Consider the following 115,343-nt stretch of genomic DNA (forward strand, 5'->3'; position numbering starts at 1 on the left):
ACTTATGAATAGTGAGCTTATGGAGATAATGGTTAAGGCAAGGGAAGGAAATTTGAAAGGTATTGAGGCAAAGTTTAACCAGGATTATTCTCTATGTGTGGTGCTTGCTTCAAAAGGTTATCCTGACAAATATGAAACTGGGTTTGAAATAAGTGGATTAGAAAACCTTGATGAAAAGACAATAATATTTCATGCAAATACAAAGAAAGAAAATGGCAAGGTAAAAACAGCTGGTGGAAGGGTGTTGAATGTAGTAAGAATAGAAAAAACTTTAAAAGAGGCAAAAGAAAAAGTATATGAAGAGATAAAAAAGATTTATTTTGAGAATATATTTTACAGAAATGATATTGGAGATAAAGAGATTGAGTGAAATTTTTGTTTTAAAAGAAGAAAAATGAGGTATAAATTATTTGACAGTTTAAAATTCTTAAAAGAGGAGTGAACATTTTAAATGGAGATTTGGGTATGCAGTATATGCGGATACGAATACAATCCTGAAAATGGAGACCCGGAAAACGGTATTGAGCCGGGAACAAAGTTTGAAGATTTACCTAACGATTGGGTTTGTCCTATTTGCGGTGTAGGCAAGGATATGTTTGAAAAAAAATAAGTTTGATAAGTTGTTTGGAGTACCCTAAGTCATCTCTGGGAGTTTATGAAGATGACTTAGGGTATTTTTATGGTATATAATAATTCTATAGGAATATAAAAGAGGTATAAAAACAATGCTTGTAAATACTCCTTCATATATTTTTTTGAACGATGTTTTTACACAGGCTGGCAGAGATTTAAAAAAGATCTCTTATCAAATTATAAATGACGTGGATGGTTTTTCTGTAAATTTCTTTTTTACCGATGATTGTGAAGTCAACAATATAGGAATAGCTTTAGAACTTCAAAATGCTGAACTTGTTTTTATGCCAAAACTCCAGAAAGGTAAAAAAGGTCTTGTTTGCAACAACTCGAATATACAGATGATACTTTTGAGATCTAACAATTCGTTTTTTCTATTAAAAATTTATGGTATTTTGCAGCTAAAAGAAAGATATTTAAGATTTGCGACAAAGTTAAAAGAAAAACTTTTATGTATCGGATTTTTCAATTCTTTTTGGATAGATGAAGGTACAGAGAGTTTTTGTTATCAAAACTTGCTCTCGGTTTCTGAAATAAAAAAAGGTTCAAATATAAAAATAGAAATCAAATTTCAGAGAGGAAATTCCATTTATGATTGTGTTGAAAACTTTAATGAGAAGCTAAAATTTTTTGAAGTTGGACTTGATTTAGAATCAGCAAAAAGTCCAATGTATATTGGTACTGTAGATATTATGAGATATTCAAAAATAGATATTGCAACAAGATATCAATTTTCGTTTGTTGTTCCAGCAAAAGTATCGAAATTTTGCTTTTTTTATCTGCCCAGAAAAGTTATAAACTATAATCTTTCTTATACGTCCTCGTTACAATCCTCCAGTTTTTATTATTTAAATGTTTTAAGTGAGCTTAAGAAGAGTGAAATTTTAAATCTTAAAGAAAACATAGAAATATTAGCCTCAAATGAAAATATTTATTTTAATTTTTACAATAAAAATCTTATGTTAACCTCAATGAAAACTTATTATCATCTACCCTATGTTTTGCTTCTTTATATTAAACTTTGTTCTTTGACAGGAGAAGAAATAAAAGCTTCTGTTGAGAAATTTGTTGATGATATAGAGTGGTATGTTATAAAAAGCAAAAAATTCTTTTCAGATGAAACTTTGAAAAACATAAAAGAGTTTGATAAAAATTTTGAAAATGAAATATATCCAAATGAAGTCCTCACAATATATATTTGTTATGAACTGTACAGACTTCTCTTCCACTACTATGAAGATTTAAGTTATCATAAAATGAGTAATGATTTAAAAGCTTTATTGTTTCTATACTATGATTTTGAACGCAAGTATTTTTATAAAAACAACTATTCATTTAGAAAAGAAGAATTTTTAAGAATTATTAGAAGGGAAGACTTGAAATGAAATTAGTTATATTTGATGGTAACAGTATTTTATACAGAGCTTTTTTTGCTCTTCCTGAACTGACAACTTCGAGTAATATTCCTACAAATGCTATTTATGGGTTTATAAATGTAATATTGAAATATTTAGAGCAAGAGAATCCTGATTATGTTGCAGTTGCATTTGATAAGAAAGGAAGACAGGCACGAAAAAGCGAATATGAAGAATACAAAGCTAACAGAAAACCTATGCCAGATAATCTTCAAGTACAAATCCCTTATGTTAGGGAGATTCTTTATGCTCTTAATATTCCAATTATTGAGTTTGAAGGTTATGAAGCGGATGATGTAATTGGCTCGCTTGTAAACATGTTCAAAAATACTGATTTAGATATTGTTATTATTACTGGTGATAAGGATACTCTTCAGTTGTTAGATAAAAACGTAGTTGTGAAGATTGTTTCAACAAAATTTGATAAAACAACAGAAGATTTATATACTGCAGAGAATGTAAAAGAAAAATATGGAGTTTGGGCAAATCAAGTACCGGATTATAAAGCGCTTGTTGGAGATCAATCAGATAACATTCCAGGGGTAAAAGGAATTGGGGCAAAGAGTGCTCAAAAACTTTTGGAGGAGTATTCCTCTTTGGAAGAGATATATCAAAATCTAAATAACATCAAAGGTTCTATACGTGAAAAATTAGAGGCTAGCAAAGACATTGCGTTTTTATCCAAGCGTTTAGCGACAATTGTATGTGATTTACCATTAAATATTAAACTTGAGGATTTAAGAACAAGAGAGTGGAACAAGAAAAGATTATATGAAATTTTACTCCAATTAGAATTCAAGAGTATAATAAAACGGTTAGGGCTGTCAGAAGAGGTTCAAGTTGAGTTTGTTCAACAGCTAACTAATATTCACGATGTAGAGCAAAAAAAGCTTGAAGGAATATCACAGATAAGATCAAAAGATATCTCATTAATGTTTGTGCCAGAAGAAAAATGTTTTTATTTATACGACCAAGAAAGTAATACTGTGTTTGTAACAGAAGAAAGACATTTAGTAGAGGAGATTTTAAAAAGTGAATCTGTAAAAATTGTATATGATTTGAAAAATATATTTCATGAACTCTACTTAGAGAACACAGATAATATCAGAAATTGTGAGGATGTAATGATTGCTTCTTATGTTCTTGACAGCACAAGAAGTTCATATGAATTGGAAACATTGTTTATATCCTACTTAAATACCGACTTAGCAGCTGTGAAAAAGGATAAAAAAGTAACATCGGTAATACTTTTGAAACGATTATGGGACGAACTTTCAAGCTTAATTGATTTAAATTCATGCCAGTTTGTGTATACAAATATAGAACGTCCTCTTATTCCTATTCTATACGAGATGGAAAAAGCAGGATTTAAGGTAGACAGAGATGCACTACTTCAGTATACTAAGGAGATTGAAAGCAAAATATTAAATCTTGAGAAGCAGATATATCAAATTGCAGGTGAGTGGTTTAATATAAATTCACCCAAACAACTTTCTTACATTTTGTTTGAGAAATTAAAACTTCCTGTAATAAAAAAGACAAAAACAGGATATTCCACTGATGCTGAGGTTTTAGAAGAGCTTTTTGACAAACATGAAATAGTTCCTCTTATTTTGGATTACAGGATGTATACCAAGATACTAACAACCTATTGTCAAGGATTACTCCAGGCAATAAATCCTTCTTCAGGCAGAGTCCATACAACATTTATCCAAACAGGCACAGCGACAGGAAGACTTGCAAGTAGTGATCCTAATTTACAAAATATACCTGTGAAATACGATGAAGGAAGATTAATAAGAAAGGTTTTTATACCTGAAGAAGGGCATGTCCTGATTGATGCGGATTATTCACAAATTGAACTGAGAATACTTGCTCATATTTCTGAAGATGAGAGACTTATAAATGCCTTCAAAAATAACGTTGACATCCATTCGCAGACAGCAGCTGAGGTTTTTGGTGTAGATATAGACGATGTTACCCCAGAGATGAGAAGTCAAGCTAAAGCAGTAAATTTTGGTATCGTTTATGGGATTTCTGATTATGGACTTGCAAGGGATATTAAGATTTCCAGGAAAGAAGCTGCAGAGTTTATAAACAGGTATTTTGAACGTTATCCTAAAGTTAAAGAGTATTTAGATAATATTGTCAAATTTGCTCGTGATAACGGATATGTTTTAACCCTATTCAACAGAAGGAGATATGTAAAGGACATAAAATCTGCAAACAGGAATGCAAGAAACTATGCCGAAAGGATTGCAATGAATTCGCCAATTCAGGGCAGCGCTGCTGATATCATGAAATTGGCAATGATTAAAGTGTATCAAAAGCTCAAGGAGAATAATCTTAAATCAAAAATAATTTTGCAGGTACACGATGAGCTTTTAATTGAAGCTCCATACGAAGAAAAGGATATAGTAAAAGAAATAGTAAAAAGAGAAATGGAAAATGCAGTAGCTTTAAAAGTGCCTCTGGTAGTTGAGGTGAAAGAAGGACTGAACTGGTATGAGACAAAATAAAGTTTTGGGAATTACAGGGAAGATGGGTTCAGGTAAGAGTACTATCAGTAGTATATTAGCACAAAATTACGGCTTTAAGGTAATTGATGTTGACAAAGAATATCATGTACTTTTGGAAGAGAACGAAGAACTCAAGAAGAAATTGACTGATGTTTTTGGGAAAGAAATATTGGTATCAGGGAAAATAGACCGAAACAAGTTGAGAACTTTAGTTACTGCCGACAGATCACGTTTTGAGATTTTAAATAAAATAACCCATGCATTTATTTTTGAAAGGGTAAGCTACTTAGTTTTAGAGGTCTTGAAAGGATGCCATACGGTTATAGATGCTGCACTTTTATTTGAGATAGGCCTCCACAAACTCTGTTCGGTTGTATGGTTTGTGGAGGCAGAAGAAGATGTATTGGTTGAGAGAATAATAAAAAGAAATGGATGGAGTGAAAAAGAGATAAAATCTTTTTTAGAAAGGCAGAAAATATTAGAGAGCTATAAGAATCTTGCTAACAGGGTTATAGTGAATAATTTTGACATTGAAGAGTTAAAAAGTGTAATAAGAAAATATCTAAAAGAGGATGGGTTGATTTGAAGAAGAAGGTTGTTATAATAGTCTTGCTACTTGTTTTTCTTTTATTCTTTGAAAGATTTTATTTTTTTGTTCTGAAGCAAATATATCCTTTGAAGTTTTCTGAAAGTATAAGTAGATATAGCACGGAAATAGGAGTAGATCCATATTTGATATGTGCAATAATAAAATCTGAAAGTAACTTTAACCAATATGCAGTTTCAAGAAAAGGTGCTGTTGGACTTATGCAGCTTTCACCTCCAACTGCAAAGTGGGTTGCTCAAAAGCTTAAAACAGAATATTTAGAAGATAGCCTCTACGACCCTGATTACAATATAAGGCTTGGTTCGTGGTATATAAAATATCTAATAGACTACTACTCTGGTGATACAAAGCTTGCAGTTGCAGCTTACAATGCAGGTATGACAAATGTAAATAAATGGCTTTCAATTAGAAAAAGAAACACCATTGAAATAACAGAAATTCCTTTTAAAGAGACAAACTATTTTGTAAAAAAGGTTTTTAAGAGTTACGAGATGTACAAAAAACTTTATCCAAAGGCATTCAAATATAAAGATTATTGAAGAAACTGTAGCATAGATTTCCAAACATACGTTTGAAATTTGAGGATGAATGAGATAAAATAAAACTTGGTGATTGAAGATGAAAAAATTTAGGCTTGTTTCAGACTTTAGACCAACAGGTGATCAGCCAAAAGCAATAGAGATGTTAACAGAAGGAATTTTAAAAGGCGAAAAATTTCAGACCCTTTTAGGTGTTACTGGGTCGGGCAAGACATTTACAATGGCAAAGGTCATAGAGAATGTTCAAAGACCTACACTTGTCTTGGCACATAACAAAACCTTAGCTGCACAGCTTTGTAGTGAGTTTAGAGAATTTTTCCCAGAAAATGCAGTGGAATTCTTTGTGAGTTATTATGACTATTATCAGCCTGAAGCTTATATCCCGGAGACTGACACATATATTGAAAAAGATTCGTCTATAAATGAAGAGATTGACAAGCTGAGACATTCAGCTACATCTGCCTTATTTGAAAGAAGAGATGTTATAATTGTTGCAAGTGTATCCTGTATTTACAGTTTGGGTAGTCCTGAAGATTATTTAAATCTTACTATTTCTTTGCGCCCTGGCATGACAAAAGACAGAGATGAGGTCATAAGAGAACTTATAAGAATGCAGTATGAAAGAAATGATGTTGACTTTCGAAGAGGCAGATTTAGAGTAAGAGGGGATGTACTTGAAGTTTTCCCTGCTTCTAATACGGACAGGGCAATAAGAATAGAATTTTTCGGAGATGAAATAGAAAGGATTACAGAATTTGATGTCGTGACAGGTGAGATAATTGGGCGAAGGAATCATGTTGCAATATTTCCAGCATCTCACTATGTAACAACAGCTGAGAAGTTAAAAAGAGCGATAAAAAGTATAGAAGAAGAACTTGAACAAAGGCTAAATGAACTAAGAAGTATGGGGAAGCTTGTTGAAGCTCAGAGGTTAGAGCAGAGAACGCGCTATGACATAGAGATGCTTCAGGAAATGGGTTTTTGCAAGGGGATAGAGAACTATTCAAGGCACTTAACTGGCAGGCCGCCAGGAAGTCCGCCGTATACCCTACTTGATTATTTTCCAAAGGATTTCATAATGTTCGTTGACGAGTCACATGTTACTATACCTCAAGTAAGAGCTATGTACAATGGTGACAAAGCAAGAAAAGATGCTCTTGTTGAATATGGTTTTAGACTTCCATCTGCGTATGATAACAGACCGTTGACATTCGAAGAATTTGAAGAAAAGCTCAACCAAGTAATTTTTGTAAGTGCAACACCCGGGCCTTATGAACTCAAAAAGTCTTCACGCATTGTTGAGCAGATTATAAGACCGACAGGGCTTGTTGACCCTGAAATTGAGGTTCATCCTGTCCAAGGTCAGATTGACCATCTAATTGGTGAGATACGAAAAAGAGTGGAAAAGAACCAGAGAGTACTTGTCACTACCCTTACCAAAAAGATGGCTGAAAGCCTTACTGACTATTTAAAAGATGTGGGAATCAGGGTCCGATATATGCATTCAGACATAGACACAATTGAGCGTATGCAGATTATCAGAGATTTACGGCTTGGCAAGTTTGATGTGCTGGTGGGGATAAATCTGCTTAGAGAAGGTCTTGACCTTCCTGAGGTGTCACTTGTTGCAATTTTGGATGCTGACAAGGAAGGTTTTTTGAGGTCAGAGACTTCGCTTATCCAGACAATTGGCCGGGCTGCAAGAAATGTTGATGGAAAGGTTATAATGTATGCAGATAGAATCACAAATGCTATGCAAAGAGCTATTGATGAAACAAATCGACGAAGAAAAATTCAAATAGAATACAATCAGAAATATGGAATTGTACCTCAGACTGTTAGAAAAGGGATAAGACAGATAATTGAAGCGACAGTTTCTGTAGCTGAAGAAGAAGAAGAGAAATATGAAGTTGTGGAAAAAGACATTATAAAGAATATGACAAAAGAAGAGATAGAAGAATATATCAAGGAGCTTGAACAGGAAATGAAAAAGTTTGCTATAGAACTTGAATTTGAAAAAGCTGCTAAAGTAAGAGACAAAATATTTGAGCTGAAGAAACTTCTTTAATGGTTTTATTGCTTGGAGGAGAAAAGAAGATGTCAAAAGAGTATATAGTTATAAAAGGTGCAAAGGAACACAACCTCAAAAATATTGACTTGGTACTTCCTCGAGACAAACTCATAGTCTTTACTGGGATCTCTGGTTCTGGCAAATCGTCTTTGGCTTTTGATACTATCTATGCAGAAGGACAGAGAAGATATATTGAATCTCTCTCTTCTTATGCAAGACAATTTTTAGGAATGATGGAAAAACCAGATGTAGACTATATTGAAGGATTGTCCCCGGCTATTTCAATTGACCAAAAGACTACTTCCAAAAATCCACGTTCAACAGTGGGAACAATTACTGAGATTTACGACTATTTGAGACTTTTATTTGCAAGAGTTGGTAAGCCTCACTGCTATATTTGTGGGAAACCTATTTCCCAACAAACAGTTGACCAGATGGTGGATGAGGTATTGAAACTTAAAGAGGGTACAAAGATTCAAGTACTTGCACCGGTTGTAAGAGGAAGAAAAGGTGAGTACCAGAAGCTATTTGAGGACTTAAGAAGGAGTGGGTTTGCAAGAGTTAGAGTAGATGGTATTGTGTATGAACTTGAAGAAGAGATAAGACTTGATAAGAACAAAAAGCACAATATTGATGTCGTTGTAGATAGGCTCATAGTAAAAGAGGGGATAGAATCAAGACTTGCGGGTTCAATAGAAACAGCGCTTCAGCTCGCAGGTGGGATTGTAAATGTATCTATTGTTGATGGAGATGAGATTGTGTTTTCACAAAACTTTGCATGTGTAGACTGTGGAGTTTCGTATGAAGAAATAACTCCACGTCTTTTTTCATTCAACACACCATATGGTGCATGTCCAACGTGCACGGGACTTGGTTATTTGCAAAAGGTTGACCCTGAGCTGTTGATTCCTGACAAATCTATTCCCATAGGTCAGGTTACAATAAATGGATGGAACTTTACTGAGACAAATTCATATGCGAGAATGATTTTGGAATCACTTGCAAAAGAGTATAATTTCAGTCTAAATACTCCTGTTGAAAAACTGGACAAAAAAATTTTGGATATCTTTTTATATGGAACAGGTGAGGAGAAGATAAAAATTTATACTCCACGTGGTATATACTTTGCGAAATATGAAGGGCTTGTAAATAACCTTGAAAGAAGATACAAGGAAACCCAGTCAGAGTATGTCAAGCAAGAGATTGAAGAGTATATGAGCACATTTACATGCTCCGATTGTCAAGGTAAAAGACTCAAAAAAGAGGCTTTGGCTGTTTTGATAGAGGGAAAATCTATAGCAGATATTGCTGACATGACAGTATTGCAAGCAAAAGAATTTCTTCAGAGCCTCAACCTTAAGGGTAAGGATAGAGTAATTGCCCAGCCAGTAATAAAAGAAATTTTGGCAAGATTAGACTTTTTAATAGATGTAGGTCTTGATTATTTAACTCTTTCACGTTCGGCAAGCACACTTTCTGGCGGAGAGGCACAGAGAATAAGACTTGCTACCCAGATTGGGTCTGGACTTGTTGGAGTTTTGTATATTCTTGATGAGCCAAGTATAGGATTGCATCAGCGTGACAATCACAGACTAATAAAAACTCTCAAAAAACTAAGAGACCTTGGCAACACGCTAATTGTTGTGGAACATGATGAGGACACAATAAGGTCAGCTGACTTTATTGTAGACATTGGACCTGGAGCAGGTGAGCATGGTGGAAGAGTGGTTGCTGCAGGGACATTGGGTGATATAATTTCGTGTGAAGAGTCTATCACAGGACAGTATCTTTCAGGCAAGAAAAGAATAGAGATACCTGAGAGAAGAAGAAAGCCTGATGGTAGATGGCTTACTATAAAAGGTGCAAGCGAAAACAATCTCAAAAATATTGATGTAAGCTTTCCTGTTGGGCTTTTTACTTGTGTTACCGGTGTTTCGGGCTCTGGCAAAAGCACTCTTGTGAACGAGATACTTTATAAGGCAGCAAGTGCAATTTTGAACAAGTCAAAAGAAAAACCAGGTAAGTTTCAAGAGATAATTGGCCTCGAACATTTTGATAAGGTTATAAATATAGACCAGTCCCCTATAGGAAGAACTCCACGGTCAAACCCTGCGACTTACACAGGTGTTTTTGATCATATAAGGGAAGTTTTTGCCCAAACGCCCGAGGCAAAGCTCAGAGGTTATAAGGCAGGAAGATTTAGCTTTAACTTGAAAGGTGGGAGATGTGAAGCTTGCTCAGGTGATGGTATTATAAAAATAGAAATGCATTTTTTACCTGATGTATATGTACCGTGCGATGTGTGCAAAGGGAAAAGGTATAACAGAGAGACGTTAGAGGTAAAGTACAAGGATAAGACTATTGCCGATGTGCTTGAGATGACAGTGGAAGAGGCGCTGGAATTTTTCAAAAACATACCGAGGATAAAATCCAAGCTTCAGACACTTTATGATGTAGGACTTGGTTATATAAAGCTGGGTCAGCCTTCCACCACTCTGTCTGGTGGAGAAGCTCAGAGAGTAAAGCTTGCAACAGAACTTTCTAAAAAAGCAACTGGAAGGACTTTGTATATTTTAGATGAGCCTACAACAGGTCTTCACATGGATGATGTCAATAAGTTAATTGCTGTTCTTCAGCGACTTGTGGATATGGGCAACACGGTAATTGTAATTGAACATAATCTTGATGTTATTAAAGTAGCAGATTATATAATTGATTTGGGACCGGAGGGCGGTGATAAAGGCGGCGAGGTAGTTGTGTGTGGCAGTCCCGAGGAAGTGGCTATGTGCGAAAGGTCATATACAGGTATGTTTTTAAAAGAAATCCTGAAAGATAGGATTTATGCTAAAAAATAAGCGGAGCGTTTGCCAGCTCCGCTTTTTATTTCAAAAGGTTTTCTAGCAATTTTATGTCAACATGACTATTTAAAAACTTAGAAAGCTGCAAATGTGTTTTGGTGTTATTTAAGAGAAGGTAGGCGGTTAACTTGTCGTTTTTTACCACAAACTTTTTGTAAATCATTTTACTCTTGTCTAAAAATTCAAGTATATTTGCATCTTGCAGATTTTGCATATCACCTACAGAAACAATCTCAAGCCCAAACGCTTTTAAGAAATATGGCAGTGGCATATTTTGATAGAAGGTTTCAAATCCCAAAATATTTTTTGCAACTATTTTTGCACTTTCTAAAGCAAACGTCCAGGTTCCTGGATTCTGACCATCAATGTGGGCAACATCACCACAAGCATACACGTTTGAAATCTTGGTCTGCATTTTGTAATTAACTTCAATTCTCTTTATGCTATTCAAAATATTCTCAGGTGACTTTATAAACTCAGTGTTTGGCACAACTCCTGCCGAAAAAATGAGTATGTCACAATAAATTGGTTGACCATTTGAAAGTACTATTTCTAATCCATTGTGATAAGTTTCAATATTTTTAATTTTGGTACCTAAAATAATTTCAATTCCTTTTTTTTCTACATAGTCTTTTAACAGAAATGAAGCAACTTCGTCCAACTGCTTTGGCAATATCCTTTCGCTCAGCTCAATTATTGTTATTTTCTTACCCTCAAGTGCAGATGCAAGTTCTAATCCTAAAAGCCCAGCACCAACAATTACAACTTTGTTGACCTGTGATAACCTTTTTTGGAGCAAAAGCAAATCATTATAGTTTCTGAAAGTGAACACAAAGTTTTGTGTCTTTTCAGTTAACAGATGCTCAGGAAGGTAAGGTTTTGACCCTGAGGCAATAACAAGAAAATCCCAATGTATCTTTTTGGTCTCTGAGAACACAACTTTTTCTTCGAAATTGCACTCTTTGACTCTACTATTCAGCATCAATCTTATATTGTTTGCTTTGTACCAATCTGAAGATTTTAAAAAGAACTTTTCGTCTATGGGATTTTGAAGATAATATCCAAGTTTTAATCTGTAATAGGGCAAAACCTTCTCCTGACTTAGTATGCAAACTGATACATTTTTGTTTTCTTTTCTTATTTGTTCAGCAACGGTTACACCCGCAGGTCCCCCACCAATTATAACAATGTCATACTTTTCCATTGTATATGCACCAGCTTTTTATTCTTTTATCTTTTCAGCAAATAGTATACCAAATTCAAATGATTTTTTTAACTCCTCTTCGTTTGGTTTAAAATTGACCTTTAACCCGGGCAGGACAACTTTTAATCTTATCTGTTTTAGACGGCTTTCAATGTTTGGCACAGCTTCACCGCTCCATCCATATGAACCAAATGCAGCTGCCACTTTTCCACCATGCACAATAGGGTTTAGTCTTATTAGTATCTCATAAATAGGAGGCAAGGCATCCGAATTTATGGTTGGCGAACCAAAAAGCACGCCACTTGCAAAGTATATTTTTTCTACAATCTCTTCTGGCTTGTGTTCAATTGCGTTGTATACAAGAACATCTACACCACTTTGTTGGATACCTTCTGCAATCTTTTTTGCAAGCATTTCTGTATACCCATATGCCGATACATATACTATTACGACATAGGGCTTTGATGGTTTTTCTGAAAGCTTTTCAGACCATGACTTATATAAGGAGATAAGGTCATCTTTATAATTTGTTAATATAGGACCATGTCCCGGAGCAATTATATCAATTTCTAAATCTTTTATTTTATCTATTGCTTGCAGAACATAACTTTTAAACGGTGACATAATGACGTTGTAATAGTACTTGTAAGCATCCATAAAGCCTTCTTTGTCGTTTTGCATAACCCAGTTTATATCAAGGTTTTCAGTACTAAAATGGCAACCGAACGAGTCACAGGTGAATAGAATTTTGTCTTCTACCAAATACGTATAAATAGAATCAGGCCAGTGTAAAAAAGGTGCAGAAATAAATCTTAGAGTTTTATTTCCAAGCGAAATCTGGTCGTTGTGATTTACAACTTGAAATTCAAAGTCCTTATTTGTGATCTTTTTCAGAAATTTTATTGCTGTACTACTGCCAAAGACCTTTATATTGGGATTTAGCTCTAAAAGTTTCTCAATTGACCCTGAATGATCTGGTTCTGTGTGGTTTATTATCAAGTAGTCTATTTTTTCTGGTGAGATAATCTCTTTTATGTTGTCTAAAAATTGTTCAAAAAACTTATATTTAACATTTTCAATTAAAGCTATTTTTTCACTTCCAATAACCAAATAAGAATTATAGGTAGTTCCGTATTTAGTGTACATAACGATATCAAATATCCTCAAGTCTGGATCTTGTACACCGACAGAGAAAACTCCATCTCTTAGTTTAGTATGCATTTTTCTTTCCCTCCGCTTTCTAAGGATGATTCTTGGTATTCGAAATTATTTATACCCTAATTTTTTTTGGTAAACAAATTAGTGATAGAAAATGCACTTAAATAATATATTTTAGTAGAAACATTATTTGGTAAGGGAGATAATAAAGATATGCTCAGCAAAGTTTCAAACAGATTTTTAGCTGTTACAATTTTAGCTATCTTTGTTATAGCTTTGGTAGGAATAATTTCCAACAAAAGTCTTGAAAGTTCAAAATTAACTTCTACAGAACTCCAAAAAAATTCATCTGTACCAGTATCTGAGCAGGTTTCTAAAGTTGAGGGTCTGAAAGGTTATTTGCAGGTTATGGTTGTTGACAGCAAAACTGGTCTACCCATTGAAGGTGCAAACGTAGTGTTTTCAAACTTAGATCAGCTATATACCACAGGCAAAGATGGAAAAACTCAGATTATTCCTATGCAGATTAAAGTTTCAGAATCTTCAAAGATTTTATCGCAGCCATATGAAGAAGTAGTAATTGGAGTGTTCAAACAGGGATATGCAGATTATATTTTAATGGGGTCTAAAGTTCGCCCTACTACACAGGATAAACCTCAACTTAAAATTATAAGAATAGTAAAAGCATCAACTCCAACAACAGCACCTGTTTTTGCGATGGAAAAATACTCTGCTGATGTTGCAAAAGAAGTGATGAATAAAATGAAAGAAAAACTCAACTCACTTGCAAATAACTTACAAGAAGTTGAAGAAATAGAGATTACAGAATAAAGTGCCTTGTAAAAAGGCACTTTTTTTTATATAATAGAGCTTGAATATTTAAGAGTGTATTTTTTATTTTTAGAAAGGTTTTGGCGGCAATGAATAAGGAAGTTTTGATTCTTTTGAAAAATTTACTGTTTCTTTTCTCTGTTATATTCATAGGATTTGTGGGAACAAAGCTCAAGCTATTTTCAAATGTAGTAAAAGACTCTGTAAGCGAACTTATTGTAAAAGTGACAGCACCTATTTTGCTTTTTACTACGATAAGTAGTCAACCTTTCTCTGGACAGGTATTAAGGAATGTTTTCACTTTGATACTTTCAGCTTTTGCTGGAATTATGATTTTGCTCTTACTTGGTTACATAACGGGATATTTATTTAGGTTAAAAGGAAAGACTTTTTATACTCATATTTTTTGTTCTGCCTTCGGTAATACAGGATTTTTGTCGTATCCTTTGTTATACTCAATATTTGGCGAAAAAGGTGTTTTCTTTGCTGCAAGTTATAATATCATGCATGATTTTTTAGCTTGGTCCTTAGGACTTTTAATAATAACTCGACATAATCGTGAAAAAACTAAATTTGGCTTTGTAAATGCAAATTCAATTGCTGTGTTTTCGGCATTTATTATTTATCTGATAAAGGGAGTATTACCGGCTGGTGTGAAAAGTTTATATGACAAGATATTTTTGACCATTTATGATGCTTTAAATCCATTTGGGAAGACCACAATTTACCTTTCAATGTTTTTTATTGGATGTTTGCTGGCAGAAATATCATTTAAAGAGACATTAAAAACCTCATCAGCCTATGCAATCACATTATTCAAAATGGTCTTGTTACCACTTGGTATTATGTATCTTACAAAATATTTGCCGATAAACAATTTTACAAGACTCATAATTATACTTCAAACTGGGATGCCAACAGCTATAATAAGCTCTGTGCTTTCTTATAGGTATGATGGTGATAGCCACTATGCAACACGGACAATATTTATAACAACCATTTTTTCGCTTATAACAATTCCTTTATTAGTGTTTTTATATTATCGTATATAATAATCTATTTAAGAAAGGATGAGATGGTTTGCAACATGAGATTGTAATAGTTCTGGACTTTGGTGGTCAGTATAACCAGCTTATTGCAAGAAGAGTAAGAGAATGCGGAGTGTACTGTGAAATTTGGCCATACGATACACCTCTTGAAAAGATAGTTAGTAAAAATCCAAAAGGAATTATATTTACAGGTGGACCGTCAAGTGTATACGAGCCAAACGCTCCTATGATTGACAAAGAACTATTTGAAAAAGGTATTCCGATACTTGGAATATGTTATGGGAATCAGCTAATTGCTTATGTTTTGGGAGGAAAAGTATCAAGAGCATTATTTAGAGAGTATGGAAAAACACAAATAAAGTATGATATTTCTTCTCCTCTTTTCAGCGGAATACCTGAACATTCTGTGTGTTGGATGAGTCATACAGATTTTGTAGAAAAGCTTCCAGAGGGGTTTAAGGTTTTAGCTTCTACTGAAAATTGTGCAATTGCAGCGTTTGGAGATGATACTAAGAAGATTTATGGAGTTCAATTTCATCCTGAGGTTGTCCATACCGAATATGGACGGGAAATAATAAAAAACTTTTTATTTAACATTTGTCAATGCAGCGGTGATTGGAAAACTTCATCATTTATTGAGGAAAAGGTTAATGAGATAAAAAGTATTGTAGGCAACCAAAAAGTAGTATGTGCTCTTTCAGGTGGTGTGGACTCTTCTGTTGCAGCAGTACTTGTTCACAAAGCTATAGGGAAAAATCTTTATTGCATATTTGTTGACCATGGTCTTTTAAGAAAAGGCGAAGCTGAAGAGGTTATGAGTGTTTTTAGGGATAAGTTTGATATGAATGTAATTAAAGTTGATGCAAAGGACAGATTTTTAAGTGCTTTGAGAGGTGTTATTGATCCTGAGGAAAAGCGAAAAATTATTGGAAGGGAATTTATAAGGGTTTTTGAAGAAGAAGCAGAAAAACTTGGTGATATAAAGTTTTTGGTTCAAGGGACTATTTATCCTGATGTTGTTGAGAGCGGGGTTGGCAAGGCTGCAACTATAAAAAGTCATCACAATGTCGGTGGCCTTCCAGAGAAAATAAAGTTCGAGAAAATAATTGAGCCGCTCAGGGAATTGTTTAAAGATGAGGTAAGAAGGGTAGGAATAGAATTAGGAATACCTGAAAAGATTGTCAAAAGACAACCTTTCCCCGGCCCTGGTCTTGCAATAAGGATAATTGGAGAAGTTACAGAGGAAAAATTGGAGATACTGCGCGAGGTTGACTGGATTTTTAGAAGGGAGATTGAGCAAAGTGGTCTTGACAATGAAATATGGCAGTACTTTGCGATATTAACCAATATGAGAAGTGTTGGTGTAATGGGTGATGAGAGAACTTATGATTACACAGTTGCTCTAAGAGCTGTCACAAGTATTGATGGGATGACAGCCGACTGGGCTAAAATTCCTTATGAAGTTTTAGAAAGGGTTTCAAATGAGATTGTAAACAGTGTGAAAAAGGTCAACAGGGTTGTGTATGATATCACTTCAAAACCTCCTGCTACAATTGAATGGGAATAGAAAAAATTTTTTTGATGGGCTTGAAATTTCTCACAGAAGGGTGTAACATATTTATAAGTTTTCTCTTTGGAGAGTATAGAAGAGAAATGAAGCCTTATGTGGTAAACTTGAGTTTAAAGTTAGTTTCGTTTATTTACCTGTGCCTGTGCATATGCTTATTTATATATTCTAAAAAAGCAGAGGTTTTGTTAATTTCAGCGGTATTGAGTATACTGATTGTTTCTACAGTTTATACCTTAAGTAAAGTAGTGGAAAAAGCTCTTACAAAACAATTTAGCATTTTCTACTTTATAATTCACTATTTGATTGTCGTTCTCTTGATCATTTTGTCTTCTTTTATATCCGCCTGCATCAGACAAAGAGCTTTATATATTGTGATTCTTCTAATAAGCTATCCTATAGCCTTGATAATCTCGTTTGGTATTGCCTATGTTTACTCTAAAAAGCTTTCAAGGGAAGTGAAGTGAAAGATGGGCGAAAGCGTATTGAAGGTTTTATTTACCATTCCTATTGGAAAAGGCATACCTGTGAGAGTTGCAGTTGTTGAAATGTGGGCTGTTATGGCATTCTTGATTGGTCTTGCTTTTTATTTAACATCTAATATGAAACTTGTGCCCACGAAAAAACAGATGATTGCTGAATTTATTGTTGATTCTATGAATAAAATAACCAAAAACTTTTTGGGCCATTATTGGCGAATTTTTTCACCATATCTTGGGACTCTGTTTTTGTTCTTGCTAAGCCTGAATCTGTTGGGACTTTTTGGTTTTCAGCCACCAACAAGTAACTTGAATGTTACTGCAAGTTTTGGTGTAATGTCTATTCTGATATTAATTGTTTCAACAATAATACTTAAAAATCCGGTGAGATGGTTTTTAAGTCATTTTAAACCCATCATTATTATTTTCCCGTTTAAGTTTCTGGATTATTTTACAAGGACGCTTTCATTATCTGCCCGATTATTCGGTAATATTCTTGCTGGGACTACCATTATGGAGCTCATTTATCATGGCCTCATAAAATCTCACATACCTCCTATTGGTATTCCAGCAGCAGCAAGTTTATATTTTGATATATTTGATGGAGTTCTTCAGGCAGTAATCTTTACATTTCTCTCTCTAATTTATCTTTATGAAGCCTTGGAAGAATAAATTTTTAATTTTGGAGGTGCTTTAAGATGACAGCATTAGCAGCTGGTATAGCAATGCTGGCAGGTTTGGGTGTAGGTATAGGTATTGGTATTGCTACAGGAAAAGCTTCTGAATCTATTGGAAGACAACCAGAAGCATTTGGACGTATTTTCCCATTATTTCTAATTGGTGCTGCTTTGGCAGAAGCAGTTGCTATCTATAGTTTGGTTATTGCATTCATGTTAATTTCTAAAATTTAAGCGCTCTCCATATTTTTTGGGGAGCGTCATCTCTTTTCATTCACTGAATTTTACTTTCATTCACTGAATTTTACTTAAATATTATGTTGATTACTCTCTATAAATAGGGTCTAAAAAGGAGATGATAGAATAAGATGTTTAGCCTTGAGATCTTTGAGAATATATTCTTTTGGGCAATTATAAACTTTTTGATACTTTATCTAATATACAAAAAGTTTTTCTTCCAAAGAGTTACGCAGTTTATGGAAAAGAGATCTCAGATGATTCAAGAACAGCTTGATTTTGCAGCAAAGTCAAAAGAAGAGGCAATAAAACTAAAGGAAGAATATGAGAATATACTTGCCCAGGCACATGCCAAAGCAAACGAGATTGTTGAGAAGGCAACTTTGGAAGCACAAAGACAAGCAACAGAAATTATTGAAAATGCAAAACTTGAAGCTAACAGAATTATTGAAGATGCGCTCAGACAATTTGAGATTGAAAAGAAGAAACAAATAAACGAACTTAAAAATCAGTTTGTATCAATTGCTCTTCTTGCTGCGTCCAGGGTAATTGAGAAAAACCTGAATACAGAAGAAAATAGAAAGATGGTTGAGAACATATTTGATGAGGCAGGGGTTGCTTGAAGATGTTGCCAGCAAAAAGATATGCAGAGGCTCTTATAAAGCTTGGTCAAGAGGAAGGTAATCTGGAAAAATTTTATAATCATTTGTTCAAATTATTTGAGATTATCAAAAGTAATAATGAATTTAATAATATTTGGTTTGATTTAGAAATGAAGCGTTCAGAAAAGAAACAAAAAATCAAAGCATTTTTTGATGATGACATTGACAGTTACATTTTGAACCTCCTTTATCTCCTTATTGATAAACGCAGAGAAATAATTCTTCCCTATATACCTCTTTATTACAAGCAGATGTACGATAAAATTGTGGGGAATGTTGATGTTGAGGTTATTGTTGCGCATGAAATTGGGAGCGATGTGTTGAACAAGATTTCTAAATGGCTTGGGAAAAGATATGGAGTCAAAAATCCGAGGTTTATTGTAAAGATTGACAGGAACATAATTGGCGGGATAAAACTTTTATTTAATAACATTGAAGTTGATGCTTCAATAAAAGGTGCTCTTGATTCAATAAGAAAAGAGCTTGTAAAGATAGCTATTTTGTAGGGGTGAGAATGGAAGATGGTTGATGTAACAATTAGACCAGATGAAATTGCTTCAATAATAAAGGATCAAATAAAAAACTATGAAAAAAAGATTGAAACAAGCGATGTTGGTATTGTCATAATGGCAGGTGACGGTATTGCGAGAATACATGGTCTTGACAACTGCATGGCTGGAGAGCTTTTAGAATTTCCTAATGGAGTTTTTGGAATGGCTCTCAACTTAGAGGAAGACAATGTTGGATGTGTTATACTGGGGAATGACAAGGATATAAAAGAAGGAACCATCGTAAAGAGGACAGGTAGAGTTGTCGAAGTGCCTGTAGGAGAAGAACTTTTGGGAAGAGTTGTAAACGCTTTAGGCCAACCCATAGATGGTCTTGGTCCCATAAATGCGAAGAAGTTCAGACCAGTGGAAAGGATAGCTCCTGGTGTAATTGAAAGAGAACCTGTTAAAACTCCTCTTCAGACAGGTATAATGGCAATTGACGCTATGATTCCTATAGGAAGAGGACAGAGAGAGCTTATAATTGGTGATAGGCAAACTGGTAAAACTGCAATTGCAATAGATACGATTATAAACCAGAAAGATCAAGGTGTTTATTGCATCTATGTGGCAATTGGGCAAAAGGCCTCTACAGTTGCTCAGATAGTCCATACTTTAAAAGAATACGGTGCGATGGATTATACCATTGTTGTGAGTGCAACAGCAAGTGACTCAGCTCCTCTTCAATTCTTAGCTCCATACGCAGGTTGCGCAATGGGTGAAGAGTTTATGGAATCAGGCAAAGATGCACTCATTATATACGATGACCTTTCTAAACACGCTGTTGCATACAGGGCAATGTCTCTTTTACTCAGACGTCCACCTGGAAGAGAAGCTTACCCTGGCGATGTATTTTACCTGCATTCAAGACTTTTGGAAAGAGCAGCAAAACTGAATGCTCAGCGTGGTGGAGGTTCACTTACTGCGCTGCCAATAATAGAAACTCAAGCAGGTGACGTTTCAGCATATATTCCGACAAATGTTATTTCTATTACAGATGGACAGATATACCTTGAAAGTGAGTTGTTTTATGCTGGCATAAGACCTGCGATAAATGCCGGTATTTCTGTCTCAAGAGTCGGTGGTAATGCTCAAATAAAGGCAATGAAAAAGGTTGCGGGAAGGCTCAGACTTGATCTTGCTCAGTACCGTGAGCTTGAAGCTTTTGCTCAGTTTGGTTCAGAACTCGATAAATCAACGCGAGAAAGACTTGCTCAGGGACAAAGAATTGTGGAGACGTTAAAACAGCCACAGTACAGACCACTGCCAGTATGGCATCAGGTTGTGATTTTGTACAGTGCTGTAAATGGTTATTTGATGGATATAGAAGTTTCGAAGGTAAGGGAATTTAATGAGAAGCTTGTACAGTATATATCTGCAAACTATCCGCAAATATTTGATTCTATAAAAGAGACAAAAGATTTGACACCTGAAACAGAAGAGCTTTTGAAGAAGGTCATAGTAGAGTTCAAAGAGAGATTTAAGAGTAACAAGTAGGTGAGATTACAAAATGGCGAACAAAACAAGATGGATAAAATCAAGGATCAGAAGTGTCAATGAAACAAAAAAGATCACAAGAGCAATGTATCTTATCTCTGCATCAAAGGTGAAAAGGCTTCGAGATAGGCTTGATAGTACAAGACCTTATTTTGAAAAGGTAAATGAGTTTATGAAAGATTTGATTTTGCATGGAGTGAAAACACCACATATTCTTTTTGATGGGTCATATAAGGAAGGTAAAAAGAAGATAGGTGTTATATTGATAAGTGGTGACAAGGGTTTATGTGGAGGATACAATGCTAATGTTCTGAGAAGTACAACCAGCTTATATGGAAATTTCGCAAAAGAAGCGGATGTGACGTTTTTCCCTATTGGTACGGTGGGACGAAACTTTTTGGTTCGCCATGGGTATCAGGTTGATGAAGGTTTTAATTACCAGACACAGTCTGTTTCTATAAAACTTGCAAGACTCATTTCGCAAAAGATTGTGAGAAAATATTATACCGGTGAAGTTCATGAAGTTTACATCATTTACACAAAACTTGTTTCAACCATAAAACAAGAAGTTACTATCAAAAAACTTTTGCCTCTTGACAAGACTGAATTTGGTATAGAAGAGAGTAAAAGCGATGAGATGATAATCTACGAGCCAGACCCAGTTTCTGTACTTGACATCGTTATTTATGAATACATCAAAGGAATTATCTTTGGTGCTATGATGGATTCATATGTGAGTGAACTTGCTGCAAGAATGACAGCAATGGACAATGCCACAAAAAGTGCTGATGAGATGATACAAAAACTTATTTTAAAACTTAACAGAGAACGCCAGGCTGTGATAACCCAGGAAATTTCAGAGATTATAAGTGGTGCCGCAGCTTTGAAATAATATTTTTAACAATCTTGATTTTAGTTTGAGGGAGTGTAGGCAAGAATGGAACAGAGTGTAGGGTATGTCGTCCAGATTATAGGACCTGTTATTGATATACGATTTGAGAGTGAAAATTTACCAGCCATAAACAATGCTATTGAAATTCACTTTGATGGTAAAAAACTTGTTGCTGAAGTTGCTCAGCATCTTGGGAATGACACTGTTCGATGTGTGGCTTTGGGATCTACCGACGGACTTAGAAGGGGTGTAAAGGCAATAGACACTGGTGGGCCTATAAAAGTCCCTGTGGGAAGGGGAACGTTAGGTAGGATATTTAATGTATTGGGAGAGCCTATTGACAATAAAGGTGAGGTAGTAGCTTCAGATTACTGGCCCATTCACAGAAGTGCACCCTCGTTTGAAGAACAGGTACCTGCAGTGGAAATTTTTGAGACAGGTATAAAAGTCATTGATCTTTTAGCTCCGTACGCAAAAGGTGGTAAGATAGGACTTTTTGGCGGTGCGGGCGTTGGTAAGACTGTCCTTATAATGGAGCTTATAAGAAATATAGCAACAGAGCACGGTGGTTTTTCAATTTTCACAGGTGTGGGTGAAAGGACAAGAGAAGGTAACGACCTTTGGCTTGAGATGAATGAGTCTGGTGTTATAGAAAAGACTGTATTGGTGTTTGGTCAGATGAACGAGCCGCCTGGGGCAAGAATGAGAGTAGCTCTGACCGGGCTTACCATGGCTGAATATTTCAGAGATGTAGAAGGACAAGACGTTCTTTTGTTCATTGACAATATTTTCAGGTTCATCCAAGCAGGATCTGAAGTGTCAGCGCTTTTAGGAAGAATTCCCTCAGCAGTTGGATATCAACCAACACTTGCAAACGAGGTAGGTGCATTGCAGGAAAGAATTACATCCACAAAAAAGGGGTCAATCACCTCTGTTCAGGCTATATATGTTCCTGCCGATGACCTTACAGACCCAGCACCGGCTACAACCTTTGCACATTTGGATGCGACAACAGTTTTGTCAAGACAGATTGCTGAGCTTGGAATATATCCTGCTGTTGATCCTCTTGACTCAACGTCGCGTATACTTGATCCACGAATTGTGGGAGAGGAACACTACTATGTTGCAAGAACTGTACAACAGATACTTCAAAGATATAAAGAACTTCAAGACATTATCGCTATTTTGGGTATGGATGAACTTTCGGAGGAAGATAAACTGATCGTCTACAGAGCAAGAAAGATTCAGAGATTTTTGTCCCAGCCATTCTTTGTTGCTGAAGCTTTCACAGGAAGACCTGGAAGGTATGTGAAGTTAAAAGATACTATAAGAGGTTTCAAGGAAATAATTGAGGGGAAGATGGACCATATTCCTGAACAGTATTTTTACATGGTAGGAACAATAGATGAGGTATATGAAAACTACGAAAAAGATATGAAAGGTAAATAAATCTTGAGGTGAATTTAAAGATGGCTGAATTTGAATTGGAGGTTCTCCAGCCTGAAAGGGTGTTTTTTAAAGACAAGGTCGAAATGATAGTTGTGCGAACAATAGATGGTGAGATAGGTATTATGGCAAACCATCAGCCTATTATTGTACCCATTGGTATTGGGAAGTTGAGGATAAAGAAGGATGGAAAGTGGAAAGAAGCAGCCATTGCAGGTGGTTTGCTTGAAGTGAAAAATAATAAGGTGACAATATTGAGTGATGCTGTAGAATGGCCAGAGGAGATAGATAGACAAAGAGCACTTTTGGCAAAAGAAAGGGCAGAAAAGAGACTCGAGCAAAAGCTTCCTCCTGATGAGTTTGAAAGATACAAAGCGGCGCTGTACAGAGCGCTAAACAGGCTAAAACTTGCCGAGGAAAATAGAAAAGATGTATAAAAAGGCAGTGCAACCGAGGCTGCACTGCCTCATTTATTTTTTTTCTTTCCTTTTTTCTTTTCAGATTTTGCTTCTTTTTTGGTCCTGCTACTGGACTCTTCTTCTAATGGGATATTTTCATCCTCAATCTCAGTTTTTTCTTTATAGTCTTCTGATTCTTCTTTTATTTCTTCATCATCCAATAGTATTTCTTCGTCCACTTCTAATTCTTCTAAATCTAATGGTGTGTCAACAAGGTCAAGTTCTTCGTCAGGCAACTGAGTTATAATATCTGGTTCTATATCTACAAAATCATTTTCAAATATCTCTGAGTCGGTTTCTTCCTTGACTACTTCTTCTTCAATTTCAGAGTCGTCAACAACTCCTGTCAGCAGTCTTTCTTCAAAGCAAGACTCACACATATCTTGATCTTCCGGAATATACTCTTCATGGCAGTATGGGCACAGTTTCATGTTTGCTTCTGTAACCTTTTTTAGCTGTTCTAAGTCCTTTTTGCACACAGGGCACAAATCTTGATCTTCCGGGATTCTATTCAATTCGCATCTTGGACAGTATTTATAACCCATTTTTCTTTCCCCCTAAAATGTGATATGCTATCACAATAATATTAATTACTCTTCGAGAAAAAATCAACTAAAATTTGCTTAACATTATCAATCATTTTTGCTACTATAAAAACATAAGAAGTAAAAGAGAAAAAGGAGAAAGAGACTTTAGTGTTCGGATATGTGGTTCCTTATAAGCCAGAGCTAAAAGTGCGAGACTATGAATATTACAAGGCAGTTTACTGTGGTATATGTCTTCAGACAAAAAAGATAGGAAACCTTCCACGGGTATTTCTTAACTATGATTTTGTTTTTTTGTATCTGGTGCTAAAAGAGCATTTTAAAGTCAAAGATGAGTTAGGAAAAACAAGGTGTATTGTTCACCCAATTAAGGAAAGGTTCTTTTTGAAAACTAATGAAATCTTGGAATATGTGAGCAACCAAATGGTTCTTTTGAGTTTTTTTAAGCTTTATGATAACATTCTTGATGAAAAGAATATATTTAGTTATGCACCTTATAGTATTTTGAAATTATATATAAGGAAAATAACAAAATCACATCGAGAACCGTTTGAGAAGATAAAAGAACTATTTAACAAGCAGATATCGCTTGAGAAAAGTGGTTGTGAAAATATAGATGAACTTGCGCACAATTTTGGCAATATTTTGGCCGAAATATTTGCTTACAATGATGAAGAACTTTTGAGACAAATTGGCTATTATACAGGTGTGTGGGTATACATTATCGATGCTATTGACGACTATATTGATGATGTGAAGAAAAAGAGATATAATTGTCTGAAACACCACTTTGAAAAGTGTAGGCATGATAAAAGACAGTTTGAATATGAACTCAGTATTTTGAAGGTTAGTTTGGAAAATTATCTTGCTATATTAAGTGACTATATTAGAGGGTATAATAATTCAATACTGAACAACATTGTTCAGATTGGTATGTATTCAAAAACACAGCAGGTCTTAAAGCATTTTACAACAAACTTCTTTAAGGAGTTGAAAAAGTAATGAGAGACCCATATGAGGTTTTAGGTGTGAGAAAAGGTGCTTCAAAGGAAGAAATAAAAAAAGCTTATCTTGAACTTGTAAAAAAGTACCATCCAGATAAGTTTAAGGATAATCCTTTAAGAGAACTTGCAGAAGAAAAGTTAAAAGAGATAAATGAAGCATATAATATCCTTATGAACGATCAATATTCAAACTATGAATACTCTACATATGATCAAACCTCTCTCTACCAAAAGGTGAGAGACTTGATTATGCAGGGTAATATAGCTCAAGCAGAGAGTCTCTTGAATCAAAACCCTCGAAATGACGCAGAATGGTTCTATTTGATGGGAATAATATATCAAAAAAGAGGATGGATAAATCAAGCATACAGATACTTTATTGAAGCCTATAATCGTGATCCTGGAAACTATGAGTACAGGCGTGCAAAAGAACAGTTTGAAATGGCTTCAAGAAATTATGAATGGTCAGCATACAATAGGGGATATAGAAGACATGATGACTGCGATATTTGCACCATATGTCAAATAATTGCGTGTTGGGAATGTTGTTGTGATAACGATATAGGCTGTTAAGGAGGTTTCCTTTTTGTGATAAAACTTTATTCACTTTCAAATGGTATAAGGCTTGTATATGAGAAAATTGATACAGTGAAAACTGTAAGTATAGGTATTTGGGTCTTGGCTGGTTCAAGGTATGAGACAAAAATGATAAATGGAATTTCCCATTTTATCGAGCATATATTGTTCAAAGGAACTAAAAACAGAAGTTCTAAAGAGATTGTATATGAAATTGAATCAATTGGTGGACAAATAAACGCCTTTACAGCAAAGGAGTACACCTGTTTTTATGTAAGAGTTTTAGATGAGTTTTTACAAAAAGGTTTTGATATATTGTCGGACTTAATTTTAAATCCTGTCATTGCAGCAGAAGAGATAGAAAAAGAGAAGACAGTCATCATTGAAGAGATAAATATGACAAAAGATGATCCGGAAGAGATGTTGTATCAATCACTGAATGATTTGATATGGAAAAGCCAAGCTCTTTCGTATCCTATAATCGGAAAAGAATCTACTGTTAAGAAAATAGATAAGACCAAAATTGAAAGTTATATAAAAGAAAGATATATACCTCAAAATATTGTAATATCCGTTGCTGGAAACTTTGCAGAAGAAAAGCTTATAGAATTTGTGGAGATTTACTTTGGGGATTGGAAGTGTTCAAACAAAACAGATATGAGTTATTGCATATCAAAGCCAGTTTTTAATAGAGGTGCTGTCATCAAAAACAAAAAGAGTGATCAGGCTCATTTAGCAGTAACTTTTGAAGGTTTTGGACAGGAAGATGAAAAAGTTTATGAGCTTTTAGTTTTATCTAGTATTCTTGGCGGGGGAATGAGTTCACGACTTTTCCAGCGAATAAGGGAAGAGTTAGGACTTGTATATAGCATAAGCTCGTTTGTGAGCACATTTAAAGATGCGGGAGTTCTTATCATATACGCAGGAACAAATCCCAAAAATATTGCAGCGGTGTACAAAGAAATCATGAACCAGTTAAATCTCTTTTTAAAAGGTGAAATCTTACCTGATGAAGTAGAGGTTGCAAAACAACAGATAAAGGGAAGTATCATATTTGGGCTTGAAAACACAAGTAGTCGAATGTCCAACATAGGAAAAAATATGCTGCTTTTAAACAAAATTATGGAGATAGAGCACATTACAAAGATAATAGATTCAATTAAATATGCAAACGTGATTGACACAGCAAGAGAGGTTTTGTCAAAAGAATTTTCGGTTGCTGTTGTTGGGAATAAAAAAGAGATGGATTTGAAAATCTTTGATCAAAGAGTACTGGCATAATAGAAAGGAGAAAGCATTTATGGTCTTGAGAGTAAAAAGAGCTGTCGATGCAAAGGATCTGCCGCTTCCAACATATATTTCAAGCGGGGCGGCAGGAATGGACCTGTTTGCGTGTGTTGAAAAAGAAGAGATTATAAACCCTGGTGAGATAAAGCTCATCCGAACAGGTCTTTACATTGAACTTCCGGAGGGATATGAAGCACAGGTACGACCTCGCAGTGGCCTTGCTTTGAAACATGGCATTACTGTTTTAAATTCTCCTGGAACAATAGATAGTGATTATAGGGGGGAGATAGGAGTAATATTGATTAACCTTGGCAAGGAGCCTTTTGTAGTAAAGAGAGGAGATAGGATAGCCCAGATGGTAATATCAAAGTTTGAAAGGATAGAAAAGATTGAAGAAACAGAAGAGCTATCAACAACGTCCAGGGCAGACAGAGGATTTGGCTCAAGTGGTGTGTAGAAAAGTAGGAGGGTAAAAGTATGCTTTTGAGCGAAATAAAAAATTCAAAACCTGTTGTATCTCAGCATTCAGGCAGAATTGTAGGAAGTTCTGAGTCGTTGGAGTTGGTAATTGACGATGAGGGGAATATACTGAGCATTGAACTTAAAAAGAAACGGGGGTTTAGGAGGGAGACGGAAGTGATTTCATGGGATGATATTGTTGTTATAGGTGAAGATGTAATAATTGCAAATATAAAAGAGGGGGAACATGAATGATTCTTCCAACCTCTTTTTTTGGTTTTTCTAAGTCTCAAGTGAGAAGTTATATTGAAAATCTTACACAGAGTTTTGAAAATTTAATCTCTAAGCTTGATAGAGAGAGAGACCTTTTGACTTTAGAAAACGAGAAACTTGCAAAAGAGATAGAAAAGCTCAAAAGAAATTTGTCTAAGTTACATATCAAGGATATTGAATGCTACAAATTTTTTATTGATGAGTTTTTCAGCAGTGAATGGGAAGAATATTACTCAAAAAAAGCACAGGAGGTTCGAGTAGAGTATTCAAAAACTTTAGAAGAGCTTGAAAAAATCAAGGAAAATATCATCCAGCATATTCGGTACCTTGAGAAGTACAAAGAGGAAATCTTGAAAAAGTTGAGTGTTTTGGTTGAGGAGATAGAAAAGTTTTTGAACGATCAAGAAAGCTTACCTGCTCAAAAACTTCAGAGAGACTTTTATGTAGATGATGTTCTGGTGCTACCTGCAGGAATTGTTATAAATCATGAGGTCATTGAAAGCATGAGAGAAAAAGGCTTTTTGATTGAATTTTTAAAACATCTTGCAAAGGAGGAAGAAGAATGAACATCGAAGTGAAGGTTTTAGAGATTTTAGAACAAAATCCCAAACTCTCTGCCGAAGAGATTGCAATAATGCTGGGTGAAAACAAAGAAAATATCGAAAAAACCATTAAAAAGCTTGAACAAGATAAGGTTATTGTAAAATATCACACAATTGTGAACTGGGAACGAACAGAAAAGGAAGTGGTTGAAGCAATTGTTGAGGTAAAAGTAACTCCCCAGAGAGGGTTTGGCTATGATGCAATTGCAAAAAGAATTTACAAGTTTCCTGAAGTAAAAGCTGTGTATTTGCTTTCAGGAGATTATGACCTGCATGTTGTTGTAGAAGGCAAGAGTATGAAAGATATTGCTCAGTTTGTTGGTTCTAAACTTGCACCACTTGAATACGTCCTTTCGACAGCAACCCATTTTATAATGAAAAAATATAAAGATGCAGGAGTAATACTTGAAGATGGTGAAAAGGACGACAGGGAGGTTATAACACCGTGAGTAATTTAGAAAAGTTTATTTCAAAAAGTGTTCAAAGTGTTCCACCATCGGGCATTAGGAAATTTTTTGATATTGTATCTGAGATGAAAGATGCTCTTTCGCTTGGAGTTGGTGAACCTGACTTTGTCACTCCATGGAACATTCGCGAAATGGGAATATATTCTATTGAAGAAGGGCACACCCACTATACATCAAACTTCGGACTTTTGGAGCTGAGAAAAGAGATTAGCAGGTATTTGAAAGATAGATTCGACCTTGACTATCCAAATTATAGGGATCAGATTTTAGTCACTGTTGGTGCAAGCGAAGCAATTGATATTGCACTAAGAAGTATCATAGACCCTGGTGATGAGGTCTTGATTCCTGAACCTTGTTTTGTTTCATACAAACCATGTGTTATTTTTGCAGGTGGTGTACCGGTTGAGATTGAAACAAAACCAGAAAACGACTTTAAACTTAGAGCAGAGGATATTTTACCCAAAATATCTTCCAGAACTAAGGCTATTATTTTATCTTATCCCAACAATCCGACAGGTGCTATTATGACAAAAGATGATTTAAAAGAGATTGTTGATATATTGAAAGACAAAGAAATCATAGTAATTTCCGACGAAATATATGCTGAGCTTACATATGAAGGAAGTCATATTTCAATTGCCAACTTCTCTGAGATGAAAGAAAGGACAATTGTTATAAATGGTTTTTCAAAAGCGTTTGCTATGACGGGTTGGAGACTCGGATTTGTTGCTGCAAATGAGGTTTTTATCAAAGCAATGGCAAAGGTGCATCAGTACATCATAATGAGTGCTCCTACTTTTTCACAGTATGCGGCTATTGAAGCGCTAAGAAATGGGCTTTTAGAAGTTGAAAAGATGAGAGATGAATACAATAGAAGAAGACGCTATATGGTAAGCAGATTTAATAAGATGGGGCTTGAATGTTTTGAGCCAAAAGGAGCATTTTATGTTTTTCCATCCATAAAGTCCACCGGCCTTTCCTCAGAGGAGTTTGCAGAGAGGCTTTTGCACGAACAGAAAGTGGCGGTTGTGCCAGGTACTGCATTTGGGAGCTCGGGAGAAGGATTTATAAGATGTTCGTATGCCTATTCAATTGAAACAATAAAACATGCTTTGGACAGGATAGAAAAGTTTGTTTTAAACCTCAAAACTCAAGGTGTCTTCCAGCAAACTCATAAAAATAATGTGGTAGTGGAGAAGTAATATTATATATTTTATTATCAATTAGCTTGAAATTAAATCTTATCGAATAAGCGTGAAGAAGCAAGGGAGTATTTTGTGTTTTTTGTTCGCCGTAAATATAGTCCCCTACAATCGGATGACCAATTGATGATAAGTGAACTCTTAGCTGATGTGTTCTGCCTGTTATCGGTTTTAACTTTAACAGTGTGAAGTTTTCAAAACAGTCAATAACTTCATAGTAGGTGGAAGCAAAACTGCCATCTTGATGAATTTCTCTTTTAATTCCATCCTGCGAACGTTTGATGGGTTTTTCAATAAGCCCGCTTTTTTTTGTAAGTCTTCCGTGAACAATTGCAATGTATGTCTTTTCGACTTGCCTTTTTTCAAACTCACGTGAGACGATGCTGTGAAAGTAAGAGTTTTTAGCAAATACAACTATCCCTGAAGTCTCTTTATCTAACCTGTTTATTATGTGTGAAGTGAGGTTCTTAGAATTTAAATAATATTCAACATAGTTTGCGATGGTATCAGAATAATGTCCTTTAGATGGATGTGAAGGAAGACCGGAAGGTTTGTTTACAAATAAAAAGAAGTTGTCCTCATACAATATGTCTATGCTACCTTCAACAGGAACTATGTTTGATTTGGAAGATATCAAATTAACTTCAATTATGGCGTTTTCTTCTGGATATTGGTTGGTAGAATAGATTGGAGGAATAAATCTTATTTGACCATGTGCCTTTAACCTGCTCGTCAGTGTTGAAGAAAAAAAGAGCTTTTTTTGCAATATCTGTTTATATGTCATGTTCAAATCTTCTTTTTTGACCACATATATTAGCTTCATAGTGTTTTTTCATCCTTCCTGTTAAAATTTTTTAACATATGATATGATAATTTATTGAGGGTATCGCTCGCTATCATTTTTAAAACAATTATATCACAAAACAATAGAGGTGATATGCTCTATGGCATTTAAATCTGGATTTGTTGCGTTAATTGGTCGTCCTAACGTTGGTAAATCTACTCTTCTGAACTACCTCGTTGGTAAAAAAATCTCTATTATTTCTCCTAAACCGCAAACAACCAGAAATAGTATAAAAGGTATTCTAACGTTAGAAGATGCTCAGATTATATTCATCGACACACCAGGTGTTCATCCTCCAAAGAATAAGCTTGGCGAGTATATGGTAAAGGTATCTGAGAAGACTTTAAAAGAAGTAGATTTAATTTTGTATATTGTAGAAGCAATCGACAATGGAATTGGACCATGGGATGAAGCAATAATAGAAAAATTAAAGGATGTGGAGACTCCAAAGATTCTGGTTTTGAACAAATCTGACCTTGCTTCAAAAGAGAACGTAGAGATGTTGAAAAGTATTTTCTCCACAAAGCTGAATTTTGAATTTATAGTTGATATAGCGGCAATTAACGGTTACAATTGCGATCTACTTCTTAGCAGAATAAAGGAGTTGCTTCCAGAAGGGCCGAAGTATTATCTTGACGATATGACAACTGATGTGAGGGAAAGTTTTATTGTAGCAGAGATAATAAGAGAAAAGATTTTGCTTAATCTTTCTGAAGAAGTACCGCACGGCGTTGGAATTGCAATTGAGAGGTTTGCAGAGAGAGAAAACAAAGATATACTGGATATAGAGGCAATCATCTACTGTGAAAAAGATTCGCACAAAGCAATAATTATTGGTAAAGGGGGACAAATGCTTAAGAAAATTGGAATGCAAGCACGGGAAGAGCTTGAGATGATATTTGGAATGAAAGTAAATCTTCAGCTTTGGGTAAAAGTTAAGAAAAACTGGAGAGATGACATCTCTGCCATGAAAATGCTCGGTTATAACCTTAAAGAGGTCTGAGGAATAGATGAAATTAATTAAAACTAAAGGAATTGTGTTAAAAGAGATAAATTTTGAAGAGTCGAGCAAGATTTTGACTGTGTTCACGAGCGATTTTGGCAAAATTCAAGTTTTGTCAAAAAATTGTAAAAGATTATTGAGTGTACTTTCTGCTGTGTCCCAGCCGCTTATGTACTGTGAATTTGTTATAAGAAAGACAAAAGATATATTCTCAATTTCATCAGCATCTGTAATTGAATCATTTTTTGAACTGTCTCAAGATGTAAATCTTGCAATTTATTCTGGATATCTTATTGAACTTGTTGACAGTTTCTTGGAATTTGAACAGAAAAACGAAGATGTTTTAAGACTTCTTTTAAACTCCCTTTATCTTCTGAAAAAAGGCAAAGATCCTGAGGTAGTCAGTAGGATATTTGAAATAAAAATTTTAGTATATACAGGCTTTTTCCCTCAGTTTACCCAGTGTGTAAAGTGTCAGAGAAAAGACATTACAAGAGCGTTCTTTTCTTTCAAAAACAGTGGTCTTACTTGCGAAAAGTGCAAAGAAGAGAACGATATAGAAATTGAAATTGAAGTTGTAAAGAGTATTTTGGTTATTGCAGCAACCAATTTGAAAAAGCTCAACAAGATTTCATTTGACAGGTCTTTGAATGACAAAATAAAGACCATAACGCTACCATATATTAAAGTGCTGCTGCAAACAGACATCAAAATTCTTGATTTTTTTAAGTTTATACAATAAAATAAATTCGACTTGTGATAAAAATAATAAGTTTGAAGGTGGTAAGAGCAATATGGTAACAATGGATGAAATAGTTGCCCTTTGCAAACGTCGTGGATTTATATTCCAATCAAGCGAGATATATGGTGGACTCAATAGCTGCTGGGACTATGGTCCTCTTGGTGTAGAGATGAAAAATAACATAAAAAGACTGTGGTGGAAAGCAAACGTCCAGCTCAGAGACGATGTTGTGGGGCTTGACTCGAGCATCTTGATGAACCCAAAGGTATGGGAAGCAAGTGGGCACTTGAGTAATTTTGCCGACCCTATGGCTGACTGCAAGGTGTGCAAAAAAAGATGGAGAACAGATCAGTTACAAGAGTACAAATGCCCTGAGTGCGGCGGTGAACTTACTGAGGCAAGGATGTTCAACCTTATGTTCAAAACATTTATGGGCCCTGTGGAGGACGAGTCGGCAGTAGTATACTTGAGACCTGAAACAGCACAAGGTATTTTTGTAAACTTTGTAAACGTACAGCAGACCATGAGAAAAAAACTTCCTTTTGGGATTGCTCAGATTGGTAAGTCGTTCAGAAATGAAATCACGCCTGGTAACTTTATCTTCAGGACAAGAGAGTTTGAACAAATGGAAATCGAGTATTTTGTAAAACCAGGAACAGATGATTACTGGCACAGACATTGGATTGACCAGAGAATAAACTGGTATTACAAACTGGGAATAAGAAAAGAAAACTTGAGAATTCGAGAACATGGTAAGAATGAACTTGCACACTATGCAAAGGCGTGTGTGGATATTGAATATTTATTCCCAATGGGATGGTCTGAACTTGAAGGTATTGCTAACAGGACCGATTTTGACTTAACGCAACATCAAAAATACAGTGGTGAAAACTTATCATATTTTGACGATGAGACAAAACAAAGGTATATTCCATATGTAATTGAGCCATCTGCGGGCGTAGACAGGTCTTTACTTGCATTTTTGATTGATGCATATGAATACCAGCAGATTGATAAAGATGACTTCAGAGTGGTACTTCACCTTCATCCTGCGATTGCGCCTGTAAAAGCTGCTGTCTTCCCACTTTTAAAAAAAGAAGAGCTTGTAAAAAAAGCAAGGGAAATTTACAATGAGCTTAAATACAAGTGGATTGTTCAATATGATGAGAGTGGTAGTATAGGTAAAAGATATAGACGCCAAGATGAGATTGGAACACCGTTCGGGATCACGGTAGATTATCAGACTTTAGAAGATGAAACTGTTACGATAAGAGATAGAGACACCATGGAGCAAGTAAGGGTGCATATAAAAGAGATAATTCCATACCTTGAAGAAAGAATCGAGGTAAAGTTTTAAACAAAATATATTCTCAAACTGCAAAAATATGCTATAATATTTTATGTTGTAACATGCCAAGTTTCCTCTTTATATATTTTCCCTAATAAATTTCACATAGGAGGGATTTTAATTGAGCAAAAAGAAATACGTCTACATGTTCTATGAAGGCAACAAAGACATGAGAGAGCTTCTTGGCGGAAAAGGCGCGAATCTTGCTGAGATGACAAATCTTGGACTTCCTGTTCCTCCTGGATTTACTGTCACAACAGAGGCTTGTACAAGATACTATGAAGAAGGCGAAAAGATAGCAGATGAGATTGTAGAAGAGATCTTTGAAAAACTTGCCGAACTTGAGAAGATCACAGGAAAGAAATTTGGTGATCCAACTAATCCACTTCTTGTTTCTGTTCGAAGCGGTGCAAGAGTTTCAATGCCAGGTATGATGGATACAATCCTCAACCTTGGTATCAATGATGAAGTTGTTAAAGGCTTAGCAGAACTTACAAATAATGAGAGGTTTGCATACGACTCATATAGAAGATTCATTCAGATGTTCTCTGACGTTGTTATGGGCATTGAAAAGAATAAGTTTGAAAAGATACTTGATGAAGTCAAAGAAAAGTATGGTGCAAAATATGATACAGATTTGACAGCTGAGCATTTAAAAGAGGTTGTTGTAAAGTACAAAGAGCTTTACAAAGCCGAAAAAGGTGAAGATTTTCCACAAGACCCCAAAGTTCAACTCTTAGAAGCAGTAAAAGCTGTTTTCAGGTCTTGGAACAACCCAAGAGCTATTGTATACAGAAGACTTAACGAGATTCCGCATGATTGGGGAACAGCTGTAAACGTTCAGATGATGGCATATGGTAACATGGGCAACGACTCTGGTACAGGTGTTGCGTTTACAAGAAATCCTGCAACAGGTGAAAAAGAGCTGTATGGCGAGTTCTTGATGAACGCACAGGGTGAAGATGTTGTTGCAGGTATCAGAACACCACAGCCAATTTCTGCTTTAAAAGAGACAATGCCAGAAGTTTACCAGCAGCTTGCTGACATTGCAAAGAAGCTTGAAACATATTATAAAGATATGCAAGATATGGAGTTCACAATTGAAAGAGGCAAACTCTATATGCTTCAGACAAGAAATGGTAAGAGAACTGCACAAGCAGCGCTCAAGATTGCAGTTGATATGGTAGAGGAAGGTCTTATTACGAAAGAAGAGGCAATGTTAAAAGTTGACCCCAAACAGCTTGATACACTACTTCACCCGACATTTGAACCGGATGCGCTCAAAGCTGCAAAACCAATTGCAAAAGGTCTTCCTGCATCACCTGGTGCTGCAACAGGTAAGATTTATTTCACAGCTGAAGAAGCAAAAGCTGCTGTTGAAAGAGGAGAAAAGAAGGTTATTCTTGTTAGAACAGAGACATCTCCAGAGGACATTGAAGGTATGGTAGCAGCTCAGGGTATTTTGACATCAAGAGGCGGTATGACCTCACATGCTGCAGTTGTTGCAAGAGGTATGGGTAAATGCTGTGTTGCAGGATGTGGCGACATTAACATAAACGAAGAAGAGAAATATTTCACAACACCCGATGGAAAAGTTTATCGTGAAGGGGATTGGATTTCACTTGACGGTTCAACAGGATACGTATACGCTGGTGAGCTTCCAACAAAAGAGCCAGAGCTCACAGGTTATTTTGCAACATTTATGCAATGGGCTGACGAGATAAGAAGATTAAAGGTGAGAGCAAACGCAGATACTCCAAGAGACGCTGCACAGGCAAGGAAGTTTGGTGCAGAGGGTATTGGTCTTTGCAGAACAGAGCATATGTTCTTTGAAGAAGATAGAATTCCTGCAATGAGAGAGATGATTGTTGCAAGAACAGAAGAGCAGAGAAGAAAAGCTCTTGAGAAGCTCCTACCAATGCAAAGAGGAGACTTTGAGGCACTGTTCAGAGAAATGAAAGGTTACCCTGTTACAATAAGACTTTTAGACCCACCACTCCATGAATTCTTGCCAAAAGAAGATGATGCTATAAGAGAACTTGCAGCACAAATGGGTATAACTTTTGAAGAACTTAAGGCAATTGTTCAGAGCTTGCACGAACTTAACCCCATGCTTGGACACAGAGGTTGCCGTTTGGCTGTAACATATCCTGAGATTGCTGAGATGCAGACAAGGGCTATTATCGAGGCAGCAATCAATGTAAAGAATGAAGGTATTGATGTTGTTCCTGAGATAATGGTTCCTCTTGTTGGTGAGTTAAAAGAGCTCAAATATATTAAAGACATCATTGTAAAGACAGCTGAAAAAGTTATGGAAGAAAAAGGTGTTAAGATTGAATATAAAGTTGGTACAATGATAGAAGTACCTCGTGCTGCACTTACAGCTGACGAGATTGCAAAAGAAGCTGAGTTCTTCTCATTTGGTACAAATGACTTGACTCAGATGACATTTGGTTTTTCAAGAGACGATATTGGTAAGTTCTTAAATGACTACTTTGAAAAGAAAATATTCGAAACAGATCCATTTGCAAGACTTGACGAAAAAGGTGTTGGCAAACTCATTAAGATGGCTGCAGAACTTGGAAGAGCAACAAGACCTGATATTAAACTTGGTATTTGTGGTGAGCATGGCGGTGATCCATCCAGCATAGAGTTCTGCCACAACGCAGGACTTGACTATGTATCATGTTCACCGTTCAGAGTACCAATCGCAAGACTTGCTGCAGCTCAGGCTCAAGTAAAATCGAAAATGAAGGCATTTATTGATAAATAAGATTATTAAAAGATTTATTAAAAGATGAGCAGAAGGAGGCAAAAAAATGTCTCCTTCTGCTTTTTTTGTATGTATACACTTGAATGGAAATAGAAAAATGGTATAATATTATTTGGGACTAAAAATCATGATATATGGATAAATTTGTCCCGCTGGAGAATGAGAGAGTTATGGAAAGTTATTTTGAATCTATAAAGAAAATTGCTCCTGAAATTGCTGAAATTATTGAAAGAAGATATGAGATTCTCAAAAATATTAGTTATTATCAACCAATTGGTCGAAGAGTTCTTGCAGAAAAGCTCGGTCTCACTGAAAGAATTGTTAGAAATGAAATAGACATATTGAGAAATTTAGGACTCATAAATGTAACTGAAAACGGAACGTTTTTAACAAATGAAGGCAAAGAGATTCTTGAAAAACTTTCTAACATAGTATATGATATAAAGGGATTAGAAGATGTAAAGGCAAGGGTAAAAGAGATTTTAAAAGCAAAGGATGTATATGTTGTCCCGGGAGACGCTGATTTAAACCCTTATGTACTAAAAGAAATTGGAATTTTGGCAAGTAAAGTTATCTTTTCATTGATAGAAGATGTAAAGATAATTGCTGTAACAGGTGGGCAAACTGTAAAAGAGGTTGTGGATAGCTTTCCAACATGTTCTTTTAAAGACATATTGGTTGTTCCAGCAAGAGGCGGGATAGGTCAGGAAGTTGAAAAACAGGCAAATACACTTGCGGCAAGTCTGGCAAAAAAGATAAATGGTAGTTATAAGCTTCTTCATCTACCTGATACAATGGATGAAGAGATTTACAATCTTCTGATTAAAAAAGAAGAGGTTCAAGAGGTTCTAAACGATATTAACAACGCAGATATGCTTGTATTTGGAATAGGAAATGCAATTGAAATGGCAAAGAGAAGAAAATTGAGCCAGGATATGATAGAAAAACTCAAAAAGGTTGGAGCAATTGGTGAAATATTTGGGTATTATTTTGACAAAGCTGGTAGGATTGTGTATTCAACCACTACAATAGGTATAAAACTCGAAAAAATAAAAAACATTAAATATATGATAGGAGTTGCAGGAGGTTCACACAAAGCAGAGGCAATTTTATCGCTTGGAGAGATAAAAAACAATACCATATTTGTTATTGACGAAGGGATAGCTAAAAAGATTATGAGTTTAGAAAAGTAAAGATAAAGGCAAAAACACTGCAAGAGCAAATAGCTTTTGCAGTGTAAAAATAAAAAAATAACGAAGGGATGGTAGGTAGAGATGGCTGTTAAGATTGGTATTAATGGTTTTGGAAGAATTGGTAGAAATGCTTTCAAAGCAATTTTGGCAAAATATCCAAATGAGTTTGAGGTTGTTGCAGTAAACGACTTGACAGATCCAAAGACATTGGCACATCTTTTAAAGTATGACTCCTGTTATGGTGTTTTCAATGGCACAGTGGACTATACAGACACATCAATAATTGTCAATGGTAAAGAGATAAAGGTATTAGCTGAAAAAGACCCTGCAAACCTGCCATGGAAGGATTTGGGTGTTGAGGTTGTAATTGAGTCTACAGGTAGATTTACGAAGAAGCAGGATGCTGAAAAGCACATTCAAGCAGGTGCAAAGAAGGTAATCATCACAGCTCCGGCAACAGATGAAGACATTACAATTGTTATGGGTGTAAACGAGGAGATGTATGACCCTGCTAAGCATCATGTAATTTCAAATGCATCCTGTACAACAAACTGTTTAGCACCAGTTACAAAGGTTATTGACAAGCATTTCAAGGTAAAAAGAGGTCTTATGACAACAGTTCATTCATATACAAATGACCAGCAGATTTTGGATCTCCCACACAAGGATTTAAGAAGAGCAAGAGCAGCAGCGCTTTCTATTATTCCAACAACAACCGGTGCGGCAAAAGCAGTAGCCCTTGTTCTTCCACATCTTAAGGGTAAATTAAATGGTTTTGCGCTCAGAGTTCCAACACCAACTGTTTCTGTTACAGACGTTGTATTTGAGGTTGAAAAAACAACAACAAAAGAAGAAGTAAACAGCGTTTTGAAAGCTGCTGCAGAAGGCGAATTAAAGGGAATCTTGGGATACAGCGAAGAACCACTTGTTTCTGTTGACTACAAGGGCGACCCAAGGTCTTCAATAGTTGATGCTCTCTCAACAATGGTTATCGAAGATACACTTGTAAAGGTTGTTGCATGGTACGACAACGAGTGGGGTTATTCAAATAGAGTAGCAGATCTTTTGAACTATATTGTAAATAAGGGACTGTAATTTTAAATTAAAATAAGCTGAAAAGACTGGTCCGGGAAAGAGAGTACAAAAGCGAATATCTTCCGGACCAGTCTTGATTTGAAAAATATATTTTGGGGTGATTGGAACAATGCCTAAGCTAAATAAGAAGACCATAAGAGATATAGATGTTGCCGGTAAAAGGGTTCTTGTGAGGGTTGACTTTAATGTTCCTCAAGATGAAAATGGCAATATCACTGACGATAGAAGAATAAGAGAGGCTCTTCCTACAATAAAGTATCTCATTGACCACAACGCAAAGGTAATTTTAGTATCCCATTTGGGAAGACCGAAGGGCAAATTTGACCCGAAATACTCGATGGCTCCTGTTGCAAAAAGACTTTCTGAGCTTCTCGGCAAGGAAGTTGTTCTTGCAAAAGACGTTATAGGCGATGATGCAAAAAAGTGTGTTGAACAGATGAAAGAAGGAGATGTAGTTCTTCTTGAAAATGTCAGATTTCACAAAGAGGAAGAGGAAAATGATAGAGAATTTGCAAAGGCGTTAGCATCTCTTGCAGACATTTATGTAAACGATGCATTTGGTACAGCTCACAGAGCACATGCATCAACAGCAGGTGTTGCAGAGTTCTTACCAGCAGTTGCTGGGTTCTTAATGGAAAAAGAGATAGAAATGCTTGGCAATGCTCTTGCAAATCCGCAAAGACCTTTTGTTGCAATCTTGGGTGGCGCAAAAGTTTCTGACAAGATTGGGGTTATTACAAATCTTCTTGAAAAGGTTGATAGCCTCTTAATTGGCGGTGCAATGGCTTATACCTTCTTGAAAGCGAAAGGATATAAAATCGGGAAGTCAAAATGTGAAGATGACAAGCTTGATGTTGCAAGAGAGATAATGAAAAAGGCAGAGGAAAAAGGAGTAAACCTTCTTTTGCCTGTTGGAAGCATAGTAGCAAAAGAATTTAAAAATGATACAGAGTTTATGTATGTACCATCAGATGCAATGCCAGACGATATGATGGGTATGGACATAGGAAATACTACAATTGAGCTATTCTCCAAGGAGATAAAGAAGGCAAAGACAATTGTTTGGAACGGACCAATGGGTGTATTTGAATTTCCAAACTTTGCAAAGGGAACAGAAGCTATCGCAAGAGCTGTTGCTGAGGCTGTTGAAGAAAATGGTGCAATTGCAATTATCGGTGGTGGCGACTCTGCAGCTGCTGTCGAAAAACTTGGGTTTGCTGATAAGATGACACATATCTCAACAGGTGGCGGTGCTTCATTAGAGTTCTTGGAAGGTAAAGTTTTACCAGGTATTGCATGTCTTCTTGATAAAAATCCAAGGAAGAAGATAATCGCAGCAAACTGGAAGATGAACAAAACTCCACAAGAAGCAAAAGAGTTTGTTGAAGAGCTGAAGAAGTATATTGATGATGTGCAGGCAGAAGTAGTTATCTGTGCTCCATCAATTCTTGTTCCTTATGTCAAAGAAGCAATAGAAGGAACAAATATAAAACTCGGAACACAAAACATGTTCTATGAAGAAAAAGGTGCATATACAGGTGAGATCTCCGGTCCAATGTTAAAGGAAGTTGGAGTTGAGTATGTGGTAATTGGTCACTCTGAAAGAAGGCAGTACTTTGGTGAAACAGACGAAATTGTGAACAAAAAAGTTCTGGCAGCGCTGAAATTTGGTATAAAACCTATTGTATGTGTCGGTGAGACTTTAAAGCAAAGAGAATATGGTATTACTGACGAACTTGTAAGACTTCAAGTAAAGATTGCACTGAATGGTGTTTCTAAAGAAGACGTTGAAAAGGTTGTCATTGCATATGAGCCTATCTGGGCAATAGGTACAGGCAAGAATGCAACACCTGAAGAGGCAAATAGAGTAATTGGGGTTATCAGAAATGTAATTGCAGAGATGTACGATGAAGATACTGCGCAAAAGGTTAGAATCCAGTATGGTGGTAGTGTAAACTCTGCAAATTCAGCAGAGATTTTCAATATGCCAGAGATTGATGGAGGATTAGTTGGCGGTGCAAGCCTTAATGCTCAGGAATTTGCAAAGATATTACACTACTAATTATGGCAAGTAAAGGGGAATAAGATGATGAAAAAGCCTGTTGTTCTTATCATTATGGATGGTTGGGGTTACAACCCAAAGCAAGAAGGGAATGCAGTTGCTTTGGGTAAGACCCCCAACCTTGATTATTACGAAAAGAATTACCCATATACCTTGATTGGTAGCAGTGGCATGGACGTTGGTCTTCCTGAGGGTCAGATGGGAAATTCTGAGGTAGGTCATCTTAATTTGGGTGCTGGGAGAATTGTGTATCAGGAGTTTACAAGGATAACAAAGTCAATTAAAGACGGTGACTTTTTCAAAAAAGAAGAGTTTTTAATGGCAATAGAGAATTGCAAAAAATATAACTCTTCTCTTCATCTGATGGGGCTTTTATCAGATGGTGGTGTGCACAGTCATAACACTCACCTTTATGCGCTTTTGGAGCTTGCAAAGAGACACAATTTTGATAAAGTATATATTCATTGCTTTTTAGATGGACGAGATGTTCCACCTTCGAGCGCAAAAATTTACATTGAAGAACTTGAACAGAAGATAAAAGAAGTTGGTTGTGGTAAGATTGCAACAGTGATGGGCAGATACTATGCAATGGACAGAGACAAAAGGTGGGAAAGAGTAGAAAAGGCTTACAATGCGATGGTTTTTGGTGAAGGAGAGTATGCAAACTCTGCATTGGAAGCTGTTGAGAAGTCATATGAAAAAGGTAATACCGATGAGTTTGTAATTCCAACTGTCGTGCTTGAGAATGGCAAACCAACTGCAACCATAAATGAACACGACAGCATAATATTCTTCAACTTTAGACCTGATAGAGCACGACAAATCACAAGAGCATTTTGTGATGTTGAGTTTGACGGGTTTGAAAGGAAAAAGGGATATTTTGAAGTGTTCTTTGTATGCATGACCCAGTATGATGTGACAATAAAGAACTGTTATGTTGCATTCAAACCAGAGAACTTAACAAACACGTTGGGAGAATACCTCAGCAAGTTAGGGTTAAAACAACTTCGAATTGCTGAGACAGAAAAGTACGCTCATGTCACCTTCTTCTTCAACGGCGGTGTAGAAGTACCAAATGTCGGAGAAGACAGGGTTTTGGTACCATCACCGAAGGTTGCAACATATGACCTAAAACCTGAGATGAGCGCATATGAGGTAACAGAAGCTTTGCTTGAGAGGATAGAAAAAGATGAATATGATGTAATAATTTGCAACTATGCAAATGGTGACATGGTAGGGCACACAGGCATTTTAGAGGCTGCTATAAAGGCTGTTGAAGCTGTTGACAAGTGCATAGGAAAAGTTGTGGAGAAAGTGTTGCAAAAGGGCGGCGTTGCAATAATAACCGCTGACCACGGCAACTGTGAACAGATGATTGATTATGAGACAGGTGAGCCTCATACAGCTCATACAACAAATAAGGTGCCTTTGTATCTTGTTGGGTGTGGCAATGTTAAATTAAGAGATGACGGAATTTTAGCAGACATTGCTCCGACAATCTTAGACATCTTAGGGTTAGAAAAGCCTTCAGAGATGAAAGGAAGTTCGCTTATTATTAAATAAAATTATTATAGATACTGTTAAAAATCGTTTAAAGGGAGGAATAAATAATGAAGGTTGATCTTTCGATTACAGCTGTAAAGGCAAGAGAAATTCTTGATTCAAGAGGGAATCCAACTGTTGAGGTAGAGGTTGTTGTAAATGACGAGTTTATTGGTAGAGCTGCTGTTCCATCAGGAGCGTCAACAGGTATATTTGAGGCTGTTGAGCTAAGAGATGGTGATAAGAAAAGATATATGGGCAAAGGTGTTCTCAAGGCAGTTGAAAATGTGAATGAGGTTATTGCACCAGAGATTATTGGAATGAACGCTCTTAACCAGGTTGAGATTGATAAACTTATGATTGAGCTTGACGGAACAGAGAACAAGAGCAAGCTTGGTGCAAACGCAATTTTGGGTGTATCTTTGGCAGTTGCAAAGGCAGCAGCAAACGCACTTGGACTTCCACTGTATCAGTATATTGGTGGTGTCAATGCAAAATGCTTGCCTGTTCCAATGATGAATATCTTAAACGGTGGTAAACATGCTGACAACTCGGTTGATTTGCAGGAGTTTATGATCATGCCTGTTGGTGCAAAATCTTTTAGCGAAGCTCTCAGGATGTGTTCTGAGACATTTCATCATTTGAGAAATGTCCTCAAAGCAAGAGGATATAACACAACAGTTGGTGATGAGGGTGGATTTGCACCAAACTTGAAGTCTAACGAAGAACCATTGGAAGTGATTGTTGAAGCAATCGAAAAAGCTGGTTATGTTCCTGGTAAGGACATTGCAATTGCGCTTGACCCTGCAACATCAGAACTCTACAACGAAGAGGATGGAAAGTATCATTTCGAAAGAGAGGGTAAAGTTAGAACAAAAGAAGAAATGGTAGAGTTTTGGGTTAAGCTTGTTGAAAAATATCCTATTGTTTCTATTGAAGATGGTGTTGCAGAAGAAGACTGGGAAGGCTGGAAGATGTTAACTGATGCGCTGGGCAAGAAGATTCAGCTTGTTGGTGATGATTTATTTGTTACAAATACAAAGAGGCTTGCAAAGGGAATTGAACTTGGTGTTGCAAATTCTATTTTGATTAAGCTAAATCAAATTGGAACACTCACTGAAACATTAGAAGCTATTGAAATGGCAAACAGGGCAGGTTACACTGCGGTTGTATCCCACAGATCAGGTGAGACAGAAGATACAACAATTGCTGACCTTGTTGTTGCAGTAAATGCTGGTCAGATAAAGACAGGTGCACCGTCAAGAACAGACAGAGTAGCAAAATACAATCAGCTCTTGAGAATTGAAGAAGAGCTTGGCAGCATTGCCATTTATCCTGGAATGAACGCATTCTTTAACTTGAAGAAAAAATAACTCCACAAAAGTCCAAAGATAAGTTTTTGGATTCACAATGGAATAAAGAGAGAGGGAAAGTGTTGAACTTTCCCTCTTTTCATTTTATAATATATTCAAATAGATTTTACTGTGAATTTTGTTTGAATCTTTTAGAAATCTTGTTGAAGTAAATTTTAAGGAGGTTTGGAAAGATGAAAAGATTTATGGATGAGGATTTTCTTTTGAATAATCCGATTGCTAAAGTACTGTACGATAAATATGCAAAGGATATGCCAATTATTGACTTTCACTGTCATTTAAATCCAAAGGAAATTTATGAGAACAAGAGATTTAAGAACATAACAGAGGTTTGGCTTGGAGGAGACCATTATAAATGGAGGCTTATGAGAGCAAACGGGATAGACGAAAGGTATATAACAGGAGATGCAGATGACTATGAAAAGTTCTTGACATGGGCAAAGACTATCCCAATGGCTATAGGGAACCCAATTTATCACTGGACACATTTAGAACTTAAAAGATATTTTGGAATAGATGAGATATTGAATGAAAAATCTGCACCTATCATTTGGGAAAAGACAAACAAAGTTCTAAAAGAGCTTGGTGCAAGAGATATAATTTTGAGGTCCAATGTAGAAATAATCTGCACAACAGACGATCCTATTGATACACTTGAGTATCATTTAAAACTGAAAGAGGATAAAGATTTTAATGTAAAAGTTTATCCTACTTTCAGACCTGATAAGGGTGTAAATATAGAAAGAGAAACTTTCATACCATGGGTAGAAAAGCTTGGAGAAGTTTATGGTAAGAAGATAGAAAACTATGATGAGTTTTTAGATGCTCTAAGGTCGAGAGCAGAATTTTTCAACTCTGTAGGATGTCGCATTTCTGACCATGCTATTGATGATATGGTTTTTGCCGATGCATCTTTTGATGAAGTAGACAATATTTTTAAAAAAGCTTTAGCGGGTGAGAAACTTACTGATATCGAAGTTGCAAAATATAAAACATATACATTGGGATTCTTAGGAAAAGTTTATTCAAGTCTTGGCTGGGCAATGCAGCTTCATATAAATGCCCTGAGAAATAACAATACAAGAATGTTCAATATTTTGGGGCCTGACACAGGATATGATTCAATAAATGACAATCATGTAGCTATTGCGCTTGTCAAATTCCTTGATTCACTAGAGAAAGAAAATTCTTTGCCAAAGACAATTCTGTATTCTTTAAATCCAAAAGATAGCTATGTTCTCGCAACAATCATGGGGTCTTTCCAGGGCGGTGGGATTCCTGGGAAGATGCAACTTGGTGCAGCTTGGTGGTTCAATGATAGTAAAGACGGAAACCTTCAACAGATGAAAGACCTTGCAAATCTTGGGCTTTTAAGTAGATTTGTTGGAATGGTAACAGATTCTCGAAGCTTTTTGTCATATGCAAGGCATGAGTATTTTAGAAGACTTCTTTGCAATTTGATTGGCGAGTGGGTAGAAAACGGTGAATATCCTTATGATTTGGAGACGCTTGGCAGAATAGTTCAGGGTGTGTGTTACTATAATGCAAAAGAGTATTTTGGGTTTTAAAATAAGAAAAGATTATGGCAAAATGGGTGGGCTAAACAACCACCCTTATTTTTTTAATTCTGGTTCATATAAAATTAAGTTTGGACTAAAATCCTACGATAGTAACAACTCTGCCTTATTCTAAACCTGAGAAAATTAGAGCAATTTTAAGCTATTTTAAGAAAAACATAATTTTAGCTCAAAAATTGGCGAAATATCGTCTAAAAAAAAAAAAAAAAAAACGAGATTGACAGTATGAAAATATATAAAAAAAAATTTGCATAGAAATTCCAAGAAGAAGTTTACAGAAAAAATAGTTCAAGTACTAAATAGCCTAAATAAGAGAATAGAGAAGCAAACATACCAAAAATCAAGTGGGATGAAAAGATGAAAAGGAGATACTATTGTGTAAAGCAGCATGATATAACAGATTGTGCGGCAGCGAGCATAGCCACAATTTGTTTGCAATATGGAAAAGAAGTGTCAATAGCCAAAATAAGAGAGATAGCAGGGACAGACAGATTTGGCACAACAGCATATGGAGTTGTAAAGGCTGCAAAGGAGCTTGGATTTGAAGCAAAAGCAGTCAGAGCAGAAACAAAAGAGGCAATATTTGAAAAAATACCACTTCCGTGTATAGCGCATGTGCTGGTAGATGGCAAGCTATTTCATTATGTTGTGATACATGAGATAAGAAAAGAAAGTATAGTGATAGCAGACCCAGCAAAAGGGATTGTGAAGCTAAAGCCTGAAGAATTTTTTAAAATATGGACAGGCATTTTGATACTGCTTGTGCCAAATGAGAGGTTTAAAAAAGGTAAGCAGGAGGGAGTTTTAAAGAAGTTTTTCAAGTTATTGGCTCCACAGAAGAGTTTGCTATTGAATATTTTTGCAGTGTCTATTGTATATACCTTGCTAGGGATAGCGGCAGCATTTTATTACAAGTTTTTGATGGATGATGTAATACCAAATCTTTTGAAGAATACACTTCATGTTATAGCAGCAGGTACAATACTGATTACGGTATTTAAGGTGATATTAGGAGCCTTCAGGGTAAGACTTTTAATACATTTGAGTCAGAGATTGGATATTAAACTGATGCTGGGGTATTATGAACATGTGATTAAGCTTCCGATGAGTTTTTTTGGTAGCAGGAAGATAGGAGAGATAATTTCGAGGTTTATGGACGCGTCAAAGATAAGGGATGCGGTATCAGGTGCAACGCTGACGCTAATGATAGACAGCATAATGGCATTGGCAGGCGCAAGTATTTTATACTTGCAAAATTCAACGCTGTTTTTTATAGCGTTTGTGATGGTTTTGCTGTATGCGGCAGTAGTGTTTGGATTTAACAGGGTATTGAGGGAAGCGAACAGGCAGGAGATGGAAGACAATGCAATTTTGACGTCATATTTGGTAGAGTCACTGAATGGGATAGAGGTAGTAAAGGCATTTAATATAGAAGAGGATGTGAGTTTTAAGACAGAGAGCAAGTTTGTAAAGCTATTAAAAGATGTGTTTAAGGTAGCGAATTTAAACAATTTGCAAAGTAATATAAGTGCCGCAATAGCAGGGATAGGTGTTATAGTGATACTGTGGGCAGGAGCAAACAATGTAATAAATGGGCAGATGAGCATAGGAGAGCTGTTTACGTTCAATGCACTGCTTGCATACTTTGTAGACCCGATAAAGAACTTGATAGGATTGCAGCCGATGTTGCAGACGGCGATAGTTGCAGCCGAAAGGCTTAGAGAGATTTTGGAACTTGAGAGTGAGTTTAAAGAGGACGAAGATAAGAAGTTAGCTCCAAGTTTGAAAGGTGATATAGAGATAGAAGGTTTGAACTTTAGATACGGTACAAGACAACTTGTGCTGAGGGATATAAATCTTAAGATAAGAAGTGGAGAGAAGATAGCGATAGTAGGAGAGAGTGGTTCAGGGAAGACCACATTGGCAAAGCTGCTTTTAGGATTTTATGATTATGAGAGTGGAGAGATAAGGATAAATGGTTATAACATAAAAGATATAAACAAAAGGCATTTGAGGGAGAAGATAGCATATATATCTCAAGACATCTTTTTGTTCAGTGGTACGATATTCGAGAATTTGGTATTGGATAACAGGAATATAAAAATGGAAGATGTGATTGAAATAAGCAGATTAACCACACTGGATGAGTTTGTATCAAAACTTCCTTTGAGATATAATACCATGATAGAAGAGAATGGAGCGAATTTGTCAGGCGGGCAGAAGCAGCTAATAGCAATAACCAGGGCACTTTTAAAAAGGCCTGAGATAGTGATAATGGATGAAGCAACCAGTAACCTTGATTCTGTAACCGAGCAGGCGATAGGGAAGGTTATAGAGAAGGTATGTGAGGGGATAACAACCATAATAATAGCGCACAGGCTATCGACAATATTAAAGTGTGACAGGGTTGTGGTAATGCATGAAGGCAGGATAGTAGAGGTGGGAACGCATGAGGAGCTGATGAGAAAGAAAGGATATTATTATAACCTGTGGAGAGAACAGCTGATAGGGCTTGAGCAAAAAGGGCTATGGGATTTGGTTGGGAGTGCAGCTGGAAAATGAGAGAGGTAATATATGATTTTGGTGAACTGAAAGAAAGTAAACTCTTGTATGAATCAGAGATTTCAAAGTATGGACTTTATATTACATACATTTTGCTTGCCTTAGTGATAGGGCTTGTTTTGTGGAGTATTGTAGGAAAAATTGATATAAATGTAACGGTTCAAGGGATAATAAGACCCTGGGAAGATGAAGCAAAGGTGATAAGTTATGTTGGAGGGAAGGTAAAAGAGGTTTTTGTAAAAGAAAGTGAATATGTAAAGAAAGGTGATGTTTTATTTAAGATAGATGATGAAGAGTATGTAAAGAAGAGAGATTTTTTGAAACAGCAACTTAGCGAATATGAGAAAAAGATTGACGATTTAAAAGAATTGAGAAATAGCATAGAAAAAGGAGAAAGTCTCAAGAATAAAAATACGTACTATTTAAGGTACTTGAGTTATAGTTATGAGATAAAAAAATTGAAAAAAGCGGCAGAAGAAGCAAGAGTGCAAAGAGAATACAGTATAATGGATTTTAAAAAGCAGATAGAGAGTTTAGATGAGAAAATTAAAAATATTGATAAATTTGAAAGCATGTTAAAAGAAATAAAGGAAGTTGTAAGCAAAGGCGAGCAAGTTAAGCTAACGAAATACGACATAGGGTATTTAGGATTTATATTGAGTGAAATAGAGGATTACAATCAGCAGGTGAAGACAAAATCGGATGGTAGTGATATGAAGAAGATTTTAATATTGAAAATAGATTCAAAACTTGATGAACTGAGGCAGTCAAAAAGTGAGTTGATTTTGCAAAAACAGAAAATAGAAGGGCAGCTGAGACTACTGGTCATTTCAGGTGATGATACAAAAGGAGATATTGAGAAGTATAAGCTGGAGGTGCTGCAGCAGATTGATAGTGAGATTAGTAGTTTAACTCACGAAATAAAGAACTTGAAAATCAACTTGGAAGAAACTAAGAGGTTGATAGAGAGTTGTAGTATAAGAGCGGAAAAAGATGGTTATGTTGAATACAGTGCTGAATTGTTCAGTGGAGCGGCAATAAGTAGCGGAGCTGAGATTGGCAGGATAGTTGACGGTCAATCAAAAAGATTTAAGGTTATTGGATACATACCAAACACAAAAAGCAGTGGTATAGAAAGAGGGCAAAGGGTAAAGGTGAAATTGGCGGGAACAGATGGGTTGAAAGTAGTAGAAGGGAAGGTTACCAGGGTATCGCGGGATATAAAGGTAGCAAATGAAAATGGGCAAGGATTTTATGAGGTTGAAGTAGAAGTGAGGAATGTAGGAAATGGTATTAATTTGAGAGCAGGGCAAGCATGTGAGATGAGCATAGTGGTTGAACAAAAACGATTAATTGAATGGGTATTTGAAAAGATGGGATTGAGGTTGTGAGGGTAGGCAACAACCCTTTCATCAGCCGGCTGTGAGGGTTGAGTTATAAAAGCAAAATTATTTAAAAAGAGGGGGTTTAAGTATTATGAATAGTAAGATTTCTAAACCAATATCTACTATAGAATTGAAAGGAACAGAGTTGTTAGACGTCTCAGGTGGTGGGAATTTAAAGTTAAATGATTTGGGCTTTTATCTTAGTGGAGTTGGTGGTACAACATTAGGTTATGTTGTAGCTGGTGCAGTTTTTGGTTCAGCGGCAGGGCCAGTTGGAAGCCTTGTTGGCGCAATTATTGGGGGTGGTGTATATTGGTTAATAGATCAGTTCTAAATGGTTATATAGTTTTTCAAAACAATGAATTAGAAAAAATAAACGGTGATGGTTTGTTTGGGGCTGCAGCTGGTGCGATATTAGGGTTTACGTATGGATTGGCTGCAGGAGCTGTAATTGCTTATAATAGTGGTGAAATTAAAGATATGTTTAAGACAGGATGGACAGGTGCGATGTTAGGCGGAGCAATAGGTGGTCTTACCCCATTTTAATTATTATAAAAATGAAAGTAGGTGATGAATATTGCTTTTTAAATCGACTTTAAAATGTTTTGCGTACTATTTTGGTGCATCAGCAGGGATCGGTATATTGGTATTGATAGTATCAAAATTAAATGATTTGTATATAAAACCAGAAATTATATTAGTATGTGCTTTAATGATATTTTTATGGTCTTTGACAATGGCTTTTATTTTTGGTTACTTATGTGCTCATGAAGTGTATGTTTATAAAAAATGTGCTATCACAGAAAATGAATTAGAAGAACGAATAAAAAGGACAGGTTATTATACAAAAATTGAAAAAATCGGCAACAAAATTATTGCAACAACACCACATAAGCTCACAAACTGGCTGTGTGGAAAAATAGTTATTGATATTAACGAGGAAGAAATAAGAATTGATGCAAGTAGAGGTTTTTTGTACAAATATTTTAGACCAGTAAAAATGTTATAATGTTATTTTGTCGGGAATGAGAGAGGCTGTCTAAAAAAATGAGGTGACAGCCTCTTTATTTTCTTGACTTTGTCAGTTAAGAGAAGTTTTTGAGCTAATAAAAAATAACAAAGTCTTAATTTATGCGGGTTTTGAGAATAGAAAAATAAAAAATTTGGTTCTATAGTAAATATTGGGGTGGGTAGATAGGAAAAAATATAGCACTTATTCTGAATGCCTGCTATAATTAAGATTGTTTTTAGGAGTAAAAAACACATAATCAAATAATGATTCTGGTGTAAAAAGCCTTTTTTCTTTATGAAGAAGTATAAATATAAAATTAGAATTGAATAAATAAACATAAAAATATATGTAGTACAAATTTTTATAGAATTATGTTAGAATCAAAGGAGCAAAAATTACGACAAATGGGGTGTTGCACTTGTTTAGAGAAAATAACAACCATCTCCAACAATCATTATTTGAAAGTGTTAACTTCATGGATTCAAGGATAAAGGCTAAACTTGAAAAAGGGTCTGTAAATAATTTTGTGTATTTAAATTGAACCATCCCTCTTGGTAAGAAATCATTCAGGATAATCCTGTCTACCTTCTATTTTTTAGTATTACCATTTTAAAAATTTTTATGCATAAATTTTTTAAAAGCTGGACAAAATTTGATACTGGGATATATTGCTCTGATTTTTCTGGTTCTAATTTGTTTTAGATTGCTTCCATGGAAGCAATCTAAAAGCGAACTGAAGTTTGTTATTAATTTATATATCCACTTAAACGTTCTGGATACATTATCAAAAGCTGATTTAATATTATATCCCAATTTCTGTACCTCTGTGTCCACTTTCTTACAACATTTTTTGTCGCAAGATAAAGCATCTTCTCTAACGCTGTATCGTTTGGAAATACTGATTTTGCTTTTGTCACTTTTCTAAATTGTCTATGAACTCCTTCTATGATGTTTGTTGTATAAATTATCTTCCTTATCTCTGGGGGAAACTTAAAAAACGAAGTTAGTGAATCCCAATTGCTTTCCCAACTCCTGAACGCATAAGGATACTGTTTCCCCCATTTTTCTTTTACCTGATAAAAATTTTCCAGTGCTTCTTCTTCATTAGTTGCCTGATACACTTTTTTAAAATCCTTTGAAAATTCTTTTATATGCTTGTATGAAACATATTTGAATGAATTTCTGAGCTGATGAATAATACACCTTTGAATATCGCTTTTTGGGAACACTGCTTCTATTGCCTCTTTTAAACCAGTAAGGCCATCAACACAAAACAGTAATACCTCTTCTACTCCTCTTGTTTTCAGGTCATTCAAAACACCCAACCAGAATTTAGAGCTTTCACTTTCTCCAATCCATATCCCTAAAACATCCTTATATCCCTCAATGTTAATTCCTAAAACAACGTAAGCAGCTTTGTTTACAATCCTGCCTTCATCTTTTATCTTGTAATGAATTGCATCCATAAAGATAAACGGATATATCTTTTCTAACGGTCTGTTTTGCCATTCTCTTATCTCTGGTATTATTTTTTCTGTAATTTTGCTTACCATCTCAGCAGATACTTCAATACCATAAATATCTTTAATTTGCTCATGAATGTCTCGTGTTGCTATTGCTCTGGAATATAAAGCTATTATTTTATCTTCAATTTCAGAGATATCTCTTTTATATTTGGGAATTATCTTGGGTTCAAATTCACCTTCTCTGTCTCTTGGTATATCAATTTCCATCTCTCCAAATTTTGTTTTTACAGTCTTCTGAGTATATCCGTTTCGAGAGTTAGTAGTTTGTTTGTTCTTAACGTCATACTTTTCATAACCCAGAGTTTCTTCAATCTCTGCTTCTAAAAAGCTTTGAAGTACACTCTTAAACAAGTCTTTTAAGCTTTCGTAAATATCACTCACACTCTGAATATTGTTTTTTCTTATAAACTCTAAGAGCTGCTCTTTTGTTAAAACATTTTCCATAACAAAAAACCTCCTTCTTGGATATTTTTGTTTATATTCTGATTCTTACCAAGAAGGAGGTCCTTATACTTTACACAAAATTACTTATAGTCTCTTGAAAAATCATGGGCACCCATATTTTATAAATACGTGTTCTGCAACATCGATGAAAAACCCTTTTCAGTTTTATACAGTGATACAGGAAGGGCTAACTTCCCGGTTAACATACTTCTTTCCTTGGAATACATAAAACACCTTAAAAACTACTCTGATGATGAACTTATCGAAAATTTCAACTTCAATTACCTGATAAATTATGCTGTAGGAATAAGAACATAAGTAAGTATGAACCTTTCAGAGAAAACCTTGTATGACTTTAGAACAAGGATATACAAATACCTCATAAAACATCCTGAACAAGAGGACTTAATATTCGGGCAGTTTTTAAATCTTACCATGATTTTTGCCAAAAAAGCAGGTATATGCATGAAAGAACAGCGGATAGACTCCACCATGTTCATGTCAAACATCAAAAAAGCAGGAAGAGTTGCCCTTGCCTTTGATGTACTTTACAGGGCAGTAAAATCCATTCCTGAAGACAGACTTTCAGAGAACCTAAAAAAAGTTCTCAACCCTGAATTTAGGACAGAAGTGATACACAAAACCAAGCCTTCAGAAGGCGAAAGCAGGCTGGAAATGCTCTTGAATCTTTGCCAAGAAACAAAAGAAACAATTGAAAACATTTCTGAACTAAAAAACTCCGATGCGTATAGGATCCTTGAAAGATTTTTGTCGGAACAGGCGTACTACGACGAACAAACCAAGAAGCTCAAGGCCAAAGATAGCAAAAGTATACCCAGCGATTCTCTTCAGTCAGCATATGATGAGGATGCTACTTATCGCAAGAAGGGGAACAAAGCTGAAAGCGGATATGTTTTAAACCTTAGCGAAACCTGTGCAAAAGAAAATTCTTTTCAGCTCATAACAGACTATACGGTAGAAAAGAACATAAAGAGTGATGTAGAGCTTTTAAAAGAGAGACTACCTATTGTAAAACAGAATACAAAATGTCAAGAAGTCTATGTAGACGGTGGTTATTACTCCAAAGAAGTAGTACAAATTGCAAAAGAGAACTGTGTAGAAGTTCATTTTACTGATTTAAACGGTAGGAAGCCTGTTAGGATGTCAGTGAGCGAATATGAAATAGATGAAGAGACGAAAGTGATAAAAAAATGCCCAAGGGGAATAATACCCATCCATGCAAGTGGAGACTTGTCAAGAATTTTGTGTTTCCAATTTATAACGTAAGTTGTAAAGTTGGATTATGTTATTGATGCATTTTCTAATGCTGGGAACTCCATTTTTCCATTTTGCATAGCGTAAGTTCTCTTCCTGTAAGTAAATATTAATTTCTAAAACACAGGCAACAGGCAGCTGAAAGTATCCACCTGAATTTACTTCTTGCCTTCTCAATCATGCTACTTACACACAAAGCGGTGTTTGTAGAAAGAGCTTTCTTAATTCCTCAGGGTATTTCATATGGACAGAATAAAACTCTGCTTTTTCTGATATTGCAGCAATAAAATCGAGGATATTTTGAAAGGTATCCATCGCAAAGTTCTTTAAATTTCAGTACAGCTCAATCGAAATGGGAGAAAGAAATTCTAAGTCTGTTCTTAACTCTTGTTAAAAGCGGAAAGCTTTATCTTTTGTCATATGTTTTCTGCTATTTTGTTGGAGGTGGACAAAAGCAAGCTAAAGGTCAGCAAGAGGGTAAGCAAGTTTAACGGCATCTGTAATATAAGGAAAGTCATCGCTTATGACAATTTAAAGCAATCTCCAAAAAGGCGTAATCAAGGGAGGGTATGATAAGTTGACATCTATATATGGTGGCGTTGATGGTAATTATTTATTTGCAGGAGCGATGGGGCTTACCATGAGTGTAGGATTAATTGCCGGTGCATGTATACATGGACTAAATGTATTTGTTGCTGGAACATTATTATATGCAGGAACTTGGTCTTTTTCGTTAGATGTAACTTCAACAATTTTAGGAATTATAAAATAAGTATTCCAAAATAAAAATATAAGCTCCGGAACAGTTTGATTAACATATTTAATTTAGAGTTGGGGGATATTCTTATGCTGATAGTTTTTTTTATATTATAATTCTATTTTAGCCCTTTTATTTGCATTAGGAATTGTTAAAAGTAAAAATAGATGGAGTAAAATTGCAATTATAATACCAATATATTTAGAATGTGTGTCTTTACTTGCACTTTATAAACAAAATGTTGGCTTATATGGATTAGGCGGTTTAGTGGTAATTATTGTATTTTTACTAAGAAGATTTAAAATAGTTTGAACTGGTAAGTTTATAATTTTTAAAATCAAGTGTGAAGCTGGGGGTTCTATCTGCCCACCTTCTTTTGGATAGGATTTAGTCTGCCAAACATGTTACTTCAACACCACTTAATCACGAAAAAAACTTATCAAACTTCGCTTTTCTCGAATAATATCATCTTTTGTTATTGTTAAAGTTAATATTGAATTTCACGTAAATATGTGGTACACTGTTTTACGTGGAGGTGAAATAATATGCGTAAATATCAGAATATTACTTTGTCTCTTCCTAAGGAACTTATTCAAAAGGTAAAACATATTGCTGTTGAAAGAAATACATCTATTTCTGCGCTGCTTACAAGCTTGTTAGAAGAACTTGTGAATAGAGAAGAGTCATATCAAAAAGTCTATTTACAACATCTTAAACTTTTAGAAGAAGGATTTGACCTTGGAACAGGTGGAGCAATCACATGGAGGAGAGAAGATCTATATGAAAGAAAGTAACTATCAGTTTGTTGACACAAATATTTTGGTGTATGCTTATGATAAATCTGCAGGGGAAAAACATGTAGTAGCAAAGCAGATTGTGGAGAAACTTTGGAAAGAAAGAAATGGTGCGCTGAGCACTCAAGTTCTCCAAGAATTTTTTGTTGTTGTTACAAAAAAGGTTAAAAATCCTATAAGTTTTGATACTGCTTTTCAAATCATATCAGACTTAAAGTTATGGAAGGTAGCCACAATTGAAGTAGAAGATATTTTAGAAGCTATCAAGTTTTCACAAAGATATAAAATATCTTTTTGGGATGCTTTAATACTTTGTAGCGCTATAAATTTGGGATGTTCGATAGTATGGAGTGAGGATTTAAATTCTGGTCAGTATTTTGGGAAAATAAAAGTAGTAAATCCTTTTTTGTCTTCATCTCTTGACATATAAACATTTGTTTGATATCCTTTATATAGAACATTTTATCGGAGAGAATGAATATTTTATGAGAACGAAAGTTGTTATAAAAAATAAGTTTCGTTTTGGCATTGCATTGCTTCTTTTAATGATATTAATTGTAACGGCTTTGATGATTTCGATTGGAGAAGGGAAGGGCATTGATAAAGGAAAGGATATAAACTGGATATTTGTAAAGGTGAAAGAAGGAGATTCGTTGTGGACAATTTCAAAAAATTTTGTTGATGAAAGCGTAGACATTCGCGATTATATCTCTTTTGTACGAAAAGTAAATAAGTTAGAAAATGCAATTCTGTATCCTGGACAAGTGTTAAAATTTGTAGATGTGAAAACATACAAACTTTTGTGCACAGAATAAAAACCCCCTTGTCAGGAGTTTAAAGTATCTTGTTTTTCTCCTGAGAGGGGGTTTTTTTCAAATGCTTTTTTGATGTCATCGTCATTTACATGAGTATAAATCTCTGTTGTGGAGATACTTTGATGACCCAAAATAGTCTGAAGAGACCTTATATCAACTTTGCCGTGTCTGTACATAAGTGTTGCTGCTGTATGACGAAGTTTGTGGGCAGAGATCTTTTTCTGATTTATACCTGCCATCTTCACATACTTTTCAACAATGTATTGAACAGTTCTTCTGCTGATTCTTTTCTTCCTTTCACTCAGAAAAAGAGCATCCTTGTCTTTTACACCTTCTGTAGGGCGGACTTTCAAATAATTTTCAATAGCTTCTTTACAGGCTTTGTTTAAGTATATTATTCTTTCTTTATTCCCTTTACCAACAATCCTCAGCATATCATCTTTTATATCTGAAAGGTTTATATTCACAAGCTCTGAAAGACGCAATCCGCAATTTAGAAAAAGAGTAATTATTGCAAAGTCCCTTTCTTTATTTTCACCATCAATTGCAGAAAGTAGCTTTTTGCTTTCCTCAAGTGTAAGATACCTTGGATTTCTTTTTCCAAGTTTTGGCGATTCTAAATCTTTTGCAGGGTTATCAGGAATGAGTTTGGCTTTGCTGTAAAGGTATTTAAAAAAGCTTCTAATTGATGCAACTTTTCGGGCTCTTGAATATGGGCTGTTGTTAAAACGTGTAGCAAGGAAAGAAAAATATTCATATAGATTACTAAGAGTTATTGTTTTGAGTTTTTCAATTTCAAAGCTGCTCACATCGATGTTTTCGAGGTCTTCAATCTTTTCGATCTGATTGAGAACATTCAAATCTTTTGCTTTTAGATATCTTAAAAAGGTTCTCAAGTCATAATAATATTCTTTAATTGTATTTGGAGATTTATTTTTGATTGTAAGCATATAATTCAGAAAATCCGCAACATAAGGCGGAATATCAGAAAAGTTCATTTTCTCATTCCCTTCATTGCACAAAATTTTTATTTTGTGCAATTATATTTTCTTTGAATCTATTATACTTCTCTTCTTTTCATAATGTCAACCTTTTTACTTTTTCTTTTTCACAACTCTCTGCGGCTTCTTAAAATTCATAGGGTTTGCAAATTATTTCTTTAATTTTTGTCTCAAATATAGAAGCTGCGTGCGAAGGCCTTATAATTACAGCAGTATCTGCACCTTCAGATGTTCCACCAATTGCAATTACATCTTCACCATATGGTATCAGTCCTGCATCTAAAGCCATAACAGAAATCTCCACTGCAACCTTCACGCCTTGCCCGAGCATTCTAAGTGTATGTGCCATAATTTCAACTGGATACACTCCGCCAAACTTTCTTGATATTCCTCTTTCTGCTCCTGATAGAACATGTGTACCTGTATAAATCCTAAATCCCATTGCTTTAAGCTCTTCAATAGTTTTTTCGCTTATTTCCATTTTTCCAGGTTCAGAAAAACCATTTACATGAGTTACAACTACTACATTTTTTCCACAATCTTTTAGAAGTTTAGCTGTACTTCCACTACACGAAGCCACCACTATATGATTGATATTTCTTTCGTTAGCAGTTTTTATTGCAAGCTCAATAGTTTTTTGAGTATTATGAGGACCAGCTAATTTAAAATACACTTCCTACCACTCCTTGTGGTACAATTTTTAAGTACTAAAAGTAAGATAATATTCTAATGTGTACAGAAGTCAATTGAATACTTGTATTCGATTCAAAGATATTTTATACTATAAACTATAAACTCAACCATTATTATAACACAAAAATTTATTTAGAAGGAGTGTGAGGTTAAAATGAAAAGAGTTTTGGTAAGTGTTGTGCTTTTGCTTTTTGTTCTCTCTATACTTACAGTCTCTTTTGCATCATCTAAAAATGTTATAAAAATTGGAGTAGATTTAGAATTATCTGGTACGGTTGCTCAGTATGGTCAAAAGGAATTAGATGGCTTAAAGCTTGCTATCGATGAAATTAATAAAAAAGGTGGGATTAATGGCAAAAAGATTGAGCTTGTAGTTATGGACAATAAGTCTGATAAGACTGAAGCTCAGAATGTTGCATACAAGTTAGCAGTGAGACAAAATGTTCTTGCTATTTTGGGTCCTGCAACTTCAGGTGCTACGAAGTCAGCATCAATAGCAATAGCAAAATATAAAGTCCCATTAGTATCTCCATCTGCAACTGATGATAATGTTACCGTTGAAGAAAAAACAAATAAAGTAAAATCATACGTATTTAGAACATGTTTTAATGATTCATTTCAAGGGAATGTTATGGCAAACTTTGCTCTTAAAACATTAAAAGCTAAAAAAGCTGCTATAATTTATGATGCTACATCCGATTATAGTAAAGGACTTCTCAAGAATTTTAAATCTGTATTTGAAAAAAGTGGTGGTAAGGTTATAGCTGAGGAAGCATTTGGTAGGGGTGAACAGGATTTTAGTAGTATTCTTACAAAGATAAGAGACAAAAAACCGGATGTAATTTTTGCGCCTGTTTATTATGACGAAGCAGGTCTTATTATAAAACAAGCAAGAGAACTTGGTATAAAAGTACCCATTCTTGGTGGCGATGGATTTGATGATCCAAAAGTTGTTGAGAAGGCAGGAAAAGAAAATGCCAATAACGTATTTTTCTCAGCTCATTATTCTTCACAAGATACTGACAAAAAGGTACAGGACTTTATTAAGAAATACAAAACAAAATATAATCAAGAACCTAATGCTTTTGCAGCTTTAGGATATGATCTTGGATACTTTATAGCTGATGCACTCAAGAGAGCTAATCTTAAATTTGACAGTGTAACAAAAGATAGAGAAAGACTCAAAATTGCTATTGAAAATACTAAGAATTTTGTTGGTGTGACAGGCGTTATAAACATTAATAAAATGCACAACGCAGAGAAATCTGCTGTAATTATAGAACTCAAAGATGGTATTCAAATGTTTAAGCAAAAACTAAATCCATAGAAAAAAGTATATTATAAATGTTGTTCAGCTTAGTTGGAAGGGGCTTTTTTTAAATTATAATGCCCCTTCCCTTCTGTTATATATTTAATGTTTTAAAGTTTTTGAAAGAGGTGAAGAGCGAATTGTCTACGTTAATTCAGCAGTTAATAAATGGAATAACACTTGGAAGTATATATGCCCTTATAAGTCTTGGTTATACAATGGTATACGGAATTATTAAGCTGATTAATTTTGCTCATGGAGACATATTTATGGTTGGTGCCTACATTGCATTTTTAAGTGTTGCATACCTGAAACTGGGATTAATTCCTTCTCTGTTAATCTCTATGATTTTTTGTAGTGTTTTAGGAATTCTTATAGAAAAGTTTGCATATAAACCTCTTAGGAACTCTCCAAGGATTGCTGCTCTGATAACTGCTATAGGTGTTTCGTTGCTTTTAGAAAACCTTATGCAAATTATAATGGGTGCTGATTCAAGAGTTTTCCCAAGACTTGTTACTGAAAAAAATTATCATCTTTTCCAAGGTAGGATAGTAATTAACAACAAACAAATATATCTTTTGATTATTACAATACTTTTAATGATAATTCTAAATTTCGTTGTCAAGAAGACAAAAATAGGAAAAGCAATGAGAGCAGTCTCTCAAGATATGGATGCAGCAAGATTGATGGGTATAAACGTTGACACTACAATTTCATATACATTTGCAATAGGTTCTGCTCTTGCTGCAGCAGCTGGTGTGTTAGTTGGACTTTATTATAACACCATAAATCCTCTCATGGGAGTTTTGCCTGGACTTAAAGCTTTTATAGCTGCTGTGTTTGGTGGAATTGGTATCATTCCTGGGGCGATGCTCGGTGGATTTTCCCTTGGTATTATTGAAACTCTTGTGAGTGGATACGGCAGTTCTATGTACAAAGATGCAGTTGCATTTGCTCTTTTGATATTAATTTTGATTATAAAACCTTCTGGATTACTCGGAAAAAATATAAAAGAGAAGGTGTAAGAAAAGATGAAAAAAAGGCTTGTTGTGCATTCTGTATTTGTAATTGTTTTGTATTTAATAATAACGCTTTTAATGAAGATTGGCATGATAGATGATTATATCAAACTAAACCTCTTCTTGATAATGTTGAATATCATCTTAGCAGTAAGTTTAAACTTAATAAACGGTATCACTGGTCAGTTTTCACTTGGACATGCAGGATTTATGGCAATTGGAGCGTATACCACTGCAGTTTTGACCACCCTTGAAAAACCAGTACCCTTTTATCTCACTGTTTTAATTGGCGGGTTGTTTGCAATGATATGTGGTTTTATAATTGGTCTTCCTGTGTTGCGACTGAGAGGTGACTATCTTGCAATTGCTACATTAGGGTTTGGAGAGATCATAAGAGTAATTATACAAAATATAGATTACTTAGGTGGTGCAAGTGGAATAAGTGATATACCACAAGGAATTGACTGGACTGGATATTTTGTTATTACAGTCTTAAGTGTAGTGGTTATATTAAATATTATCAATTCATCGTTTGGTAGAGCGATGATCGCCATCAGAGAAGATGAGATAGCTGCAGAAGCTATGGGAATCAACACAACTTTATATAAAGTTATGGCATTTATGATAGGTGCCTTTTTTGCAGGTGTTGCAGGCTCAATTTATTCTGGCTCTTTTGGCTTTATACAGCCAGATATGTTCAACTTCTTTAAATCAATTGATATATTAGTGATAGTTGTTTTGGGTGGACTTGGAAGCATATCAGGTTCAATTATTTCTGCTATAGTTTTAACAATACTTTCAGCTTTATTGCAAGATTATCCTGCAGTGAGAATGGTTTTATATTCTCTTATTTTGATCATAATTATGTTATTTAGACCTCAAGGGCTTATGGGGACAAAAGAAATAAGACTTTCAAAACTGATACCAATTGGTGGTGAGAAAAATGCTTAGGATAAAAAATGTGACAGTCAATTTTGGAGGAATTGTGGCGCTGAACAATGTTAATATTGATATTGAAAAAGGTGCAATAATCGGGCTAATCGGGCCAAACGGTGCTGGTAAAACCACAGTATTTAATGTGATTTCAGGTATATATAACCCTAATACTGGCAGGATAGAATTTTCAAACTACGATATAACTTATAAAAAGACATACCAGGTTTCTGCGCTTGGAATTTCAAGGACTTTTCAGAACATAAGGTTGTTTAAGGAACTAAGTGTTCTTGATAATGTAAAGATTTCATTTCATAAAAACATTAAATATAATTTATTTGACGCAATATTAAGAACTCCTCGATTTTTAAGAGAGAAAGAACAAATTCAAAAAAAAGCAGAAGAGCTCTTGAAACTCTTTGGACTATATGAAAAAAGGTTTGAATTTGCTAAAAACCTACCTTATGGCGAACAAAGAAAGCTTGAAATTGTTCGTGCACTTGCAACATCACCAAAATTACTTTTGTTGGATGAGCCAGCAGCGGGAATGAATCCTCAAGAAACACAGGAGCTAAAGAACCTTATTAAATTTATAAAGGATAAATTTGATTTAACTATACTCTTAATTGAACATGATATGTCAGTTGTAATGGACATATGTGAAAAGATATATGTGCTTGATTACGGTGAAGTGATTGCGGTAGGATCACCTGAAGACGTCAAAAATAACCCTCGTGTGATAGAAGCATACCTTGGAGAGGGGGATTTAGAGTTTGCTTAAAGTAACTGGGATAGATGTGTTCTATGGAGCAATACAGGCTTTGTTTTCAGTATCATTGGAGGTTCAAAAAGGTGAGATTGTTACATTAATTGGTGCAAACGGCGCAGGAAAGTCTACCCTGCTTAAGACAATCTCTGGTCTTATTAGACCTCGTACAGGTTCAGTCTTTTTTGAAGATATTGACATAACAAAAAAGTCATCTATAGAGATTGTAAAACTTGGGATTTCCCATGTACCAGAAGGAAGACGCGTCTTTCCAGAGATGACTGTTCTTGAAAATTTAGAGCTTGGAGCATATTTAAGAAAGGACAAGCAAGGAATAAAAGAAGATTTGAAAAAGGTATTTGAAAGATTTCCAAGATTATATGAAAGAAAGAACCAGTTAGCAGGTACCCTCTCTGGTGGAGAGCAGCAAATGCTTGCAATTGGAAGAGCGCTAATGTCAAAGCCAAAGTTACTTTTGCTTGATGAGCCTTCAATGGGATTAGCACCTATACTTGTAACTGAGATTTTTAAGATAATAAAAGAGATAAATTCACAAGGTACGACTATACTTTTGATTGAACAAAATGCTCACATGGCACTTTCAATCGCGGACAGAGCGTATGTAATAGAGACAGGTAAAATTGTTTTATCCGGAGATGCAAAAGAGATTGCAGCAAATCCTGAGGTTAAAAAAGCATATTTGGGTGGGTAATCATTTCTAAAGAAAACAGGGCTTTTATCCGACAAAATTTTGGAAAAAGCCCTGTTAGAGCTTTATTTTTTTATTCTGTTTTCTTTTTGCTTTTTCTGCTTCCAGGTTTTACAATAGGTATACCTTCTTTACAAAGCGGACACTCCTCAGGGTCAAAAGTTTCAATTTCAAGCGTAAGAAGAGTTTTCAAAGGATAGCCAAGGTCAACCTTACCACCACTTCTATCCACAATACCAGCAACTGCTACAATCTCACCTCTGTATTCTTTTACAATCTCAATTATCTCTCTTACAGACCCACCTGTTGTTATGACATCTTCAACTACTAGAACTTTTTCTCCTTCTTCGATCTTAAATCCTCTTCTGAGTTTCATTATTCCATCTTCTCTTTCTGCAAAAATAGAACGGCATTTAAGCTGTCTTGCAAGTTCGTATGAAAGTGTTACTGCACCTAATGCTGGACCTATTACAACGTCGACCTGCACATCTTTAAAATATTGTGCAAGATCTCTGCAGATCATTTCTGATAAGTTCGGATATTGCAACACTCTTGCGCATTGAAGATACTTTGCACTGTGTTTTCCAGAGGATAAAAGAAAATGTCCCTCTAATAAAGCATCTGTGTCTTTGAACATTTGAATGTAAGCCTCTTTATTCATAACTTTCTCTCCTTTCAATGATAGTTAAATCTTGTTTTTCAATTCCTCTTTCTTTTAAAAACTGTTGCCACCAGTCTTGATATGCTATTGTGGAAAGCTCATTTCCAAGATGAGACCAATCGCCCTCAACAACAAGGTGGTATTTCCCATCTTTATACTCGATTATATTTATAGCAGTATTGTCCTGCCACAAAATCTCGTTGAGTCTTTCAAATTCATATCCTTTTATATACGTGAGAAGAGCCCTAATTAATGTTCCATGGGTTACAATACATATTTTCTTCCCAACATTTGACTTTACGATGTTCTCAAAAGCAGATTTTGCTCTCAAGAAAAGTTCATACATACTTTCGCCATTTGGCATACAGTGCTTGTGAGGCATTTTCTCCCACATTTCGTACTCTGTTGGATAAAGCAAAGGAAGTTCATCCCAGCACCTATCTTCCCAATCTCCACCGTTTATCTCTATCAAATCTTCTCTTACTATAATATTTATATTTCTGCCCTCCGCTATCTTACTTGCAGTATAGAAGGCTCTTTTCAGAGGACTCGAATAAATTACATCAAAATGGACATTTTTTAATCTTTCTGCAAGTTTTTGAGCTTGCAATTTGCCTTTTTCTGTTACATTAGAATCTGTAATACCATGAAACCTTCTTACAAAATTCCCTTCTGCCTCTGCATGACGAATAAGATATACAACTGTCTTTGACATTTTTGCTTTCACCTCAGATATTTATGTTACCTACAAGTTCTCTTATGGAATTAAAACCCATTATTTCAAGATAAGCCTCAATTCCCTCTTTAATTTCATAAACTGCATTGGGATTTATAAAATTTACAGTGCCTATCTGAATGGCAGTTGCTCCTGCAATGATAAACTCAATAGCATCTTTGTGGTTCATAATTCCCCCCATCCCGATGATCGGTATCTTAACTTTTTTAAAGCACTCATAAACCATTCTTACTGCAATTGGTTTTATCGCAGGGCCAGAAAGCCCACCTGTTACCATCTTTATCAGGGGTTTTCTTGTCTCAATATCAATTGCCATAGCAGATATGGTGTTTATAAGTGAAATTGCATCTGCTCCTGCTTTTTCTGCAGCTACTGCCAACTGGGTTATATCTGTGACATTTGGTGTTAGTTTAACTATTACAGGGCACGCAGATACTTTCTTTACTTCTTTTGTTATCTCATAAACTTTATTTGGGTCTTTCCCAAATACCATACCACCTTCTTTTACATTGGGACATGACAGATTTACTTCTATCATGTCTACAAGTGGACTTACTATTTTTGCAAGGTCCATAAATTCCTCTTTGCTAAAACCGTTAATGTTAGCAATTATCTTTGTATCAAACTTTCTTAAAAAGGGAAGCTCATCATTTACAAAAGCTTCAACTCCCGGATTTTCAAGTCCAACTGAGTTTATTATTCCGCCGTAGACCTCACACAGTCTTGGCTGAGGGTTACCAGTACGCTTTTTGAGAGTTATTCCTTTTGTTGAAATTCCTCCAAATAGATTTAAGTCAATCAGTTTTGAAAATTCACGACCAAATCCAAATGTTCCTGATGCAGCAATAACCGGGTTTTTAAGTTTTATACCTGCTATTTCAACTTCTAAATTCATTCAATTTCAACCTCCATTATATCAAAAACAGGACCATCTGAACACACATGATACACATTGTCATCTTTTCCTTTTATGCTGCAACAAAGACATGCGCCTATCCCGCACGCCATTTTTTCCTCTAAAGAGGCATAACATTTTACAGGAAGTTTAAGGTTTTTAATAGCTTTTAACATGGGTTTTGGTCCACAGCAAAAAACTACTTTATATTTTTCTTTTGAAAAATTGTTTTTGAAGATATCAACTACATTTCCTTTATAACCGCAACTACCATCATCTGTTGAAATTAAAGTATTATCACAAATATCTTTAAATTTTTCTACTAAGAACATTGAATTTGAATCTCTGAATCCAAGAAATATATCAACCCTATTACCTTTATTTTTTAGTTCTTTACATAATCCGACAAGGGGGAAAATACCAACCCCCCCTCCAATTATAGCAACATTTTCGTCGGAGATGTCTGTCAAAAATGAATTTCCAAGTGGACCTAATACATCAATAGTTTCTCCTTTTGATTTTTGAGAAAGAAGTTTTGTGCCTTTACCTACCACTTTGTAACCAATATAAACTCTTTTTCCCTCAACAAAAGAGATACTAAGAGGTCTTCTCAAAAGAGGATAAATGCTCTCTTTATCAATTAGAATATTCACAAAATTACCCGGTTTAAAATTCTCTGCTAAATATTCAGATTCAAAGGATAAGAGAAATATATCATTTGCAATCTTTACATTTTCTTCAATTTCAACGTCTAATAGTTTCATTATCAATCTCTCCTATGTTAAATATGTCAAGTTCTCTTTTTTGTTTTAGAAATTCAATAATTTCAACCACAGCCTTTGCAGTATCAACTGAAGTGAAGATTGGCACTTTGTTTTCCACAGCAAATCTTCTTATTAAAAAACCATCTCTTTGCGGCTGCCTTCCTTTTGTAGGAGTATTGATGACAATGTTGATTTCTCCTTTTCTAATTAAATCTATTATATTTGGACTTCCTTCAGACACTTTTTTAACGTGATTTGCAGCAACCTGATAAAAATTCAGATGTTTTGCTGTCTTTGATGTTGCATATATCTTGAATCCAAGCTTTTCAAACTTCTCAGCAATTGGGATGATTTCATTTTTATCAGGGTCAGCAACAGTAAAAAGCACTCCACCTTCTAATGGGAGTTTTGTTCCGCTTGCAACAAGTCCTTTGTAAAGAGCAATATAGTAGTCTTTCGAAATTCCCATAACCTCACCTGTTGACTTCATCTCAGGACCAAGTGATACTTCAACATCAGGCAGTTTTTCAAATGAGAAAACAGGAACTTTAAAGGCATAGAAATCTTTTTTCGGCAAAAGTCCAACTGTGTTTACCAAATCTTTCAGTCTATATCCCAAACTTACCATTGTTGCAAGCTCAACCATGGGAACACCAGTTACTTTGCTTAAAAACGGCACAGTTCTGCTGCCTCTTGGATTGACTTCAATAACGTAAAGCTCTTCATTTTGGACAATGAATTGAACATTTATAAGTCCTTTGCATTCAAGTTCTTTTGCTATTTTATGTGTGTATTCAACAATTCTATCTTCAATATACTTTGAAATATTCCTTGCTGGATATAGAGAAATACTATCTCCTGAATGAACACCTGCTCTTTCGATGTGCTCCATTATTCCTGGAATTAAGATGTCCTCACCATCAGATATAGCATCAACTTCTATTTCCTTTCCGACAATATATTTATCAATAAGAATAGGATGATCATTGAGATTCTTTGCATAGCTTAGCATTTCCACAATATCATTATCGTCAAAAGCAATCTTCATACCCTGTCCGCCCAGAACATATGAAGGTCTTACAAGCACAGGATAACCCAATGAGTTTGCTATTTCAAGTGCTTCTTGCAAAGCAAAACATGTAAAACCTGGAGGTCTTTTAATGTTAAGTTTATTTAAAATCTTGTCAAATCTTTCCCTGTCCTCTGCAATGTCTATTCCCTCTGCACTTGTACCAAAAATCTTGATACCCTCTTTTGCAAGCTGCTGGGAAAGTTTTATAGCTGTTTGACCACCAAATTGAACTATCACCCCATCTGCCTTTACAGTTTCAATGACATTCAAAACATCTTCTTTTGTAAGCGGTTCAAAGAAGAGCATATCTGAGGTATCAAAATCGGTACTTACAGTTTCAGGATTATTATTTATTATGACCGACTTTATACCCAGCTTTGAAAGTGTATAACTGCTGTGGACAGAAGTATAGTCAAATTCGATTCCCTGACCAATTCTTATTGGACCTGAACCAAGAACAACAATTTTTCTCTCTGTATCTGATGTTTGTGATACTGCTACATCATTTTCTCTTTCATATGTTGAGTAATAATAAGGAGTTTTTGCTTCAAATTCTGCTGCGCATGTGTCAACCATTTTATATACCGGTGTTATGTTTAGGTTCTTTCTCATACTTCTTACATCATTTTCAAATATACCTTTGATATTTGCAATTGTCTTGTCACTGAATCCCATCTTTTTTGCTTCAAGTAAAATGCTGCTGTTTAGTTCTTCTTTTTTGATTTTTTCTTCCATATCAATTATATTTTTAATCTTATTAAGGAAAAATTTATCCACTTTGCTTATTCGATATAGATATTCTACTTCATAACCTCTTCTTATAGCCTCGGCAATTGCAAATATTCTTCTATCATCAGCCTCGATTATAAGTTGCGTAAGAGTTTGATTATCGAAATTTTTAAGCTCTGGAAGGTCTAAATAATCCAGTCCAATATCAAGTGAGCGTATACCCTTTAAAAGACCTTCTTCGAATGTTCTTCCTATCGCCATGACTTCTCCAGTTGCCTTCATTTGTGTGCCAAGCTTTCTGTTTGCATAAGTGAATTTGTCAAACGGCCATCGAGGAATTTTCAAAACAACATAGTCAAGTGCTGGTTCAAAACTTGCATATGTCATTTTTGTAATGGCATTTTCTATTTCGTCAAGTGTATAGCCAAGCGCAATCTTTGCAGCAATTCTTGCAATAGGATACCCTGTTGCTTTTGAAGCCAAAGCAGATGAGCGGCTGACCCTTGGATTTACTTCAATCACTGCATATTCAAAGTTCTCAGGATTTAGAGCAAATTGAACGTTACAACCACCTTCAATTTTAAGTACATCAATGATCTTTAATGCAGACGACCTTAGCATTTGATATTCTTTGTCTGAAAGCGTCTGCGATGGTGCAACAACAATGCTGTCGCCTGTATGAATTCCAACTGGATCAATATTTTCCATATTACATACAGTAATAAGACACCCGTTTGAATCTCGCATAACCTCATACTCTATCTCTTTCCACCCTTTTATACTTTTCTCAACAAGTATTTGGTGTACAGGACTGTATGAAAGACCTTTTCTTGCAATCTCTACAAACTCATCTTCATTGTTTGCAATGCCACCGCCAGTTCCACCAAGAGTATATGCCGGTCTTATTATAACCGGAAAGCCAATCTTTTTTGCAAACGCAACACCATCTTCAACACAGTTTACAACTTCACTTGGAACAACAGGTTCACCAATTTTTATCATTAACTCTTTGAAAAGAAGCCTGTCTTCTGCAAACTCAATAGCTTCAATATTTGTTCCAATTACTTTGACATTATATTTATCAAGAATACCACTTTTGTAGAGTTCAACAGCAGTGTTAAGTCCTGTCTGCCCTCCAAGTGTCGGTAAGATGGCATCCACTCTTTCTTTTTGGATTATCTTTTCTATTATTTCACACGTTATTGGTTCTATATAAATGCTGTCTGCCATTGTTTTGTCTGTCATTATTGTTGCAGGGTTTGAGTTTATAAGGACAACTTCAATTCCTTCTTCTTTTAAAGCTTTACAAGCCTGACTTCCTGAATAGTCAAATTCAGCTGCTTGACCAATTATTATCGGTCCTGAACCTATAACTAAAACCTTTTTTATATCCTTTCTCAGTGGCACTTTAAAGTCTCACCTCTTTTGATTTTGTTTTCCTATGAAATTACTGCATTAATACTTTCTTTGATGTTTTTTGAAGCCAAATAACTACTTTTCTCAAAATCAGAATTAACATAGTTTTTGTATGCATAGATAATATCACGTGACGAATTTACTATTATGCCCATGTTGTTGCTGTCCACAAAATATTTCAAATCTTCTACTTTTCCTCCCTGCACACCGATGCCAGGTACAAGTAGGAAAGAGTTTGGCAAGATTTGCCTTATTCTTTTACCAGCTTCTGGCTGGGTTGCACCTACAACAGCTCCAATATCACTGTAACCTTCTTTTCCTACACAGTTTTTCCCCCATTCATACACTTTTTCAGCAACTATTTCATAAAGTTTTTTATCTTCAACTACAATATCTTGAATGTCAGCAGAAGAAGGATTAGAAGTTTTAACAAGTACAAATAGACCTTTTTTGAATCTCTCACAGTCTTCAACAAATGGCTTTATACTATCTTGCCCGAGATAAGGATTTGTTGTGATTGCGTCAAATTCAAAGAACCTTATCTTCTTATTAAAAACAGGAGTTTCACCAATGTAAGCATTTGAGTATCCCTTTGCTGAACTTGAAATATCATTTCTCTTACCATCAAAGATTACAATAAGCTTTTTGTTTTTTGCATATTCACAGAGTTTATGCAAAACCTCAAACCCATGATAAGAATACTGTTCAAAAAATGCTGCCTGAAACTTTACCCCAACCACATTTTCTTCCACAGCATCAATAATTCTTCGGTTGTATTCAAATAAAATAGTTTTTAAATTATCAATCTCGCTTTTTTCATTGTAATAGAATCTTTTAATAAAATAATCTGGTATATTTTCAATGGTTGTATCAATTCCTGCTATAAGAACACTATTCTTCTTTTTTATAGCATCAATTAATCTGTCTGAAAAGTTTAACAATTCAAAACACCGTCCTTTTTTAATATCTTCCCATTGTATATTACTGTCTCAACATAAGAAGTCAAAATTTTTCCCAAAAACACACTATTTTTTGACTTTGACACAATGTTTTTTTCTTTTACTTCCCATTTTTTCTTTAAATCCACAATAACAAGATTTGCTTTTTCACCTTCTTTTATAATGTTTGGAGAAAGTCCAATTATTTTTCTTGGGTTGTGGTTTAAAAGTTCTACTATCTCCCCGATATCAAATGCATTTTTTTCTACAAGATATGTTATTAGCACAGAAAATGCAGTCTCAAAACCAATTGTACCACTTGCAGCAAGATTAAATTCGACATTCTTTTCATCTTTGTGATGCGGGGCATGGTCTGTTGATATACAGTCTATTATACCTTCTTTTAATCCTTCAATCAAAGCTTCAACATCCTCTTGTGTTCTCAGAGGAGGGTTTACTTTTGCGTTTGTGTTAAATCCAAGTACCTCTTCTTCTGTAAGGCTTATATAATGCGGGCATGTGTCAGCCGTGACATTTACATCCCACTCTTTTGCCATTTTTATAAGTCTAACAGATTCTTTGGTAGATACATGGGTTATATGAATATGTGCTTTTGTTTCTTTTGCAAGAAGAATATCTCTTGCAACAATTATTGATTCTGCCTCACGTGGAATTCCTCTAAGTCCTGTGATTGTTGATACATATCCTAAATTTATCTGTCCTCCTTCAGATAAGTTCGTATCTTCACAGTGTGAGATGACAGGTATCGAAAAATCTTTAGAGTACAAAAGAGCATTTCTCATTAGATTAGCGTTCATAACACACTTTCCGTCATCTGATATAGCAATAGCACCTTCATCTTTCATAAATCCTATCTCAGCAAGCTCTTCTCCTAAAAGTGCTTTTGTTATAGCCCCAACAGGTAACACCTCAATTGGTGAGACTTCTCTTGCACGATATTTTATATACGCAACCATTGCTCTGTTGTCTACAGGAGGGTTTGTATTTGGCATACAACAGATTGTTGTAAATCCTCCTGCTGCGGCAGACCTGCTACCGCTCTTTATGTCTTCTTTGTACTCAAAACCAGGTTCTCGCAAATGACAGTGAATATCGGTAAAGCTTGGCATTACATACTTGCCGCTTGCATCTATTATAATCATCTTCTCCGGATTTTCTTCTATGTTTTTACTAATCTTTTCTATCTTGTCATCAACTATCAATATATCAACTTTTTCAAGTTTGTCGTGAAGACTATTTACAATCTGTGCATTTTTTATCAATATCATCACCTGTAAATTCCCTCCTTGCGTGTGCAAAGGTATAAAACTGCCATTCTAACAGCAATACCGTTTGTAACTTGCTCATTGATAGTTGAATTTGGCAGTTGCATAATTTCTGAAGAGATTTCAACTCCTCTGTTGACAGGACCAGGGTGCATAATCAAGGTGTTGTCTGAAACATATTTCATTATATCTTCGTTTAACCCATAAAATTTGTAATATTCTTGCTTTGAGGTTATAAAGCCCCGTTTTTGTCTCTCAAGCTGAATCCTCAAATCTATTACAACATCTTTTCCTGAGACTGCCTCTTCCAAAGAAGATGCAACCTTGGCAAAGTTTTCAATATAAGGTGGAATAAGTGTTTGTGGTCCAAACACTGTGATTTGGTTGTCAAACTTGGAAAGTCCCCAAATGTTGCTCCTTGCAACCCTGCTGTGAAGAATATCGCCAATGATTGCTATCTTCAATTTCTCAATTGTTCCAAGCCTTTCTCTAATTGTGAACATATCAAGTAGTGCCTGTGTTGGATGCTCATTCATTCCATCACCAGCGTTTATGACCGAAAATGAGCAGTTTTTGGCAATAAAATGCGGCACACCAGAAACTGAATGTCTGACAATTAGCACATCTGTTTTTAGAGCTTCCAAAGTTTTTACAGTGTCAAGCAAAGACTCTCCTTTCTGCACACTACTGGTTTGCACAGATATAGAGGTTGTATTGGCACTCATAAACTTTGCTGCAAGCTCAAACGATGTTCGTGTTCTGGTACTATTTTCATAAAACAGAGTTACAACCGAATACCCCTGCAGATGAGGAGTCTTTTTAGTTTCACTCTTTAAAATTGTCTTCATATCTTTTGCAAGGTTGAGTATTTTTAAAATATCCTCTTTTGAAATCTCTCTTAAACCAAGCAAATGTTTCAATTTATTCACCTCCGATTGTTTACAAAAAAGGTAGGGAAAATACCCCTACCCTTAATTGTTTGGTTCTAAAGCTTCTTTTGTCTTTGCTACTTTGAGTTCTTTTGACTCTGGTAAAAGAAGATTTAAGATTATTCCGACAAATGTAGCAAGAGCCATTCCTTCAAATTCAATGTTAAAAAATTTGAGTCTTGTTCCACCAACACCAATTATTAAAACCACAGAAGCAATTACAAGGTTGCGTGTTTGAGACAAGTCCACCTTGTTTTCAATCATCATTCTCAAACCAGATGAAGCAATAACACCAAACAGCAAGATACTGATTCCTCCAATTACAGGTGAAGGAATTACCTGAATAAGAGCACCAAGCTTTTGGACAAATGAAAGTAAAATTGCCAGAATTGCTGCCCACAAGATTACCCATGTGCTGTACACCTTTGTTATAGCCATAACGCCGATATTTTCACCATATGTTGTATTAGGAGGACCTCCAAAAAAACCTGCAGCAATTGTTGCAAGTCCATCTCCTGCTAATGACCTGTGAAGCCCAGGATTTTTTGTAAAGTCTCTTCCCACAACATTATTTGTTACAAGAAGATGTCCAATATGTTCTGTTATTGTAACTATGGCAATTGGAGCAATAGCTAAAATAGCAGAGAGTGAAAATTTAGGGAATGTGAACTGAGGAAGTCCTAGCCACTTTGCATTCTTGATAACTTCATAATTCAAAAAAGGAATATACTTGCCATTTGGATAGAATGAATTGAGAAGATTTGTGTTCATACCAATCAAGTCAAGCACATATGCAAAAAGGTATCCACTTACAAGTCCAATCAAAACAGGTATGACTTTAAAAAATCCTTTAAAGTAAACAGAGCCAAACACGGCAACAAGCAATGTAAATATAGAAACCCAGCAAACAGGACTTTTTATGACGTTGACGGCAACTTCTAAAATCTGCCCATCTTTTATAACCTCTTTGAAAAGTCCTGCTGATTTTACAGCTGCTGCTCTTGCAAGAGAAAGTCCAATAATCATTACAACAGGACCTACAACAACGGGTGGCAGTAGCCTGTCAATCCAGTTTGTTCCAAACAGGTAGACAAGAAATGCTACAATCAGATATACAACACCTGATGCAATGCATCCGGCAAGAGCGTATTCTTTTCCTCCAAGTGAAGCAGAGACTGTGATAATAGGATTGATAAATGCAAAGGAAGAGCCAAGATATGCAGGTATTTTGTTTTTTGTTACAAGAATATATATTATGGTTCCCACACCACTTGTAAAGAGAGCAACAGTTGGACTAAGTCCTACCAGAATAGGAACTAAGATTGTTGCACCAACCATGGCAAAAAGATGTTGAAGACTCAAAGGCAAGGTTTTCAAAAATGGAAGCTTTTCTTCAACCTGAACAACTCTGTTCATTTTCAAAAATTTCTCCTTTCTTTTAAGGTTATATTTCCCTATCAAGCTGTTCAATTATTACTCTGTTGTCGTTGTCAAACTCATCGACAAGTACGTGAACAATCTCTCTTCTTGAAGTTGGAACATTTTTTCCTACATAGTCAGCCCTAATTGGAAGTTCTCTGTGTCCTCTGTCAATTAACACTGCAAGCTGAATCATCTTTGGTCTTCCCATATCCATCAAAGCTTCAATTGCTGCTCTTACTGTTCTGCCTGTAAAAAGTACGTCATCTACTAAAACTATCTTCTTATTGTTTATATCAAAATCAATTCTTGTAGAGTTTACTGTCGGATGTTCAGAAAGCAGACTCAGATCGTCCCTGTAAAATGTTATGTCAAGAATACCTAAAGGAAGCTTTACGCCTTCTATCTTTTCTATGTTTTCTTGTATCTTTTTTGCAAGTGTTACTCCTCTTCGCTGAATCCCAACAAGGCAAAGATTTTCAACACCCTTGTTTTTTTCAAGTATCTCATGAGAAATCCTGAGCAGAGCTCTTCGCATTTGATTGGCATCCATAATTTCTTTAAATTTTTCCAAAATACAACACCTCCTCTGGCACAAAAAAAGCTTCCTGCCCGTGAATTGGCAAGAAGCTTTTTTACATGCTTAATATTCTCGACTTCTCTTATTTCAACCTTGCCGCCTCACAGGGCCAGCTTAAAGGTCTTAAATTCTCTTAAAGCCACTATTCGATTTTTGTTTATTTTTTAGTCATTATAACACCAAAATATAGAGTTTGTCTATGGTTTTTGATGTTATACATGGTATTTACTGTTTCTGCTTCTCAGTATATTTAAAATCTCAAGAAAGTATTCAGGTAGCTCGGTTGAAAAGTGCAGCACATCTGAAGTTATTGGGTGAACAAACTTAATCTCACCTGCATGAAGAACTTGACCTTGAATACCAAATTCATTTTTAGATCTTCCATAAGTACTATCTCCAAGCAAAGGATAACCAATGTACGACATATGGACTCTTATCTGGTGAGTTCTTCCTGTTTTTAATCGGAGTTTTACAAAAGTGTATTTATCATACCTTTCCAAAACCTCAAAATAAGTAACTGCTTGTTTACCATTTGGAATTACAGCCATTTTTAGTCTGTTTACAGGGTGCCTCCCAATCGGTGCATCAACTACACCGCTATCTTCTTTTAACACACCTTCACATATAGCATAATATATCCTTTTTATTTGATGAGATTTTAATGCTTCAGAAAGTTTAATATGTGCTTCATCTGTTTTAGCAACAATTAAAAGTCCCGATGTGTCTTTGTCAAGTCTGTGGACAATTCCGGGTCTTATAACCCCGTTTATACTGCTAAGTTTCCCACTGAACTTGTGCAAAAGAGCGTTTACAAGAGTATTTTCAAAATTACCTGCCCCAGGATGAACAACCATACCTCGTGGTTTATTTATTACAGCTAAGTGTTCATCTTCATATACAACTTCAATATCTATATCTTGAGCAACAAGGGATAGCTGTTTAGGTTCAGGAATCACGATTCTGATTATATCTCCACTCCTGACTTTATATGCAGGTTTTAAAACTTGTGTTTGATTTACCCATACATTTCCTTCTTCTATTATCTTTTGAACAAAACTACGAGTTTTAGAAAGAACCTCTGAAAGATACCTGTCCAGTCGTCCGTCAAAACCTTCTACTGTCAAGGTTTTTTCTTCAGAAATAACTCTTCGCCCCCTTCTCTCAGAATCAAAAATATCAAAAGAAACACTCCACAGGTTATAAAGAAATCAGCAAGATTAAAGACAGGAATTACTTTTATGTCTATAAAATCCACCACATAACCTTTAATAATCCTATCAAAAAGATTTCCTGTTGCTCCTCCCACTATCAGCGAAAAAGAAAACTTGTAAAGATTGTTTGTTGACTTGAATATCATATAACATAAAAACAAAATGAGGATTATTGAAACAATTATAAAAAAATCTTCTTTTCCCCTCTAAGATGGAAAAAGCCCCACCCCTGTTTTGTACATAGGTAAGTGATAAAATTCCACCCAGTAAATTGACAGGTCTATATACAAAAAATTTTTCTGCTCTTGCCTTTGTTAGCTGGTCTAACACAAAAGTTGACATAATTATAATCCAGTAAACCATTGAATCACCTTGAATCATGTACAACTATGTTATGATATTATAATATTAGCCAAACAAATCATCGTCATCATCATATAAAAACAAATCTTCGTCGTCATTCTCTTCAGAATCAGGGTCGTAGTATTCTATATTAAATGGCTCATCTTCAAATCTAACATCAAATTCAAAAATTTCAAAGAATTTATTTAACCTTCTAACAAAATCTTTACACTCTTCAGCAAACTTTTTCTTTCCCCTTTTTGATAGAGTAAAATCATGAGCAAAAGCCAACTTTACACGATAGACATTATTCTCAAGTCTCTCGATTTCTGACCAGTCATAGTAAATATTTGACCAATAAGTATTATTTAATGCATTGTTAGGAAAGTAATCTTCCATTTCTGGCAACAGAACTTCGCAAAAATTTTGAATAAATACCATAAACTGTTCTTCAAACTCTTTAATATCCCTCTTTGGTAAACTTAAAAGTTTTAATTTGTATTCCAAAAACATAAAAGAAGGTGTACTCATGTCAAATACCTCCTAAATGAAATTTGTTATTTTTTTTTGATAAATCAAATTATATACGAAACAAATATAAATCAGCAAACCGGCAGAATAGGAGGAGAAGGATCAAATATACTGAAAATACCTGGCAAACCAGCAATCTTCTTTGCTTCTTCATACCAGTGCCATGGGTCATATACATTTGCATCATAATCAGGTTCGCATCTGAATTCTATTATACCTTCAACAAGAATCTTTATCTGATTTTTCAGTGCCTGCGCATCGTTTTTCAATATATACTCCGCAAGAGCAGAAGAAACAATCCCTGTCGTGTTTTTCGCAAATACTTTTTTAACATCCACAGCCATTTGATAGTTACCAAGGTAATATTCTGCATCTGCCCACAAGACATAAAAATATGAACTGCCTTCCGGACGTAGCACAAAAGTTCTATCAGCTTTTTTCCCCTCTTCATAAACCTTTCTAAAAATTTTAACAGCCTCAAAGCATTCCTGTTTTAGTTTCTCAATCTCTCCTATCCACCTGTACATTTTAGCTAATCTTGTTTTGTCCGTGGCTACTGCTCTACTTTCATAGCCGTATTCTTTTATAGATTCTTCAATATCTTTTTTCTTAGCTTCAATAGCTTTCAAAATATACTTTTTCCCCTCATCAAAGTTACCAAGATACATGTAATACCTTCCTGCTGCTATAAGCCTGAAATCATACATTACACCATACTGCTCATCTTCTTCTATCCTGCTTAACTCTTCTTTCAACATTTTATTGAGCTTTTTAGGATTGAGCTTAATCTCCCACCACTCAGCCATTATTTTTCACCCCTGAAACTTTAAATTCCCCTTCCCTTCCCACCCTTGATAATAATTTTACTCTATTTCAATATCATTTTCACCATCTCGAACGATGCTATGTTTTCATCATTCACTAAAATTTCTGTAAAATATTTACCAAATCCGCCATCCCATCTAATCTTTTTATTCTGCGAAGCATAAAACAGTGCTGCTTTGTATTTTTTCTCACCCTTTAGTAATTTTTGAAACTCCTCAAACTCTTTTTGACCAACATCTTTACCAAGCAACTCTTTCATACCTTCTTCTACTTTGCCCAGATACCTTTTAGGATTTGTCGAAAGCCACTTAAAAGACAGCTGGGCTAATCTTTCTTTTGCTCTTATTTCGGGATTATAAACATTGCTAAATAGCCTGTTTTCTCCTACCGTTGGATAGGTGGTTAATTAAAAATCAACAAAATTGTTATTGCTTATAAATCAGCAAACCGGCAGAATAGGAGGAGAAGGGTCAAATATACTGAAAATGCCTGGCAAACCAGCAATCTTCTTTGCTTCTTCATACCAGTGCCATGGATCATATACATTTGTATCATAATCAGGTTCGCATCTAAATTCTATTATACCCTCAACAAGAATCTTTATCTGATTTTTCAGTGCCTGCGCATCGTTTTTCAATATATACTCCGCAAGAGCAGAAGAAACAATTCCTGTTGTGTTTTTCGCAAATACTTTTTTAACATCCACAGCCATTTGATAGTTACCAAGGTAATATTCTGCATCTGCCCACAAGACATAAAAATATGAGTAAACTTCAGGATTTCTTGCTAAAGAGTCGTTCATCTTCTTTGCTTCTTCATAAACTTTTCTAAAAATCTTAACAGCCTCAAAGCATTCCTGTTTTAGTTTCTCAATATCTCCTATCCACCTGTACATTTTAGCTAATCTTGTTTTGTTCATAGCTATTGCATCATTTTCATAGCCTAGCTTTGATATAACTTCTTCAATACGTTTTTGCTTAGCTTCAATAGCTTTCAAAATATACTTTTTCCCCTCATCAAAGTTACCAAGATACATGTAATACCTTCCTGCTGCTATAAGCCTGAAATCATACATTACACCATATTGCTCATCTTCTTCTATCCTGCTTAACTCTTCTTTTAACATTTTATTGAGCTTTTTAGGATTGAGCTTAATCTCCCACCACTCAGCCATTATTTTTCACCCCCAAATATTTTTATTCTCTTCCGTTTCTCACCTTTAAGATAATGTTTTATACTATATTCAATATCATCTTCACTATTTCAAATGATTCTATACTTGAGTCGTCCCCTATAATACCAAAATATTTGTCAAATCCGCCATCCCATCTAATTTTTTTATTCTGCGAAGCGTAAAACAGTGCTGCTTTGTATTTTCCTTTGCATTCTAAAAATTTTTGAAACTCCTCAAACTCTTTTTGACCAACATCTTTACCAAGCAACTCTTTCATACCTTCTTCTACTTTGCCCAGATACCTTTTAGGATTTGTCGAAAGCCACTTAAAAGACAGCTGGGCTAATCTTTCTTTTGCTCTTATTTCGGGATTATAAACATTGCTAAATAGCCTGCTTTCTCCTACCGTTGGATATTTTGAGTTTTCAAAAGCTCCTTTTGCTTCCACTATTAGATATTCTCTTGGCTGTGTGTTGGTGAGAAAGATTAAATCAGGACCTTTAACGCCATGTTTGGCTTTATAAATGCACTTGTAGCCCAGCTTTGTATAATACTCATATGCTGCTTCAACAGCAACTCTTTCTGCAAATACATGGGCACTTCTGAGCCCATTCTTTTTTAAATACTCATTTGCTCTTGCTATAACGCTCTCGGCGTTTTCTAATTGTATATCTTGAGTTATAGAAAATTTGACTTTGCTATTTTTTATAATTGATGCAATTTCATCAAAATTATTGTGCTGAGCAAATTCAGAGACAGCCTTCAAAGGTTTATCATAATCTCCATTTACCACTTTTTTTGCAACATCAAAATTGTCTTGTCCTTTGCATAAAAGAGCAAACACAGGTAAAAACAGAGAATTTCTAAAGACATTTTGCCATTCATCAAATTTATGAACAATAAACCTTGATACAATGCTTATGCACTCATCACCGAAACTAATAAATTTTGTAAGTGTTCTTGCAATATCAGCACAGTCTCCTACACCAGGGATAAAGCCAATTAAATTTGTTAATACTCCTGCAAAATCTAATTTTGCCAAACTTGCTACAGCATCTCTTATATCTGAAAATGGTATAAATCCGGAAGCTATTTGACCAATTAAATACCCAAATGATTTTAGAGTTCTTTCTGCTAAAAGTCCATGTCGAACTAAAATCTCACCTGCATCGCCGCAAGTTGCACCAGCTAAGATGTCTTTGATATGTTCATACCAAGTTTTATCATAAAGATAAGGATCAAGTCCTTTTTCGAATTCTTGTTTGTCAGGATATGAATCGCCGTCATAATTTTTATGAAGGGGTGAATACCCCATGCTGATTTCATTTCCATCAGTCAAACCATCTTTATCGGTATCTGCAAGATTTATCTTTGTTCCCAGTTCATCTTCTTCCGCATCAGAAAGTCCATCATTGTCGCTATCCCATTTTTTCGGATTGCTTGTTGCTTTGTAATAATACCCGTTTGCTGCACAAACCAATGGTCCAATTTCTAAGCCATCTAAAATTCCATCTCCATCTGTATCAGGATTTGATGGATCAGAATATACAATTGTTCCAAGACCTGTTCGTGCACCTGAAATTTCAACAGAATCTGGAACACCATCTTCGTCTGTATCAATTGGTTCTGTAACTATTTCAGTTATTCGCTTGAACACCTGTGGTAGTTGAGAAGCAGAAGATACAGGAAAATACATGCCTCCTGTTTGGGTTGCTATATCTCTCAAAAGATTTTCGTCAACGCTGGTTCCTAAACCTATAGTATATATTGTTATACCATTGTTTTTTGCTTCAGTTGTGAGATTATTGTCGTAATATCCTTCACCATCTGTTAAAAGTATAATTACTTTTATTCTATCCTCAGAACTATGAGAAATTAATTGCTGGTTTGCAATTCTAATGCCTTCTGCAATGTTTGTTCCGCCCCAGCTATCAATCCTGTCAATTGCATTTTTTACGGCTTGAAAATCAGTCGTTAAAGGCTGCAGTAAATAACCAAAATCATCGAAATCGACAACAGCTGCTCTATCCCCTTGTATCAAGGCATCAACAAATGATTTTGCAGCAATTTTTCTATAACCGTTTGGATCATTCCAGCTCATGCTGCCAGATGAATCTAACACAAATACAAGGTCTATATAATTGACTTGTTGATTTATTTCTCTTTCGCCTTTATTTATTGGAACCTCCCAAATTGCTTTCCATGTTGGGATATAAAATAATACAAAGTGTTGTAAAATGGTTTGTTTTTGCCCATACCACTTTGTTTACAGGATCAACACCTTGTTCGTCAAGTGGAACAAAAGTCATCAAATCTTCATCAAGATAAAACATTTTTACATTTTGAAAATCTTGATTGGGGATTTTGCTTGTATCAATTGGTATAAATACTGTCGCTTCTTTAAAAGGTGCATATACTTCAATATCAACTGGTGTTGAAACTATTCCGTAAATTTCAGAAAATACTTCTTCGTCTTTTAGATTGTTTATTTCAACAAAGGGTGAAATGTCCCCTTCTGCAACAATTTCTACTTTTGTTCCAGTCTGATCGTCTTTAAAGGTTTGCTTATATTCCTCAAGTCCGTCAGGTAAACCATCAGCATCACAATCAGGATTATTAGGATCAGTTCCTAATAAGTATTCACTTTTGTCACTCAGTCCATCTTCATCCGTATCAAATTTCAAAGGAGAACTTTTAAATGTAAATATTTCGAAATAGTCATCTAAACCATCGTTATCTGTGTCTGGCAAAAGCGGGTCAGTATTGTATTTTTGTTCATCTATATTAGTTAACTTGTCCTCATCAGGGTCTTCTTGCCAGTCTGGTATACCATCTTTATCAGTATCAATTAATTTTCCATCAGTAAGGTTAAAAAGCTTTAATATTTCAAAAAAGTCAGAAAGATTGTCTCCGTCGGTGTCTAACTTATTTGTTTTAAGACCAAACTTTTCTTCTAAAAAATCTGGACATTTATCATTATCTTTGTCCTGAAGCTTTAAAATAGCAATATTAAGTTCATTTAACTGTTCCCATGCTTTTCGATAAAATTGAATAGCTTGTTCATTGTTCTTTTTGCCTTCAAATTCAACACCTTTATTAAACTCTTCAATTGCTTTTAAAAGTTCTTTCTTTTGTTTTTGGGTAAATATAGTTTGATTATTTTCGCAAACTATTTTTAGATTCTCTGTAACTATCCTTGTTACTGCAATAAGATTCAGTTTAATTCCTTCTAAAGTTGAATCATAATGTTTCTTAAAGTTACTGTGCTTTTGATAAAATTCAAGTTGCCTTACAGCCTTTTCAATGCAGTCAAAAAAGGCTGAATTAGTGATTGTGGTATCACTATCAAATTGATTTACAGCTTTTGTTAAATAAATTAATATCTTTTTGACCTTTTCCTCAGGTGATGGTTTTAAGTCATAAAATAATTCAGGGAGAGTAGAAATTTTTTTAATTTGAATTTGTAAAAGTTCACGGGGATTTTGGATTTGAGAAGAGTTTTGAGAGGTTTGAAATACTGATGCATCTCTCGATGATAAATTATCTGATTTGACAAAGTAAGGGGAAAAAAGGTTGATAGTAAATAACAATACAATCAATAATGAAATAAATTTCTTCAAATATCTCATATAAAACCCTCCTAACTCCTAAAAATTTGAATAATCTTATAAACATTTTATAATAATTACAAGAATTTTGTCAATAAATCCATGATTTTTAGGTAATTTATTAAAGAAGCTATCCAATTATCTTTTTGGATAGCCCTTCTATTTTAAAAATTATCAGTAGAAATTTTATCTATTTCTTCGACACTATCATCAATATCATTTATATTTTTGTAATAATTTCTTCCATCAAATACAATCTCATCCTGTGGACCGTTGCTTGTGGAATGCATTTCAAGGATGCTCCACATATCTGTGCCATCATGTTCTTCTTCACCTTGACTTGGAAACTTGTCATTGAAAGGTTTGCCCAGCACCTTTTCTTCGATTGGTCTTTGATCTGTTTTATAATTTTCTTGTTTTTCCATCTTTTTCTGACACTCTATACAAAATTCTGCATAAGGTATTGCTAAAAGCCTTTCAATAGAAATCTCCTTTTTGCAGGATATACAGTAGCCAAAGTTTCCCTCTTCGATTTTAGATAGTGCTTTTTCAATCAATTTAAGTTTCTTTTTCATGTCAGCTTTCAAGCTCATGTTCTTTTCCATTTCAAATAGGTCTGATGCAATGTCAGCTGGATGATTGTCATAGTTTGAAACCTCGTTTGAATACACTGTGCTAAAGTTCGAAATTTGATTATCTTTAGTATTTTTTAGATACCTTTCTAATTCGGATTTTTTATCTAAGAGCATTTTTTTGATCATTTCCATTTCGGCTGGCTTCAATATGAATCTCTCCTTTTAATGAAGATTTTAATGCATATAAAACTTTACAAACTTCAAAATCTCAGCGATATACCGACCTATTACAGGAAGGTTGTATTTTACAATAGCATTAAGTATATACAAAAGAAGAGCACCTAAAATAGAAAAACCAAAAGCTGTTCCAAATCCTCTTGCAGTACCAGATAAGAAATTCATAAAAATTATTTTTTTGGGTTTTTAAATATTCTATATAGTCGCTTAAATTCATTCTTTCTAGCTTTAAAATAAAATCATTTAATTTTTCTTCAAATTCATTTTTTGACATAATCTCACCTTCTCAATAAATTATTTTGTTGATTTTCGCTCATTTTATTTATATAATTTTTTTGAAATGCGAAAGTTTTTATCATTGGAGGTAAAGAAAGATGGAATACAGAGCTGATATAGGAGTATTTGGTGGTTCCGGCTTTTATTCTTTGGAAGACAATGTTGAAGAGATAGAACTTGAAACACCATATGGGAGACCAAGTGATAAGATTTCTTTACTCGAAATTCATGGCAAAAAGGTGGCTTTTTTGCCTCGACATGGTAAAAATCATCAATATCCTCCACATTTAATTCCATATAGAGCAAATCTCTGGGCAATGAAAATGCTCGGAGTAAAAAAAATAATTGGACCTACTGCATCTGGAAGTTTAAAGCCTGAGATAAAACCTGGAGATTTTGTTGTATGTGATCAGTTTGTTGATAGGACATGGGGAAGGAAAGATACATTCTTTGAAGGTCCTGAAGTAAGGCACATATCCGCTGCAAAACCGTACTGTGAATACTTGAGAAAGATTGCAATTGAATCTGCAAAAGAGCTTGGAATTACTGTACATGAAAAAGGAACTGTGGTTGTGATACAAGGTCCAAGGTTTTCAACAACAGCTGAGAGTAGATGGTTTTCAAGCATGGGCTGGGATGTTATCAACATGACCCAGTATCCAGAAGTTATCCTTGCAAAAGAGCTTGGCATCTGCTATGTGAATATATCGCTTATTACAGATTATGATGCTGGACTTGAGGGAAGAGATGATATAAAGCCTGTAACAGAGGAAGAAGTTTATAGAGTTTTTAGAGAGAATAATGACAAAGTAAAGAAGCTTATATATAGAATGATTGAAAAGATTGATGTAGATTATATTTGCGAGGAGTAAGAAGAAAATGAAACACTTTGAGTTTGAAAATGATAAGCTCATTGTGCTTGACCAGAGAAAGCTGCCATTTGAAAAAGAGTATTTTGTTTGTAGCACATATCAGGATGTATATATAGCAATAAAGGATATGATTATAAGAGGAGCACCGCTTATTGGAATTGTTGCCGCATATGGAGTTGTGTTGGGATTTAGGGAGATAATTGAAAAGAACCTGGAGTCTAATAAAATTTATGAGATTATAAAATATCTTGCAAGCTCAAGACCCACAGCTGTGAATCTTTTCTGGGCACTTGAGAGAATGAAAAAGCTTTTTGAAGATGCAAGAAATTTTTCTCAAAATCAAATTTATAGTGTGCTGCTGGATGAGGCAAGGAAAATAGAAGATGAAGACAAAAGTATCAATAAAAAGATTGGTGAGCATGGAAATACACTTATAAAAGAAGGTGCAAATATCCTTACTCACTGTAATGCAGGAGCTTTAGCAACAGGCGGGTATGGAACTGCACTTGGTGTCATCCGTGAAGCTCACTTTACCGGCAAGAATATTCATGTTTATGTAGATGAGACCAGGCCGTATCTTCAGGGGGCAAGGCTCACAGCTTTTGAGCTTTCTGAAGATGGTATTCCCAACACAGTTATCTGTGACAACATGGCAGGTTATCTTATGAAACTTGGGAAAATTGATTGCGTTATTGTTGGTGCAGATAGAATTGCTTTAAATGGAGATACAGCAAACAAGATTGGAACTTACTCTCTTTCTGTTTTAGCAAAGCACCATGGTATTCCTTTTTACATTGCAGCACCTATTTCAACTATTGATTTTAATATAAAATCTGGACTGAAGATTCCTATTGAAGAGAGAAGCGAAGAGGAGATAAGATTTTTCAATGGTAAAAAGATTGTTCCGGATGAATCGAAGGTTTTTAATCCTGCATTTGATGTGACACCGGCTGAAAATATCACCGCTATAATTACAGAAAAAGGTGTTGTTTTTCCACCCTTTGAGGAGAATATCTCAAAACTCAAAGAAAAGTGAGTTGTCAAAAACGGGGTATTGTAAGAATTGAATACCCCGTTCTATATTTTATTTTTTATGATTTGCTGAAAAACTGTTACATGCTTCCTTGAGTGCTCAAGAAGGTTGGTGCAAAAAATAATGAATTTTTGAAAGGGACTTTTCTTTTGTTACTATATTTACTTTGTATGGTTATTTTTTTATTTAATAACCTAAAACTTTCTTACAAAAAGATTTTATCTTAATCATATTTTGTTTTCTCGATGCCGAAAATTGATAATTGCAACTGAAAATATATCATTTTACTAAAAAGTTGAGGTAATGTACTTGTTTTTTGTCTAATCTTACAATTGTAGAGAATCTATATGTGTGGTATAATATCAATAAAGTAAACCGCTCAAGAGGTGAGTAGAAAATGTTAAGAAGCTAACAAGTAAAGTGTTGAGAAGAACTATAATTTTTTAATTTAAGAAAGACCAGCTAATTAAAGTCAAGAGTTTTTTAAAAAATTTTTGATAACATTTTATGGTGTAAAATCCTTTTAAAAGGGTATAAGAAGATAAGCTATCCATTAGAAGTTGACATAACATATGGAGGCTAGACACATATTATGGTTAACCAATGTTTCATTAATAAAACAATTATTTATACGCAACAAACAGCAGTCTTGTTAAAACATTTTTGAATATGTTCTTCAGGAATTCTAAGTTCAAAAGGTTTTTTATCGCGCATGACAGCAAAGATGATACAAATAATTTTTCTCATGACAGCATAAAATAGAACTTTTTTGGGCTTTTGTTGGCACTTTTTCTGATAGTATTCGAAGAGTACAGGGTTACAAGGCTTAGAGTCTCTTTTGGTTCTGATATTGGCAAGAGCAATTGTAAATAAGATTCTTCGCAAGATTTTAGAGCCACGTTTAGACATTTATTTATCCCTCACCTACCTCTTTGCTGAAATTTGTAAAAGTATATTCGTTTAAATGGAACTCTGGAAAGTAATAACTCAATCATGCAATTATGGAGGATTAACCAAATGCAAAAAATATTTCGTAATTCAATGGTAATATTTTCTTTAATTCTCATTGGATCATTGGTATTATTAAGTATTAGTTTAAAAATCTCTCACATTAGGGCTGACACAATCTTAAATAAGCATAAGCTAGAAGACAATAGCTCCGAGAGAATTCATATTATAAAAAACAAAAAGAAATTTATAGCAGATATCATCTCAGTTTTACCCGTTGTTGAAGAAAAGAATATAAACAACTCAACTGTGGACAGCAACATAAGTAAAGTAAAAGCAAAAAGGCAAGTACATTATAAAATTATTAAAGCTGTGCTAAATGAAGCCAATCACAAAAGCATCCTTGGCCTTGCTTCAAACAAAGATATATATTCATTTGTATCTGAGAAAGTCCTAAAAATACTCTTTCCCAAACCTACACAAGATACTTATACCTGTTACTATAAGGTAGAACCTGCTGACCCCAAGCAAACCGTTATTTGGTACAAAAAAGGATATTTTTATTTTGTGTACTGCTTCACAGACTCTTACACCATAAATCCAGCTGACCCTTATGGTGATATAAAAAAAATGGTTCTCTTGGTTGAGAAAATTAAAAATAAATGGATCATAAGCGATTTTTCAAGCAATAACTGATAAACAGTCCCTATAAAATATAATATGGACACAAATTCTATTTTTACTATAACAGATAGTTTTTTGGGTTCTATAATAAATATTGGGGTAGTAAGATAAGAAAAAATATAGCACTTATTCTGAATGCCTGCTATAATTAAGTTGTTTTCTGGATTCAAAAAAAAACACAAAAGAAAGGAGGCATCCAGAATAAGTGCTCAATCATAATTATATCACTGAACTTTTGAAATCAAAAGATATTATCCTCTACCAAGTAGTAGAAAACGAAGATGAAGTAGAACTCTACATAAGTCAGGTGCAAAAATCTCATGAGTGTCCTAAATGTGGTAGTATCACAAGTAAGATACATGATTATCGTATTCAAAGAGTAAAAGATGTACCAACTGATGGGTAAGAAAACATATTTAGTTTTAAGAAAGCGAAGATATATTTGCAAAAAATGTGGAAAAAAGTTCTTTGAACACATAAATTTTTTAGGAAAGCATCAAAGAATGACAAATAGATTAGCAGCATACATTAAAGGTGTTATTTTTCCACCGTTTGAGGAGAATATTTCAAAATTTAAAGAAAAGTAAGTCTTTTAACGGGGTGTTATGAGAAATTGAATACCCCGTTCATTTTTTATACATATTTTTTAAACTTTTTCTGCACTATTATAAATAATAAGATACCAAAAATGGCATAAAGTAGTCTGTTTAAAACCAGAATGTTAAAACTCCAATCAATGTTCATATATAATCCTTTAGTTTGATTTTTTTTTAAACATGAAACAAACTTTAAAAAGCATCCTTGAATATATTTTAAACTTTGGTAATTAATCTAAAAGTAAGAGTTATTTCAATTTAAACCCAACTACTTTACACTCATAACAGTCATAACCTATATCTTCGTATCTATTTACTATTTCTCCTTTTGCGTTATATAAGATTAAGTCTTTTAGCTTTTTATAACCGTCTACAATAATAATATATCCTTTGTCACCTTTTACATTTTCTATTAGTTTTGTCCCATTTTCAAATTCAAATACCATTTTAGTGTAATTAGTAGGCTTTCGTGCGCCTGTTGTTGGTATCCATGTAGAGGTATTTAAGTTACAAAAATAAATGCTTTTTCCTTTATATTTAACTCGATTTACTCCAAATCCCATACTCATTGCTGGATACCCAGCAGATGCATACCATAACGCTTTATTGTTTTCAACCAAACATAACAAATATTGGGGTGAATTATCGGTAGTCATATAAAATAAAAATAGATACCAATTATCATGTTTTTTATATTTAAGTACATTAAAATTCTTATTTTTAACCATATAAAAAGCATCTGACAATGCTGAAACAGCTATTTTTTGAACTTTAGTGTATTCATCTTCTTTTTTTGTAAAATCCTTTCTTGTGCACCCGCTTATATTTAGCATCATTAGTGTGAATAATAAAATATATGGAATAACTTTTTTTATCTTCAATGTAATTCGCCTCCCGTTTTATAATTTTTTAATAACAACAATAAGGGCACACCTTCAGAAAAAACATTAAGAATATTAAGGAAATATTTATTTAATTCAATTTCTGAAGGTGTGCAATCTTTGAAGATAGTGGGAAATAAGATTGTATTTGTTGTATTCTTATTCTATTTCTCTAAAATAATATGGATTGAAAAATCTTTTTGCTCCTGTATATTCTTGATAATAACGATAGATATTCGGTGTATGTTGAGCAAATTTCAAGGTAACTTTATCTACGAGAATTACTGTATGATCAAATCTTCCGTCATTAGAAAAATCAATTTGCATTATTCCACCATTATCTAATGAATTTATACTATCTACTACAACAACGCGTGGACCAGGTGTGTCAATAGATTTATAGCTTGTCATATAACTCCAGAAAGCTTCAACATTCTCCCAATTTCGTGAGCCTCCACCAGGACCAGCATACCACCCTTTTTCATATGAACCAGGAACCATCATCACCTTATTTAATATATCATTCGTAGTATCATTTGCTCCAAATCCGTACCATAAAACTTGAGATGCAAAGTTTGTGCAATCTCCTCCTCCAGCGGTTGCATCATAAAACTTGGTATTACGGTTATATACGTATTTCTTTGCATATTCAACAGCTCTTGATGTACTATAATAATGATTTACTGCTGGCAAACTAAGAATACCAACATTACTTTTCAATTCAACATCACTGAAGTTTTTATATACTTTCTTCGAATCTGGAGAAAATTCCTGTTCAATCATTTCAGCTAATTCTTTCGGTTGAAATTCTCTTATTAATTTTTCTTTTGAAATTTCATAGAAACTTAGATCTTCATAATCATGTTCTGTAATTTTCCAGCTATTTTCCATTTTTATTAACTTAAATATATTTTCGCCACCACAAATAAAAGGTAGATACGCATTCTGTCCATCTAATTTTATTTCTAATATGACGCTTGCTTGATTACCATTTATATCAATAGCTTTGTAATTGAACTCTAATGGAAATCTTCTCTTTTCAATGTAACAATAACCTTTTTGATAAATATACTTTCTTCTTGCTGTTAAATTTTTCAGAGCTATTACTTTGTTTTGATTTTGTATTTTAGTCATATCAAGGTAAGGAATTATATCTTTATATTCCATTTGTAAATATGCATCGTACTGAGTGTTGTAAAAAGATTCAATAATGTTTTTAATACTTTCTTCTTCAGTGTTTTTATAAAAATATGAATTTGCATAAGCAATGGAATTTGGTATTATTAGAATTAAACATAACAAAAACAATACAATTTTTCTCATTTGAGATATCCCCTTTCTTTTAGTTTTCATATGGTTTTCAGATTAAATTAAATAAATAAATTTTTTGAAACTATTATCTTCTGTTTAATCAGGAACTATTGAAAATAAGAAGTACGACATAACTTTCCGCCTCCATTTTTCTAGTATCATACAAATTATTACTTAATTCCAAAATCCCTATCTATTTGCTTTTTTATTTGTTCGTAATCAGGTTCTGGTAACTTTTGGTCAGTAGAGAATTCATAGAACATTAAGGCCCATTTATCATAGATATGCTTTGTAATTTTCCATGTCCCCTCCTGCTTTTCTAATTCAAAAATATTTTCTCCATATGAAATAAATGATGGATATGCCTCTTTTAGTTTTATCTCTAAGTCAATAACTACTTTGGCTTTGTTGCCATAAAGCTCTATGTTCTTATAATGAAGTTCATATGGAAAATGTCTCTTCTCAACATAACAGTACCTTTTTTCGTCTGTATATTTTCTTCTAAATACTAACATTTTTAATGCAACAACCTTATTATGATTTTGTATCTTTGACATATCCAAGTACGGTGTTATATCTATGTACTCCATTTGAAGATAAGCTTTGTACTGTGTTTCATAAAATCCTTCTATAGTTGATTTGATTGCTTCTATTTCATCGCTATCAAAAATCAAAATATCTTTTGCCAAAATTTGAACAAACGCACTTAAGAATATTGTTGTTGATACTAACACCACAACAAAAACCTTTGCACCTTTGCTCATTTTCTTTGACTCCAAACTCATAATAAACCTAAATCTCTCAACAATGCTTTCTTTTCTACCTACCAGACCAAATGCCGCGTCTGCTCCACTGCCTATACTCACCAAAAGTGTGTTATAAAGTACCTCTGCATACCTTCTTTTGCCATCCTTCTTAAGCTTTCTTATTACTTCTTCGTCACATGAATATTCGCATTCTCTATTTAGCTTTAAAACAGCAAAGTATACTAAGGGGTTAAACCAATGAAGTGCATTTATTAATTTGCTTAGCCATTTAACAAGTACATCTTTTCTCTTGAAGTGTACAAGTTCATGTCTTATGATTAATCTTAAATCTTCTCTTACTATGTCCTTTGTAGGTATTACTAAGATCGGAGTAATTATTCCGATTAGCATAGGTGTTTGTATAATATCACTTTCTAATATTTTTATTTTTTTAGGAATTTTTCTTAGATTGTAATACCTTTCAATCATTCTCCTGCAATATTCATTTGAACATTTTCGTGAACTTCTTATCAGTATCATTTTAAACCAAATATACCTTATCAAAAACCATGCAAAAAATACTATGGCCCCTACAAGCCAGACATAAACCATAACTTTTCCTAATGTTTCAGGATTAAAATATCGAAGATTTTTAGAAGGCAGGGCAGTTAAAGCCCCACCTTGTGCTGTATTCCCTGTTAGTTGCAAGTTCAATGAACTACTGTTACTGAGTTTTAATGTCATATAACTGCTGTTGCCTAATATAATACTCTGATTTAGTACTCTACTATCTTTCTTACTAAATTTAATCAATACATTCCATGGAATGGTAAAACAAAAAAGCCCTATCATCCAAATATAATACCTTGCCCTTGCGCTCAAATGCTCTTTAAAGATTTTGCTCAAAATAGCAAATATCAAAACAGCTATGCTACCACCTACTGTCATTACTGAAATCCATTTGAATATAACTTCTATATTCATCTCATCTCTACTCCTCTTTTCCTAATAACTTCTTAATCTCCTCAAGCTCTTCTTTTTTTAAGTTTCCACTTTCAACTAATGCTGCTATTAAATCTTTTACAGAGCCATTAAATAGCTTATTCAATACCCTTGTTGTTTCTCTCTTTGCGTATTCCTCTTTGCTAATAGAAGGACTGTAGTAGTAAAGTTTATTTTTTTTCTCTTGCTTTATTACTTTCTTTTTTACAAGCCTGTCAATCAAGGTGTATATGGTTGACTTTTCCCATTTGATGTCTTTTTCTTTTAACCTTTGCACTATCTCTGGTGCACTCAACGCTTTCCCTTCTTCCCACAAAACTTTCATAACCTCTAACTCAGCTTCTGATGGCTTTAATAAATCTTTGTTCATTTGCTTCACTCTCCTTTTACAATTATGATTACACATATATTTTACAATAGTAAAAACCAATTTGTAAAGAGGTATTTGAAAGATTTTTGCTTTCTAAATTGCTATAAAAAATGCAACACTTTTTAGATAAAGCTGGAAATTACAATCTGATTAGAATAACACCTGTGTATCTTGATTGTATTTCATATTAGTAAATGAACAAAAAGTCAAGTATAATATACATGAATTAAAAATATTTTTACAATTTATGGATTAACTTTTAAAACTCTCTTACCGTTTATAGGATTATAATAATACTGCAAAAAATTATTGGTATCTATGATGCGAAGAAGACCATTAACAAAATCTACTTTACAATTTTTAAAAGGCAATCTAATATTAACAAAAACTGTTCCAAATGCATCAACTATAGTGATAGTATCTTCTGAGGAGTAAAAGGCTGCAAGACCTCCACTACCTCTACTACTTATCCAATTAAGAATCTTGGAATTTTTACGCTGAATCACCACTTTTTTTAAATTTGTAACGATAAATCTTTCATCGTTATTTGCCCATACCTGATAAAATCCATTACCTAAATCAACGATATTTTTACCCAATGCTACGGTGTTTCCATTTGCATCAAGAAGCTTCTTGCTCTTCCAATCAGTAGTATCTGTTACAATAAACCAGCCATCTTCTGTTAATGTTGATTGTGGAACTTTAAAATAAGCATCCGTCTTGGCATTATATCCTATGTCCTGTCCATTCTTAGATGACAGCAATCCACTTTCACCAATAAAATATCGCACATTATATTTCTTTTCATCTATCTTGAACAACCTTAATACTTTTCCTGTTTTATTTATCAAATAATAATTCTCTTTCTTTTTTACAACTGCTTTCCCTCCATGAAATGCATATGCTCTATCATAGTAAAAATTTATCATCTTCTTGCCATCAAAAGAATAATAACCATAAAGATTTGTTTTGTCATCTTTTATTGGCAACATATAATCACCTTGAGGATAAATAAGGACAGTACTTACCGCATCTGTGTCGGAGGACAGTTTTTTCTTTTGTGGCAATAAATAAATTCCATTGTCTACAATGGCCAACTTTCCATATAATCCTACAATACGTTGGAATTTAAAATAGATTTTACCAGACTTATCAAAAACCATATACGAATCCTTAAGATAAAGGGGACTCTGAGCAGTAGCATACCCTTGCATATTAAACCCTGAGGGTTCATGAAATTTTGGCTGTATCCTCCAATTCCCTTTTGAATCTATATAACCCCAGAGAACATCAGAATTTGCTACATTATTTACAAAAGGATATGGATAGAAAGTTTCTTCTGAAATGGGATTGCCTCTTTCACCAATAGCAGCACTGTATAATCTTAGTATTGTTATAATTGCTTCTTCACGGGTCAGTTTTCTGTTTGGCTCAATACATCCGTTGCTATCAATATTAAAAACACCTATTCGATACAGGTAATTTACTGCCTCTCTTGCCCATGAGAAAATGTAAATACCATCTGAGAAGTCTTGAGGAAAAATTTCATCCTCATTAGGCCATTTCATTTGCAGTTTAAAATATTGTTTTATTTGTGGCATTCTTTTGGAAATAGTAACAATAGAAAAAAGCATTTTAGCAGATTCTTGTCTTGTAACAGTAGCATTTGGATAGAACATTCCTTTTTCTTTAGCATCTACTATTCCGAGAGTTGCTAATACTCTTACTTCATGGTCATCGGTATCAGAAAAAGTTAATTGAGAACTTGACTTTGATATTTGGTTAAGGTCAAGACCAAAAGAACGTAATAGGCATCCTATCAGGTGACAAAATTCGAGCCGAGTTATGGGTTTTTGGTAGTTTCCTCTTAACTCTTCCGGAACAAGTTCTAAGGATATTGCTCTGACAACTTCGTTTTGTGTTACATTATAATTAGAATTTGTAGCTTCAGTACAAAAGATTAAAAAACAAAAATAGCTAATATTACGGTAGTTTTTATGGTTTTAATTTTCTTCATCATTATTGCCCCTTCCATTCTTTAATTTAAAATTTTTGAAAAGTCACTTTGTTTTGAACATTATTTCAACATCACCATATGAGCCCCCAGGTAATACAAACCAAAAAGAATTTCCTCCTATTAACTCAAAAGAAAATGGGTTTGATTTTGAAGCAGTAAATGTCTGCCATATTCCGTTAATTTTCATAGTGTATTTTTGTACTATATCTACTTGCTGAGGTGTAACTGCAACATATTTTGCATCGGCTACAGGATAATAAAAAGTATATACAATTCCGTAGTCTCCAAGATTACCGTTCTTCGGAAATGGTAATGTATATATTGGACTTTCAAATTCATCTATATTATATCTATCCACTACTTGATTGTTTTCAATTTTACCCAATGCAAAACGCACGGTATTATTCCCAATAGGTAATTCGACGTGACGTCTAATATGTTGGTAAAGACCTGTCTGGGACAAACTGTTATTATAAGGTTGACCAATAGCTGATTCTATTTTTTGAACATCTTCTGCAGAAATTAAATTTGTCCAACCCGCATATTTTTCCCAATTAGTCTGATCCTTAACACAATAAACTTTTATAAATAAATTTTCGCCTGAGTTTACCTTAAAGCAGATTCGCCCATTTACAAGTGTAGTACCAGACACAAGAGCAGATAATAGATCTGTAAACCCCTGAGTGGGATTACCTGTTGTTCGAGGTGGAATAGTTAGTTGAATGTTGAAATTGCTTTGCATGAAAGCAGTAGTCATTATAGAACCACAACCACTACCTGTCCGTATGTCTTTCTTAAGAATTTTAATTGATCCGGGTGTCGTTACACTTTCATTTTTAACTCCAACACCAATATGAACTGCCTGTCCGCTATAATTCCATTCGTAAAATTCACATTCATATATTTTTCCTGCTACTAACGGAATAATTGTAAATGCACGCCCATATGCTGCAGTATCAAGCAGGTTAGCACCAATGTTTTCCATACCATTAACGTAAATAAACCCCTCTATTGAAGTGCCATCATATTCTTTAGATTTTGTAAATATAACCATCTCACAAACCCTCTTTCTTTTAGTTTCTACATAATTTTCAGATTAAATAATAAATTTTTTGAAACTATTATCTTCTGTTTAATCAGGAACTATTGAAAATAAGAAGTACGACATAACTTTCCGCCTCCATTTTTCTAGTATCATACAAATTATTACTTAATTCCAAAATCCCTATCTATTTGCTTTTTTATTTGTTCGTAATCAGGTTCTGGTAACTTTTGGTCAGTAGAAAATTCATAGAACATTAAGGTCCATTTATCATAGATATGCTTTGTTATTTTCCATGTCCCCTCCTGCTTTTCTAATTCAAAAATATTTTCTCCATATGAAATAAATGATGGATATGCCTCTTTTAGTTTTATCTCTAAGTCAATAACTACTTTGGCTTTATTGCCATAAAGCTCTATGTTCTTATAATGAAGTTCATATGGAAAATGTCTCTTCTCAACATAACAGTACCTTTTTTCGTCTGTATATTTTCTTCTAAATACTAACATTTTTAATGCAACAACCTTATTATGATTTTGTATCTTTGACATATCCAAGTACGGTGTTATATCTATATACTCCATTTTTCTCTTGCTTTGTTGCTTCTTTTTGCAAGCCTGTCAATCAAGGTGTATATTCTTTGTTCATTTGCTTCACTCTCCTTTTACAATTGTGATTACATAATATATTTTACAATAGTAAAAAGTATTTTGTAAAGAAGGTTTTTTGAAATGATTTTTATTTCTTTTTTTATAACTTAAAAGTAAAAAAATGAGACTGTCCTTTTGGACAGCCCCTGTTATCTTAATCAATTGCTATTATCATTTTACAATTGTTGGTTACTCACTTTAAAAATAGATACTCACTATATTTTTCGTTAGTGTTATCTTTAAAATAACTTCTTATAAATAAATTAGTAGAAGGAGTTTTAGAATAAAGCATGATATAATTGGAATATCCTTTTTGCAGTTTCAAATATGGAATCTTGTAATATTTTAAATCTTTTAATGAAAATATATAAGTACCATCTTTTAAGTAATTGCCATACCAAGACAAATATCCTCCTGAAACATATGGGTCTGCAAATGTAATCATATTTGAATTTTTCATAGAATACAATTCAGGGTATACTATTATTTTCCATCTAATTGGTGCTTTTGATATATCACATAAAACTATTTGATCTTGAGAACTTATACCATTTATATGGCGAAGAGCAATAACATAATTTTTGTAAATCCTTGGTATTACAAGTTCATTATTTGGAGAGATTTTCGTTTTTTTCTTTTTTTCGATATTATATAAGTATATTTCTCCACTTTCTATCCTCATTGTATGAGTTTCTTCAATATTTGATATACACCAAACTATATTATCACCGTAAATAGATGGAGGATATATTAATCTATTTTCTTTTTCAGGTATTTTTTCAATTATAGAATTTTTCTTTGTTTTCATATCAAATAACTTTATAACTAAATAGATAATTCCTTTTTTATCCTTTTCGTAGTTTAAGTAAACAACTTTGCCATTGTGAGCAAATATATCTCTCCACATCACACTTGCTTTGGCTTTCATATCATCATTAGTTGAAATACTTGTTTCATTACATTTATCAATCAAGCAGATAGTATTGGTATTAATATCATATCCATATAACTTCCAATTGCAACTTAGATATGAATATCCCTTTTTTCTTTCTCCTTCTATCCAATAAAAATATCTTCCATCAAAGTTTTCAGCAATGCTCAGAAAGTTTTTTTCAGTAATTTTGTATATCAACTTTGTATAGTTTTTCTTAATGTCTTTAATAAAATATGCATCTTCATTGTTAGAAAGTCCCATAAATCTGTTTGAATCAATAGCAATAATCAAATTTTCATCTTTATTCTTTTTAAATGTTTTCAAAAGGATATTATTAAAATTTCCTTCGTTTTTAGGAAAATATTCAAAAAGATCTTTACAATATACTATTCGCAGTAATGGTTGACTATTAATGAATTTAAGAAAAGAAAATAAAATAAAAACAGTTATTAAAATAAATATTTTTTTTGTCGTTTTTGATATATTACACATTTTTACTTCTCCTCTCTCAATGTATCTTTGATTTTCTCAAAATATCTCTCGATTTCTTTAAATTTCGCTATCGAAACAAATAATATCATTCTTGATATTGCTATTATTGCTTTATTCTACCATGCGAAGATTAAACTCAACCTACTTTTTGTATTAATTTAGATATTTTACCATATTACGGCGGGTTTTTACCCACAATAACCATGGCGTTTACCCTCTCATGTCTCTCAGGGTCTTTGCTTATTTGCCCTCAATTCCTTCGTCCCATCTACCATGGCGTGGAAGTCGGTTATGCTCGTATGCAGGGTCTTCGCCCTTATGGGGGATGTACTCCGACCACCCGCTCTCATTTTTCAATCTACCTATAAAAAATCATTTAATTCCTTTTTCCTTCACTTCTTACCCTCAACACATTCTCTATGATTTGAACTCCTACCAAAAGGGGCGCTTTGCTTCTTGACATGACTTTATTCCATTCGCAAAGCTAAGAAACTTTTACCCCTTCAGATGTGAATCACTCAAACTATTGCTCCTACTTTAAACTAAGATTTCTCAAGTTATCTTTTTATTCTTTTACGCTGTTCTTGCTAATGTCTCTCTCTTTATATCGCTCAACATCTTATTACCATCATACCTTATCCCTTTTTTCAAAATCGCATAAAATATCCTTATCAACTTACAGCAAAGCGCTATCAGTGATTGCTTCTTCTTCAATGGATTGTTCTGCCGCGTTGTGTAATACATGTGCAGCTGTTTAAATTCTTCATTCTTTGCTACTATTGTAATCATGGCCCTGAACAAACTACTTCGAAGCCGCCCTCGCCCTCTTTTGCTTATACATGTCTGCCCCTTGTACTTGCCAGAACTATTCTCAATTATATTAAGACCAGCTAATTTCTGGATCTGTCTCGCATCCTCATACCTCCTTATATCTCCAACCTCAGAAATAAACCCAACTGCTGTTTTTACACCAACACCTTTTATTTCAAGCAGCCTATCACCATTCGGCACATCTTTCAAAAGCTCTGCCATCTCACCTTCTATCTCTTCTACCTGCTTCTTTAAAAGCTCATATTCTTCAAGCAAATATTTTATCTCTTGTCTTGCCAGCTTTCTACCTTCTTTTTTACCTATACTCCTTTTAGCAGTCTCTACTAAATCCATCGCCCTCCTGCGACTAATCGCACGTTTATCTACTTTGTCACGCCAGTACTCTATAATCCCTTCTACTTCCTTTTCTATTACATCACTTGGCAATGGCATCTCTTTTAGGGTCAATAGCGCTACCTTGCCTTCCCAATCAGAAAATACCTCTAAAAACTCTGGAAAATAGATATCCAGCCAGTTGATTATTTGATTTTTTAAAACGTTCAGCTGTTTTTGTAGCCTTTCATATATGTTCATCGCTACTCTCATCTCAGCATATATACCCTCGGGTATATTTGGTTCTGTGTATCTTCCATCCTTCACAAGCATCGCTATCGTCTTCGGATCCTTTATATCGCTCTTTGTTGGTGTATTATCATCGAGTTCTTTGCTCCTTTTTACGTGAAAAGGATTCACTAAAACCACTTTTATGCCATTCTCTCTTAAGTACTGCTCAAAGCACAGCCAGTAATGCCCTGTAGGTTCTATCCCAACTATCATGTTGTCTTTGCCATTGGCTTTCATTATCTTATTTGCCCAATCCAAAAATTTTTCCATACCTTCTTTTCTATTCTCAAACTCTATTCTCTTGCCAAGCTCCACTCCTCTAAAATCAAATGCTCTTCCAACATGCCTTTCCTTCGCTATGTCTACTCCTACAACTAAAGTTTTTTCTGTTACTTGTAATATCTTTTCATTTTGTGTATACTTCAAAGAGGGTACCTCCTTTGTTGTGTTTTGTCGTAAGTTGTACAACTTACATTCTGTATTTTACCAGGAGGTACCTTATCTTTTCAAATCTCATTTTTCGTCATTTTCACTCATTTTCGTTCATTACAGGAATGCTCGTTTCTATGATTTATATGATCTAATTTTAAATTACCAAACGATACCTCTGTCTTTGCATAATTTGACGAATTCGCTGTAATTATCAGTCAATTTACATCCGTTATTGTATTTAGATGAATCTGAATCGAATTTTTGAGCTCAAAATAGAATATTTCAGTGTTTTTAGGATGTTCAAGAAGTATCAAAACTACAACAAAACATAACTATCACCCCTGTTTTATACATATATTTCAAAAACATAGTTATTTATGCTAAACATGTTTATCATTCTTATTCAATTTCTCTTCCTTATTAAAACAATTTTTATTGATAAACCTTTCTTCACTCCCATTTAATGTTTTTTAATCTCACCTCTAACTCTGCTTTTAATGGCTTTAATAAATCCTTTTTCATTTTTACATTACTCTCTTTTACAATTGTAATTACATATATATTTTACAATAGTAAAAACTAATTTGTAAAGAGGTTTTTGAAAAGCTTTTTGGAGATTTTTATACAAAAAAATTCAAGCCTAAACATGTCTTTCTATTCTTCTATGCCGAAAATTAGTTATTAGAACTTATAATATAATATTTTACCAAAAAATTGAGAGAATGTGCTTATTTTTTTGTCTGATCTTACAATTGTATGGTTTCTACATACGTGGTATAATAATGATAAAATAAATAAACCACTCAAGAGGTGAGTCGAAAATGTTTGAAAATTAATGGGTAAAATTGTAAATAGGGATTATATTTTTAATCTCAGTCGTTCACAAAAATAAAAGTTAGAGGATGATTATTAAATTATTTACAGTTTAAAATACTTGATAATGCTCATATTGAGCGTTTCTGCAAAAGGCTAAAAAACAATAATTATTTTTGGAGGGTTATGCATGAAAAAAATGTTTTGTTTGGTAATTTACCTTTGGATATGTATACTTTCGAATGCATTTATTTTTGCAGCTTCGCAAACACAAGAAGATATCCAAAGCCTCTCTCAGTCAACAGTAGATATCGATGAGAAAAATCAACTCTTCGGAGTTAATCCTCCAAGCTCTTCAAATCAAACTGTGAACTTAGACCGAGAAAGTTATAACGGTACTGTAGTATGGGCATCAGGGATATTATATAGTGACAAGTGGGTTAAAACAAGTGGCAATACTATTAAAATTGATGCTTGCTTTGGAATGTATTTAAATAAGTCAGATGCTATCAATAGGACAAATCCTTTAAGCAATGCTTACGCATCTATTCCAGTATACTTATTGGATAGTTCAGGGAAGAAAACATCCCCTCAATATATTATTACTAATAAAGGTTGGCAAACTATTTCTTTTTCTGTAACTCCAAATAAAGATTATTATATTGAGTTTAATTTTAATACTGGTTATTATGCGTCAGGAGACTTTATAGTATACAAGCCTTGATTTATTATAAAAGTTATGAAAATATAGAAGACTTAAATTTCAATCTTTTATACTGAAGGAATACAGGTAATGCTTCAAAAGTATAAGCAAAGAGCTGTAAAGATTATTTTCGATGGATATATATTTGTAGTTATGATAATTACACAATTTCCAATCAAATTGCCATTTAAAATAGACATTACTAAAGTACAGTATAACTTAGTTCCATTTTATTTTTTAATAAAGAGAATTGAAGCATTAAGAGAAGCATCAAGAGCAGGGTATAATATAAAAGAATACTTACTACCTACTTTTGAAATAATATTTGAAACTTTTGGGTATAATATTATTTTATTTTTACCATTCGGCTTTTTGCTACCAATAATAAGGAAAGATTGCTCATTAAAAAAAGTAACATATTATAGTTTTTCATTTTCTTTATGCATAGAAGTATTGCAGTTAATTAGTATGATAGTGACAAACAATTCTGGCAGATGTTTTGACATAGACGACATTATAGCGAATACAATAGGCGGAATTATGGGATTTTACTTTTGTATTATTAGTAAAAGATTATTGATGCTTATATTCAAGGGAGTTGATTTGTAATGCAAATTAGAAAAATCAATAATTGTAAAATTCTGTAAATAACAGTATTAATTTCACTTCTGGTGTTATTTCCTATTCTGTACAACTTGAATATTGTTGCTGCTGAAAATACATCTAATAAACAACAAAAGTAGTATAATAAATTTAAAAACGGAAATTATTCCATCTCAAAATGAGGAAAAGATAAGAAAAAATTATTTTTCAAATGGTGGCTTTGAAGAAATTTATATCGACAAAAATACTAAAACCAAAAATGATTCGTATTTAATATAATGTATAACGATGCAGAAATTAGAATTAACACATAAAAAAGCTCCCTTTTCTTGGCATTTATTTTTATAATTCGTGAGCTATATAGCCAAGACAGGGGAGCTTCTTCTTGACTTTGTCAGACTGAGGCATTTTAAGATAAAACAATTTTTTCGAACTTATCAAGTGCCTCATATAAAATATCTTCATTAATTTCGTAACCTAACACATAATCACATACATCCTTCAATAAAACAACTCTTATAGAAGAACTTATATTTTTCTTATCATACTTCATAATTGAGATAATTTGGCTCTTCTCAAATCTTTGAGGAAGTTTTACACTATTCTTCTCCAAAATTCTTATTAAAAAATCTAAGTTTGACAAATCAAAATTAAATAGAATGTTTGAAAGTATCATCTCAGCAACCATTCCCAAAATAACGAATATACCATGAGAAAAATAGTAATTGTAATACGTCTCTAGTGCATGACCTACTGTGTGACCAAAATTCAGAACTTCTCTCAAAAATGATTCTTTTTCATCCTTTTCAACAATTTTGACTTTACAGTTAATAGATTTCTTTATCAACTGCATAGAAAGTATTTTATCTTGAAAAATCTCAAAAACATCATTTTCAAATCTCTTTTTCATATCCAATATACTTTTGTCCAAGGTAAAACCATATTTTATTATTTCACCAAAACCAGATAAAACTTCGCTTTTTGGAAGTGTTCCTAAAAACTGAGGGCAAATTATTATCATCTCAGGTTGATAAAATGTTCCAATCTGGTTCTTATAGGATTTATAATTAATTCCAGTCTTACCACCAATACTACTATCAACCATTGAAAGAAGAGTTGTTGGAATGTGAATGAGCCTTACACCACGTTTATATGTAGATGCTATAAACCCTACTACATCCCCAACAACCCCGCCACCGATTGCAATAAACAAAGCTCTTCTATCCACATTTCTATCCAAAAGATAATCAATGGCTTTCAGGTAAGACTCTATTGACTTTGATTCCTCACCTTTATCAAAAAGATAAAGGTAAGAGTGCTGCAGGCTATCAATAAAATCTTTATAAATCCTGTAGACCAACCTATCAGTAAATATTACAAGATTTGAGCAGTTAAAAGATAAAATATATTCTCTAATTTTTTCTATTCTCTCAACAAAAACAATTGGAATATTTTTTTCATCCCTCTTTAAATTTAAGTAAATCCTATCTTCCATCCTACCCATCCTTTTTGTAAATTTTATAAAATAAAAGACAAGCCGGCACTTGTTATAATACCGGCTTTGTCTTTTTTATGTTATTTACCTTTTAAAACCTCATAGCATCTCGGACATACATTTAAACTTTCTTCATTCTTTCCAACCATTGTATCGAATTTCCAACATCGTTCACACTTTGAACCATCAGCCTTGTAAACTTCTACTTTCATTTGGTCGCTGTCGCCTTCTTCAACCTCAAGTTGGGAAACAATTAGCACTTCCTGAATGATGTCTTTGTTTTCTTCTATAAACCTCTTATTAATGCCTTTTGCAAAAATCTTTACTTTGCTGTCCAGTGAACTTCCAATAAGCTTTTCATTTCTTGCAATCTCAAGCTGTTTTGCAACAATGTCTTTTATTTCAATTATCTTATCCCACTTTTCTCTCAAGGTTTCATCTTTCAATATACCTTCGTTAACCTTTGGCCAGCTTGTTAAAAATACTGATTCAACGTTTTCTTCTTTGTAAGCAATATTCTGCCAAATTTCCTCTGCTGTGAAAGACAAAATTGGTGCAATTAGTTTTGTGAGCGCAACAAGTATTTCATACATGACAGTCTGTGCAGCTCTTCTGTCAAGACTTTCACTTTTTGACGCATAAAGCCTATCTTTGTTTATATCAAGATACAGATTGCTCATATCAATTACACAGAAGTTATGAACAAGATGATATACCTGATTATAATCATATTCTTCATATGCTTTTGTCACCTTTTCAATCAATGTATACAGCCTTTGTAGTGCCCACTTATCAATCTCTTTCAAGTTTTCATATCCTACCTTGTCTGTCTTTGGGTTAAAGTCATAAAGATTACCAAGCAAGAATCTTGCTGTGTTTCTTATCTTTCTATAAATTTCTGTTAGCTGTTTTATAATATCCTTTGAAATTCTCATATCAGTTGTGTAGTCAGCTGAAACACACCACAGTCTTAATATATCTGCTCCAAACTCATCAATAATGTCAAATGGTGATATTACATTTCCCTCTGATTTTGACATTTTTTTGCCTTCGCCATCAACAACAAAACCATGTGTGAGTACAATCTTATAAGGTGCTCTTCCTTTTGTTGCAACAGCTGTCAAAAGCGATGACTGGAACCATCCTCTATATTGGTCGTTCCCTTCTAAGTACATATCACATGGCCACTCTAAATCTTCTCTGCTTTCTAAAACATAAGCATGAGAAGAGCCTGAGTCAAACCACACATCCATGATGTCGGTTTCTTTTTCGAACTCGCTACAGCCACAAACAGGACACTTTGCACCTTCTGGCAAAAGTTCTTTGACATCCTTAGAAAACCAAGCATCAGAACCTTCTTTTTCAAATATTTTTGCTATGTGTTCAATTGTTTCATCTGTAATTAGCTCTTTTCTGCAATCTTTGCAATAGAAGATTGGAATTGGCACACCCCAAATTCTCTGTCTTGAGATACACCAGTCTTGCCTGTCTGCAATCATATTGTAAATTCTATCTCTTCCCCACTCTGGTACCCACTTAACGCTGTCTACAGCTTTTAAAGCCTCTTCTCTGAAACCTTTTACTGAAGCAAACCATTGCTCAGTTGCTCTGAATATAACAGGATTTTTACATCTCCAGCAATGCGGGTATTGGTGAGTTATCTTTTCGACACCAAGAAGATTACCTGAGTTTTCTAATTCCTTTGCAATCTCTTTGTTTGAATCTTCATAAAAGAGACCTGCAAACTTGCCAGCCTCTTTAGTCAAATATCCTTTATTATCAACTGGAACAATTACAGGTATATTATACTTTTGGCAAACCTCAAAGTCCTCTTCACCATGTCCTGGTGCTGTGTGAACACAACCTGTTCCTGCTTCTAAAGTTACATGCTCGCCTAAAATTACTAAAGAAGTTCTGTCTAAAAACGGATGTTTGCATTTTACATATTCTAAATCTTTGCCTTTAAACCTTGCAATCTCATGGTACTGCTCAATTTTATTTGTCTTCATTACTCTTTCTACAAGCTCAGATGCCACAACTAATATTTCATTTCCAATATCAATCAAACTATAATCAAAATCAGCATTTAAGGCAATTGCAAGGTTACCCGGAAGAGTCCATGTTGTGGTTGTCCAAATTACAATGTATACCTTTTTATCTCCTATGGGCAAATTTGAAAACAACCCTTTGTCATCGATCACTTCAAACTTAACATAAATAGAGTATGTCCTATCCTCTTGATACTCAATCTCTGCTTCCGCCAGTGCAGTTTCGCAAGACGGACACCAGTAAACAGGTTTTAGACCTTTATAGATATAACCTTTTTTAGCCATTTCTCCAAATACACGAACCTGTCTTGCCTCAAACTTTGGGTCTAAAGTCATGTAAGGATTTTCCCATTCACCAAACACGCCAAGTCTTTTGAACTGTTGTCTTTGGATGTCAATATAGCTGAGGGCAAACTCTTTACACTTTTTCCTAAACTCTACTGGGTTGACTTCATGCCTGTTTACTCCAAGCTTTTTGATAACCTGCTGCTCGATCGGAAGACCGTGTGTGTCCCAGCCAGGAATATAAGGTGTGTAATAGCCCTGCAACGATTTGTATTTATTTACTATGTCTTTTAAAACTTTGTTTAGGGCATGTCCTAAATGAATGTCGCCGTTTGCGTAAGGTGGTCCGTCATGAAGGATAAACTTTTTATTGTTTTTATTTTTTTCAAGCATTTTTTTAAAGATGTCATTTTCGTACCAAAACTTTAAAAATTGAGGTTCTCTTTGCGCCAAGTTTGCTCTCATTGGAAAATCGGTTTTTGGCAAGTTCAATGTTTGACTCCAGTCCATCTTATGTTTCATCCCCCTGCTAAAAATGTTAGTCATTTTGTAGTTCTTTATCTACCATTTCAAGTGCACTAAGTTCAGTTTGTAGTAAATTCCTGAACTTGTTTAGAAAAAGTTGATACCTCTTTTTAAGCTCACCATACTCATATGTTATTTGCAAAACTTTACTATTTGCTTCTTCTATCATCTTTGAAGCCTTCATCTCAGCTTCTTTGATTATTGTCTCAGCTTTTTGATACGCTACCTTTTTGATTTCTTCAGCAGTGGATTGTGCAACAATTAGGGTATTTTGCAAAGTCTCTTCAATTGTCTTGTAGTTTTGAATATTCTCGTTTAAAAGAGCAATCTTGTCTTTCAATTCAAGGTTTTCTTTATACAGAGCCTCATAATCTTTTAAAACCTGGTCCAAAAACTCTTCTACCTCTTCAACACTATATCCACCTATATACACCCTTTTAAAGGTCTTAGATTCAATATCTTGAGGGGTTAACATCAATATTTTACCTCCGCATAAAAATTATGAAAATCTCAAAACTTCTATCCTAATTCTTCCCTTTTTAGTTTGGGTCAATACCTTATCTATTTTCAATCGTCCATAATGACGAACAGAGATTAAATCTCCTTCTTTTATAGGATATGAAGGTTTATCAATGTATATCCAGTTTACTGCCACTTTCATCTGTCTGATTAAATCTGCTGCTTCTTCTCTTGAAATTCCAAAACCGTGGCTTATCACACTGTCAACTCTGAGCGATGCTAAAGTATAAGTAATCCTCTTGCCTTCATTGCTGAAAAAATATTTTATATCAACTTCATTGTCTCTGACAATGCTACATTTTACCTTTTCCTTGCCGATTTTGTCTATATTGGTTACAATATATGTTGCCACTTCATCTTTTACAAACACAAGTGCACTGTTTTCTTTGACAAGGATATCGCCTATCTTATCTCTTTTAATTCCATTACCAATAAAGCTACCAAGAACTTGCCTGTGAAAAAGTTTATCTTTGGCTTCAATCAAAATGGTTTCTATAGGGTACGTTAGATTTTCTGCATATTCCTCAAAATCCCTACTAAAAAGAGCCAATATATTTCTTTCGCTGCCTTCGTATCCACCCCAAATTTTGTATAAAATTTGATTCTCTTTTTTCAGAAGAAAATCAACAGCATACTTTATTGCAAATGGTGAAAGAAAGTCAGAATATTCAATACCAAACCTTGTTTTCTCTATCAAGTTTTTAATTTTTAATATTTCATGTTTGTTTTCTTCAGGGATATAGTACATTACCTGCTACCCCATTTTTTATATTAAGATTATAAGAAGTATTCTCAGTAGCCATCTAAAAACTTCTAAAAGAATTATAGCAATCATAGGTGAAAAGTCAATAAAACCTATCCGAATGTATCGCGAAGCTACCCTCCTCACAGGGTCAAGAATAGGATTCACAATAGTACCCAATATTCTTCTGTATTTATTGTATGGGTCGACTATTACCCACGACAAAATTGCATCAACTATTATACAAAATTCAACAAACGAAATTGCCTTGTCTGCAAGTCCAAATAAAAATCTTATCATAAAACTCCCCCAAAAATTTTGTCTTGATTACTTCAACCAAGCAAATACACCTTTTGACCTGAACTCTTCTTTGAGCTGTTCGTCAACTTCAAGGTCAATACTTCTTGGAACAACCACAAATATCTTTTTGCTAATCTTATGAATCTTGGCATCCAGAACATAAACAGCCCCGCTCACAAAATCAATTATTCTCTGAATGTGCTCCTCTGCTACTTGTTCCAAATTGAAAACAACTATCTTGTTTTCTCTGAGAGCATCGCAAACTTTAACAACCTCATCAAAGAGTTTGAGATTATACACTGTAACTTCTGTTTGGTTTGCTTTTCCAATTGTCACTACCTTTGGAGTTTCATGCTTTGGTTTGGCGTTTTCCTCTTTTGTTTTTGAAACCTCCTGAGACCTATCTTCCTCTTCAATCTCAATGCCAATAAGGTTTAAAAACTTTCTTTGTAGGTTATCAAACATGACCAAAAAACCCTCCTTATTATTTTTTTGGTCTCTCACCAAAGATTTTTGTTCCTATCCTCACCAAGGTGGCACCTTCTTCTATTGCTACCTCAAAGTCATTGCTCATACCCATAGATAGGACTTCAATTTTAACACTATTATAATTTAATTTCTTATATTTTTCAAAGATTTCTTTCATCCTTCTAAAGTACCACCTCAATTTCTTGTCATCATCTTCAATTGGAGGTATGGTCATAAAACCCTTAAGAATGACATGGGAACAATTACTGATCTTTTCAATCAAATCATCTACTTTCTCTATACTAACTCCACCCTTTGACTCTTCACCACCTATGTTTATTTCTATCAGCACGTTACATGCTTTTCCTGCCTTTGCACATCTTTTTTCAAGTTCATCAATTTGCTGAGGACTGTCAATTGAATGAATAAGACTTACTTTATCAAAAATGTATTTGATCTTGTTGGTCTGAAGTCTTCCAATAAAATGCCACTCAAGATATGGAAGATATTGAAACTTTGGTAAAAATTCTTGTACCCTGTTCTCACCAAAAATCTTTAAACCAAACTGATTTGCAAGCTTTATAGTCTCAACATCTACCCCTTTTGTCGCACCAAGTAAACTGATCTCACTGGGATTTCTACCACTTCTGATGCAGGCCTTTTCTATTCTGTTGATTACATCTTCAATATTTTTTTTGAGCATCTCTTTTTCAACCATAATATCATCACCCATTTTTATTCAAATATGACCCTTCCAAAATGTCCTCCCGCACCAAATTTAATAGTGTAATCTTGATTTATAAACTTTGTAAGTTTTTGTATTATATTTTTATCAATATTGTAATTCTTAAAAGTACCATCATTTAGAGATCTAATGAAGTTTATTTCATTTTTGAATATCTCAATTATTTTTTTGATTGTCTTTTGTCCAAATCCCTGTACAAGTTCAAAAGGGAATGTGTAAAAATAAGGCGGTTTTTCCACAGGATTTTCTATCTTGCAAAGCCATGAAATTCTATCCTCAACACCAATTACAATGTCATTGCTTTTGCAAAATGGACATAATATTGAATCTTGGCTTTTCAAATTAAATGAACTATTACATTTATTGCAATACGATTTATGATATTTTCCAAGTCTTGGGTTTATACCATAGTTTGCAACTACTCTGTTTTCTTTTATACTTTTTATGATATCCTTTGCAGAAAGATTTTCAACCTCAATTTCATTAAACTCTCTTGCAATATTTTTCAAAGAATGAGCGTCTGAGTTAGAAAGCAGGCTCCTTTTTTGCACATCGCAAAGTGCATTTACCATGTAAGAATCAGCAGAAAGACCAAGTTCTATTGCAAAAACCTCTGTATTTTTGAAAACCTCTTCAATTCTTTGCGCCGCTGAATAAAAACCTTTATAAGGAGTAAAAGCATGTGCAGGCACAGCTAAAAGTCTAAAAGATGATACAATCTTTTCAAAATCGCAAATCTCCCCTCTGAAAACCGGGCAGCTAAAATCAATTTGATTAAAGTAGGTCTTAATTATTTTTCTGAAGTCTTTTAACTTTTCATAATCTTCGAAAAAGAGAAGACAGTGAAAATCATTTGAGAAAAACCTCAATTCTATCTCGGCTGCAGGTATTATCAAAAGCCCCTCAGAATATAAACTACCATCTTTCAATACAAACTTTCCTTTATCTAACAACTCTTCAGTTTCTTCAATTACATCCTCGCACAAAAAGTCAACAATACCAATCACATCAAGGCCTTTCTCATCTTTTGCTGTTTTTACAATATTCTCAAGTGTAAGGGTTTTTGAAGAAGGTACCTTTATGTACCTTCCATTAGAAAATCCAATGTGCACGTGCAAATCGGCATATACCCTCATTTTATCAGTTCTTGCTCCTGCAAATACATATTTGCAAGAAAAAGTCCTATTATTGTCTTTGCATCCCTAATCTCACCTTTTTTGACCATCGAAATGGCATCAACCATCTTAATTTTTAGTACTTCAACAAACTCGTCAGCATCTGTATGAGCTTTTCCTTTAAAAAGACCCGTTGCAAGGTATATATGTATCACTTCGTTTGAAAATCCTGGCGTTGTATAAATCTCGGTAAGTTTTATTAGTTCTCTTGCTTTATAACCTGTTTCTTCTTCAAGCTCTCTTTTAGCGCATTCAAGTGGATTTTCATCTTTGTCAAGTTTGCCTGCAGGAAGTTCAATTATTACCTTTTCAATTGGTTTTCGAAACTGTTTTACAAAGATGACGTTGTTCTCATCATCGACAGGAACAACCACAGCTGCACCCGAGTGAAGTACAATAGCACGCTGAGAAATATTGCCGTTTGGAAGTAAAACCTTGTCTATTTTTAATGATATAAATGAGCCATCATATATTAATGTGGACTCTACAGTCTTTTCATAAAAATCCATCTTTAATCTTCATCTCCTTTTTAGTTTTGTTAAGACATATTCTGCTGTAGCGAAAAGTTCCAAAAAGTATTCACTATCTTGCTCATAACTTCTTCCCATTGTGCTCATAATTGACTTGTATTTCTCTACTATCATTTTATCTATTTTATTCACCACGGCCACAATGTGCTTTGCGCGGTAATTGTTTAATGTCTTATAGATTTTCGCGAAAAAGATTTTATCTTCAAAATCAAAAACTGGAATTTCTACAGAACAATTCACATAATTTAATATTGTAAGAGAATGATGACTTATGAACCTATGCCGCTGTCTTTTTTCATTTTTCGATACCCTCACTGGAAAGACTACTCTGCCACCAAATCTGACTACATCCTCAATAACGTGGACAGCCTTGTAACTACTGAACCCAAATTTTGTTCCTGTTCCCACAATTCCAGGCAGGGGAGAAATTATAGCAACATCACATCCTAAACTTTGAGAAAAAGTGAGAGAATCTATTTCATTTATACATTCAAATTCACCATTGAATGCTTCCTGACATGTTATTATGTAGTCTACAAATTTGTTTTCTTTTAAAAACTCTAAGTTGTGCGAAAGCTTTGCATTTAACATTCCCCAGTCATTTAATATAACAGAAATCTTTATTCCTTTTACTTTTTCTTTAAGGTAAATACATAGAGGCAAAAGCATGCTGTGAAGCTCACACACAATAACAATTATATCATTAAAATTTGGAACTTTATCAAAAATGTCAGGATTTTTTTCTTCTTCTGTCAACACAGAAAATTGCAGTGGTGTGTATCTGAGCTTCATTATATGACCTTTTGACAGGTTTTTAAAAGCATCAAAAGGTAAAATATAATCATATCCACCCGTTCCAAGCTGAAGCACTCTTGCTGTTGTATTCACTAAAACCTCTTGTCCCTCTTCTACTTCGTGATTTATATCCAAAAAGTTTACAGCAATAGACACATTGCCGTCGTGATATTTTACTTCAACATACTGGCAAAATCCTGTAGTATTTATCTTTCTTGTCACAATCCCTTTTTTATTTCAAACACTTTATCTTATTGCTCCCCTTTTATCATACTTCTTGCAATCTGGTCGCAAAGATTATTAAGTTCATTGTCACTATGACCCTTTACTTTCTCAAAAGTAACCTTATGAATTTTGAGAAGATTTATAAGCTCATTCCACAAATCAATGTTTTTGACCTCTTCCTTTTCAGATGTCTTCCATCCATTTTTCTGCCATTTTTCTATCCAATTTTGATTGACAGCATTTACAATATAAGCAGAGTCTGAATAGATTACTACTTTGCATGGTTCTTTCAATGCTTTTAGAGCTTCCACAACCGCTTTGAGCTCCATTCTGTTATTGGTTGTGTGCCTTTCAAAGCCTTTTAACACCTTCTTGATTCCTTTGTATATGAGTATAGCACACCATCCGCCTGGTCCAGGATTTCCGCTGCAAGCACCGTCAGTGTAAATTGTCACTTCTTTCATTACTTTTTACACCTACAATATATTTTTAGCTCTTTCATATGCCTTGAGTATCCCATCTATTATTGCTCCTTTTACCGCTCTTCTTTCAAACTCCACAAGCCCTTCAATTGTTGTACCCCCAGGAGATGTTACCATATCCTTTATCTGCTGTGTAGTTAACATATTATTTTTCATGTTAACAACAGTACCTTCAAATAATGCCAAGATCAGGTTTAGACTTTCTTGTCTTGAAAATCCAAGTTTAACTGCTGCATCGGCATAGCTTTCAATAAAGTGTGCAACAAATGCTGGGCCACTCCCAAATAAAGCTGTTATTGCATCAATATATTTTTCATTAGTAACTATAACTTCACCCATACTTTTAAAAAGTTTAAGTATTTTTTCTTTCTCTTCAGCAGTTACTTCTTCAGAAAAACATATACCCATAACGCCTTTCTGTACGCTTATATTGATATTCGGCATTACTCGCACTATCTTTTTGTCCCCTACAACCTCTTTAATTTTTGAAATCGAAATCCCCGCTGCAATAGAAACTATTATCTTTTCAGAGATACCATCTTTTATTTTCTCAAGCACATCAAAGATGTCTTTTGGTTTTACAGCGATTATAATTATGTTGCTATTATTTACAATCTCCATTTCACTATCGACTTTGGTGGCACCATAAACTCGGGAAAACCTGTGAGCCTTGTCAAGGTCTATGTCATAGCAAAAAAGCTGAGGCTCAAGAGATTGTTTTATTGAATGTGCAATTGAACTTGCCATATTTCCACAGCCAATTATTCCTATCTTCATTTTCTTTTCACCTCAAAAATAAAATCTTTTATTGTTGAAACCTTCAATATACCGAATATAAAGGCACACATAAAATACGCACATATACTGCAAATTATCATAACAATACCTTCGATAAAAACAGAGGTTTTGAAAACGCAAAGGACGATCTTCCCTACAATAACCATTATAACACTTGAAAGGACAATATAAAACATCTTCCATGTATTAAAATGGGCAAAACCAAAAGATTTTAACTTATCTAAGTTTATCACAAAGACCACAAAGTAGCATATGATATTAGCCAAGATAAGACCCGATATGTTCAGGTTGTATACCACGATAAACACGAACATGCACAGAATCTTTATGATCACGCCTAAAAGGATACTTTTTACAGGTACCATAAAATGTCCAATTGCTTGCAACACCGACGTTGTAAATTGAACAAGAGAGATCAAGATAGTAAGAAAAGCAGAGATTTTAAGCACATCATCTCCTGCAATAGCATTGAAAAATACAAGTTTGAATATCGTATCTGAAAAAAAGTAAAATGCCACACAAGAAGGCAGCGTCACAAGAATAATGTACTCAAAAGCTGCAGAGACAAGCTCTCTTCTTTCTTTCTGCTGTTTCGCAGCCACAACATACGAAACTATACTTACAGCCATCGACACACTGAATGTGAGTGGAACATGTATAAGAGTCATTGCCTTGCCAGAAAATATTCCAAACAGTTGTGAGATTATTCTATCATGATACCCTCTCATATGCATGAAATATGGAAAAAGCAAAGAGTCAACAATTGATATTACTGACATCAAAAGGGAGGACAGCGAAAAATAAATGGTAAGCAAAAGAATGTTTTTACATGTCAAAAATATATCATGGTATAACTGTGTATTTTCTGCACTCTTTTCCATATCATTTATAGTCTCGTCTTTACGTAAAGCTACATCAAGGTAGATTAAAGAAAACAAAGCACCTACACTGCTCCCTGCGAGTGCTCCCGCAATCGAAAAGTGAATTCCTTTTTTTAAAAACAAAATACAAAACAAAAGTCCAAAACAAACTCGTCCCATCGACTCTATTATCTGGGAGATTGATGTAATGTACATCTTTTTAACACCGTTAAAATACCCTCTGTATGATGCTTGCACAGAGACAAGAAAAAGTGCAGGAGCTAAAGACAAGTATGGAATATAGGCCTCTTTGGGCCACTTGAAAATTTCTATAATCTTTTTAGATAAAAGCACATATGCAAGCAAAAATATAAAAGAAATAGCTGTTATAACAATCAAACTTGTGTAAAATGTGAGTTTACAAGCCCTGTAATCTTTTTCTGCATGAAAATGAGAAATCTGTTTTGAAACTGCGAATGAAAAACCAGTCATTGTGAACGTCAACACAGTAGTATAAATGGGATAAGGCAGTTGATACAACCCTATCCCATAATCACCAACAATATTTATTAGAGGGAGCTTTAAAAACACACCCACAAATTTTGCAAACAGTGACCCCACTGTCAAGATAACTGCTGAATACACTAATCCCTTTTTCATGAAATTAAGCTTTCACACCAAATTGTTGTTCCATATTAAAAGTGTATGTAAAAGGCCCTCTTTTAAATTCTCATTCATTTTGTTTGGGAAGACTTCTTTATCTTTAGCCTTAGCTTGTCACTTATCATAGCTATAAACTTGGCGTTAGTCGGCTTTCCTTTATCCTGTGATGTGGAATATCCAAAATACTTGTAAAGCGTGTCTGCCTTACCCCTTGTTGATGAAATCTCTATCGCATGTCTTATTGCTCTTTCTACCCTTGTTGGTGTTGTGTTGTACTTTTCTGCAATTAGAGGATATAACACCTTTGTGATACCATTTAAGAGGTCAGCATCCATTGTTGCTGCAACAATCGCATCTCTCAAAAACTGATAACCTCTTACGTGTGCAGGAATTCCGACCTCTTTGAGAATTTCTGTAACCTCAGCTTCCAGGTCCACTTCGCTTACAGGTTTTTTCTCAGCAGATTTTGAGAAATTTGCGTCGACAGCCTCCGACTTTGAAGATAAGTTTGATAAAAGCTGCCTTACCCTTTCTATCATAATATTCAAATCAAAAGGTTTAACAAAGTAGTACAAAGCTCCCATGTTAATTGCTTTTTGTGATATATTCTCTTGACCAACTGCAGAGATAACAATTATGTTTGGATGTTTTTCCACGTTTGAAAGATTTTCTATTACACCAATTCCATCAAGGTATGGCATTATGATATCCAGCATCAGAAGATCTGGTTTCTTTTCCTCAACTACTTTTAAAGTTTCTATACCATCATACGAATTGCCAACCACCAAGAAATCTGGCTGAGAATTAAAAACTTCTGTTAAAAGCATGTTGAACTGTCTATTATCATCAGCAATTACTACCTTTAATTTTTCCATATATCTCCCTCTTTTTGATGTGTTATATACATAAAAAATTCAACAGCTAACCGAAATTTCCTTTTAGTATTTTTTCATAAATTTATTTAATAAGGTTTGTGATATTTAGCATATTATCTATAAAAACGCCATATCCTTTTTCTGGTTCTTTCAAAAACACATGAGTAACAGCACCCACAAGTTTGTTATCCTGTATAATTGGAGAACCACTCATTCCCTGAACAATCCCAGATGTGAGCTGAAGAAGTCTCTTGTCAGTAATCTTTATAACAAATGCTTTTGTCGAATTTCTGTAAAGAGGCAAGATCCTTTCTATTTTTATTTTAAACTTTTCCACATTACCAGAGATCCCGCTCAAGATATATGCACTACCTACGTGAATATCCTGAACCCTTGCAATCTCCATATCCTGAAGACCATTCCAAAAATTATTCTGAGCAACTTTCCCATAAATTCCATACGGAGAATTAATAATCACATCTCCGACCACACAGTGTTCATTAATTCTGCCTATAACTTCACCAATCTCATTTTTATCATTTTTCCTTATATCAACTATTTCCGCTGCGTAAATTTGACCTTCTTTAACATCCAGAAGAATCCCGGTATCTATGTCTGATATGCCGTGACCAAGAGCGCCAAATACCTTTCTTTTGGTATCTATAAATGTAACTGTTCCAATGCCGCTTGTACCGTCTCTGACCCACAGCCCTATTTTGTACACACCTTCACTGCTAAGAACTGGTTTTATATTGAGTTGTTTGTAAAGTTGCCCTCTTTTAATTACAAAAACCAACGACTTGCCACCTGATGAGTTTATAATTTCAAAAAGCTGTCTGCAGTCTTTTACCTTTTGTCCATCTACATATACAATCTTATCACCTATTTGAATGCCTGCTTCTTTCGCAGGAACTTGGGAACTCGATTTACTACTGTTTACGTAAGAATACCCGATAACAAGTATTCCATCTGTCATAACCTTAATCCCTACAAATTTTCCAGAAACGTAAACGTTGTTTGACTCAAGAATGGAGATTTTTACTCTTTTAAGTGGTATTGAGCCAATTTTTAGCTCACATAAAACTGAAGAAACCTTTTTTGAAATATAAATCTTGTTTGTTCTATAAAAAAAATTTATTTGCGTGCTACTTTGAATACTTGAAGGATTTAGATTTACATTAATAAAAACAGGAGTTTTAATAGAGATAGCCTTATCTGAGCTGTAGCAAGTCAAACAATCTGGGGTAATGTAAAGGTAAATGACAAAAAAGATAGTAAGCAAGATGTAAAAAAGAAAAAGTCCACCTACCAGCTTTTTCACTTGTTTAGCACCTATCAATTTGAAATTTCTATAAGTTATCTTCTCCACCACCATCTTAAAATATTCTTGAATAATCAGGAAAACTGGGACTTTAGCTGTTTTGCATGGAGAAGAGAACTTTCTGTAACATTTTCTCCTGAGAACATTCTGGCAATCTCCATAAGCGATTCATTTCCCTCAAGTCTTTTTATATTGGAAATGGTTAAGTTTTCTTTAACCTCTTTATATACATAATAATGAATATCTGCGGCAGCAGCAACCTGTGGCAGATGTGTAATACAAATAATTTGGTGTTTCTTAGAAAGCTCCTTTAAAAGTTTTGCAAGCTTGTTGGCGACAACTCCACTCAGCCCGCTGTCTATCTCATCAAAGATGATCAGCTCCACGTCATCTTTCTCTGCCATGATGGAT

General features: G+C 34.4%; 108 protein-coding genes and 5 pseudogenes (2 of these 113 cut by a window edge). 59 read left to right on the plus strand and 54 right to left on the minus strand.

Annotated elements, in window-relative coordinates; genetic code table 11:
- The 8 genes from purD to uvrA all read left to right on the plus strand — a co-directional run.
- Positions 1-370 carry the end of a phosphoribosylamine--glycine ligase gene (gene purD, locus COB47_RS05605; RefSeq protein WP_013290409.1) on the plus strand. It extends 893 nt beyond the left edge of the window, so 370 of the gene's 1,263 nt are visible here — the last part of the coding sequence; its start codon lies off the left edge, out of view; its stop codon occupies positions 368-370.
- 81 nt (positions 371-451) lie between these two features.
- On the plus strand, positions 452-610 hold the full coding sequence (gene rd, locus COB47_RS05610) for a rubredoxin (protein WP_013290410.1): 159 nt from the start codon (positions 452-454) through the stop codon (positions 608-610).
- A gap of 115 nt (positions 611-725) precedes the next feature.
- Positions 726-2,018 carry a hypothetical protein gene (locus COB47_RS05615; protein ID WP_013290411.1) on the plus strand — a complete coding sequence of 431 codons (1,293 nt, stop codon included), beginning with the start codon at positions 726-728 and terminating at the stop codon, positions 2,016-2,018.
- Positions 2,015-4,567, plus strand: coding sequence for a DNA polymerase I (gene polA, locus COB47_RS05620; protein ID WP_013290412.1), 2,553 nt, complete (start codon positions 2,015-2,017; stop codon positions 4,565-4,567). Before COB47_RS05615 ends, polA begins: the two co-directional genes overlap by 4 nt.
- The gene (coaE, locus tag COB47_RS05625; RefSeq protein ID WP_013290413.1) at positions 4,554-5,153 is read left to right on the plus strand and encodes a dephospho-CoA kinase; all 600 of its coding nucleotides are present in this window, start codon (positions 4,554-4,556) and stop codon (positions 5,151-5,153) included. The genes polA and coaE overlap by 14 nt, the downstream gene beginning before the upstream one ends.
- Positions 5,150-5,713 (plus strand): lytic transglycosylase domain-containing protein, encoded by a 564-nt coding sequence (locus tag COB47_RS05630; protein ID WP_013290414.1) that lies wholly within the window; start codon positions 5,150-5,152, stop codon positions 5,711-5,713. The genes coaE and COB47_RS05630 overlap by 4 nt, the downstream gene beginning before the upstream one ends.
- Before the next feature lie 79 nt (positions 5,714-5,792).
- A complete protein-coding gene (gene uvrB / locus COB47_RS05635; protein WP_013290415.1) occupies positions 5,793-7,781 on the plus strand; it encodes an excinuclease ABC subunit UvrB in 1,989 nt (662 codons plus the stop codon).
- Positions 7,782-7,810: 29 nt separating this feature from the next.
- Positions 7,811-10,639 carry an excinuclease ABC subunit UvrA gene (gene uvrA, locus COB47_RS05640; RefSeq protein ID WP_041742726.1) on the plus strand — a complete coding sequence of 943 codons (2,829 nt, stop codon included), beginning with the start codon at positions 7,811-7,813 and terminating at the stop codon, positions 10,637-10,639.
- Between the two features lie 25 nt (positions 10,640-10,664).
- Here uvrA and COB47_RS05645 read toward each other — a convergent pair whose 3' ends face one another.
- Positions 10,665-11,846, minus strand: coding sequence for an NAD(P)/FAD-dependent oxidoreductase (locus COB47_RS05645; protein ID WP_013290417.1), 1,182 nt, complete (start codon positions 11,844-11,846; stop codon positions 10,665-10,667).
- Positions 11,847-11,864: 18 nt separating this feature from the next.
- Positions 11,865-13,067 carry an FprA family A-type flavoprotein gene (locus COB47_RS05650; RefSeq protein ID WP_013290418.1) on the minus strand — a complete coding sequence of 401 codons (1,203 nt, stop codon included), beginning with the start codon at positions 13,065-13,067 and terminating at the stop codon, positions 11,865-11,867.
- Between the two features lie 150 nt (positions 13,068-13,217).
- On the opposite strand from COB47_RS05650, the gene COB47_RS05655 reads away from it, so the two are divergent.
- The 12 genes from COB47_RS05655 to atpC all read left to right on the plus strand — a co-directional run bounded on the left by COB47_RS05655 (position 13,218) and on the right by atpC (position 23,326).
- The gene (locus COB47_RS05655; RefSeq protein WP_013290419.1) at positions 13,218-13,835 is read left to right on the plus strand and encodes a hypothetical protein; all 618 of its coding nucleotides are present in this window, start codon (positions 13,218-13,220) and stop codon (positions 13,833-13,835) included.
- A gap of 89 nt (positions 13,836-13,924) precedes the next feature.
- Positions 13,925-14,887 carry an AEC family transporter gene (locus COB47_RS05660; RefSeq protein ID WP_013290420.1) on the plus strand — a complete coding sequence of 321 codons (963 nt, stop codon included), beginning with the start codon at positions 13,925-13,927 and terminating at the stop codon, positions 14,885-14,887.
- Between the two features lie 28 nt (positions 14,888-14,915).
- Complete coding sequence (gene guaA / locus COB47_RS05665; protein ID WP_013290421.1) at positions 14,916-16,451, plus strand: glutamine-hydrolyzing GMP synthase; 1,536 nt, start codon at positions 14,916-14,918, stop codon at positions 16,449-16,451.
- 86 nt (positions 16,452-16,537) lie between these two features.
- Positions 16,538-16,918, plus strand: coding sequence for a hypothetical protein (locus tag COB47_RS05670; protein ID WP_013290422.1), 381 nt, complete (start codon positions 16,538-16,540; stop codon positions 16,916-16,918).
- A 3-nt stretch (positions 16,919-16,921) separates the two neighbouring features.
- Positions 16,922-17,602 carry a F0F1 ATP synthase subunit A gene (locus COB47_RS05675; RefSeq protein ID WP_013290423.1) on the plus strand — a complete coding sequence of 227 codons (681 nt, stop codon included), beginning with the start codon at positions 16,922-16,924 and terminating at the stop codon, positions 17,600-17,602.
- A gap of 26 nt (positions 17,603-17,628) precedes the next feature.
- Positions 17,629-17,841 carry an ATP synthase F0 subunit C gene (gene atpE, locus COB47_RS05680; RefSeq protein WP_013290424.1) on the plus strand — a complete coding sequence of 71 codons (213 nt, stop codon included), beginning with the start codon at positions 17,629-17,631 and terminating at the stop codon, positions 17,839-17,841.
- Positions 17,842-17,975: 134 nt separating this feature from the next.
- On the plus strand, positions 17,976-18,467 hold the full coding sequence (gene atpF / locus COB47_RS05685; RefSeq protein ID WP_013290425.1) for a F0F1 ATP synthase subunit B: 492 nt from the start codon (positions 17,976-17,978) through the stop codon (positions 18,465-18,467).
- 2 nt (positions 18,468-18,469) lie between these two features.
- A complete protein-coding gene (gene atpH, locus COB47_RS05690) occupies positions 18,470-19,012 on the plus strand; it encodes an ATP synthase F1 subunit delta (protein ID WP_013290426.1) in 543 nt (180 codons plus the stop codon).
- A gap of 15 nt (positions 19,013-19,027) precedes the next feature.
- Positions 19,028-20,551: a F0F1 ATP synthase subunit alpha gene (gene atpA / locus COB47_RS05695; protein ID WP_013290427.1), complete on the plus strand. Its 1,524-nt coding sequence runs from the start codon at positions 19,028-19,030 to the stop codon at positions 20,549-20,551.
- A 13-nt stretch (positions 20,552-20,564) separates the two neighbouring features.
- Complete coding sequence (gene atpG, locus COB47_RS05700; protein WP_013290428.1) at positions 20,565-21,443, plus strand: ATP synthase F1 subunit gamma; 879 nt, start codon at positions 20,565-20,567, stop codon at positions 21,441-21,443.
- A 45-nt stretch (positions 21,444-21,488) separates the two neighbouring features.
- Complete coding sequence (gene atpD, locus COB47_RS05705; protein ID WP_013290429.1) at positions 21,489-22,892, plus strand: F0F1 ATP synthase subunit beta; 1,404 nt, start codon at positions 21,489-21,491, stop codon at positions 22,890-22,892.
- Positions 22,893-22,912: 20 nt separating this feature from the next.
- On the plus strand, positions 22,913-23,326 hold the full coding sequence (gene atpC, locus COB47_RS05710; protein ID WP_013290430.1) for an ATP synthase F1 subunit epsilon: 414 nt from the start codon (positions 22,913-22,915) through the stop codon (positions 23,324-23,326).
- A 29-nt stretch (positions 23,327-23,355) separates the two neighbouring features.
- Here atpC and COB47_RS05715 read toward each other — a convergent pair whose 3' ends face one another.
- Positions 23,356-23,892 carry a hypothetical protein gene (locus COB47_RS05715; RefSeq protein WP_013290431.1) on the minus strand — a complete coding sequence of 179 codons (537 nt, stop codon included), beginning with the start codon at positions 23,890-23,892 and terminating at the stop codon, positions 23,356-23,358.
- A 150-nt stretch (positions 23,893-24,042) separates the two neighbouring features.
- On the opposite strand from COB47_RS05715, the gene COB47_RS05720 reads away from it, so the two are divergent.
- Genes COB47_RS05720 through COB47_RS05755 form a run of 8 tightly spaced genes read left to right on the plus strand, consistent with a single transcriptional unit; the run spans position 24,043 to position 29,762 of the window.
- Positions 24,043-24,894: a DUF5685 family protein gene (locus COB47_RS05720; protein WP_013290432.1), complete on the plus strand. Its 852-nt coding sequence runs from the start codon at positions 24,043-24,045 to the stop codon at positions 24,892-24,894.
- Positions 24,894-25,469, plus strand: a complete 576-nt coding sequence (locus COB47_RS12790) for a J domain-containing protein (RefSeq protein ID WP_013290433.1) — start codon at positions 24,894-24,896, stop codon at positions 25,467-25,469. The genes COB47_RS05720 and COB47_RS12790 overlap by 1 nt, the downstream gene beginning before the upstream one ends.
- Positions 25,470-25,484: 15 nt before the next feature.
- Positions 25,485-26,753, plus strand: a complete 1,269-nt coding sequence (locus tag COB47_RS05730; RefSeq protein ID WP_013290434.1) for a M16 family metallopeptidase — start codon at positions 25,485-25,487, stop codon at positions 26,751-26,753.
- Between the two features lie 19 nt (positions 26,754-26,772).
- Complete coding sequence (dut, locus tag COB47_RS05735) at positions 26,773-27,216, plus strand: dUTP diphosphatase (RefSeq protein WP_013290435.1); 444 nt, start codon at positions 26,773-26,775, stop codon at positions 27,214-27,216.
- A gap of 20 nt (positions 27,217-27,236) precedes the next feature.
- Positions 27,237-27,473, plus strand: a complete 237-nt coding sequence (locus COB47_RS05740; protein WP_013290436.1) for a PRC-barrel domain-containing protein — start codon at positions 27,237-27,239, stop codon at positions 27,471-27,473.
- Positions 27,470-28,057 carry a hypothetical protein gene (locus tag COB47_RS05745; RefSeq protein ID WP_013290437.1) on the plus strand — a complete coding sequence of 196 codons (588 nt, stop codon included), beginning with the start codon at positions 27,470-27,472 and terminating at the stop codon, positions 28,055-28,057. The genes COB47_RS05740 and COB47_RS05745 overlap by 4 nt, the downstream gene beginning before the upstream one ends.
- Complete coding sequence (locus COB47_RS05750; protein ID WP_013290438.1) at positions 28,054-28,542, plus strand: Lrp/AsnC family transcriptional regulator; 489 nt, start codon at positions 28,054-28,056, stop codon at positions 28,540-28,542. Before COB47_RS05745 ends, COB47_RS05750 begins: the two co-directional genes overlap by 4 nt.
- Complete coding sequence (locus tag COB47_RS05755; protein WP_013290439.1) at positions 28,539-29,762, plus strand: aminotransferase class I/II-fold pyridoxal phosphate-dependent enzyme; 1,224 nt, start codon at positions 28,539-28,541, stop codon at positions 29,760-29,762. Before COB47_RS05750 ends, COB47_RS05755 begins: the two co-directional genes overlap by 4 nt.
- Here COB47_RS05755 and COB47_RS05760 read toward each other — a convergent pair.
- A complete protein-coding gene (locus tag COB47_RS05760; protein WP_013290440.1) occupies positions 29,704-30,585 on the minus strand; it encodes an RluA family pseudouridine synthase in 882 nt (293 codons plus the stop codon). The genes COB47_RS05755 and COB47_RS05760 overlap by 59 nt on opposite strands.
- A 121-nt stretch (positions 30,586-30,706) precedes the next feature.
- Here COB47_RS05760 and era point away from each other — a divergent pair, with 121 nt between their 5' ends.
- From era to COB47_RS05835, 15 genes are all read left to right on the plus strand, one after another.
- On the plus strand, positions 30,707-31,609 hold the full coding sequence (gene era / locus COB47_RS05765) for a GTPase Era (RefSeq protein WP_013290441.1): 903 nt from the start codon (positions 30,707-30,709) through the stop codon (positions 31,607-31,609).
- Between the two features lie 7 nt (positions 31,610-31,616).
- The gene (gene recO, locus COB47_RS05770; RefSeq protein ID WP_013290442.1) at positions 31,617-32,351 is read left to right on the plus strand and encodes a DNA repair protein RecO; all 735 of its coding nucleotides are present in this window, start codon (positions 31,617-31,619) and stop codon (positions 32,349-32,351) included.
- 61 nt (positions 32,352-32,412) lie between these two features.
- Positions 32,413-33,708 (plus strand): glycine--tRNA ligase, encoded by a 1,296-nt coding sequence (locus COB47_RS05775; RefSeq protein WP_148217810.1) that lies wholly within the window; start codon positions 32,413-32,415, stop codon positions 33,706-33,708.
- A gap of 112 nt (positions 33,709-33,820) precedes the next feature.
- Positions 33,821-36,472 carry a pyruvate, phosphate dikinase gene (ppdK, locus tag COB47_RS05780; RefSeq protein WP_013290444.1) on the plus strand — a complete coding sequence of 884 codons (2,652 nt, stop codon included), beginning with the start codon at positions 33,821-33,823 and terminating at the stop codon, positions 36,470-36,472.
- A gap of 170 nt (positions 36,473-36,642) precedes the next feature.
- Complete coding sequence (locus COB47_RS05785) at positions 36,643-37,665, plus strand: sugar-binding transcriptional regulator (protein WP_041742444.1); 1,023 nt, start codon at positions 36,643-36,645, stop codon at positions 37,663-37,665.
- 81 nt (positions 37,666-37,746) lie between these two features.
- Positions 37,747-38,760: a type I glyceraldehyde-3-phosphate dehydrogenase gene (gene gap / locus COB47_RS05790; RefSeq protein WP_013290446.1), complete on the plus strand. Its 1,014-nt coding sequence runs from the start codon at positions 37,747-37,749 to the stop codon at positions 38,758-38,760.
- A gap of 109 nt (positions 38,761-38,869) precedes the next feature.
- Positions 38,870-40,822, plus strand: a complete 1,953-nt coding sequence (tpiA, locus tag COB47_RS05795) for a triose-phosphate isomerase (protein ID WP_013290447.1) — start codon at positions 38,870-38,872, stop codon at positions 40,820-40,822.
- 24 nt (positions 40,823-40,846) lie between these two features.
- Positions 40,847-42,385, plus strand: a complete 1,539-nt coding sequence (gpmI, locus tag COB47_RS05800) for a 2,3-bisphosphoglycerate-independent phosphoglycerate mutase (protein ID WP_013290448.1) — start codon at positions 40,847-40,849, stop codon at positions 42,383-42,385.
- Between the two features lie 47 nt (positions 42,386-42,432).
- A complete protein-coding gene (eno, locus tag COB47_RS05805; RefSeq protein WP_013290449.1) occupies positions 42,433-43,737 on the plus strand; it encodes a phosphopyruvate hydratase in 1,305 nt (434 codons plus the stop codon).
- A 173-nt stretch (positions 43,738-43,910) separates the two neighbouring features.
- Positions 43,911-45,305: a glucuronate isomerase gene (gene uxaC, locus COB47_RS05810; protein ID WP_013290450.1), complete on the plus strand. Its 1,395-nt coding sequence runs from the start codon at positions 43,911-43,913 to the stop codon at positions 45,303-45,305.
- 366 nt (positions 45,306-45,671) lie between these two features.
- Complete coding sequence (locus COB47_RS05815; RefSeq protein ID WP_013290451.1) at positions 45,672-47,876, plus strand: peptidase domain-containing ABC transporter; 2,205 nt, start codon at positions 45,672-45,674, stop codon at positions 47,874-47,876.
- Positions 47,873-49,267 (plus strand): HlyD family secretion protein, encoded by a 1,395-nt coding sequence (locus tag COB47_RS05820; RefSeq protein ID WP_013290452.1) that lies wholly within the window; start codon positions 47,873-47,875, stop codon positions 49,265-49,267. The genes COB47_RS05815 and COB47_RS05820 overlap by 4 nt, the downstream gene beginning before the upstream one ends.
- Positions 49,268-49,352: 85 nt before the next feature.
- Positions 49,353-49,595, plus strand: coding sequence for a hypothetical protein (locus COB47_RS05825; protein WP_013290453.1), 243 nt, complete (start codon positions 49,353-49,355; stop codon positions 49,593-49,595).
- The gene (locus COB47_RS05830) at positions 49,574-49,807 is read left to right on the plus strand and encodes a hypothetical protein (RefSeq protein WP_013290454.1); all 234 of its coding nucleotides are present in this window, start codon (positions 49,574-49,576) and stop codon (positions 49,805-49,807) included. Before COB47_RS05825 ends, COB47_RS05830 begins: the two co-directional genes overlap by 22 nt.
- Before the next feature lie 97 nt (positions 49,808-49,904).
- Positions 49,905-50,270 carry a hypothetical protein gene (locus COB47_RS05835; RefSeq protein WP_237698857.1) on the plus strand — a complete coding sequence of 122 codons (366 nt, stop codon included), beginning with the start codon at positions 49,905-49,907 and terminating at the stop codon, positions 50,268-50,270.
- A 749-nt stretch (positions 50,271-51,019) separates the two neighbouring features.
- Here the strand turns inward: COB47_RS05835 and COB47_RS05840 are convergent.
- The gene (locus tag COB47_RS05840; protein WP_013290456.1) at positions 51,020-52,243 is read right to left on the minus strand and encodes an IS256-like element ISCob1 family transposase; all 1,224 of its coding nucleotides are present in this window, start codon (positions 52,241-52,243) and stop codon (positions 51,020-51,022) included.
- 324 nt (positions 52,244-52,567) lie between these two features.
- Here COB47_RS05840 and COB47_RS05845 point away from each other — a divergent pair, with 324 nt between their 5' ends.
- Positions 52,568-53,530 (plus strand): hypothetical protein, encoded by a 963-nt coding sequence (locus COB47_RS05845; protein ID WP_237698858.1) that lies wholly within the window; start codon positions 52,568-52,570, stop codon positions 53,528-53,530.
- Here the strand turns inward: COB47_RS05845 and COB47_RS12575 are convergent.
- Positions 53,498-54,049, minus strand: a pseudogene (locus tag COB47_RS12575) (transposase); the annotation flags it as partial. The gene COB47_RS05845 and the pseudogene COB47_RS12575 sit on opposite strands and share 33 nt — an antisense overlap.
- 46 nt (positions 54,050-54,095) lie before the next feature.
- Between COB47_RS12575 and COB47_RS05850 the strand changes: the two are divergent.
- The 4 genes from COB47_RS05850 (at position 54,096) to COB47_RS05865 (ending at position 55,884) form a co-directional block, all read left to right on the plus strand.
- Positions 54,096-54,290, plus strand: coding sequence for a hypothetical protein (locus COB47_RS05850; RefSeq protein ID WP_013290457.1), 195 nt, complete (start codon positions 54,096-54,098; stop codon positions 54,288-54,290).
- A gap of 530 nt (positions 54,291-54,820) precedes the next feature.
- The gene (locus tag COB47_RS05855) at positions 54,821-55,069 is read left to right on the plus strand and encodes a DUF6364 family protein (protein WP_013290458.1); all 249 of its coding nucleotides are present in this window, start codon (positions 54,821-54,823) and stop codon (positions 55,067-55,069) included.
- Positions 55,056-55,499, plus strand: coding sequence for a PIN domain-containing protein (locus COB47_RS05860; protein ID WP_013290459.1), 444 nt, complete (start codon positions 55,056-55,058; stop codon positions 55,497-55,499). The genes COB47_RS05855 and COB47_RS05860 overlap by 14 nt, the downstream gene beginning before the upstream one ends.
- Positions 55,500-55,554: 55 nt before the next feature.
- Entirely contained in the window at positions 55,555-55,884 is a 330-nt protein-coding gene (locus COB47_RS05865) for a LysM peptidoglycan-binding domain-containing protein (protein WP_013290460.1), read from the plus strand.
- 11 nt (positions 55,885-55,895) lie between these two features.
- Here the strand turns inward: COB47_RS05865 and xerA are convergent, their stop codons facing one another.
- Positions 55,896-56,882, minus strand: a complete 987-nt coding sequence (xerA, locus tag COB47_RS05870; protein ID WP_013290461.1) for a site-specific tyrosine recombinase/integron integrase — start codon at positions 56,880-56,882, stop codon at positions 55,896-55,898.
- A 130-nt stretch (positions 56,883-57,012) separates the two neighbouring features.
- On the minus strand, positions 57,013-57,558 hold the full coding sequence (locus COB47_RS05875; RefSeq protein ID WP_013290462.1) for a pyruvate kinase alpha/beta domain-containing protein: 546 nt from the start codon (positions 57,556-57,558) through the stop codon (positions 57,013-57,015).
- Positions 57,559-57,732: 174 nt separating this feature from the next.
- Here COB47_RS05875 and COB47_RS05880 point away from each other — a divergent pair, with 174 nt between their 5' ends.
- From COB47_RS05880 to COB47_RS05900, 5 genes are all read left to right on the plus strand, one after another.
- Complete coding sequence (locus COB47_RS05880) at positions 57,733-58,905, plus strand: ABC transporter substrate-binding protein (protein WP_013290463.1); 1,173 nt, start codon at positions 57,733-57,735, stop codon at positions 58,903-58,905.
- 122 nt (positions 58,906-59,027) lie between these two features.
- Positions 59,028-59,912, plus strand: coding sequence for a branched-chain amino acid ABC transporter permease (locus COB47_RS05885; RefSeq protein WP_013290464.1), 885 nt, complete (start codon positions 59,028-59,030; stop codon positions 59,910-59,912).
- A gap of 6 nt (positions 59,913-59,918) precedes the next feature.
- Positions 59,919-60,857, plus strand: a complete 939-nt coding sequence (locus tag COB47_RS05890; RefSeq protein ID WP_013290465.1) for a branched-chain amino acid ABC transporter permease — start codon at positions 59,919-59,921, stop codon at positions 60,855-60,857.
- Positions 60,850-61,620 carry an ABC transporter ATP-binding protein gene (locus tag COB47_RS05895; protein WP_013290466.1) on the plus strand — a complete coding sequence of 257 codons (771 nt, stop codon included), beginning with the start codon at positions 60,850-60,852 and terminating at the stop codon, positions 61,618-61,620. Before COB47_RS05890 ends, COB47_RS05895 begins: the two co-directional genes overlap by 8 nt.
- Entirely contained in the window at positions 61,613-62,317 is a 705-nt protein-coding gene (locus COB47_RS05900) for an ABC transporter ATP-binding protein (RefSeq protein WP_013290467.1), read from the plus strand. Before COB47_RS05895 ends, COB47_RS05900 begins: the two co-directional genes overlap by 8 nt.
- A 70-nt stretch (positions 62,318-62,387) precedes the next feature.
- Here the strand turns inward: COB47_RS05900 and pyrE are convergent, their stop codons facing one another.
- From pyrE to COB47_RS12595, 20 genes and pseudogenes are all read right to left on the minus strand, one after another.
- Positions 62,388-62,975, minus strand: coding sequence for an orotate phosphoribosyltransferase (gene pyrE, locus COB47_RS05905; protein ID WP_013290468.1), 588 nt, complete (start codon positions 62,973-62,975; stop codon positions 62,388-62,390).
- On the minus strand, positions 62,968-63,690 hold the full coding sequence (locus tag COB47_RS05910) for a histidine phosphatase family protein (protein ID WP_013290469.1): 723 nt from the start codon (positions 63,688-63,690) through the stop codon (positions 62,968-62,970). The genes pyrE and COB47_RS05910 overlap by 8 nt, the downstream gene beginning before the upstream one ends.
- A 13-nt stretch (positions 63,691-63,703) precedes the next feature.
- Positions 63,704-64,606 (minus strand): dihydroorotate dehydrogenase, encoded by a 903-nt coding sequence (locus COB47_RS05915; RefSeq protein ID WP_013290470.1) that lies wholly within the window; start codon positions 64,604-64,606, stop codon positions 63,704-63,706.
- On the minus strand, positions 64,603-65,370 hold the full coding sequence (locus COB47_RS05920; protein WP_013290471.1) for a dihydroorotate dehydrogenase electron transfer subunit: 768 nt from the start codon (positions 65,368-65,370) through the stop codon (positions 64,603-64,605). Before COB47_RS05920 ends, COB47_RS05915 begins: the two co-directional genes overlap by 4 nt.
- Positions 65,351-68,578 carry a carbamoyl-phosphate synthase large subunit gene (gene carB / locus COB47_RS05925; RefSeq protein ID WP_013290472.1) on the minus strand — a complete coding sequence of 1,076 codons (3,228 nt, stop codon included), beginning with the start codon at positions 68,576-68,578 and terminating at the stop codon, positions 65,351-65,353. Before carB ends, COB47_RS05920 begins: the two co-directional genes overlap by 20 nt.
- Before the next feature lie 32 nt (positions 68,579-68,610).
- Positions 68,611-69,528 carry an orotidine-5'-phosphate decarboxylase gene (pyrF, locus tag COB47_RS05930; RefSeq protein WP_013290473.1) on the minus strand — a complete coding sequence of 306 codons (918 nt, stop codon included), beginning with the start codon at positions 69,526-69,528 and terminating at the stop codon, positions 68,611-68,613.
- Positions 69,522-70,814 (minus strand): dihydroorotase, encoded by a 1,293-nt coding sequence (locus tag COB47_RS05935; protein ID WP_013290474.1) that lies wholly within the window; start codon positions 70,812-70,814, stop codon positions 69,522-69,524. The genes pyrF and COB47_RS05935 overlap by 7 nt, the downstream gene beginning before the upstream one ends.
- Positions 70,814-71,731: an aspartate carbamoyltransferase catalytic subunit gene (locus COB47_RS05940; RefSeq protein ID WP_013290475.1), complete on the minus strand. Its 918-nt coding sequence runs from the start codon at positions 71,729-71,731 to the stop codon at positions 70,814-70,816. Before COB47_RS05940 ends, COB47_RS05935 begins: the two co-directional genes overlap by 1 nt.
- A gap of 51 nt (positions 71,732-71,782) precedes the next feature.
- Complete coding sequence (gene uraA, locus COB47_RS05945) at positions 71,783-73,156, minus strand: uracil permease (RefSeq protein WP_013290476.1); 1,374 nt, start codon at positions 73,154-73,156, stop codon at positions 71,783-71,785.
- Positions 73,157-73,184: 28 nt separating this feature from the next.
- Positions 73,185-73,733 carry a bifunctional pyr operon transcriptional regulator/uracil phosphoribosyltransferase PyrR gene (pyrR, locus tag COB47_RS05950; RefSeq protein ID WP_013290477.1) on the minus strand — a complete coding sequence of 183 codons (549 nt, stop codon included), beginning with the start codon at positions 73,731-73,733 and terminating at the stop codon, positions 73,185-73,187.
- 218 nt (positions 73,734-73,951) lie between these two features.
- Positions 73,952-74,863: an RluA family pseudouridine synthase gene (locus COB47_RS05955; protein WP_013290478.1), complete on the minus strand. Its 912-nt coding sequence runs from the start codon at positions 74,861-74,863 to the stop codon at positions 73,952-73,954.
- Positions 74,860-75,331: pseudogene (lspA, locus tag COB47_RS12900) on the minus strand (signal peptidase II). Before lspA ends, COB47_RS05955 begins: the two are co-directional and overlap by 4 nt.
- A 27-nt stretch (positions 75,332-75,358) precedes the next feature.
- Complete coding sequence (locus COB47_RS05965) at positions 75,359-75,823, minus strand: hypothetical protein (protein WP_013290479.1); 465 nt, start codon at positions 75,821-75,823, stop codon at positions 75,359-75,361.
- Between the two features lie 71 nt (positions 75,824-75,894).
- The gene (locus COB47_RS05970; RefSeq protein ID WP_013290480.1) at positions 75,895-76,629 is read right to left on the minus strand and encodes a hypothetical protein; all 735 of its coding nucleotides are present in this window, start codon (positions 76,627-76,629) and stop codon (positions 75,895-75,897) included.
- A gap of 62 nt (positions 76,630-76,691) precedes the next feature.
- Positions 76,692-76,907, minus strand: coding sequence for a hypothetical protein (locus COB47_RS05975; protein WP_041742448.1), 216 nt, complete (start codon positions 76,905-76,907; stop codon positions 76,692-76,694).
- A 180-nt stretch (positions 76,908-77,087) separates the two neighbouring features.
- A complete protein-coding gene (locus COB47_RS05980) occupies positions 77,088-77,822 on the minus strand; it encodes a hypothetical protein (protein ID WP_013290482.1) in 735 nt (244 codons plus the stop codon).
- A 58-nt stretch (positions 77,823-77,880) separates the two neighbouring features.
- Complete coding sequence (locus COB47_RS12585) at positions 77,881-79,923, minus strand: VWA domain-containing protein (protein ID WP_237698860.1); 2,043 nt, start codon at positions 79,921-79,923, stop codon at positions 77,881-77,883.
- Between the two features lie 70 nt (positions 79,924-79,993).
- A complete protein-coding gene (locus COB47_RS12590; protein ID WP_041742450.1) occupies positions 79,994-81,451 on the minus strand; it encodes a hypothetical protein in 1,458 nt (485 codons plus the stop codon).
- Positions 81,452-81,594: 143 nt separating this feature from the next.
- A complete protein-coding gene (locus COB47_RS06000) occupies positions 81,595-82,212 on the minus strand; it encodes a TraR/DksA C4-type zinc finger protein (protein WP_013290483.1) in 618 nt (205 codons plus the stop codon).
- 27 nt (positions 82,213-82,239) lie between these two features.
- Positions 82,240-82,407 carry a DUF5665 domain-containing protein gene (locus COB47_RS12595; protein WP_237698861.1) on the minus strand — a complete coding sequence of 56 codons (168 nt, stop codon included), beginning with the start codon at positions 82,405-82,407 and terminating at the stop codon, positions 82,240-82,242.
- A 209-nt stretch (positions 82,408-82,616) separates the two neighbouring features.
- Between COB47_RS12595 and COB47_RS06010 the strand changes: the two genes are divergently transcribed.
- Entirely contained in the window at positions 82,617-83,390 is a 774-nt protein-coding gene (locus COB47_RS06010) for an S-methyl-5'-thioadenosine phosphorylase (protein ID WP_013290485.1), read from the plus strand.
- A gap of 7 nt (positions 83,391-83,397) precedes the next feature.
- Positions 83,398-84,426 carry an S-methyl-5-thioribose-1-phosphate isomerase gene (gene mtnA / locus COB47_RS06015; RefSeq protein WP_013290486.1) on the plus strand — a complete coding sequence of 343 codons (1,029 nt, stop codon included), beginning with the start codon at positions 83,398-83,400 and terminating at the stop codon, positions 84,424-84,426.
- 624 nt (positions 84,427-85,050) lie between these two features.
- Here mtnA and COB47_RS06020 read toward each other — a convergent pair.
- Positions 85,051-85,332 (minus strand): annotated as a pseudogene (locus COB47_RS06020) (IS110 family transposase); the annotation flags it as partial.
- 108 nt (positions 85,333-85,440) lie between these two features.
- Between COB47_RS06020 and COB47_RS06025 the strand changes: the two are divergent.
- Together COB47_RS06025 and COB47_RS13010 are read left to right on the plus strand one after the other, a co-directional pair.
- The gene (locus COB47_RS06025; RefSeq protein ID WP_013290487.1) at positions 85,441-86,067 is read left to right on the plus strand and encodes a hypothetical protein; all 627 of its coding nucleotides are present in this window, start codon (positions 85,441-85,443) and stop codon (positions 86,065-86,067) included.
- Positions 86,068-86,260: 193 nt separating this feature from the next.
- Positions 86,261-86,585 (plus strand): annotated as a pseudogene (locus tag COB47_RS13010) (transposase family protein); the annotation flags it as partial.
- A gap of 314 nt (positions 86,586-86,899) precedes the next feature.
- On the opposite strand, the gene COB47_RS06040 reads toward COB47_RS13010, so the two are convergent.
- The 9 genes and pseudogenes from COB47_RS06040 to COB47_RS06080 all read right to left on the minus strand — a co-directional run bounded on the left by COB47_RS06040 (position 86,900) and on the right by COB47_RS06080 (position 97,956).
- On the minus strand, positions 86,900-87,532 hold the full coding sequence (locus COB47_RS06040; RefSeq protein WP_013290489.1) for a hypothetical protein: 633 nt from the start codon (positions 87,530-87,532) through the stop codon (positions 86,900-86,902).
- Positions 87,533-87,691: 159 nt separating this feature from the next.
- Complete coding sequence (locus COB47_RS06045; protein ID WP_013290490.1) at positions 87,692-88,855, minus strand: amidase domain-containing protein; 1,164 nt, start codon at positions 88,853-88,855, stop codon at positions 87,692-87,694.
- 158 nt (positions 88,856-89,013) lie between these two features.
- Positions 89,014-90,573 carry a M56 family metallopeptidase gene (locus tag COB47_RS06050; protein WP_013290491.1) on the minus strand — a complete coding sequence of 520 codons (1,560 nt, stop codon included), beginning with the start codon at positions 90,571-90,573 and terminating at the stop codon, positions 89,014-89,016.
- A gap of 7 nt (positions 90,574-90,580) precedes the next feature.
- Complete coding sequence (locus tag COB47_RS06055) at positions 90,581-90,961, minus strand: BlaI/MecI/CopY family transcriptional regulator (protein ID WP_013290492.1); 381 nt, start codon at positions 90,959-90,961, stop codon at positions 90,581-90,583.
- Between the two features lie 245 nt (positions 90,962-91,206).
- Positions 91,207-92,943: an S-layer homology domain-containing protein gene (locus COB47_RS06060; RefSeq protein WP_083771536.1), complete on the minus strand. Its 1,737-nt coding sequence runs from the start codon at positions 92,941-92,943 to the stop codon at positions 91,207-91,209.
- Between the two features lie 78 nt (positions 92,944-93,021).
- Positions 93,022-94,032 (minus strand): hypothetical protein, encoded by a 1,011-nt coding sequence (locus tag COB47_RS06065; RefSeq protein ID WP_013290494.1) that lies wholly within the window; start codon positions 94,030-94,032, stop codon positions 93,022-93,024.
- A 152-nt stretch (positions 94,033-94,184) separates the two neighbouring features.
- Positions 94,185-94,607 (minus strand): annotated as a pseudogene (locus COB47_RS06070) (M56 family metallopeptidase); the annotation flags it as partial.
- Positions 94,608-94,863: 256 nt separating this feature from the next.
- Positions 94,864-96,096, minus strand: coding sequence for a hypothetical protein (locus COB47_RS06075; RefSeq protein ID WP_013290495.1), 1,233 nt, complete (start codon positions 96,094-96,096; stop codon positions 94,864-94,866).
- Between the two features lie 573 nt (positions 96,097-96,669).
- Positions 96,670-97,956 (minus strand): IS110 family RNA-guided transposase, encoded by a 1,287-nt coding sequence (locus tag COB47_RS06080; RefSeq protein ID WP_013290496.1) that lies wholly within the window; start codon positions 97,954-97,956, stop codon positions 96,670-96,672.
- 1,009 nt (positions 97,957-98,965) lie between these two features.
- Between COB47_RS06080 and COB47_RS06085 the strand changes: the two genes are divergently transcribed.
- Together COB47_RS06085 and COB47_RS06090 are read left to right on the plus strand one after the other, a co-directional pair.
- Positions 98,966-99,499 carry a hypothetical protein gene (locus COB47_RS06085; RefSeq protein ID WP_013290497.1) on the plus strand — a complete coding sequence of 178 codons (534 nt, stop codon included), beginning with the start codon at positions 98,966-98,968 and terminating at the stop codon, positions 99,497-99,499.
- 69 nt (positions 99,500-99,568) lie between these two features.
- Positions 99,569-100,087 (plus strand): VanZ family protein, encoded by a 519-nt coding sequence (locus COB47_RS06090; protein ID WP_013290498.1) that lies wholly within the window; start codon positions 99,569-99,571, stop codon positions 100,085-100,087.
- A 403-nt stretch (positions 100,088-100,490) separates the two neighbouring features.
- Here the strand turns inward: COB47_RS06090 and aroB are convergent, their stop codons facing one another.
- The 16 genes from aroB to recN all read right to left on the minus strand — a co-directional run.
- Positions 100,491-101,576 carry a 3-dehydroquinate synthase gene (aroB, locus tag COB47_RS06095; RefSeq protein ID WP_013290499.1) on the minus strand — a complete coding sequence of 362 codons (1,086 nt, stop codon included), beginning with the start codon at positions 101,574-101,576 and terminating at the stop codon, positions 100,491-100,493.
- Positions 101,577-101,656: 80 nt separating this feature from the next.
- A complete protein-coding gene (ileS, locus tag COB47_RS06100) occupies positions 101,657-104,419 on the minus strand; it encodes an isoleucine--tRNA ligase (RefSeq protein WP_013290500.1) in 2,763 nt (920 codons plus the stop codon).
- Between the two features lie 28 nt (positions 104,420-104,447).
- A complete protein-coding gene (locus COB47_RS06105; protein ID WP_013290501.1) occupies positions 104,448-104,909 on the minus strand; it encodes a DivIVA domain-containing protein in 462 nt (153 codons plus the stop codon).
- 24 nt (positions 104,910-104,933) lie between these two features.
- Complete coding sequence (locus COB47_RS06110; RefSeq protein ID WP_013290502.1) at positions 104,934-105,701, minus strand: YlmH family RNA-binding protein; 768 nt, start codon at positions 105,699-105,701, stop codon at positions 104,934-104,936.
- An 18-nt stretch (positions 105,702-105,719) separates the two neighbouring features.
- A complete protein-coding gene (locus tag COB47_RS06115) occupies positions 105,720-105,995 on the minus strand; it encodes a YggT family protein (RefSeq protein ID WP_013290503.1) in 276 nt (91 codons plus the stop codon).
- Between the two features lie 27 nt (positions 105,996-106,022).
- Positions 106,023-106,460 carry a cell division protein SepF gene (locus COB47_RS06120; protein ID WP_013290504.1) on the minus strand — a complete coding sequence of 146 codons (438 nt, stop codon included), beginning with the start codon at positions 106,458-106,460 and terminating at the stop codon, positions 106,023-106,025.
- Positions 106,461-106,479: 19 nt separating this feature from the next.
- Entirely contained in the window at positions 106,480-107,181 is a 702-nt protein-coding gene (locus tag COB47_RS06125; RefSeq protein WP_041742740.1) for a YggS family pyridoxal phosphate-dependent enzyme, read from the minus strand.
- A 17-nt stretch (positions 107,182-107,198) separates the two neighbouring features.
- Positions 107,199-108,344 (minus strand): endonuclease Q family protein, encoded by a 1,146-nt coding sequence (locus COB47_RS06130; RefSeq protein WP_013290506.1) that lies wholly within the window; start codon positions 108,342-108,344, stop codon positions 107,199-107,201.
- Positions 108,341-108,892 (minus strand): NUDIX domain-containing protein, encoded by a 552-nt coding sequence (locus COB47_RS06135; RefSeq protein ID WP_013290507.1) that lies wholly within the window; start codon positions 108,890-108,892, stop codon positions 108,341-108,343. Before COB47_RS06135 ends, COB47_RS06130 begins: the two co-directional genes overlap by 4 nt.
- Positions 108,893-108,901: 9 nt before the next feature.
- Positions 108,902-109,930, minus strand: coding sequence for a DUF3866 family protein (locus COB47_RS06140; protein WP_013290508.1), 1,029 nt, complete (start codon positions 109,928-109,930; stop codon positions 108,902-108,904).
- A 29-nt stretch (positions 109,931-109,959) separates the two neighbouring features.
- Positions 109,960-110,397 (minus strand): ribonuclease HI, encoded by a 438-nt coding sequence (gene rnhA / locus COB47_RS06145; protein ID WP_013290509.1) that lies wholly within the window; start codon positions 110,395-110,397, stop codon positions 109,960-109,962.
- Between the two features lie 12 nt (positions 110,398-110,409).
- Positions 110,410-111,192: a pyrroline-5-carboxylate reductase gene (proC, locus tag COB47_RS06150; protein WP_013290510.1), complete on the minus strand. Its 783-nt coding sequence runs from the start codon at positions 111,190-111,192 to the stop codon at positions 110,410-110,412.
- A complete protein-coding gene (locus COB47_RS06155; RefSeq protein ID WP_013290511.1) occupies positions 111,189-112,733 on the minus strand; it encodes a putative polysaccharide biosynthesis protein in 1,545 nt (514 codons plus the stop codon). Before COB47_RS06155 ends, proC begins: the two co-directional genes overlap by 4 nt.
- Positions 112,734-112,807: 74 nt before the next feature.
- Entirely contained in the window at positions 112,808-113,611 is an 804-nt protein-coding gene (gene spo0A, locus COB47_RS06160) for a sporulation transcription factor Spo0A (protein ID WP_013290512.1), read from the minus strand.
- Positions 113,612-113,693: 82 nt separating this feature from the next.
- Positions 113,694-114,932: a SpoIVB peptidase gene (gene spoIVB / locus COB47_RS06165; protein ID WP_041742742.1), complete on the minus strand. Its 1,239-nt coding sequence runs from the start codon at positions 114,930-114,932 to the stop codon at positions 113,694-113,696.
- 74 nt (positions 114,933-115,006) lie between these two features.
- Positions 115,007-115,343 carry the end of a DNA repair protein RecN gene (gene recN, locus COB47_RS06170; protein ID WP_013290514.1) on the minus strand. 1,319 nt of this gene lie beyond the right edge of the window, so 337 of the gene's 1,656 nt are visible here — the last part of the coding sequence; the start codon falls outside the window, past its right edge; its stop codon occupies positions 115,007-115,009.

It is taken from the genome of Caldicellulosiruptor obsidiansis OB47 (genome assembly GCF_000145215.1).
GTDB lineage: Bacteria > Bacillota > Thermoanaerobacteria > Caldicellulosiruptorales > Caldicellulosiruptoraceae > Caldicellulosiruptor > Caldicellulosiruptor obsidiansis.

Coding starts and splice junctions, on each gene's coding strand:
- rd (WP_013290410.1), top strand. CDS start 452: ATGGAGATTTGGGTATGCAGTATATGCGGATACGAATACAATCCTGAA.
- COB47_RS05615 (WP_013290411.1), top strand. CDS start 726: ATGCTTGTAAATACTCCTTCATATATTTTTTTGAACGATGTTTTTACA.
- polA (WP_013290412.1), top strand. CDS start 2,015: ATGAAATTAGTTATATTTGATGGTAACAGTATTTTATACAGAGCTTTT.
- coaE (WP_013290413.1), top strand. CDS start 4,554: ATGAGACAAAATAAAGTTTTGGGAATTACAGGGAAGATGGGTTCAGGT.
- uvrB (WP_013290415.1), top strand. CDS start 5,793: ATGAAAAAATTTAGGCTTGTTTCAGACTTTAGACCAACAGGTGATCAG.
- uvrA (WP_041742726.1), top strand. CDS start 7,811: ATGTCAAAAGAGTATATAGTTATAAAAGGTGCAAAGGAACACAACCTC.
- COB47_RS05645 (WP_013290417.1), bottom strand. CDS start 11,846: ATGGAAAAGTATGACATTGTTATAATTGGTGGGGGACCTGCGGGTGTA.
- COB47_RS05650 (WP_013290418.1), bottom strand. CDS start 13,067: ATGCATACTAAACTAAGAGATGGAGTTTTCTCTGTCGGTGTACAAGAT.
- COB47_RS05655 (WP_013290419.1), top strand. CDS start 13,218: ATGCTCAGCAAAGTTTCAAACAGATTTTTAGCTGTTACAATTTTAGCT.
- COB47_RS05660 (WP_013290420.1), top strand. CDS start 13,925: ATGAATAAGGAAGTTTTGATTCTTTTGAAAAATTTACTGTTTCTTTTC.
- COB47_RS05670 (WP_013290422.1), top strand. CDS start 16,538: ATGAAGCCTTATGTGGTAAACTTGAGTTTAAAGTTAGTTTCGTTTATT.
- COB47_RS05675 (WP_013290423.1), top strand. CDS start 16,922: ATGGGCGAAAGCGTATTGAAGGTTTTATTTACCATTCCTATTGGAAAA.
- atpE (WP_013290424.1), top strand. CDS start 17,629: ATGACAGCATTAGCAGCTGGTATAGCAATGCTGGCAGGTTTGGGTGTA.
- atpF (WP_013290425.1), top strand. CDS start 17,976: ATGTTTAGCCTTGAGATCTTTGAGAATATATTCTTTTGGGCAATTATA.
- atpH (WP_013290426.1), top strand. CDS start 18,470: ATGTTGCCAGCAAAAAGATATGCAGAGGCTCTTATAAAGCTTGGTCAA.
- atpA (WP_013290427.1), top strand. CDS start 19,028: ATGGTTGATGTAACAATTAGACCAGATGAAATTGCTTCAATAATAAAG.
- atpG (WP_013290428.1), top strand. CDS start 20,565: ATGGCGAACAAAACAAGATGGATAAAATCAAGGATCAGAAGTGTCAAT.
- atpD (WP_013290429.1), top strand. CDS start 21,489: ATGGAACAGAGTGTAGGGTATGTCGTCCAGATTATAGGACCTGTTATT.
- atpC (WP_013290430.1), top strand. CDS start 22,913: ATGGCTGAATTTGAATTGGAGGTTCTCCAGCCTGAAAGGGTGTTTTTT.
- COB47_RS05715 (WP_013290431.1), bottom strand. CDS start 23,892: ATGGGTTATAAATACTGTCCAAGATGCGAATTGAATAGAATCCCGGAA.
- COB47_RS12790 (WP_013290433.1), top strand. CDS start 24,894: ATGAGAGACCCATATGAGGTTTTAGGTGTGAGAAAAGGTGCTTCAAAG.
- dut (WP_013290435.1), top strand. CDS start 26,773: ATGGTCTTGAGAGTAAAAAGAGCTGTCGATGCAAAGGATCTGCCGCTT.
- COB47_RS05740 (WP_013290436.1), top strand. CDS start 27,237: ATGCTTTTGAGCGAAATAAAAAATTCAAAACCTGTTGTATCTCAGCAT.
- COB47_RS05745 (WP_013290437.1), top strand. CDS start 27,470: ATGATTCTTCCAACCTCTTTTTTTGGTTTTTCTAAGTCTCAAGTGAGA.
- COB47_RS05750 (WP_013290438.1), top strand. CDS start 28,054: ATGAACATCGAAGTGAAGGTTTTAGAGATTTTAGAACAAAATCCCAAA.
- COB47_RS05760 (WP_013290440.1), bottom strand. CDS start 30,585: ATGAAGCTAATATATGTGGTCAAAAAAGAAGATTTGAACATGACATAT.
- era (WP_013290441.1), top strand. CDS start 30,707: ATGGCATTTAAATCTGGATTTGTTGCGTTAATTGGTCGTCCTAACGTT.
- recO (WP_013290442.1), top strand. CDS start 31,617: ATGAAATTAATTAAAACTAAAGGAATTGTGTTAAAAGAGATAAATTTT.
- COB47_RS05775 (WP_148217810.1), top strand. CDS start 32,413: ATGGATGAAATAGTTGCCCTTTGCAAACGTCGTGGATTTATATTCCAA.
- COB47_RS05785 (WP_041742444.1), top strand. CDS start 36,643: ATGGAAAGTTATTTTGAATCTATAAAGAAAATTGCTCCTGAAATTGCT.
- gap (WP_013290446.1), top strand. CDS start 37,747: ATGGCTGTTAAGATTGGTATTAATGGTTTTGGAAGAATTGGTAGAAAT.
- tpiA (WP_013290447.1), top strand. CDS start 38,870: ATGCCTAAGCTAAATAAGAAGACCATAAGAGATATAGATGTTGCCGGT.
- gpmI (WP_013290448.1), top strand. CDS start 40,847: ATGATGAAAAAGCCTGTTGTTCTTATCATTATGGATGGTTGGGGTTAC.
- eno (WP_013290449.1), top strand. CDS start 42,433: ATGAAGGTTGATCTTTCGATTACAGCTGTAAAGGCAAGAGAAATTCTT.
- uxaC (WP_013290450.1), top strand. CDS start 43,911: ATGAAAAGATTTATGGATGAGGATTTTCTTTTGAATAATCCGATTGCT.
- COB47_RS05815 (WP_013290451.1), top strand. CDS start 45,672: ATGAAAAGGAGATACTATTGTGTAAAGCAGCATGATATAACAGATTGT.
- COB47_RS05820 (WP_013290452.1), top strand. CDS start 47,873: ATGAGAGAGGTAATATATGATTTTGGTGAACTGAAAGAAAGTAAACTC.
- COB47_RS05825 (WP_013290453.1), top strand. CDS start 49,353: ATGAATAGTAAGATTTCTAAACCAATATCTACTATAGAATTGAAAGGA.
- COB47_RS05840 (WP_013290456.1), bottom strand. CDS start 52,243: ATGGAAAATGTTTTAACAAAAGAGCAGCTCTTAGAGTTTATAAGAAAA.
- COB47_RS05845 (WP_237698858.1), top strand. CDS start 52,568: ATGAACCTTTCAGAGAAAACCTTGTATGACTTTAGAACAAGGATATAC.
- COB47_RS05855 (WP_013290458.1), top strand. CDS start 54,821: ATGCGTAAATATCAGAATATTACTTTGTCTCTTCCTAAGGAACTTATT.
- COB47_RS05860 (WP_013290459.1), top strand. CDS start 55,056: ATGAAAGAAAGTAACTATCAGTTTGTTGACACAAATATTTTGGTGTAT.
- COB47_RS05865 (WP_013290460.1), top strand. CDS start 55,555: ATGAGAACGAAAGTTGTTATAAAAAATAAGTTTCGTTTTGGCATTGCA.
- xerA (WP_013290461.1), bottom strand. CDS start 56,882: ATGAACTTTTCTGATATTCCGCCTTATGTTGCGGATTTTCTGAATTAT.
- COB47_RS05880 (WP_013290463.1), top strand. CDS start 57,733: ATGAAAAGAGTTTTGGTAAGTGTTGTGCTTTTGCTTTTTGTTCTCTCT.
- COB47_RS05890 (WP_013290465.1), top strand. CDS start 59,919: ATGAAAAAAAGGCTTGTTGTGCATTCTGTATTTGTAATTGTTTTGTAT.
- COB47_RS05895 (WP_013290466.1), top strand. CDS start 60,850: ATGCTTAGGATAAAAAATGTGACAGTCAATTTTGGAGGAATTGTGGCG.
- pyrE (WP_013290468.1), bottom strand. CDS start 62,975: ATGAATAAAGAGGCTTACATTCAAATGTTCAAAGACACAGATGCTTTA.
- COB47_RS05910 (WP_013290469.1), bottom strand. CDS start 63,690: ATGTCAAAGACAGTTGTATATCTTATTCGTCATGCAGAGGCAGAAGGG.
- COB47_RS05915 (WP_013290470.1), bottom strand. CDS start 64,606: ATGAATTTAGAAGTTGAAATAGCAGGTATAAAACTTAAAAACCCGGTT.
- COB47_RS05920 (WP_013290471.1), bottom strand. CDS start 65,370: ATGAAACTATTAGACGTTGAAATTGAAGAAAATGTAAAGATTGCAAAT.
- COB47_RS05935 (WP_013290474.1), bottom strand. CDS start 70,814: ATGATATTGATAAAAAATGCACAGATTGTAAATAGTCTTCACGACAAA.
- uraA (WP_013290476.1), bottom strand. CDS start 73,156: ATGAACAGAGTTGTTCAGGTTGAAGAAAAGCTTCCATTTTTGAAAACC.
- COB47_RS05965 (WP_013290479.1), bottom strand. CDS start 75,823: ATGAGTACACCTTCTTTTATGTTTTTGGAATACAAATTAAAACTTTTA.
- COB47_RS05970 (WP_013290480.1), bottom strand. CDS start 76,629: ATGGCTGAGTGGTGGGAGATTAAGCTCAATCCTAAAAAGCTCAATAAA.
- COB47_RS05975 (WP_041742448.1), bottom strand. CDS start 76,907: ATGAAAGAGTTGCTTGGTAAAGATGTTGGTCAAAAAGAGTTTGAGGAG.
- COB47_RS05980 (WP_013290482.1), bottom strand. CDS start 77,822: ATGGCTGAGTGGTGGGAGATTAAGCTCAATCCTAAAAAGCTCAATAAA.
- COB47_RS12585 (WP_237698860.1), bottom strand. CDS start 79,923: ATGAGCTGGAATGATCCAAACGGTTATAGAAAAATTGCTGCAAAATCA.
- COB47_RS12590 (WP_041742450.1), bottom strand. CDS start 81,451: ATGAGATATTTGAAGAAATTTATTTCATTATTGATTGTATTGTTATTT.
- COB47_RS12595 (WP_237698861.1), bottom strand. CDS start 82,407: ATGAATTTCTTATCTGGTACTGCAAGAGGATTTGGAACAGCTTTTGGT.
- COB47_RS06010 (WP_013290485.1), top strand. CDS start 82,617: ATGGAATACAGAGCTGATATAGGAGTATTTGGTGGTTCCGGCTTTTAT.
- mtnA (WP_013290486.1), top strand. CDS start 83,398: ATGAAACACTTTGAGTTTGAAAATGATAAGCTCATTGTGCTTGACCAG.
- COB47_RS06025 (WP_013290487.1), top strand. CDS start 85,441: ATGCAAAAAATATTTCGTAATTCAATGGTAATATTTTCTTTAATTCTC.
- COB47_RS06045 (WP_013290490.1), bottom strand. CDS start 88,855: ATGAGAAAAATTGTATTGTTTTTGTTATGTTTAATTCTAATAATACCA.
- COB47_RS06050 (WP_013290491.1), bottom strand. CDS start 90,573: ATGAATATAGAAGTTATATTCAAATGGATTTCAGTAATGACAGTAGGT.
- COB47_RS06055 (WP_013290492.1), bottom strand. CDS start 90,961: ATGAACAAAGATTTATTAAAGCCATCAGAAGCTGAGTTAGAGGTTATG.
- COB47_RS06065 (WP_013290494.1), bottom strand. CDS start 94,032: ATGGTTATATTTACAAAATCTAAAGAATATGATGGCACTTCAATAGAG.
- COB47_RS06075 (WP_013290495.1), bottom strand. CDS start 96,096: ATGTGTAATATATCAAAAACGACAAAAAAAATATTTATTTTAATAACT.
- COB47_RS06085 (WP_013290497.1), top strand. CDS start 98,966: ATGAAAAAAATGTTTTGTTTGGTAATTTACCTTTGGATATGTATACTT.
- COB47_RS06090 (WP_013290498.1), top strand. CDS start 99,569: ATGCTTCAAAAGTATAAGCAAAGAGCTGTAAAGATTATTTTCGATGGA.
- aroB (WP_013290499.1), bottom strand. CDS start 101,576: ATGGAAGATAGGATTTACTTAAATTTAAAGAGGGATGAAAAAAATATT.
- ileS (WP_013290500.1), bottom strand. CDS start 104,419: ATGGACTGGAGTCAAACATTGAACTTGCCAAAAACCGATTTTCCAATG.
- COB47_RS06105 (WP_013290501.1), bottom strand. CDS start 104,909: ATGTTAACCCCTCAAGATATTGAATCTAAGACCTTTAAAAGGGTGTAT.
- COB47_RS06110 (WP_013290502.1), bottom strand. CDS start 105,701: ATGTACTATATCCCTGAAGAAAACAAACATGAAATATTAAAAATTAAA.
- COB47_RS06115 (WP_013290503.1), bottom strand. CDS start 105,995: ATGATAAGATTTTTATTTGGACTTGCAGACAAGGCAATTTCGTTTGTT.
- COB47_RS06120 (WP_013290504.1), bottom strand. CDS start 106,460: ATGTTTGATAACCTACAAAGAAAGTTTTTAAACCTTATTGGCATTGAG.
- COB47_RS06125 (WP_041742740.1), bottom strand. CDS start 107,181: ATGGTTGAAAAAGAGATGCTCAAAAAAAATATTGAAGATGTAATCAAC.
- COB47_RS06130 (WP_013290506.1), bottom strand. CDS start 108,344: ATGAGGGTATATGCCGATTTGCACGTGCACATTGGATTTTCTAATGGA.
- COB47_RS06135 (WP_013290507.1), bottom strand. CDS start 108,892: ATGGATTTTTATGAAAAGACTGTAGAGTCCACATTAATATATGATGGC.
- rnhA (WP_013290509.1), bottom strand. CDS start 110,397: ATGAAAGAAGTGACAATTTACACTGACGGTGCTTGCAGCGGAAATCCT.
- proC (WP_013290510.1), bottom strand. CDS start 111,192: ATGAAGATAGGAATAATTGGCTGTGGAAATATGGCAAGTTCAATTGCA.
- COB47_RS06155 (WP_013290511.1), bottom strand. CDS start 112,733: ATGAAAAAGGGATTAGTGTATTCAGCAGTTATCTTGACAGTGGGGTCA.
- spo0A (WP_013290512.1), bottom strand. CDS start 113,611: ATGGAAAAATTAAAGGTAGTAATTGCTGATGATAATAGACAGTTCAAC.